This window comes from Roseovarius sp. SK2 (assembly GCF_028807495.1).
Taxonomy (GTDB): Bacteria; Pseudomonadota; Alphaproteobacteria; order Rhodobacterales; family Rhodobacteraceae; genus Roseovarius; species Roseovarius confluentis.
In genome coordinates this window covers 1-113,372 of sequence record NZ_JARAMK010000011.1, presented here as the reverse complement: position 1 = coordinate 113,372, position 113,372 = coordinate 1, and the positions used below count along the sequence as shown (strand labels likewise).

Genomic DNA, 113,372 nt, shown 5'->3' with positions numbered 1-113,372 from the left:
CTCGAAGGTTTGCTGGAAGTTGCCGGGCAACCAGGCGATATCGTCGCGCGGAACCACGTGGGGCTCGGCCTCGGTCTCCTCGACCCCTTCGATGCCCAGACGCATCTGCTGGTCCCCGATCTCCAGGATCACGGCGGGGTACCATGTCCCGTCAAGTTCGATGTCGCGCGCGACCCGCGTGTCGGCCAGCGCCGCGCGCCATGCCTCTTCGCTTTCCAGCGCCTCGGCGGGCAGGGTCTTGCCCGTCCCGCGCCACCGGCCCGTGCCGCGGTCATAGGTTTCCAGCTGTTCGCGCAGGGCCTCCGCCGCGATGTTCTGCAATTCGCGGTCGATCGTGGCCCGCACGGCCAGCCCGCCGGAAAAGAACTCGCCTTCGCCGAAATCCTGGCTCAGTTGGCGGCGGATCTCGTCGGTGAAATAATCGCGCGGCGGCAGCTGGGCGGAAAACGGTTCGAAATCGCCGTTCTGAACCGACTTGAGCGGCATCGCCACCTCGGTCTCGTAACTCGCCTCGTCGATGTACCCGTTCTCGTACATCTCCTTCAGAACGAAGTTGCGCCGCGACATCAGCCGCTCTGCTTCGCGCACCGGATGATAATCCGACGGCGCCTTTGGCATCGACGCCAGGAACGCCGCCTCGTGCGGGGCCAGTTCCCGCAGGGGCTTGTTGAAATAGGTCTGCGCCGCCGCCGTCACGCCATAGGAATTCTGACCGAGGAAGATCTCGTTCATGTAAAGCTCGAGGATGTCTTCCTTGCTCAGCGTCTCCTCGATCCGCGTGGCCAGGATGATCTCCTTGATCTTGCGCTCGATGCGCCGGTCGCCGGACAACAGGAAGTTCTTCATCACCTGCTGGGTGATGGTGGACGCGCCGCGTACGTTCTGCCCGCGCGACCGCACCGCCTCGACCACCGCCGCGGCGATCCCGCGCGCGTCATAGCCACCATGGTTGTAGAAATTCTTGTCCTCGGCCGAGATGAACGCCTGCTTCACGAGGTCGGGAATATCCTCCGCCGGGGTGAACAGCCGCCGCTCGCGGCTGAACTCGTCGATGATGCGCCCCTCGCCCGAATAGATCCGGCTGATCGTCGGGGGGGTGTAATTGGCCAGGCTTTCGTGGCTGGGAAGGTCCTTGCCATAGATATGAAACACCGCGCCGATCGACAGCGCGATCACCACGACAACAAGCGTCACGAGGCTGAAGATGGTGCCAAGGAAAGTGGTGATGGGTCTCAACAAGACAAAGGTCCTTTCAAAGTCGCCCTCATATAGTCGTCGCCGCAAAGCGCGTCAAAACACATTCCCGCGTGGGACGACCATAAGCGCCTCATTGCCGCACCAGTTCGGCATTGGCGGCGTCGGCCATTCTCCAGGCGACGACCGCGTCGCTGACCGCCTGTGCCATCCGGTCCCGCCAGGCCTTGTCGGCGATATTCGCCCGGTCACGGTCGGAACTGAGAAAACCCACCTCCAGCAGCACCGACGGGATATCCGGCGACTTCAGCACCGAAAATCCCGCCATCCTCATGGGCCGCGAATTCAAGGGCAGGCCGTTCTCGCGAATGCCCAGTTGGATCGCCTTGGCAAGCTGGCCTGCACGGGGCTGTGTTTCCAACCGGGCCAGGTCCATCAGCACGTCGGCGACCGTGTCATCCGAGCCGGTCAGGTCGATCCCGGCCAGCAGGTCGGCCCGGTCATGCCGTTCGGCCAGCGCCTCGGAGGCCTTGTCGGACGCGCTGTCGGACAGGGTATAGACGGTCGCACCATGCGCCCGCCCCTCGCTCAGCGCATCGGCATGAAGCGACAGGAACAAATCCGCGCGGACCTGGTGCGCGATGGCCACGCGCCGTTCCAGCGAGACGAAGCTGTCATCCTCGCGCGTCAGAACCACCCGGATGTCGGCGTCGCGCACCAGCACATCTTTCATTTCCCGCGCCAGCGCCAACATCAGATCCTTTTCCGCCAGACCATCCTTTTCGGCCCCCGGATCGATCCCGCCATGGCCCGGGTCGATCACCACGGTAAAGGGTTTGTCCGCATCCTTTTCCATGCGATCCAGACCAGAGGCCTTGCGCAAATCCCAACCCGGCAGGTCTGGCGCTCCAGCGGCTGCGGCGAACGTCTCTGGTGACGTCTCCTCCAGTTCGATCACAAGCTGCGCCGTGCCGGCTTCCGCATCCAACGCCATATCCGCGGCCTCGATGCCAAACGGCCCCGTCAGCGCGACCACCATGCGGGACCAGCCGGGCTGAAACGACCCCACGCGCACCTCGCGCGCACGCTCCGCCATGTCCAAAAGCGTACCGTCCACGCCGCGCCAGTCCACTTCGCGGAAGTCGACCACCAGCCGTTCCGGCGCGTCCAGCGTGAACACGCGCCACGGCACGCCCTGGCTCAGCGCCAGTTCCAGAACCAGCCCCTGCCGCGTGTCCGACAGGCGCGATCCCTCCATGTCGACACGCGCCAGCCCGCCAAAGGACTGCGCGTTCGCACCCATTGCCCAAAGGCACATCATCAAAGCCAGAAACACCCGGATCATACTGCTCAGCCGCTTTCATCGGTCTTGTTGAACCACACCTTACACCAGCCCCGGCGATTCCCACAGCCCGCTTTTTCGCTGCTCTGACGGTACGTCCGGTCCCAAACGGCATCCACGCCATTCATCACGATAAGGGGATCGGACCTATAACGCCTTGACCTCTTCGCTCTGAAACCCGACACATGCCACGTCTTACGTACAGGAGAGCCCCGGATGATCCGCCGCCTTGTCTCAGCGACCGCCCTGACCTTGAGTTGCGCCCTGCCCGTCAGCGCGCTCGACCTCGAGTCCATGTCCGACGCCGAACGCGAAGCCTTTCGCGAGGAAATTCGCGCCTACCTTCTGGAAAATCCGGAAGTGATCATGGAGGCCGTCTCGGTCCTGGAACAGCGCGAGGCCGAGGCGCAGGCGCAGAACGATCAGGACCTTGTCGCGGAAAACGCGGACGCGCTCTTCAACGACGACAGTTCCTGGGTCGGCGGCAATCCCGAGGGCGACATCACCCTGGTCGAGTTCATCGACTACCGTTGCGGCTACTGCAAACGCGCCCACCCCGAGGTGACCAACCTGCTGGAAGAAGACGGCAACATCCGCTTCGTGCTGAAGGAGTTTCCCATTCTTGGCGAACAGTCGGTGACCGCCTCGCGCTTTGCCATCGCAACCCGGCAGGTGGCCGGGGATGAGGCCTATCATTCCGTCAGCGAGGCACTGATTGCCTATTCCGGTGATATCACCGAACCGGCACTGCGCCGGATCGCCGAACCGCTCGGCCTTCCGTTCGACGAAATCATCGCGGAAATGGGAAGCGACGCCGTCTCCGAGGTGATCGAGACCAACCACGCACTTGGCCGCGCCCTTCAGATTTCCGGCACGCCGTCCTTCGTGATGGAAAACCAGATGCTGCGCGGCTATGTCCCGCAAGCCGAGATGGAATTGATCGCAGAGGATATCCGCAACGGCGGGTGACCGCGCGAAGAACCATCTGCAAGCCGCTGCAATATATACTTATTCCGCAGCTTGCGGCTCTTCCGCTCCCTCGGCCTCCAACGCGGCGGCCTTCTTTTCGACCTCTTCGACGATATGCTCGATCATCTGGTCATTCGACATCTTGTGGCTGGCCTTGCCGGCCAGGTAGACCATGCCGCTGCCCGCGCCGCCGCCGGTAAAGCCGACATCGGTCATCAGCGCCTCGCCCGGCCCGTTGACCACGCATCCGATGATACTCAGGCTCATCGGCGTCTTGATGTGCTCCAGCCGTTGTTCCAGCGTTTCGACCGTCTTGATCACGTCAAAGCCCTGCCGCGCGCAGCTGGGGCAGGAAATGATGTTGACCCCGCGATGCCGCAGGCCCAGCGACTTCAGGATCTCGTAGCCGACCTTGACCTCTTCGACCGGATCGGCCGATAGGCTGACCCGGATCGTGTCGCCAATGCCCATCCACAGCAGGTTGCCAAGACCGATCGCGCTCTTGATCGTGCCCGAGGTCAGCCCCCCCGCCTCGGTGATCCCGAGGTGGATCGGCGCGTCGGTCGCCTCCGCCAGCGCCTGGTAGGCGGCGGCAGCCATGAACACGTCCGACGCCTTGCAGCTGATCTTGAACTCGTGAAAATCGTTGTCTTCCAGAACCTTGATATGGTCCAGCCCCGATTCCACCATCGCCTCGGGCGTGGGCTCGCCATACTTGTCCAACAGGTGCTTTTCCAGCGACCCGGCATTCACGCCGATGCGCATGGAACAGCCGTGGTCGCGCGCCGCCTTGATCACTTCGCGCACACGGTCCTGACTGCCGATATTGCCGGGGTTGATCCGCAGGCAGGCCGCACCCGCCTCGGCCGCCTCGATGCCGCGGCGATAGTGAAAGTGGATGTCCGCCACGATCGGCACCGGGCTTTCGCGGACGATTTCCTTCAAAGCCCTCGAGCTGTCCTCATCCGGCACCGAGATACGCACGATGTCGGCACCGGCATCCGCGGCGGCCTGAACCTGCGCGATGGTGCCCGGGATGTCCGTCGTGGCGGTATTGGTCATCGTCTGCACGCTGATCGGCGCATCGCCCCCGACGGGGACATCGCCCACCATGATCCGGCGGCTTGTGCGACGGTAAATGTTACGCCATGGACGAATGTGGTTCAGGGACATCTTTGCGCCTTCAGCCAAGTGTGCTTTTCACGCCGAACGTAAGCAGGCCGATCGTGGATGACAATGCGGTCGCCAAGATTTGCCGCCCCTGCGCGATCAATCCTGGATCGGCGTCTCGGCGCGGGCCTCAAGCTCGGCGACGTAACGCGACAGGTCCTGGTCCGCCTCCAGGTTTGCAACAGGCAAGGCATCTGCGAGCATCTGGGAATCGAGCGGAAGACCGGATGTGACCTGCCCGCGTTGCCCGGCCGGGCCGTGATGCACGCCGTTGACCGCGAAATATATGGCACCGCTTTCGCCGATCCGGATCGTCGGCGCGTCTTCCATCACAGGCACATCCCACGTGTCGCCCGCATTCATGATCGTTTCGTAGATCACGCTGCCGTCCGGGGCCTGCACGCGCACCCAGGCGGGGCGCACGGCAACCATCTTCACGCCCGCCGGTTGTTCGGCCAGGACCTGCGGGCTTTGACGCGGCTGGTTCTGAGGCTGAGGCTCCTGAACTTCGGTGACCTGGGTCGCGCCCGCCGTTGCCGAGGCATAGTCGGGCGATGTCCGGTCCGCTTCCGGCAGGTCGCCGCTGAACGCGCCCATTTCGGCCGGGTTGAGAGTCGAGATCGGCGCATCACGCGCGATCATGACCGGAACCTCAAGCGCCTCGGGACGGTACAGCCGATCCAGCCGCTCGTCCCGCGGGGCGTTGAACACCGATGCGGTCGTTGCAGGGTCATTCTCCTGCGTCTCGCCACTGTTGTCCGCAGCCGCGACACCGGCCCCGTCGAGCGGGTCAAGGTCGCTCAGAACCGCGGGCGTATTTTCCACCGGCGCGAACTGGACGCGCTGCACTTCGTTCAGAATGCTCCATCCGCCATATCCCAGCCCACCGATCAGCAGGGCCAGAACCATGACCGAACCGATCGCACCGGGCTCGATCCGCGCCAGAAACGATTCCGTGGCCGGCACGAAGGGTGTCTTGGGCAGGGCGATGGGGTCTTCCTTGCGCGGCTGCCGGCGCAGCGGCCCTGCATCCGGGCGGCGGATACTGCTGGCCTCGGCAGACATGCCGTGCGCAATGGAAAAGCCGCTTTCCGCGCAGAAGCCCGCAAAGGCCCTGTCGGGATCCATGTTCAGGTAACGAGCGTAGGACCGGACGTACCCGGGGATGAACCCCGGCGTGTCGAAAGCGTCCGGATCACAATTCTCGATCGCCGCGATATACGAGGCCTTGATGCGAAGCTCGCGCTCCACGTCGAGAAGGGATTTACCGATGGTCGCGCGTTCGCCGCGCATGAGGTCGCCAAGACGAAGCTCGAAGGCGTCGAAGCCGCGCGGCTCACCCCCGGTCTCGTCCGTACTCCGCTTGGATCGGAACCCTATCATCAGGTTCTGCCCTCTAACTTCGTGCCTGTGTTTGTCCCGCCGCGCGAAAACCCTATTCCGGGTCTGTCCGATTCGCACGATGCCCTTCTTGTTTACGCTGTATTATCACAGCACAAGAAACAATGCACCTGTGACGACATTATGCTGACATTTCGGCACGATTCAGCGCGCAATGGCTCCAAAGCTCATCCATCGCGTTAACGAGGTGGTCCATCTCGTTCGGACCATGCACGGGCGACGGCGTGAACCGCAAACGTTCCGTGCCACGCGGCACGGTCGGGAAGTTGATTGGCTGGACATAAATGCCGTAACCGTCCAACAGCATGTCCGACAGTTGCTTGGTGTGGACCGGATCCCCGACGATCACCGGAACGATATGGGTGCCGTGGTCGATGATCGGCATCCCCAGCCCTTTCAGGCGCAGCTTCAGGATCTTCGCCTGCGTCTGGTGTTGCTCGCGCAGATCCTGGTCACGCTTCAGATGCGCGACGGACGCCGCTGCTCCTGCGGCCACGGCCGGCGGAAGCGATGTCGTGAAGATGAAGCCCGGCGCATAAGACCTTATGGCGTCACACATTTTGTCACTTGCGGCAATGTAGCCGCCCATCACGCCAAAGGCCTTGGCCAGCGTGCCGTTGATGATGTCGATCCGGTGCATCAGCCAGTCACGCTCGGCCACGCCGCCGCCACGCGGGCCATACATACCAACCGCGTGTACCTCGTCGAGGTAGGTCAGCGCACCGAACTCGTCGGCGATGTCGCAGATCTCGGCGATGGGGCCGAAATCGCCGTCCATCGAATAGATCGACTCGAAGGCGATCATCTTCGGCACATCGGGGTCGTCCGCCGCCATCATCTCGCGCAGGTGGTCCAGGTCGTTATGCCGGAAGATCCGCTTGTCGCCGCCATTGCGGCGGATGCCCTCGATCATCGAGGCGTGGTTCAGCGAATCCGAATAGATGATCAGCCCGGGGAACAGCTTGGGCAGCGTCGACAGCGTCGCGTCATTCGCGATATATGCCGACGTAAAAAGCAGCGCTGCCTCTTTTCCGTGCAGATCTGCAAGCTCCGCTTCCAGCCGCTTGTGATAGACCGTCGTGCCCGAGATGTTGCGCGTGCCGCCCGATCCCGCGCCGGTGGCGTCCAGCGCTTCGTGCATCGCCTCCAGCACGACAGGATGCTGACCCATGCCGAGATAATCGTTGCCGCACCACACGGTAATGGGCTGCTCGACCCCGTCGGGCCGCTTCCACACCGCGTGCGGGAACTGGCCGTTCGTCCGTTCGATATCGATGAAGGTGCGGTAACGCCCTTCCTCGTGAAGACGGCTCAATGCGGCGTCGAGCTTGGCAGTGTAATCCACGCGGATCCCCTCCTGGCAGTCTGACGAGAGCGCGGCGCGGAGGCGTCCAGCTTCGCCTTTGATGCGCCGGATATAAGTTTAAGCCATCCCGCGCAACAGGTTACAAATTGCCACGCCCCTGCCCGACTGGCAACAGCGGCCCGGCCCCTCCTTTGGTCGCAATGGCACGGCCCCGCCCCGATCCCACTGGACAGTGCGGCGCGCGGTGGTAGGGTCCGCGCAACAACCCCTTCAGACCGGAGCCCGCGCATGTCCCTCGACGCCATTCTCACCCGTATCGACGCTCAAATGCCCGACGCGATGGACCGCCTGAAGGAACTTCTGCGCATCCCCTCCATTTCCACCGACCCTGCCTTCAAGCAACCCACCGAAGACGCTGCCGACTGGCTGGTTGCCGACCTGCAAAGCCTTGGCGTCAAGGCCGAGAAGCGCCCCACCACCGGCCACCCGATGGTCGTGGGCCACGTCGACGGGCCTTCGGACGGCACCGGCCCGCACCTCTTGTTCTACGGCCATTACGACGTCCAGCCCGTCGACCCGCTCGACTTGTGGAAGACCGATCCCTTCGATCCACAAATTCAGGACACCGATGCAGGCCAGGTCATCCGCGGCCGCGGCGCCTCCGACGACAAGGGCCAGCTCATGACCTTTGTCGAGGCCTGCCGCGCCTACAAGCACGTCACCGGCGAACTGCCCTGCCGCATCACTTTCTTCTTCGAGGGCGAAGAGGAATCGGGCTCGCCGTCCCTCATCCCCTTCATGAAAGAGAACGCCCAAGAGCTTCAGGCAGACCTCGCCCTGATCTGCGACACCTCGATGGTCGCCCCCGGCGTGCCCTCCATCGCCTCGCAACTGCGCGGCATGATGAAGGACGAGTTCACCATCCACGGCCCCCGCATCGACCTGCATTCGGGCCATTACGGCGGCCCGGCCCTGAACCCGCTCAAGGAAATCTCGCACATCATCGCCTCCTTCCACGACGACACCGGCCGCGTCGCCGTCGACGGCTTCTATGACGGCGTGCGCGAGGTCCCGGCAGAGCTTTTGCGCCAATGGGAAGGCTGCGGCTTCGATGAAGAGGAATACCTGTCCTCGGTCGGCTTCACCCGTCCCCATGGCGAGGAAGGCTACAGCACGCTCGTCCAGCAATGGGCCCGGCCCACGCTGGAAATCAACGGCCTCTGGGGTGGCTACCAGGGTGCGGGCACCAAGACGGTCATCCCCGCCGAGGCACATTGCAAGCTGACCTGCCGGCTGGTCGACGACATGGACCCCGACGCGCTGCGCGTGAACATCCGCAAACATGTCGAGGACCGCCTGTCACCCGACGCCCGCGTCACCTGGAACGACGACCTCGACGGCTCACCTGCGGCGGTGATGAACATCGACCGCCCCGAATTCGAGGCCGCCCGCCAGGCGCTGTCCGATGAATGGGACCGCGAGGCCGTGTTCGTCGGCATGGGCGGCTCGATCCCCATCGCGGGCTTTTTCAAGGACATCCTGTCGCTCGATTCCATGCTGATCGGTTTCGCCCAGGAAGACGACGCCATCCATTCGCCCAACGAGAAATACAACGTCGAAAGCTTTCACAAGGGCATCCGCAGTTGGGCGCGCGTGCTCGACCGGCTGTCGCGCTAGACCATGCCCATCCCCGGCTTTCGCCACGCGACCGCGCAGGTCAACGGCATAGACATCGTCTACAGCATCGGCGGCTCCGGCCCGCCGCTGCTGCTGTTGCACGGCTTCCCGCAGACCCGCGCGCTCTGGGCCCGCGTGGCCCCGGCGCTGGCGGAAACCCACACCGTGGTCTGCCCCGACCTGCGCGGCTACGGCGACAGCGCGAAGCCGCAGGATGTCGCCGCCTGCAGCTTTCGCGAGATGGCGCGCGATCAAGTTGCGCTGATGTCCAGCCTCGGACATGCGCAGTTCGCGGTGGCCGGGCATGACCGGGGCGGCCGCGTGACGCACCGACTGGCTCTCGATGCGCCCCAGGCCGTCACCGCTGCCTGCCTGATGGATATCGTCCCCACCCACACGCTCTTGACGGAATTGCGGATGGACGTGGCGCAGGCCTATTACCACTGGTTCTTCCTGGCCCAGCCCGGTGCCCTTATAGAGGACATGATTGCCGCCGACCCGGACGCCTATTTCCACTCCTGCCTCACTGGCTGGGGTGCTGCCGACCTGTCGGATTTCGATCCCGATCAGCTGACCGCCTATCGCGACAGCTGGCGCAGGCGCGACACGATCCGGGGCATGTGCAACGATTACCGCGCCGCCATTGCCCATGACGTGCATGACGATGCCGATGATCTGGGGGCCCGCATCACCTGCCCCACACTGATTCTCTATGGTGCGAGCGGCGCCATGGCCCGCGCCTATGACGTGCCGGCCACCTGGGCCTCGAAATGCACCGACATCCGGGCGGACACCATACCGGGCGGGCACTTTTTCATCGACACCGCGCCCGACGCGACCATTGCGGCGCTACGCAATTTCTTTCTTTGAATTCAAGAGGGATACGTGGCGCGGTTGACGGGGCTCGAACCCGCGACCTCCGGCGTGACAGGCCGGCACTCTAACCAACTGAGCTACAACCGCGCAAAGGTCGTATTATTCTGCAGCAGTGGCGCGGTTGACGGGGCTCGAACCCGCGACCTCCGGCGTGACAGGCCGGCACTCTAACCAACTGAGCTACAACCGCCCGCTGCAAGCCCGGAACCGTGCCCGAGCGTGAGGTGCTGTTTAGGCGGCACGCCGCGCCTCGTCAAGCGGTCACCGCGCCAAAGCTACAGGTTTTTCCGGGGCGCTGCCGGCAAGGCTTTCATCCGTTTATGTGACGCTGCGTCAGTTCCGGGAAACAGTGTTTTTCCCCGATTCCCGCACAGGTAGAGCGGTGAAAGGGTCTAAGATCCTTTACTGGTGCAAGGTCAATCGCTATTTGACGAGAATGCGAGCGACCTCTTATATGTGACTACTGATCCGTAAAACAGGATTTTGCCCCGTGCTGGATTTTCATGACCGACTGAAAACATACATCAAAGGTTCGTCTTACGATTACAAAGGCCTGTCGCTCGAGATCGGTCAGGGTGAACGCTACATATCCAACCTCCTGTCATCGAAAAGTGACCCGGGTTACTCCAGCGTCGTCAAAATCTGCTCGGCCCTCGGGATCACGCCGAACCAGATCGCGGGCCTCAACGACCAGATCACTCTGGCCGGCGGCGAGATCGACAACCGTATCGTCACCGCTCAGGCCGAACGCATCCTGACCTCCGTCACCCGCGAGGCGCACCGCAAGCTGTCCCAGCGTGGCGCGCGGCCCTTGCTTGACGATGTCCTGACCTGGTGGCACCAGCAAGGCGGCGTCCTGACCAATTTCGACACGCTCAGCGAACATGTCGATCTCTACCTTGCGCCCGACGAACACTCCCGCCTGCCCGAGCCCTACAAGATCGGCCACCAGAGCCTTGCCGCCCAGAGCTTCGGCATCCAGACGGCCGAGCACCTGCGCTATCTCTTCACCACCTTCGACGACAATCTCTGCGAAAGCGTCCGGCTGGCCCATGTCGAGGCGACGCGCGGCGAACCCAAGCTGACGATCGAGGAGATCGACGTGATGCTGCCCGGCCACAGCTTTCCGCTGCGGTTCACTTACAAGCGCCTGCTGCTGCCGGTGCGTGACGGACAGGGCAACAAGTTCGTGCTGAACTATTCACAAGCTCTCGAGTGAGCCGGCGTAATACGACATCATGTGGGCAAGATGCTCGGATGACAGCGCCACGAGCCATTCGCTGTCGGCCCGTCCCGGCGGCGCCGGGTCGGCCCATTTCGCAACGCCGGGAAGCTGCACGGTAAAACCGTATGTCGTGGCGAACCCTGCCATGACGTCCCGGTCCCGCATCATCGCGTAGGTCCAGTCGATCGGCCACTTGGTGGCGATGCAGCAATGCAAAAGCAACATCATCTGCCGCAGCCGCTGCCGTGATCCGCGCTGCCCCGGCGCCACGAACAGCTCACCGATATAGGCCATGCGTCCGTGAAACCCCGGCGGCAGCGCCGTGGTGAACTGAAGCAACGTGTCGCCGGAGGGATGGGGATAATGCCGGCGCATGGTGCGGCGCATGTAGTCTCCCATGCTTTCGCGACCGACATCGTCGTACCGCGTGGCGACCGCTGCGACGAATGTCTCGCCTTCCCAAAGCACCAGCCAGAAGCCCGAGTTTTCGGTGAAGTCGTTGTAATGGGACGACAGCTTCGCGGTCACGCTGGTTTTTCCGTGCGTGCGCACCAGCTGCTCCATCTCTTCGAAGTCGGAAACCGTCTCAATGCGATAGCCGTTGCGGCCAAGCCCGGCGACACAGGCGCCACCGACTTTGATGACATCAAGTGAATTCAGCATCTGGCTTTGTTTCCCCGCGCCAACCTACATCCCCGCGTCGGGTTCGTTCCCGGCTGCCAGACATGGTTAACAGCCCGGAATGCAGGTTAAAATGACTCCGATCCTCAAAAACGGTATGTTTCTGTCAAAGAAACAGTTGTCCCGGATCAAGAAAAAGCGCGAAAGCAAGGAGGAATGGTGGGCGGTGAGGGACTCGAACCCCCGGCATCTTCGGTGTAAACGAAGCGCTCTACCAACTGAGCTAACCGCCCCTCGCCGGCATCCTCTAGCAACACCTTCAACGCCTTGCAAGACGCATCAGCGCCCGCGACACGGCATTCTGCAGCAGGTCCCGACCTGCCGCGACCTCAAACATAACTTTTACGCAACATCTCTGGTCAATCGCGTCGTGTTTGCCTGAAAAGGTATCCGGATCGCGACAATCAGGAATAGTGTCTCGAACAGACGAAAGACAACCGGCCCCCAAGCATGGCAACACCCCTTCTGGCCGCCGCCGTTCCCGCGGCATTGTTCCTTTCCCTGGCCTTGCTTCCCTATGGACGCAAGGCGCTGACGGCCGCGCTGTTGTCGGCCGGCGTCTTGGTATGTCTTTGGCTTGTGCATTACCTTGACCTTCTGGGGTACCGCGCGCGCGGCGGGGACACGGCCCAGATCAGGGCCTTCCTCATGCTCCTGGCGCTTAGCCTCGCGTGGTTCCTCGCAACGTCGCTACAGGTCTTGCGCCGCAGCTTCCCCCCGCACTGGCCGGGATGGAGCTGGCCAGCCGTGGTGCTTGTGACGCTACTGGTTATCGGCTTCGGCGTCTGGCGTATGATAACGCTCTGACGCTGCGGTTTTCCGGGCGGAAGATGGTGGGCGATAGAAGATTCGAACTTCTGACATCTTCGATGTGAACGAAGCGCTCTACCACTGAGCTAATCGCCCGCCGGAGCCGCTGTTTAGCGCCCCTTTCGCAACGGTGCAATAGCAAAGCTGCACGGAAATCCGGTCGGCAATCGACTTCTCGCCACGTCGGCTTACGCCTCCCGTAGCGTCAGGTTCCGTCAGCCGGGCTGTCCGATTTGGCCTGACGGATCTTGGCGACCGTGACGCGCGCGTTGCCAACATCTTTCTGCCGGTTGATCTTGACCTTGCCGAATGGCTTGAGGTTCAGTTCCCGCCCCTCCGCGAGCGCCTCGCCCAGAACCTCGAGCATGGCCTCGACCACCGGCTTGACCTTGTTCTTGTTCAGATCGGCCCGCTCTGCCACCAATTGGAAGAGTTCCTGCTTCTTGAGTTCGGTCGACAGGATATCGGCACCGGAGGTTTCGGTAACCACTTCCAGCTCCGGTTTGGCCGCGGGGCCCGTTTCCTTCGTGGACGCTCCGGATTTAGTGCTGGCTGTACTGCGCGATGCCATTTTTGGGCCTCTTTCAGTGAAGTTTTGCAACACGATACCTGAAAATGCGGCGATTGCTACCGCCGAGTTGACCTTTGTTCGGCTTCGACGCATAAGATTCGGTCATCTCAAATTCGGGGATTGCAAAGTGAAAAAAATCATTGCCGCAGCCGCCTTCGCATCGCTTGTCCTGATCGAACCCGCCGTCGCCGGAAACCTCTCGGACCCCGTTCTCGATCAGCAGATCGTCATGGACGCCGCTGTCGAGGATTCCACGGCCAAAATCGATATCCTGATGATAACGCTGATCTACGTGTTCACCATGGCGATCGCCGGCGGCGCTTTCTAAGCCGCACCTCAGCGAACGAAAACAACCGGATTGACGGCGCGCGGCTTGCAGCCCGCGCCCCCCCATGTCGGCGACCGCATCGCGCGCGCCATCACTCGGGTTTGGATACCGGCCCGTCTATCCAGTCGCGCGTCCATCCTCATCCCAATCCGGCCAGTCAGGAAAGCGAAGTCGCTCTGCGTCGTCCAACCTCGACAAGTGTAACGCCCAGTTCCCGAGGTTGTCGCTCAATCTCTCTTCGAGCGTTTCCCGATCTTCGTAGCTGTAACCATGCCCCTGCACGCCATACGAGATGAAGGGCGGCAGGACCGCGAAACCCATGTAGTGCATCGAGTATTGAACGGGCCATAACATGGTCTCGAAATCGCCGCCCCGGCTTTTCGGGCCAAAGGCGGCGCAGGGCGCGCCTGTGGTCACCGAAACGAGAGCGCGCCGCCCTTTGAAATATCCCGCGCCATAGCGCATCCGGCTGGTATAGAGACCGCCATTCATGAAGACCCGGTCCATCCAGCCCTTAAGGATTGCCGGCGGACCGTGCCACCATAGCGGAAACTGAAGGATCACGAGAGCCGCGCGTTCAAGGTTGGCGATCTCCGTGCGTATATCCTCGGGCACGGTATCGCTGCGCCAGGCGTGGCGCTGCTCCGCGAGGGGAACAAAGCGCTCCGGCTCGGCGCGGTTCGAATAATGCCGGCCCGTCTCGACCGGATCAAACCCCGCGCCGTAGAGATCGCTCGTCGTGACGGTACCGCCCTGCTGTTTCATCTGTGTTTCGGCGGCACGCGTGAGGGCGCCATTGTAGGATAACGGCTCGGGATGGGCATGAACGATATGGGTATGCATGTGCGCTGCTCTCCGTGCTTATTTCCGGTCGTGTCTGAGAATAGGTTTTCATTTTTGATACTTCATCAGACATTAATGAAAATGAATCTTGCACAGATGAACAGCACGCTTGACTGGAACAAGTGCCAGACAGTTCCGCAGATCGCCTGGGCGGACTCGCTATCGACCTTTGGTCGCCGATGCATCCCGAGTTCCCCCAAACCGCCCGTTTGCGCGCTGTTCTCGATTGGTGCGGGAGCAGCCAAAGCGCGTTGATGCAGACCGCGAGCGGCACCGTCTAGTCGTCATTTGCAGTGGCCCGGCGATCGTCAGCCCCGCCTTCGGGCTGGCGTTTGCCGCCGTCGGGAACGACAGCAAAGTCCCGCAATGCCGACCTCCGGAACCTGAAAATGCCCCGCAGGTCTCTGCGGGGCATTCGCATTTTCAGTGCCGTGGTGCGCCCAAGATCGCGCTTGCGTACTCAACACGTCCGGTAAGGGACCAGCGTCACTCTGGGCGCCCTTTGTTCGACGGGTGCGGCAGGTTCAGTGGGTCACGGCCCCTGCCCCGTCTTCGCCGGACTTCCGCGCAGCTTCCGCGGCGGCAGCCTCTTCGGCTGCTTCGTCCCATTCCACCGGCTCGGGCGTGTCCACCAGCGCCAGTTTCAGAACATCGCTCACGTGTTCGACGGGGATGATCTCCAGCCCCTCTTTCACGTTGTCGGGGATCTCGGCCAGGTCCTTTTCGTTCTCCTGCGGGATCAGCACCGTCTTGATGCCACCACGCAAGGCCGCCAGCAGCTTCTCCTTCAGCCCGCCGATGGCCAGCGCATTACCACGGAGCGTGACCTCGCCGGTCATGGCGATGTCCTTGCGGACGGGAATGCCGGTCAGCACGGACACGATGGACGTCACCATCGCCAGACCCGCGCTCGGCCCGTCCTTGGGCGTCGCGCCCTCGGGCACGTGCACGTGGATGTCCCACTTCTCGAACCGCGGCGGTTTCACCCCGATCTGAGGACTGATCGACCGCACATAAGAAGACGCGGCGTCGATAGACTCCTTCATCACGTCGCCCAGCGTGCCGGTGGTCTTCATCCGGCCCTTGCCCGGCAGGCGTAGCGCCTCGATGTTCAAAAGCTCGCCACCGACCGAGGTATAGGCCAGCCCGGTGACGACACCCACCTGGTCCTTCTCTTCGGCAAGGCCATAGCGGAACTTCTTCACGCCAAGGAAATCGTCGATATTCTCCGACGTCACGTCGACGCGCTCGGCCTCTTTCTTGATGATCTTGGTCAGCGCCTTGCGGCACACCTTGCTGATCTCGCGCTCGAGGTTCCGCACGCCCGCCTCGCGGGTGTAATGCCGGATGATCGCCGTCAGCGCGCTGTCGTCCAGGCTGAACTCCTTCTGCTTCAGACCGTGGTTCTTGATCTGCTTGGCCAGAAGGTGCTGCTTGGCGATCTCGCGCTTTTCATCCTCGGTGTAACCGGCCAGCGGAATGATCTCCATCCGGTCCAACAGCGGCCCCGGCATGTTGTAGGAGTTCGCCGTGGTCAGGAACATCACGTTCGACAGGTCGTACTCGACCTCGAGGTAGTGGTCCACGAAGGTCCCGTTCTGCTCGGGGTCCAGCACCTCCAGCATGGCCGACGCGGGGTCGCCACGGAAATCCTGGCCCATCTTGTCGATCTCGTCGAGCAGGATCAGCGGGTTGGTCGTCTTCGCCTTTTTCAGCGACTGGATGATCTTGCCCGGCATGGAGCCGATGTACGTCCGGCGGTGCCCGCGGATCTCGGACTCGTCGCGCACGCCACCCAGGCTGATGCGGATGAACTCGCGGCCCGTGGCGCGCGCCACGGATTTGCCAAGGCTCGTCTTGCCCACGCCCGGCGGGCCGACAAGGCACATGATCGGACCCTTCAGCTTTTTCGAGCGTTGCTGCACGGCCAGGTACTCGACGATCCGCTCCTTGACCTTCTCAAGGCCATAGTGATCCTTGTCCAGCACGTCCTGCGCCCGGCCCAGATCCTTTTTCACGCGGGATTTCTTGCCCCACGGGATCGACAGCATCCAGTCCAGGTAGTTGCGCACCACCGTGGCCTCGGCGCTCATCGGGCTCATGTTCTTGAGCTTCTTCAGCTCGCCCTCGGCCTTCTCGCGCGCCTCTTTCGACAGCTTGGTGTTCTCGATGCGCTCTTCCAGCTCGGCAATCTCGCCTTCGCCGTCCTCGCCATCGCCCAGCTCCTTCTGAATGGCCTTCATCTGCTCATTCAGGTAATATTCGCGCTGCGTACGCTCCATCTGGCTCTTCACGCGCGTCTTGATCTTCTTCTCGACCTGCAGAACGCTCATCTCGCCCTGCATCAGGCCATAGACCTTTTCAAGCCGCTCGCTGACGCTCAGCGTCTCCAGCAGTTCCTGCTTCTGCGCCACTTCGATGCCCAGATGCCCCGACACCAGGTCGGCCAGCTTGGCGGCATCGTCGGCCTCTGTCACGGCGGCCAGCGCCTCTTCGGGGATGTTCTTCTTGACCTTGGCATAGCGTGCGAACTCGTCCGACACGGTGCGCAACAGCGCCTCGATCGTCGCGGCGTCGCCCGGCATTTCCGACAGGTACTCGGCCCGCGCCTCGAAGAAATTCTCGTTTTCGAGGTACTCGGTGATCTTGACCCGCGCCACACCTTCGACCAGCACCTTCACGGTGCCGTCGGGCAGCTTCAGCAGTTGCAGCACGTTCGCCAGAACGCCGGAATTGTAGATACCGTCGGCATTGGGATCGTCCTCGCCCGGGTCGATCTGGCTCGACAGCAGGATCTGTTTGTCGTCCTGCATCACCTCTTCAAGCGCACGCACGGATTTGTCGCGCCCGACGAAAAGCGGCACGATCATGTGCGGGAACACGACGATGTCGCGTAGCGGCAAGACCGGGTAAGAGGCGTTAAGGGGTTCTAACATGCTCGTTATCCTGTATTGGCAAGAAGGCTCCGGTCCCGACATCGCGGCAACCACCGTCCTTCTCCGTTTCGATACTGTTAATCTGGGCGCTCGCGGCCCGGATTCAACCTCGCTCCCGGCCAGGTCGCGTGCAGAATGCCTTGCGCCACGCAAGGGTACAAGCATCAAATATGCGCAGTCTTACCGCTGGCGCCGCAAAGAAGGCCTTCTAGAACGGTTCGATTTGACAAGGTGGCGGCCCCGGCCTGCACGTGCCCACCCTGAACAGACGGGCTGGAACAGGCTGGGTGACCAAGGTCGAAGTCCGAGGTTCGCCCCCCACGACCTGGCCCTGAAATCGACGGCGCGTCAGGCCAGAAAAATCGCGGCCAGAACAGCCACCGAGGCCCAGCTGAAGGTGAATGCGGCATAGGTCATCTCATTGCTCCCAGTCTGTCACAGTGTCGTGATGCCTCTGGGTCGCGCTCTACCGCCGCCGGGTTCAAAAAAGATGTACCGGCCCCTGCTACGGGACCGGTACATTTCATGGCACACAACATGCCTGACGCGAGATTCAAGTCAGGCGAGCAACATTGCCGCGAAAAGTGCGACAAACATCCAGCTAAAAGTAAAGGCAGCGTAAGTCATTGTAATATATATCACTTCCCAAAATGATAGAACCAGTATAAGCGAAAATCCGCCCACCGCCTAACGAATTTAGATCACGTTTTGGAAACAATCTGGGTCCGAAAACCGGCGCCCTGGCTAAACATCAGAGATCTTTATCAAATCGGCGCGATATCCCCTTCAGCCCGCCGGGCATGAAACTCCGCCTCCCACGCGTCGAACGCTCCGGCGGCGATCGCCTCGCGCATCCCCGCCATGATCTCCTGGTAGTAATGCAGGTTGTGCCAGGTCAGCAGCATGGAACTGATGATCTCCTGGCTGCGGAACACGTGATGCAGGTAGGCACGGGAATAGTTTCTGCATGCCGGACAGGTGCAGGCCTCGTCCAGGGGCCTCGGGTCGTCCTGGTGCCGGGCGTTCTTGATGTTCAGCACGCCGTGCCGGGTGAACACCTGCCCCGTCCGCCCCGACCGCGACGGCAGAACGCAATCCATCATGTCCACGCCACGCTTCACGGCGCCCACGATGTCATCAGGCTTGCCCACCCCCATCAGGTAGCGCGGCTTGTCCTGCGGCAGGTACCCGGTGGCATAATCCAGCACGCCGAACATGGCCTCCTGCCCCTCGCCCACCGCAAGCCCGCCGATGGCGTAGCCGTCGAACCCGATCTCGACCAACGCCTTGGCGCTTTCCTCGCGCAACTCCTGCGTCACGCCGCCCTGCATGATCCCGAAAAGCGCATGCCCCGGCCGGTCGCCGAACGCGTCCTTCGACCGCGCCGCCCACCGCATCGACAGGCGCATCGCCCGCGCCACCTCGTCGTCGCTCGCCGGCAGCGCGGGACATTCGTCGAAACACATCACGATATCGCTGCCCAAGAGGCGCTGGATCTCCATCGACCGCTCCGGCGTCAGCTCGTGCTTCGACCCGTCGATATGGCTCTTGAACGTGACGCCCTCCTCGGTCAGCTTGCGCAACCCCGCAAGGCTCATCACCTGGAACCCGCCGCTGTCTGTCAGGATCGGCCGCTCCCAGTTCATGAACCGATGCAAGCCGCCCAGGGCGTCGATCCGCTCTGCCGTGGGGCGCAGCATCAGGTGATAGGTATTGCCCAGCAGGATATCCGCGCCGGTCTCGCGCACCGATCCGGGCATCATCGCCTTGACCGTGGCGGCGGTCCCCACCGGCATGAAGGCCGGCGTGCGCACCTCGCCCCGCGGCGTGCGGATCACCCCCGTCCGCGCCTGCCCGTCCGTTCCGCCCAACTCGAATGCGACCCCGTTCGTCATGTCATCACCCTTTGACCTCGATGCGCCCTCCATAACGCCTTTGACGAAAGCTTCAATCATCCCGCATATGGGCCCGACGCCACGGCACGCAGAAGAAAATGAACCAAACCGAGACAGGCTGGGTTATGGTGAAACAAAAACGACGGGACACGTGAAGATACACATGCACAACATCGCCGCCTCGTTGCGCAGCCTCTTGGCGGCGCTTCTTGTCATACTGTCCGGCGCATCCGCGGCCTTGGCGCAAGAGCCCTATTTCGAGATCGACCTGCTGAACCCCGGTCTGCCCGAGCCTCCCGCGGCGCTCGACCGCGACACGCCCCGCTCGGCGATGGAATCGCTTCTGTCTTTCTTCGACGACGACCAGTACGGCGCCGCGGCCCACCTGCTGGACCTCGGGGACCTGCCACTCGACGCGCAGGCCAACCGCGGCGCGAACCTCGCGCGGCAACTGAAGATGATCATCGACCGGCAGGTGCTGATCCCGTGGACTGACCTCTCGGACCGGCCCGACGGCTGGCTTGACGGCGCCCAGGAAGATCCCGGTGCCGGCCGCGTGCGCCGCTCGATCCTGCTCAACATGCTGGAGCTGGAAAAGCGGCCCGTGCCCCTGCGCCTGAACCGCGTGAAACCCGCGAACGGCGATCCCGTCTGGGTCATCTCGCGCCAAAGCGTGCGCGATATCCCGGCGCTCTACGAACGGTTCAAGCCGACCAAGCTGGAAATGGCGATGCCCCCCTGGGCGCGTGAACGCGGACCCTTCGGGATGTATGTCTGGGAATGGCTGGTGCTGCCCGTCATCACCGTCATTGCCTTCCTATTGGGCTATCTCGCGTATCACCTCGTCGGCTGGCTCGGGAAGTTCTCCAGCCGCAGGATCGTTCAGGCCTGCGTACGCGCCTTCCGCCTGCCCGCCACCATCATCGTGATCTCCGCCATCATCGGCTTTGCCACCAACCGCCTTCTGGTGGTCACCGGCCCGATCAGCGTCATCGTCGGGCCGCTGGTGCTGCTGGGCTACGTCGTGGGCTTGTCCCTGGCCGCCGTGCGCGTCGCCGACGAGATCTTCGACCGTGTCAGCCTCAACAGCCCGGAGGAACTGGCCGTCCCCGGCAATTCGCACTACCGCAACATGGCCACCATGCTGTCGGGCTTCCGCAAGTTCGTCATCATCTTGGCGGTGATCACAGGCGCCGCCACGCTGCTCAGCTCTGTGCAGGTCTTCAATTCGCTGGGTTACACGCTTCTGGCCGGCGCGGGTGCGATCACCATCGTGCTGGGTTTCGCCGCCCGCGAAGTGCTCGGCAACCTGCTCGCCGCCGTGCAGATCGCGCTGAACCGCTCGGCCCGCATCGGCGACCAGATCATCTTCGAGGACCGCTTCTGCACCGTCGAGCGCATCCACTTCACCTATGTCCAGCTGGCAATCTGGACCGGCAACCGCTTCATCGTGCCGGTCAGCCACTTCGTCAAACACCCTTTCGAGAACCTCTCCGCCGGCGACCGCGAGATGACCCGCCCCATCCGCATGACCTTTGCCCAGACCGCCGATGTCGAGGCCCTGCGCAAGGCGTTCTTCGAGATCATGGACGAGATCGACGACGGCACGCTGGGGTCCAAGGAGGACGCGGGCGTCTGGGTCGCCGACCAGGACGTCTTCGGCAAGAAGGTCCTCTTCGGCCTGCCCACGCCCGACCAGTCCACCTTCTGGGATCTCGAAACCGCCTGCCGCGAACGCCTGCTGGCCCGCGCGGCCGAGCTCGAAAAGGAAACCGGCAAGCCGTTCCTGCCGCAAGGCCCCGCGCAGGATTACCCCGACGGCTGATCCCGCGCGCCCGGCACCGCCACCAAAGCCTTGCATTGGCGCGCGCGCTGGCCCTATTAAACCGGGACCTTTTCAACGGGGATCCCGATGACCGAAGACCAGATTATCGACCTGCTCTCTTCCAACCTGTCCTACATCTTGCTCGCGCTGCTGCTGTTCATCGTGATCTTCCAGGGCGTGAAGATCGTTCCGCAATCCGAACAGCATGTCGTCGAACGCTTCGGTCGCCTGCGCTCGGTGCTGGGGCCGGGAATCAATTTCATCGTGCCCTTCCTCGACAAGATCCGGCACCGCGTCTCGATCCTCGAACGCCAGTTGCCCAATGCCAGCCAGGACGCCATCACCCGCGACAACGTGCTGGTCGAGGTTGAAACCTCCGTTTTCTACCGCATCACCAATCCCGAAAAGACCGTCTACCGCATACGCGACGTGGACGCCGCCATCGCCACCACGGTCGCCGGGATCGTGCGCGCCGAGATCGGCAAGATGGATCTCGACGACGTGCAGGCCAACCGCTCGCAACTGATCGACACGATCAAGCAGCATGTCGAGGACGCCGTCGACAACTGGGGGATCGAGGTCACCCGGGCCGAGATCCTCGACGTCAACCTCGACCAGGCCACGCGCGAAGCCATGCTGCAACAGCTCAACGCCGAACGCGCCCGCCGCGCGCAGGTGACCGAGGCCGAGGGCCAGAAACGCGCCGTCGAACTGGCCGCCGACGCCGATCTCTACGCCGCCGAGAAGACCGCCGAGGCCCGCCGCATCCAGGCCGACGCCGAGGCCTACGCCACCGGCGTCGTGGCCCGCGCCATCGCCGATAACGGGCTGGAAGCCGCGCAATACCAGGTCGCCCTGAAGCAGGTCGAGGCGCTCAACGCCCTGGGCCAGGGACCGTCATCTCAAACCGTCATCGTGCCCGCCCACGCGGTCGAGGCCTTCGCCAACGCTTTCACCATGCTCAAGGGCAAGCCATGATCGACCTGCTGTCGCACTGGTGGGTCTGGCTCTGCGCCGCGCTGGCCATCGCCATTCTCGAACTGCTGATGCCGGGCTACATCTTCCTCGGGATCGCGGCCGGGGCCGCGGTCATGGCTCCGCTGGTTGCCCTGTTCGGCCCCTTCGCGCCGCCGACGCTCCTCGCCCTCTTCGCGGGGATCTCGCTGGTGGCATGGCTGATACTGCGCCGCGTCTTCCGGGCGTCTGACGACCAGACCCGCTATTTCGACGAAGACATCAACAAGTAGCTCCACGCGCCGCCCCCGCGACCGTCACTTTTCCGTAACCTTGTGCCGACATGCATTACGTGGTGAAACTTGCAGTTCCACCGCCGACCGATCCACAACCAAAAGGCCGTTCCATGACAGACTCCGCCGACAGCCCCGAGATCCTGAACTTTGGCTGGGAAGAATGGATTTCCCTGCCCGGACTGGGCGTGCCGGCGTTGCGGGCCAAGGTGGATACCGGCGCGCGCACCTCCGCGCTGCACGCCTTTGACATCGAAACCTTCGGGCCGTCCTCGAAACCCAAGGTTCGCTTCACCGTCCACCCGATCCCGGGCCGCGACGACCTGGTGATCCCCTGCTCCGCCCCCATCGTGGACCGGCGCGAGGTGGCGTCCTCGAACGGCGAGAAGGAACTGCGCTACGTCATCGAAAGCAAGCTCGAGGTCGCGGGCCAGTCCTGGCCCATCGAGATCACGCTGACCAACCGCTCGACCATGAACAGCCGGATGCTGCTGGGCCGCACGGCACTCAAGGATCACATCTCGATCGTCGCCACCGACCGCTTCCTTCAGCCCGAACTGAACTACGAGGTCTATCACACCAAGAAGATGCGCGAGGCCCAGCCCAACCGCTCCCTGCGCATCGCGGTGCTGTCGCGGGAAAACAACTATTCCACCCGCCGCCTCGTCGAGGAGGGCGAGAAGCGCGGCCATTCCGTCGAGGTCATCGACACCACGCGCTGCTACATGGCGATCAACACGCTGGCACCCGAGGTGCATTACGACGGCAAGCGCCTGCCCCGCTACGACGCCGTCATCCCGCGCATCGGCGCCTCGATCACGTCCTACGGCGCCGCCGTCGTGCGCCAGTTCGAGACCATCGGCACCTATTGCGTGAACCCTTCGGCCGGCATCTCCTCCAGCCGCGACAAGCTCTATGCGCATCAGCTGATGGCCCGCGCCAAGGTCGGGATGCCCAACACCGCCTTCGCGGCCTCGCCGCAGGACACCGGCAACCTCATCGGCCTCGTGGGCACCGCGCCCCTGATCGTCAAGCTGCTGGAGTCGACGCAAGGAAAGGGCGTTGTCCTCGCCGAAACCAAGAAGGCCGCCGAGAGCGTGATCGACGCCTTCCGCGGCCTCAAGGCCAACTTCCTCGTGCAGGATTTCGTCAAGGAGGCCGCGGGCGAGGATATCCGCTGCCTCGTGATCGGCGGCAAGGTCGTCGCCTCTATGAAACGCACCGGGGCCGAGGGCGACTTCCGCTCCAACCTGCATCGTGGCGGCTCGGCCAAGTCGGTGCGCATCACCAAGACCGAGCGCGAGACCGCCCTGCGCGCCGCCCGCGCTTTCGGCCTGGGGCTGGCGGGCGTCGACCTTCTGCGGGCCGAGGCCGGGCCCAAGGTGCTCGAAGTCAACTCCTCGCCCGGCATGGAAGGCATCGAGACCTCCACTGGCAAGAACATCGTCGGCATGCTCTACGACGACATCGAAAGCCGCGTGCGCCCTGCCCCGATCCGCCGCCGCCGCTCCGGCAAATAGGGCCGGCCACGCAACGTCATCCGCCGCGCGTTAAGCAATGCGCGCCGTCTGGTGGCGCGCCGGGGCGGTGCACGCCCGGTGCACGGGGGGTGCACGCGTGTCACCCCCGCCCTTCCGGCCGAAATCGAGGTGTTAATCCACCGCGCGCCCTCTGGACGCGCCGCTCTCGTATCCTTATATATTCAGTCGGATAACCGCACAGGATGTGACATGACCCAGCAGCCAGAACCCCTCGAAGGCGCGCCGCTGATCGCGCCCTCCAGCACGGATCACCCGCTTTACGATCAGATCGTCGAGGCGTGCCGCTCGGTCTATGACCCTGAAATCCCTGTGAATATCTACGATCTGGGCCTGATCTACACGATCGACATCACCGCCGAGAACGAGGTCAGCGTCATCATGACCCTGACCGCCCCGGGCTGCCCCGTTGCCGGCGAGATGCCGGGCTGGGTTGCCGAGGCGATCGAGCCGTTAGCAGGTGTGAAACAAGTTGATGTTGATCTGACGTGGGAGCCGCCCTGGGGCATGGACATGATGAGCGACGAGGCCCGCCTCGAACTCGGATTCATGTAAGGCAAGCAAAAGCGCTTGCATTTTGCAAAAGCAAGCAATATTACTTGCGCATGATCTGGACCGTCTTCACCGGCGATATCGTCGAGTCCACTGCCCTTTCGGCAAAGCGTCTCGACGATGTCATGGCCTGCCTCGATCGGCTGTCAGATGACATTTCCGCTTGGAGCCAAGACGCTAGTGCGGCCTTCGGACGGCGCGGAGGCGACGGTTGGCAACTGGCGGTCAACGCATCCAGATATGACCTCAGATCAACGCTTTACCTGCAATCCAGCCTGATGGCGTTGGACCCGGCCGTGCAATCCCGCATCGCCGTCGCCACCGGCAAAGGCACCCTGCCCGACGGGCCTGACGCCAACCCCAACAGCGCCCACGGCCCCGCGTTCAGCGCCTCGGGCCGCCTGCTGGAGTCGCTCACTGGCAACACGCTTCTCGCGCACGCCGCCGGTGGCCCGCTCGATGCCACCTACCGCCTTGCCGACCACATCGCGCAGGGCTGGACACAGGCCCAGGCCCGCGCCGTGGCCGCGATGCTGCCCCCCGGGACCGGGCCACGCCGCGTCGCCGCCGACCGCCTCGGCATCTCCCGCCAGGCCATCGACCAGGCCCTGCACGCCGCCGGCTACCCGGCCCTGCATGATGCCCTGACACTCTTGGAGGCGTCGGAATGATCGAGACCTTCACCGCCCTCCTCTTCGCCCATGTCCTGTCCGATTTCGTCCTGCAAACGGACTGGATTCACCGCAACAAGCGTCACTTCGGCGTCATGCTCCTCCACGGGGCGCTGGTACTGGTGGCCTCCTTGGCCGCGCTGGGCCAGGTCGCCGCGCTGCCCGTGCTGGCCCTCGCCGCCGCGCACGTGGCCATCGACTGCGCGAAAACCTACGGCAATTTCAAGGGGCTGACCGCGTTTCTCGCCGATCAGGCCCTGCATCTTCTGGTGATCATCGCCGTCGCGTTTCACGCCCCAACCCTTTGGGCCACCGGCGCATGGGCCGACACGCCGACCTTGCTGCCGCTGATGGCGCTTCTGGCCGGGCTGGTCACCACCCTGGTCGCCGGTCAGTACGCCGTCGGCCTGCTGATGCGCTCGCACGGTGTGCTTATCCAGCAACGCGGCTTGCGCAACGGCGGCCGCCAGATCGGGCTGATCGAACGCGGGCTGATCTTCTTTTTCGTCATGGCAAATCAACCGCTTGGCGTGGGCTTCCTGATCACCGCGAAATCCATCCTGCGCTTCGGCACCGCCGCGCGTGACCAGAAAACGGCGGAATACGTGATCATCGGCACGCTGGCCTCCTTTGCATGGGCGTTCCTGGTGTCCGAGGCCACGCGCGCCTGGATGGATTTGCTGCCCCCGCTTGAGATTGCCGTTTGGCTTGCATAGATTGGGGACATCGCAGCGAGAAAGGCAGCACCATGTTCGGAATTCCAGGCAAACAGGCGGTCAGCATGACCCCGAAAGCGGCGTCGATGATTGCCCGCCTGATGGACAAGGATGGCCACCAGGGCCTGCGCATCGGCGTCAAGAAAGGCGGCTGCGCGGGCATGGAATACACCATGGATTACGTGACCGAGGTCGACCCCAACGACGAGGTGGTCGAGCAGGACGGTGCGCGCGTGATGATCGCCCCCATGGCGCAGATGTTCCTGTTCGGAACGGAAATCGACTATCAGACCTCGCTTCTGGAATCGGGTTTCGTGTTCAACAATCCCAACGTGACCGAGGCCTGCGGCTGCGGCGAGTCGATCAAGTTCGAAGGCATGTAAACGTTGCCCCGCCCTGCGCGAGCCGCTACCACTCCGGTCAATTAACCCGGAGGTAACGAATGGCGCGCAAACTGGCGGCAGGTAACTGGAAGATGAACGGCACACGTGCTGCCTTGGAAGAACTGTCTGCCCTCGCACAGGCGCATCCCGACCCCAGCGTTGATATCCTGATCTGTCCGCCCGCAACACTGGTTCAGACAGCGGCGGCAACCGTTGCCAATGGGCCCATCCAGATCGGTGGACAGGATTGTCACGCTCAGGCCAGTGGCGCCCATACCGGCGACATCTCTGCCGAGATGCTGCTCGACGCCGGCGCCACCAGCGTCATTCTCGGCCATTCCGAACGGCGCGAGGACCACGACGAGAGCAGCGACGACGTCAACGCCAAGACCCGCGCGGCCCACGCCGCAGGGCTTGTCGCCATCGTTTGCGTGGGCGAGTCGCTGTCTCAGCGCGAGGCGGCCAATACGCTCGATATCATCGGTGAACAGCTGGCCACCTCCCTGCCCGATGGGTGCACCGCTGCCAACACGGTCGTCGCCTACGAGCCGATCTGGGCCATCGGCACCGGCAAGGTCCCCACGACCGAGCAGATCGACGAGGTGCACGACTTCATCCGCGCCCGCATGATCCGTCGCTTCGGAGAAAACGAGGGGCGCGCCATCCCGCTGCTCTACGGCGGATCGGTCAAACCCGACAACGCGGCCGAGATTTTCGCCACCGACAATGTCGACGGTGCGCTGGTCGGAGGCGCCAGCCTCAAGGCCACGGATTTTTCCCCCATTATCAAGGCGCTGGAGGGCAAAGCGTAGGCGCCTAGACTGGCAGCATCGTGGTTGACTTGATCTCTTCCATCGACAACAGCGCCGTCACGTTGTGCACTTTCACCTCTGAAATCAATGCCTGGTAAAAGATGTCATAGGCGCGCGCGTTGCTGACCACGACTTTAAGAATGTAGTCGATATCGCCCGCCAGCCGGTGCGCCTCCATCACTTCCGGCCGTGTTCTCAGCGCATCGAGAAACCTGTCCTGCCATTCCTTGTCATGTTCAGACGTTCGGATCAGGACGAAGAAGCACGCCTCCAGTCCAAGGGCTTCGGGATCCAGCAGAAAGGTCTGCTGCCGGATTACTCCGCCCTCGCGCATTTTTCGAATCCGGTTCCACACCGGGGTCTTGGAACTGCCGACTGTTTTCGCGATATCGTCCAGCGATTGCCCCCCGTCCTTCTGAAGCTCCGAGAGGATTTTCCGGTCCAGTTCGTCAAGGCGAACACTCATTCTCTATTTTTCCTTTTCCCGGGACATTCCCAACTCAGCGAAAGCAAATTGGAACAAGCGTCCTTATTCACGCCGTCAGGTGGCGCAATACCGGGAATATTTTCTATATTATTACACAAGTCAATCGCAGCCGGAGGCAAGCCGCCGTGAAACATTTTCCCATCTTCGTCGCACTGGAAGGGCGCCGCGTGGTGCTTTCGGGCGGTGGCGACGCCGCACTCGCCAAGCTGCGCCTGCTTCTGAAAACCGAAGCGCAACTGACGGTCTTCGCACCAGCGCCGGCGCAAGAGATCGAGGACTGGCATACCGCCGGCAAGCTGCGCCTCGTGCGCCGCGCGATGGGACCGGGCGATACGACCTGTGCCGTGCTGTTCTATGCCGCGGACGAGGACGAGGCCGAGGACGCGCGCACCTCCGCCATCGCTCGCGCGGACGGCGCTCTGGTGAACATCGTCGACAACCTTCAGGACAGTGCCTTCATCACGCCGGCCATCGTCGATCGTGACCCGGTGACTGTCGCGATTGGTACCGAGGGCGCGGCCCCTGTTCTGGCCCGCGCGATCAAGGCCGATCTGGAAGAACGCCTGCCCGCCACGCTGGGCACCCTCGCCCGCATTGGCAAAGCGTTCCGCAAGGCGGTCGAGGTGCTGCCCATGGGCCGCAAGCGCCGTGATTTCTGGTCGGAGTACTATTTCGGAGCCGGCCCGCGCGCGATGGATGAAGGCGGCGAAGAGGCCGTCAACGAGATTCTTCCCGAGCTTCTGGACAGCCATGTGAACGCCGAAGAACGCCAAGGCCACGTGGCCTTCGTCGGCGCGGGCCCCGGCGACCCCGAACTGTTGACACTCAAGGCCCGCAAGGCGCTCGACGCCGCCGATGTGGTCATCCACGATCGCCTGGTTACGCCCGAGATACTTGAGCTGGCCCGCCGCGAGGCGACACTGATCGACGCGGGCAAGACCGGTTTCGGTCCCGCGATCTCGCAGGAGGTTATCAACGCGCTGATCGTCGAACACGCCGCCACCGGTGCGCAGGTCGTGCGCCTGAAAGGTGGCGATCCGACCGTCTTTGGCCGGCTTGACGAAGAGGTGGACGCGGTCAACGCCGCCGGGGTCGGTTGGCACATCGTGCCAGGGATCACCGCCGCATCTGCCGGTGTGGCCGCCATCGGTCAAAGCCTGACCAAGCGCGAGCGCAACGCCGCTGTCCGCTTTGTCACTGGCCACGACATGAAAGGTTATGCCGAGCAGGACTGGACCGCCCTCGCCCAACCTGGCGAGGTCGCGGCGATCTACATGGGCAAGAAATCCAGCCGGTTCATCCAGGGCCGCCTGCTGATGCACGGCGCGGACCGCGCCACCCCCGTCAGCATCGTCGAGAATGCGTCGCGCCCAGAACAGCGCATCGTCGCCACCACCGTAGCCCGCATGGCGCAGGACCTGGAAGCGTCTGATCTTTCCGGCCCTGCCCTGACCTTCATCGGCCTCGCGCCCCGTGCCGCAGAGGCAAATCTGACCCTTACGTCGCAGGAGTTCGCCTGATGCCCAAAGAATTCACCCCCAAGGTCGTCACCGCCAACGCCCTGCTGGAAGGCGACGTCGTCTACCAGACTGTCGATGACCGCTGGTCGCGGCATCTTTCCGAGGCTGAACTGATCAGCGACGAGGCGCTCGCCAAGCTGCGGCTGGCGCAGGCCGAAGGGCAGCCTGAACTGGTCGTCGGGCCGTACCTGGCCGATGCGAAACCCTCTGATGACGGCCCCCAGCCGACGCATTTCCGCGAGGAATTCCGCCGCACTGGCCCGTCCAACTATCACCATGGCAAACAAGCCGAGGTAAACTGATGTATTCCTATTCCGAATTTGACGCCGCCTTCGTGGCCGAGCGCAACCACCAGTTCCGCGCCCAGGTCGAGCGCCGCATCGCCGGCAACCTTACCGAGGACGAGTTCAAGCCGCTGCGCCTGTTGAATGGCCTCTACCTGCAACTGCACGCCTACATGCTGCGCGTGGCGATCCCGTATGGCACGCTCAACGCGGCCCAGATGCGCCAGCTCGCCCATATCGCCGAGACGTGGGACAAGGGCTATGGCCATTTCACCACCCGCCAGAACATCCAGTTCAACTGGCCGGAACTGCGCGATGTGCCGGAAATCCTCGATGCGCTGGCCGAGGTCGAGATGCACGCCATCCAGACGAGCGGAAACACCATCCGCAACGTGACGGCCGATCATTTCGCGGGCGCCGCCGAGGACGAGATTGCCGATCCGCGCCCGGTGGCGGAACTGCTGCGGCAATGGACCACCGATCACCCGGAATTCCAGTTCCTGCCGCGCAAGTTCAAGATTGCCGTCACCGGCAGCCCGAACGACCGCGCTGTGATCAAGGCGCACGACATCGGCCTGCAGATCGTCGAGCGTGATGGCGAGATCGGCTATCGCGTTCTCGTCGGCGGTGGCCTTGGCCGGACGCCGATGATCGGCAAGGTACTGTCGGATTTCGTCAGCCAGGAAGACCTGCTGCCCTATGTCGAGGCCACGGTCAGCGTCTGGAACCTGCTCGGACGGCGCGACAACAAGTACAAGTCGCGCATCAAGATCACGGTGCATGAACACGGCATCGACGACATCCGCGCCCGGGTGCAGGAGCGGTTCGAGGTTATCCGCCCCGCGTTCAGCGGCATCGACGTTGCCCTCTTCGAAGACATCAAGACCGCTTTCGCACCGCCTGCCTTTCGGCAGGACGGCACCGAGGTGTTCGAGACCACGTACAAGACCGACCCGATCTTCCGGTCCTGGGCCGACACCAACCTCATCGCCCACAAGGCGCCGGGATACGCCATCGTGCAGATCAGCCTCAAGGCCCACGGTGCCACGCCGGGCGACGCCACGGCGGACCAGATGCGGGTGATGGCCGACCTTGCCGAATTCTACGGCCATGACGAACTGCGCATCAGCCACGAGCAGAACGTGATCCTGCCGCATGTGCACAAGTCCAACCTGCCCGCGCTGCACGCCATATTGAAAAAGCACGGTCTGGCCACGGCGAATATCGGCCTGATCTCGGACATCATCGCATGCCCGGGCATGGACTATTGCGCGCTGGCCACGGCGCGGTCCATCCCGATCGCCCAGCAGATCGCAACCCGCTTCGACGAGTTGAAGCTGGAGCATGATATCGGCGAACTGAAGATCAAGATTTCGGGCTGCATCAATGCCTGCGGTCACCATCACGTAGGCCATATCGGCATCCTTGGCCTCGACCGTGCCGGCGTCGAGAACTACCAGATCACACTGGGCGGCGACCATACCGAGAACGCAACCATCGGCGACCGTACCGGACCGGGCTTTTCGGCAGACGAGATCATTCCGGCCATCGAGCGGATCGTCGAGGCCTATCTCGATCAAAGGCAGGACCGGGACGAGACGTTCCTGGAATTCTACCGCCGCGTCGGCATGGCGCCGTTCAAAACCGCACTCTACGAGCAGGAGAAATCCTATGCTGCAGAGTAAGATAGACACCAGCCTGCCGACCCGCGTCTCGGGCCTCAACGAGTGGTATCGCCTGAATTCGGCGACCGCCGTTCTGAGCCATGCACTAGCAAGCCCGGACGCCGGAAAACTGGCCCTCGTGTCAAGTTTCGGCGCGGAATCCGTGGTGCTTCTGCACATGATCTCTGTGCTGAAGCGCGACACGCCGGTGATCTTTCTCGACACCGAAATGCTCTTTGCCGAAACCCTGGTCTACCAACAGGATCTGGCCGAGCGACTGGGCCTGAAGGACCTGCGGATCATTCGCCCCAACGCCGACGCGGTAGCCGAACAGGACCCCAACAGAGACCTGCACCAGTCCGACACCGATGCTTGCTGCACACTGCGCAAAACCGTGCCGCTTCAACGCGCGTTACAAGGTTTTGATGGCTGGATCACGGGCCGCAAACGCTATCACGGCGGCGACCGGGCTGCGCTTGACTTTTTCGAGACCGAAGAGGCCACAGGCCGGATGAAGGTCAACCCTCTGGCGCATTGGACGCGTCAGGACGTGCAGACCTACATGGAAGAAAACCGCCTGCCCCGTCACCCGCTGGTGGCACAGGGCTACCCCTCGATCGGCTGCCAGCCCTGCACCAGCCGCGTGGCGGCCGGTGAAGATGCCCGCGCGGGCCGCTGGCGCGGAACCGACAAGTCCGAATGCGGCATTCATTTCGTCAACGGAAAACCCGTCAGAACAGGAGAAACGGCATGAGCGTTATCGTGACCGATCAAGGCTTTGCAAACGACGATTGGGACGGCCCCATCGCCGCGCTGAACGACGCGCATCCGGGCTGCGCCATCGATCTTGCGTCCAGCAACGACCCGAACGAGCTGGCCGGGCGGATTTCGGACATCCCGATGATCCGTGTCGATTTTCCCAGCTTTTCCGACGGGCGCGGCTTTACCATCGCGCGCCAGTTGCGACTGATGGGCTTCAAGGGACGCCTGCGGGCCCGCGGCCACGTCATTGCCGATCAATTTGCGATGGCACGCAGGTCCGGCTTCGACGAGGTGGAAATCTCGGACGATCTGGCGGAACGGCAGCCCGAGGACCAGTGGCTGTTCCGGGCGAATTGGCAGGCGCATGACTACCAAGCCCGTCTGCGCGGCGCCGGGCGCGGCAAGATTCCCGCCGAATGACCCCTGTAATCTGACCTGAATCAAAGTATACGAGGAGACGCCCGGATTAAGACCCCGGACGATGATTTCTGATGAACGAGACCGTAAGCGTGACCGAAGCGAAACCCGTCAAAGTCCCCACCCTGCCCGACGCCCAGACAGTGACGGCGGTCAAACACTGGACCGACCGGCTGTTTTCCTTCCGCACCACCCGCCCTGCCAGCCTGCGCTTCCGCTCGGGCGAGTTCGTGATGATCGGGCTGATGCAGAAAGACGAGAAGACCGGCAAGGAAAAGCCGCTCCTGCGGGCTTATTCCATCGCCTCGCCGTCATGGGACGACGAACTGGAATTCTATTCGATCAAGGTGCAGGACGGGCCCCTGACCAGCCGCCTGCAGCATATCGAACCGGGAGACGAGATTATCCTTCGCCCCAAACCCGTGGGCACGCTGGTGCATGACGCGCTGCTGCCGGGCAAGCGGCTGTGGCTTTTTGCAACGGGCACCGGCTTTGCGCCCTTCGCCTCGCTGCTGCGCGACCCGCAGACCTATACCGACTACGACGAGGTCATCATCACCCACACCTGCCGCGAGGTGGGCGAACTGACCTATGGCAAGGAGCTGATCGACGGCATCCGCAAAGACGAGTTGCTGGAAGAGTTGATCGGCGAAGGCTTTCACGAGAAACTGCGCTACTATCCCACGACGACCCGCGAAGAGAGCGCCAAGATGGGCCGGATCACCGACCTGATGCGCAAGGGCGAAGTGTTCGAGGACCTGGACGTCGAGCCCCTTACTCCCGAGATCGACCGCGCGATGGTCTGCGGCAACCTGGCCTTCAACCTCGAGATCAAGGAGATGCTCGAGGAATACGGCCTGCGCGAGGGGGCCAATTCCGATCCCAAGGAATACGTGGTCGAAAAAGCGTTTCTCGACTGACCCTCTTTCGAGCCTCAAATAAGAAACCCGCGCTGATCGCAGCGCGGGTTTTGTCTTTGCAGCAAGTCCGATCCGATCAGAGGTTCAGCGCCTCGCGTACGGCATCCAGCGCGCTTTCCAGCATATCGGGATTGTCCCGTGCGGCTTGCAGGCTCGACTTCAGACCCGTTTTTTGCACCGTCCCGAGGTCCGAGTTGTCGATGTACTCGGTAACCTTGTCGTAATCGAACCCCTCGGGTGTCAGCAGCTCGGTGATGGGGGTCTCGGAAGCCTCGGATGCCGCCGCTTCAGTCGAATTGACGGCCTCGTCCGTTGCCTCCGCTGCTTCAGTCGCAGCCTCTTCCGCTGTGGCTTCGGTGCCGTCGGCTGCGGCGTCGGCGGTATCGGCAGCGTCGTCTGCCACCTCTTCGGTCGCGCGTGCCGCATCTTCGGCCGCATCTTCAGTTGCGGTCGCGGCATCGCCCGCGGCATCCGCGGTCTCCTCAACCGCGTCCTCGGCGGCAGCCTCGGTTGTATCCGCAGCATCGCTGGCCGTGTCGGCAGCCGCGTCCGCCGCGTCAGAAGCGGCTTGCGTGGTTTCCTCGGCCACTTCCTCGGCTGTCTCTGCGGTCGCATCTGCTGCGTCCGCCGCGGCTTCGGCAGCAGCACCTGCGGCGTCACTGGCCGTGTCGGCTGCATCCGCGGCGGTGTCTTCAGCGAAATTGGCCGCATCGTCGGCCGCCTCCACGGCCTCCTGCGCTGCTTCGTCGGCGGCTTGCCCGGTCGCTTCAACGGCATCTTCCGCGGCCTCACCGGCATCCTCGGCGGCCTCGGCCGTTGCGTCGCCAGCAGCCTCCAGGGCCTCGCCGGTTTCCTGAACGGCATTCTCGGTTGCCTCGCCGGCGGCATCCGCGGCGCTTTCCAGTTCCTCGGGCGAGGAAACAGTTTCGGACACCTCGTCCACAACTTCCTGCGGTGACTTGCCGGTGAAGAGCATGTAGCCCCCGGCAAGGATGACAAGGGCCACGATCAGCCACAAAATGTTTCTCATTGGTATTCCTCTCAACTGGCAGGTTTCTGAAGACTTTCACAGCCTGCCTCACAGTTGCTTCGAGATGAAGCGTAAAAACGGTGCATGCAAGGGGAAATTACCGCCGGTCAAGGCTCTGACCCCCGATTTTGCCGCTTGAAACACCCCCTACGCGCGGTTACCTTGCGACCTCAAACTCGCTGAACGATCGAAGGACAAAAACCATAGCTCGCAGACCACACAACGCGCCCCCGACGCGCGACACCGGCCCCCGCATCAACGACAAGATCCGCGTTCCGGAAATCCGCCTGATCGGCGCGGAAGGTGAAAACGTCGGCGTCGTGACGCCCGAACGCGCCATGGGCATGGCAGAAGAGGCCGGTCTGGACCTGGTGGAAATCTCGCCGAACGCCAACCCGCCGGTCTGCAAGATCATGGACTATGGCAAATACAAGTACGAACAGCAAAAGCGGGAATCCGAGGCGCGCAAGAAGCAAAAGGTCATCGAGGTGAAGGAGGTGAAGTTCCGCCCCAACACCGACACGCATGACTACGACGTCAAGATGCGCAACGTGTTCCGCTTTCTGGAGAATGGCGACAAGGTGAAGATTACCCTGCGGTTTCGCGGTCGCGAAATGGCGCACCAGGATCTGGGCCGCGAACTGTTGCAGCGGGTGGCCGAGGACATCAAGGAAATCGGCAAGGTCGAGAACATGCCGAAGATGGAAGGCCGCCAGATGATCATGATCATCGCCCCGGGAGCCAAGTAGACCGTCAGAATTCGTGCCGCCGGGGTCAGCCGCTTGCGCGGTCTGACCGGGCCAGTCTGATCGCTTGATTTTCTGGCGGTCAGATGGTCTGATGACATTTGGATCACCCGCCCGGAACCCGTCACTCACAAAAATCAAGGGTTCACGATACGCCATAGTAGCCGACGTCGTGCGTGGTGATACGGATCAAAAGGGGACTTGGGGATGCAGTGTGGACGGCTTGTGGTCGCAGGGTTTCTTGCCTGTACTGTCGCACAGGGCGCCTTTGCCGAACGGGCGAGCGACGGCCAAGTCAACCTGATTTTCTGGCAGGCACCGTCGATCCTGAACCCCTATCTTTCCGGCGGCATCAAGGATATCGAGTCGGCCAGCCTCGTTCTTGAACCACTGGCTCGATACGACGAGACCGGCGACATGGTGCCATGGCTGGTGGACGAGATCCCAACGGTCGAAAACGGCGGTGTGAGCGACGACTTCAAGTCGATCACCTGGCGTCTTTCCGACGACCTAACATGGTCCGATGGCACGCCCGTGACTGCGGCAGACGTCAAGTTCTCATGGTCCTATTGCACCGCCGAGGGCGGCGGCTGCGCGCATGTGGACAAGTTCGCGGGCATTACCGATATCGAAACGCCCGACAACCGCACCGTCGTTGTCCGATTTGACGAGCCAAAGCCGTTTCCCTACGACGCATTCGTCGGCGCCTCCTCCCCCATCCTGCAGGCCGACCAATTCGCTGACTGCCTGGGCGAGCGGGCCCCGACCTGTACCGATGCCAACTTCTATCCCATCGGCACCGGTCCCTTCCTGGTGGACGAGTTCCGCACCGGCGATACGGTCAAGATGTCGGCCAATCCAAATTATCGCGACCCCGCCAAGCCCGCCTTTGCCAGCCTCCTGATCAAAGGCGGCGGCACGGCAGAAAATGCTGCTCGCGCCGTGCTGGAAACCGCGGATTACGATTATGCCTGGAACCTGCAATTGCCCCCCGAAGTGCTGGACGGCATGCAGGCGGCCGGCAATGGGGAGGTGGTATCGGCCTTCGGAACGCTGGTCGAACGGATCGTGATCAACATGACCGATCCCGATGCGGATCTTGGCGAAGAACGCTCGACCCTCGCACATCCGCATCCGTTTCTGGACGACATCGCCGTGCGTCAGGCGCTGAGCATGGCCATCGACAGGTCAATCCTGGTACAGATCGGCTATGGCGAGGCCGGGCGCGTTACCTGCAACATCCTGCCCGCCCCCGAGGTCTATGCCTCCGACGCCAACGAGGCCTGCAAGGTGCAGGATATCGAAGGCGCCAAGGCACTTCTGGACAGTGCCGGGTGGACCGACAGCGATGGCGACGGTGTCCGCGACAAGGACGGCGTGCCGCTGCGCATGATCTTCCAGACGTCCACCAACGCCGTGAGACAGACCTTCCAGGCCGCCATCAAAAGCTGGTGGTCCCAGTTGGGCGTGGAAACCGAGTTGCGCAATATCGACGGCAACATCTTTTTTGGTAGCGACGCGAACAGCCCGTACACCTATCAGAAATTCTATGCCGACGTTCAGATGTACGCCCAGATGTTCGATGGAACAGATCCCGAGGCGTACATGGCCAGTTGGACCTGCGAGCGCATCCCGACACCAGAGAACCAGTGGCAGGGCACCAACATGCCCCGTTACTGCAACGAGGCTTTCGACGCGCTGTCGGCCGAGCTGCGCGAGACCGGCGGTCGTGACGAGCGCGCGAAGTTGGCCCGCGCCATGAACGACATGCTGGTGCAGGACTTCGTTATCTTGCCACTTGTTCATCGCGGTCGCGTATCAGCGCATGTCAATTCGCTTGGTGGCGTCGTTCTGAACACATGGGACAGCGAGCTTTGGAATGTGGCAGACTGGCACCGCCTATCGGCCGAATGATCCGGCAACCGGGATAGGCGTGGCGTAAATGGACCGGGTGGAATGCTGACATTCGCGCTGCGCCGACTGCTCGTTTCGATCCCGCTGCTGATCGTGATAGCGCTGATCATTTTCCTTTTGCTGGACCTCGCGCCCGGCGACCCGATGGGAAACCTGCCGCAGACGATTTCGCCCGAGGTGAAGGCCCAGATGCGCGAGGCGCTCGGCCTTGGAGAGCCGTTGCATGTGCGGTTCTGGCGTTGGATGGTGCAGATTTTCTGGGTCGAGCCGCAGGTGCTGATCGACAACATCTTCGGCACCTCCATGGCTGTCGACAAGCCGCGCGTTCTGAGTTGGCAAAGCCGTGCGCCAGTGATGTTCGAGATCGCGCAGGCCCTGCCCCAAACGCTTTGGGTGGTCGGGACGGCCTATGTCGTGGGGATACTGATGGCTCTGCCCATCGGCATATACTCGGCTTACCGCCAGTATTCGGTGTTCGACAACGCAGGAACCCTGGTGACAATGCTGGGCTACTCCCTGCCACCGTTCCTGACCGGGCCATTGGTGATATACGTGTTCTCCGTTCAACTGGACGTCTTTCCATTCATCTACGAGACCACGCATCGTGTCACCGACTGGGAAAGCTTCACATATCAGGTCCGTCAGATGGTCCTGCCGGTGATGGTACTGTCGGTCCAAACCACGGCGCAGATAAGCCGCTACATGCGATCGGCGGTGCTGGACAACCTGGGGCAGGATTACGTACGGACGGCGCGGGCCAAGGGCATGAGCGAATGGGTCGTCTTGATGGTGCATGTCCTGCGCAACTCGATGATCCCTGTGGTGACCGTGATTGCACTGGGAGCACCGGCTATTTTCGGCGGGGCGATCATCACCGAACAGGTCTTTGCGATCAACGGGATCGGGGCGCAGCTGATCAGCGCGATCAAGGCGAATGACGTACCGCTTGTGCATACGCTCACTTTCCTGTTCGCGGTGCTGATCGTGCTGGCCAATCTGCTGGCAGACCTGCTTTACGGCCTGCTCGACCCGAGGATCCGCTATGGCTGAGCGGCGCGTCGTTTCCTCCGGTCCCTGGCGCGACATGTGGCGCCAGTTCATGCGGCACAAGGGTGCGGTGTTCGGCGCCGGCCTGTTCGCAGTCATCATTTTTGCCGTGCTTGCTGGCCCGCTTCTGTGGCGCGTTCCGCCGGATACGCCAGACTTTTCGTCGCTCAACGCAGGACCGAGCATGGCGCATCCCTTCGGCACCGATCAACTGGGCCGAGACCTGCTTGCCCAGGTACTGTCGGGCGGGCGCATTTCTCTTGCCGTGGGACTGACGGCGATGGTGCTGTCGGTCCTTCTTGGTACTCTTGTCGGCGTGGTTGCAGGGGTCTTCAGACGGCTCGACGGGCCGCTCATGCGGCTGACGGACCTGTTCCTGTCCCTGCCCCTGTTACCACTACTGCTGGTCATCATGATGCTGTTCCGCGAGGCGCTGAGCAGTGCCGTCGGCACCAACACGGGCATCTTCCTGCTGATCGTGACGGCCATTGGCGTCACAAGCTGGATGCCGGTCGCCAGGATCGTGCGCGGCGATGTCCTGAGCGTGCGGGAGCGCGAGTTCGTGTTGGCCGCGCGCGCCTCGGGCACCACGCAACTGCGCCAGATCACGCGGCATATCCTGCCCAACATCCTGTCGCCGATCGTCGTTTCAGCCACGCTGGGCATCGCCAACGCCATCATCACCGAAAGCGCGCTCAGCTTTCTAGGGCTTGGCTTCCCGTCCGATTTTCCCACCTGGGGTCGTTTGCTGAGCGACGGGGTTGTCTATCTGTCCGAGTTTCCCTGGCGGGTGTTCTGGCCCGGCGTGATGATCTCGCTCACGGTGCTGAGCGTGAATTTCATGGGCGACGGCCTCCGCGATGCGCTTGATCCCAAGTTGCGCGGACGCGCGGCGCCGCTTTGATCCCGATCAAGGACCGCCCTGCCCGGCCTGATAGGCTGACGGCGCAGCAACAGGAGGCCGACATGAATTTCGCTCACCAGAAGACCGCCCTGATCGAAAGGCGCAAGGCATTGACCACGCATATGACCCAAGTCGAGCATACGCTGGATGAGGCGCCGTCCAAGGACTGGGAAGACCGCGCGTCGGAACGGCAGGGCGACGAGGTGCTCGAAGCGCTCGGCCTGACGGAGCTGGCCGAAGTTCGGCGCATCGACGCCGCGCTGGCGCGGATCGAAGCAGGCACCTACGGAACCTGCACCATTTGCGGCGACCCTATCACGGAGGCCCGGCTGGAATTTCTTCCGGACACCCCGTTCTGCACGTCCTGCGCGGACTGACCGCGTCAGGCCGGCATGCGCTGTTCCACGATCCCGGCCCACCAACTGCACCCCGCCGGGATGACCTCGTCGTTGAAGTTGTACTCGGGGTGGTGCACCGGGGCCGAGGCGCCGTTTCCGACGAGGATATAGGCGCCGGGGCGTTCCTCGAGCATGAAGGCAAAGTCCTCTCCGCCCATCACCAGGGGTGCTGTATCACATTGACCTGACACGGATTTCGCCACTTCAGCGGCAAAGTCCGTCTGTTCATCATGGTTGGCCATCACCGGATAATTGTATTCGTAGTCCAGCGAGATCTCGGCCCCGAACGCCGCGCCGATATGGTCGCAGATGCCCTTCATCCGGGTCGCGGCCAGCTCTCGCGTTTCATTGCTGAGCGTTCTGACTGTGCCCATCAGCGTGACGCGCGACGGGATGACGTTGAAGGTGTGCGACGAGGTTTCCATCGAGGTCACCGACACGACGATCTGCTGGATCGGGTCGGCGTTGCGGCTGACGATGGTTTGCAGCGCAGTCACCAGATGGCCGGTGACGACCGTGGGATCGATGGTTTCATGGGGCTTGGCGGCGTGGCCGCCCTTGCCTTCGACGACGATGTCGAACTTGTCGGTCGCGGCGAAGAACGGGCCGGGACGGATGGCGAACTGACCCGACTCCACCCCCGGCCAGTTGTGCATGCCGTAGACCTCCTGGATGCCGAACCGCTCCATCAACCCGTCGTCGCACATTTCCTTGCCACCGCCGCCGCCTTCTTCGGCGGGCTGGAAGATGATGACGGCGGTGCCGTTGAAATTGCGCGTCTCCGCAAGGTACTTTGCGGCGCCGAGCAGCATGGCGGTGTGCCCGTCATGACCGCAGGCATGCATGGCGCCCGGTGTCTTCGAGGCATAGTCGAGACCCGTCGCCTCGTGAATGGGCAGCGCGTCCAAGTCGGCGCGCAGGCCGATCGTACGGCCAGACGTTGCCTCGTGCCCCTTGATGACCGCCACAACGCCGGTGCGGCCCAGCCCTGTGACCACGTCGTCGCAGCCGAAGCTTTGCAGTTTTTCGGCTACCAGGGCGCTGGTGCGGTGGGTATCGAACAGAATCTCGGGGTTTTCGTGGATGTCACGGCGCCACCCGGTGATCTCATCCTGCATTTCTGCAAAGCGATTCTTGATGGGCATGGGCGGTCCTTTTAGTATCCACAATCCGAGGTCAGAACGACGTGATCCGGCGCGACGGTGCGATAGAGCGACGGACCGGGCGCGTGACCCTTGGGGTGTATAGGGGACGGGATCGGTTTGAAACTCAAATCACTTATTCGGTGCCTATGGGCAGGGTCGGCGACCGGCACCGCACGCAAGAGGGCGCGGGTATACGGGTGCTGGGGGTTTTCCAGCACCGCGGCGCGGGGGCCGCGTTCGACGATGCGCCCGGCAAACATGACCGCGACGTGATGACTGACCCGTTCGACCACCGCCATATCATGGCTGATGAACAGGTACGAAAGCCCCAAGTCGGCCTGTAATTCCATCAACAGGTTCAGAACCTGCGCCTGGACGCTGACATCCAGCGCCGAAACAGCTTCATCGGCGACGATTAATTTCGGGTTAAGCGCAAGCGCGCGGGCGATGGCGACCCGTTGACGCTGTCCGCCCGAGAGTTCGTGCGGGTAGCGGTCGAGATAGCTGCGCGGCAGGTCGACACGGTCAAAGAGCGCCGCCACGCGTTCGGTGCGTTGCGCTTTGTTTTCATTGGTGAAGTTTCGCAAGGGCTCGGCGACCTGCTCGGCCAGGCGCAGCATGGGGTTTAGGCTGCCGTAAGGATCCTGAAAGATCATCTGCATCTGCGCCCGGATGCGACGGAGTTGAGCCGATTGAAAAGCCGTGATGTCTTGGCCGTCCAGCATGATGCGCCCGCTGTCCGGCTCCACCAGCCGCAAAATCGAGCGGCCTACGGTGGACTTGCCACAACCGGATTCACCAACAAGTGCAAGAGTTTGACCCGCATTGATCGCAAAGGACACGTCCTCGACCGCGTGAACATGTCCGATGGTACGGCGCAGCAGGCCGCCTCTGACAGGAAAGCGGGTGCTCAGGTGCTCGACCCGAAGAAGCTCGGTGCCCTGCCCCGGGATCGGTTTCGATGGGCTATCGGGGTCGAGCGGGAATGGCTCGGGATCAGGCTTGCCACGCATGTCGCCAAGACGCGGAACAGCGGCAAGGAGGTGCCGCGTGTACGGATGGGACGGCGCGGAAAACACTTTTGAAACAGCGCCTTCCTCGACCTTCTCACCCCCCTTGAGGACCACGACGCGATCGGCCACCTGGGCCACGACGCCCATGTCGTGGGTGATGAACAGAACGGCGGTGCCGAAGTCGCGGCGGAGGCGGTCGATCAGGGCGAGGATTTCAGCCTGGGTGGTGACGTCGAGCGCGGTGGTGGGCTCGTCGGCGATCAGCAGGCGCGGCTCACAAGCCAGCGCCATGGCGATCATGACCCGTTGTCGCATGCCGCCCGAGAGTTCATGGGGGTATTGGGTGAGACGGCGGGCGGTTTCGGACAGCCGGACTTCTTGAAGCAATTCCAATGCCTTGGCGCGCGCGGCGGCGCGCGAAAGGCAGCGGTGTTTGCGCAAGCCCTCGGCCAGTTGGAAGCCAATCGTGAAGACCGGGTTGAGGGCCGTGGAGGGTTCCTGGAAGATCATGCCGATCCGGGCACCACGCAGGTCACGCATTTGATTTTGCGTGAGTTTTCCAAGGTCGACCGGACCCTGCCCTGCGTCGAAGAGCATTTGCCCGTCGGTGATCTGTCCGCCGTCGAAGCCGACGAGGCGCATCAGGGCCAGCGAGGTGACGGACTTTCCGGATCCGGATTCTCCAACGATTGCAAGGGTTTCTCCAGGCGCGATTTCAAAGGAGACGTCGCGCACGGCGTCGATATCGCCCGCGTCGGTGCGGAACGAGACGCGCAGGTTTTCGATCCGGGCCAGGGGCATATCGCGCATGACACCGAGTTAACCCGCCGCGTCCGGCGAGGTCAAATGGCAAAGGTTAACGGCGAATCGGTGGCTGAAATCCGCGTCGGTATCGCGTCGGTATGTGCTACGGTATCGCGACGGTGTTCCTGTCAGGCGTCCCGAATGAACGGACCGGACGGTGGGCGCCGGAATTTGTTAACATTCCGGCGCCATCTCAGGGCGCGGCGGGGGTCAGGCGGGTGATTCCGACCGAGGCGGCGCGCGCCAAATCGGCGTCGAGCGACATGGGAATGTATTCGCCCCGGCGCCAGAGCTGGGCCATGTCGTCATAGTGCCGGCTGAGGAAGTGGCCCGATTGCCCGGTGGCGGTGATGAAGACGCTGCTGTCGGGGTCGGCGAAATCATAGACCCCGCGATAGCCCGCGCCATGGACGTTCTGAAACGGGTCGGGTCCCTGCCCCTTGGTGCGCCCGCGCAGGAGCGTGTTGTCGCCGCCCGAGGTCGACTGGCGGATGTTTACGAAGTAGCGCAGCAACGGCACCTCTCCCAGGGTCTGGTGATCGTGGGTCGCCTGGTGCGCGTCGCCCCAGCGCAGGCTTTCCAACGCGCTGCCATAGCGTTCGTCGATCCAGATGAGCGCCGCGTCGAGCGCGATGCGGGCGATGTCCGAGCAGGTTTCCTGGGCCGTGGATTGGCGGATATCGCACCACGCGGACGCGCCGTCGATGTCGCGGTAGACGCGCTCGATGAAGACCGGGTCGGGATGGGTGAAGTCGTCGGCCAGCGGGCCGAGCTCGTCGACGATCAGGCGCCGTTGCAACTCGCGCAGCCAGGCGGCGTAGATCAGCGGTTCGGGCAGATGCTCGTTCATCTCGCCGTTCCATTCCGACAGCAGCGTGAGCGCGCGCTGGCGCTGGCGTTCGGGCGTTCCCTCGGGCGCGGCTTCGCCGGTGAACCACAGGTCCTTGCCGATGAGCGGCAACAGCGAGCGGGCGGTGAAGCTGACGGTGTCGAGTTGCGCCTCGATGAAGCTGTCGCGGGTGTGAACCTCGCGGTTCTGCATCAGACGGCGCCAGCGGAAGACGCGCTGCGTGTCGCCCCATTTGTAGCTGACATGGTTGGGGAAAGGACGGTCCACCGTCTTGTTGTTGGTATTGCCCAGAACGCCGCCTGCCGGGGCCTTGAACTCGGGGTTCGCCGAATAGGCCAGCGTGCCTTGCCAGCGATTGGTGTCTTCCCACCCGCGCGAAGGGTAGCGACCGCGCGTTTCATGCTCGGCGTCGCGGCGGGGCATGGCGCCGATGGTCTTCATGGCGATGGTGGACTGATCGACAAGCGTGAGGTTCTGCGACGGCGCGATGTAGCTTTCGCCCGCCGCGATGGCCTCGTCCACCGAGGCCGCGCGCATCAGGGCCATGGCCGAGGACAGCGTCGTGTCGCTGTCCGACAGCGCCGTCCAGCTGAGCGAGGCCACGTGGCCAGGTGGCGTGACATCGGCGAGGTTGTAATGCGAGCCGGGCAGCACCGGGCCATTGTCGGTCCAGCGCAGGGTGAGCGTGATAGGCGCGTTGTCCGCGATGCGGATGATCGTGCTTTCGGTGCGGAACGGTTTGTATCCGTCGGGCGTGAGGTATTCCTGCGGGTTGTCTGGGTTGAGGCGCTCGATGAACAGGTCCTGATCGTCGAGGTAGGAGGAGGTGACCCCCCAGCCCAGGTCGGCGCTGCGCCCGGCCATGACGATGGGCACGCCGGGGATGGTGGCGCCGATCACGCCGCCGGTCTGAAGCTCCAGCCGGGCGAGGTACCAGATGGCGGGCGCGGTCAGGCCGAGATGCGGATCGTTGGCCAGCAGCGTGCCCCCCGAGGCCGAGCGTTTGGGTGCGGCGGCCCAGGCGTTGGAGGCGCCGGCGAAGGCGCGCTTCTTGAAAGGCGAAAGCGGGTGGTCGGGGATGCCTGCGCCTGTGCTGTGGGCGAATTGCGTACCCTCGGGGAAGAGGCTGGCGTAATCGGGCAGCGCGGCGATGCCGGTGCCGGGGGCGAGCGGCATGATGTCTTCCATCCGATCGGCATCGTCGAGTTCGAGCGCTGCGTGGGCGTAAAGCACTTCCTCTTCCAGGTGGGCCGACAGCTGCACCGCCATCAGCTTGACGATGGCAATGGAGTCGGCGGGCGTCCAGGGCGAGACGGGATTGTTGAACAGGAACATCTCGGGCGCGCCGCGGCCCAGGGCGGATTCGTTGATTTCCTGCAGACGTGCGTTCACCCCGGCGGAATAGGCGCGCAGGGCGGCGAGTGTCTGGGTGTCCTGCGCCTCGACCGACCGCTGGGCCAGCGTGTAGAGGTCGAAGCGGCGCAGGATCTTGTCGATCTCGACGGTGCGGGTGCCGAACACCTCGGAGAGGCGCCCCTGCACGGTGCGGCGCATCATCACCATCTGCCACAGCCGGTCCTGCGCGTGGGCATAGCCCAGGCCATAAAACGTGTCGGGGTCGTTGGTGCCGAAGATGTGCGGCACGTTGGCGTTGTCGCGCACGATCTCAACCGGTTCGAGGATACCGATGACCTCGAGATCCTTGGAATAGTCGGGCAGCGAGCGCGACAGCAGGAAATAGACGCCCAGCAGCGCGACCAGGCCGAGCAGGATCATCCCGCCCGCGATCCGCACCAGCCATTTGAACACTTGCGCCATGCCCCACCCACGTTAGGTTGCCATTCCGGTGGGGATAGTCACAAATCCCGGCATAGACAATGGGCCGATCTTCACAATACGGCCCGAAGGCACGAGGGAGATCACGATGACGAAGCTGGCATTTCTGGGACTGGGCGTGATGGGGTATCCGATGGCCGGGCACCTGGCATCGGCGGGCCATGACGTCTGCGTCTACAACCGGACGGGGGTCAAGGCCGAGGCCTGGGTTAAGGAGCATGGCGGGCGCCACGCGCCCACCCCGCGGGAGGCCTCGGAAGGCGCGGCGTTCGTGATGTCCTGCGTGGGCAATGACGACGATTTGCGGTCGGTCTGTCTGGGCGAGGAAGGGGCGTTCGCGGGTATGGCGAAGGGCGCGACCTTTGTCGACCACACGACGGTGTCGGCGCAGGTGACCGAAGAGCTTTATGCCGCCGCCAAGGAGGCCGGGATCGGCTATGTCGACGCGCCGATCTCGGGCGGTCAGGCGGGGGCCGAGAACGGGCAATTGTCGATCATGTGCGGCGGCGACGCGGAGGTTTATGCCAAGGCCGAGCCGGTGATGGAAATCTATGCCAAGCTGTGCCGCCGGATCGGCGAGAGCGGCGCGGGCCAGATGACCAAGATGTGCAACCAGATCGCCATTGCCGGGCTGGTGCAAGGCCTGTCCGAAGCGCTGCATTTCGCCGAGAAGGCGGGGCTGGACGGGCGCGCGGTGGTCGAGGTGATCAGCCAGGGGGCGGCCGGAAGCTGGCAGATGGCCAACCGATACGAGACGATGCTGGACGACCAGTTCGAGCATGGCTTTGCCGTGGACTGGATGCGCAAGGACCTCGGGATCTGCCTGAAGACCGGAGACGAGAACGGTGCGTCCCTGCCGGTGACGGCGCTGGTGGATCAGTATTACAAGGACGTGCAGAATATGGGCGGCGGACGTTGGGACACGTCGAGCCTGATCAAGCGGCTGCGCAAGCTGGGGTGATTTCGAGGCGGGGCCGGGATGCGTGGCCCCGCCTCTTGCTTTCCGTAGGGCTTGCAGCGCCGCGCCGCCATGCGCAACTTGGTGGCGGAACCGGCCGCGAGCCCGGCAGGGAGTGACCCCGAGGCTAGGCGGGGTCTGGTGCGGTGTCGGTGACAAAGTCACGCAAGAGGCGAATAGATGAGCGCGGACGGGGCGACACGGATCGAGGACTGGACCGAGCGGTTCCGAGGGACACGCGCCCTGCCCCGCGCCGTGCGCGACCGGCTGATCCGGGCGGCGCGGATCGTGCGGATCGGGAAAGGCACACAGGTTTTCGGGCCGGACAACGTGCCGGACCGGCTGTTTTTCCTTTACGACGGGCGCATCCGGGTCTCGCAGACCTCGGAAGGCGGGCGCGAGATCGTGCTTTACCGCGTGGAGGCCGGGGACAGCTGTGTGCTGACCACCGCCTGCATGCTGGCCGAGGAAGCCTATAACGCCGAAGGGATCGCCGAGACGGACGTGACCGCCGTGGTCCTCCCCAAGCCCGATTTCGACCGGCTGGTGGCCGAGGAAGAGCCGTTTCGCAAATTCGTCTTCGATGCCTATTCGCGGCGGCTGATCGACATGCTGCGGGTGGTGGACGACGTGGCCTTTGGCCGGATCGACGTGCGGCTGGCCGAGCGGCTGCTGGCACTGGCGGGCGACATGAAGGAGGTCGCGGCCACGCACCAGGACCTGGCGAGCGAGCTGGGGACAGCACGCGAGGTGATCTCGCGCGTGCTGGCGGATTTCCAGAAACGCGGGCTGGTGCAGCAATCGCGGGGACGGATCACGTTGGCAGACAAAGCCGGGCTGCGGGCGCTGGCGGAGAGCGCGTGAGGTGCAAGTCGCACGCCGTCCCGATGCCAAGTTTTATGATATAGACGCCGGAACGCGCGCGTTTTTATGAAAGGATGCTGGCATGGCGGCATCGCATGATGACCCCCGTCTCGTCCGGCTTGCCGGGGCGCTGTATCTCGTAATCATCCTTTGTGGGCTGACCGCGGAGCTGATGCTGCGTGGTCCGTTGCTTGCGGGATCGCCCGAAGAGGTCGTCCGGGCGCTCGGCGCCGGTATTTCGCAACTGCGGCTCAGTTTGTTGGCCGATACCGTGATGTTGCTGGCGGATGTGGCGCTTGCGCTGGTGTTCTTTGGCCTGCTGCGTCATATTTCGGCCTCGCTGGCTCTGGCCGCGATGGTATTCCGCCTGGGACAGGCGGTGCTGATCGGCGCGAGCCTGATGGCGCTTGGCAGCGTGCCGATGGTGCTGGCCGATGCGCCGCGCCTCGCGGTGCATATGACCGACCTGCACGCGATCGGATATGATGTCGGGCTGATCCTGTTCGCGGTGAACAGCGCGATCATGTCCGTTCTGCTGTGGCGGTCGGCGGTGCCGCACGTCATCGCGGGTGGTATTGTGGTGTCCGGCGTTGTCTACGGAGCAGGCAGCCTTGCGCGGCTTGTGGCGCCTGAGTGGATGGCCGTGATTGAGCCCGCCTACGTGGTGCCGATGGTCGCCGAGAGTGCGCTGTGCCTGTGGTTGCTGATCCGGGCGCGGGTCTGAATCCAGTGGACCGGGCTGGACCGGAACGTGCGGCGTTCCGCCAATTGGCAGCCAAGCACCTGAAAGCGCACGACAATATCGGCGATACGATGTGCCACCGCGATGCAGTCCAAGGTCCGGCCGAGTAGAGCGATGGAACGGGGCGCTTGATTCCGGCGTTGGACAGCGAAACAAGAGGTGCATGACATGACCAATTTCTTCATCGGCGGCGCATTGGCGCTTGCGCTTTCCTCGACATCCCTGACCGCAGCCCCGATACACGGGGCAGGTACGGCCACGGGCCTTGGTACCGCGCCCGACGCACAGGTCTGGCTGGCGCAGGGCAACAGCGGCAAGGGCAACGGCAAAGCCAAGGGCGGCGGCAACGCACAGAAAAAGGCCAAGGGCAATGCCGGCAAAGGCAATGCCGGCAACGCGAATGCCGGCAACGGCAATGCCGGCAACGGCAATGCAAAGGCCAAGCCCGACAAGGGGAATAAGCAGGCTGGTAATGGCAATCCCGGCAAGGGCAACGGGAACGCCAAAAAGGCCGGCAACAGCCAACCGAAGGGCAATTCCAACGGCAACGGTGCGGAACGCGCGGCGAAGGCCAACGGTAAGCCCGACAAGGCCCGCAAGGTCTTTACCACGGCAGAGCGCGAAAACGTCGTAGAGCGCATTTTCCAGGCCCCTGCCCCGGACGGACGTGACATGACGCGGATCCTGACCGGCGCGGGCCTTGCGCTGTTGACGCCGGACATGGCGGTGTCGAACATCCCCGGTAACGAGCTGGTGACCTATGCCAACTGCCCGCCGGGGCTGGCCAAGAAAAACCCGCCCTGCGTGCCGCCGGGCCTGGCGCGGGACGGCATCGGGTACGACGAATGGGTGTCTTATGACCGGGACCGTTATGACCGTATCTGGATCGACCGCCGCGACGATTGGCTGGGCCGCGGGTACGACGTGGAGCCCGACCCCGGCTACCTGCTGCTGCGATCGGACGAGATTGCACGCCTCTACGGCCTTGACCCCGCGCCGCGCGGCCAGCGCTATGCGCTGATCGACGGGATGCCGGTTCTGCTGGGCGATGACGATTACCGCTCGTTCATGCTGGTGAACCAGTTGGCGCAGGTGACCGACGTGACCGGGGGCGTGCCGGTTTCACCGACGGCGGCGTTGACGCAGCGCGAACTGATCGACCTGTACCGCCTGCCACAGCTTGGGAACGACCGGAACTATGCCGTGGTAAACGGTCAAGTGGTGCAGATGAACAACGAGAATTACGAGTTGCTGCAACTGCTGCGCGTCGCACGCGCCGTTCTTTGAGGCCAAGTGGCGATATCCATGATTGAAGACGCAGCCGCCGGGGAACCGGCGGCTGTTTTGCTGTGTAGCCCGGAGGCGTGCGCGTGTCCGGTTTGATCATGAAAGTCGCCCTGTCTTCGGACCGAATTCTACAGGCTGGGTGACAATGTCACTGACATGAGCAAGGTCCGAGGTGCATGATCGGGGCATACTTTCCATGGAGGACACCATGACTGTCAATGTAGGCACCATCGACCGTATCCTGCGCGCCGCCGTGGGCGTCGTGCTGCTGTATCTTGCGTTTTTCAGCGGGTTGCCCGCGTTCGAAGCCCCGGTTTGGAGGTATCTTGCCGCGTTCGTGGGCGTCGTGATGCTGATCGTCGCGGCGGTGCGGGTCTGCCCCGTTCATTCCATCCTCGGCGTCCGGACCTGCGCGCGGTAAATCATGGAGACGGCGTTCACACCATTCGCGTCGCTGGGCGGCGGGGCACTGATCGGTCTGGCGGCGGTGCTGCTGATGCTGGGGCTGGGGCGCATTTTCGGCGCGACCGGTATCCTGTCGGGAGTCGTCTTTGCCGAAGGGCGCGAAGAGCTGTCGTGGCGCGCGGCGCTGATCCTGGGCATGGTGCTGGTGCCCGGGCTGATGTTTCTGACGACCGGGCGCTGGCCGCAGATCGACGTGCCAGTCAGTCCGGCAATGATCGTGATCGGAGGAATCGTCGTGGGATTCGGCGCGAGCCTCGGGTCGGGCTGTACTTCGGGGCATGGCGTCTGCGGGCTGTCGCGGTTGTCGCGGCGCTCGATCGTGGCGGTGCCGGTCTTCATGGGCACGGCGGCGATCACGGTGTTCATCATCCGTCATGTGGTGGGAGGCTGAGCGATGAAGCTTTTGTTCGCGGTGCTGACGGGCATGGTGTTCGGCGCAGGGATCACGCTGTCGGGGATGATCAACCCGGCGAAGGTCCTGAATTTTCTGGACATCGCAGGGACTTGGGATGCGAGCCTGATCTTCGTGATGGGGGGCGCCGTCATGGTGACCTTTGTCGGGTATCGGCTGGTCTGGCGGCGGTCCGCGCCGCTTTTCGCCGGGGGGTTCCAGGTGCCCGGCTCGACGGTGATCGACAGCAGACTAGTGGGAGGATCGGCCCTGTTCGGGATCGGCTGGGGGATCGCGGGGTTCTGCCCTGGTGCGGCCATTCCGGCGCTTGGCACGGGCCGCTGGGAGGTTATCCTGTTTCTGGCCGCGGTGGGTGTCGGGCTGGCGCTGGCGCGACTGGCCAAGGGGCTGCCGCTGTTCCCACGAAAGGCCGAGGCGTAAAGGAGGCATGACATGACCGATTATCCCGTGAATATGAGTGTTCACCCGCAGGTGCAGGGGTTCTTCGATGAGGCCACCAACACGATCAGCTATATCGTGAAGGACCCCGGCAGCGACGCCTGTGCCATCGTCGACAGCGTGATGGATATCGACTATGCCGCCGGGCGGATCACCTATGACCATGCCGACGAACTGATCCGGCAGGTCGAGGAGCAGGGCCTGCGGCTGGAATGGATCATCGAGACGCATGTGCATGCCGACCACCTGTCCGCCGCGCCCTATATCCAGGAGAAGCTGGGGGGCAAGATCGGGATCGGGTCGAAGATCATGGTCGTGCAGGACACGTTCGGCAAGGTGTTCAACGAAGGCACGGAGTTTCAGCGCGACGGGTCGCAGTTCGACGCGCTGTTCGAGGACGGCGATACCTACCGCGTGGGCGAGATGGAATGTTTCGCCATGTACACGCCGGGGCACACGCCGGCCTGCATGGTGCATGTGATGGGCGACGCGGCGTTCGTGGGCGATACGCTGTTCATGCCCGACGGTGGCTCGGCCCGGGCGGATTTTCCTGGCGGGGATGCGGGGCAGCTTTACGACAGCATCCAGAAGGTGCTGGCCCTGCCCGACGCCATGCGCCTGTTCATGTGTCACGACTACGGACCGAATGGCCGGGATATCGCGTGGGAGACCAGTGTCGGCGAGGAGAAGGCACACAACATCCACGTCGGCGGTGGCAAGAGCCGCGAGGAGTTCGTGAAGTTCCGCACCGAGCGGGACGCGACCCTGGCCATGCCCAAGCTGATCATCCCGTCGCTGCAGGTGAACATGCGGGCCGGCAAGGTGCCGACGGACAAGGACGGGAACCCGGTGCTGAAGGTGCCGGTTAACGGGCTGTAAGGCACCGCACATTCAAAAGCATTCGGAGGGATCGCATGCGCGACGACATCCTGAGCAAAACTTCGGCCTCGACCGGCGCGGGAAGCCCCGAGGTGATCGGGTTTTATGACGAAGATACAGGCAGTTGCCAGTATATCTGCATCTGCCCCGAGACCCGGAAAGCGGCGCTGATCGACGTGGTGCAGACGCTTGACCCCAAATCCTTCGCCACCGGGTTCGCGCCCGCGCAATGGGCGCTGGACGTCATCGCGGAGCGCGGGCTGGAACTGGAGTGGATCCTCGATACGCATCCGCATGCGGATCACCTGATGGCGGGGGCGTGGCTGAAGGAGCAGACCGGCGCGCCCACGGGCATCGGTGAAAAGGTTCACGAGATCGCGGAGCTTTGGCGCGGCTATTACAACGCGCCGCACGCCTTTCCGGTCGATCCGCATTTCGACCGGCTGTTCGCGGAGGGCGACACGTTCAAGATCGGCAATCTGGAGGTGGAGGTTATGTTGTCGCCGGGCCATACGCTGGGGTCCGTGACCTACGTGGTGGGCGACGCGATCTTTGCCCATGACACGCTGATGATGCCGGATGCCGGTACGTCGCGCGCGGATTTCCCCGGCGGGACGGCGGCGGAGCTTTATGACAGCATCATGCGCATACTGGAGCATCCGGACGACACGCGTGTCTTCATCGGACACGATTACGGCACCGATACCCGAGAAGAGCCCGCGTGGGAGAGCACGGTGGGCCAGCAGAAACGCGAGAATATCCACCTGAAGGACGGCGCAAGCAAGGCCGAGTACGTGGCGCGACGCGAGAAGCGGGATGCGACGCTGGCCCTGCCCGACCGGATGCTGGCGGCGTTGCAGGTGAACCTGCGCGGTGGGCGCTTGCCCGAGCCGGAGGAAGACGGAAAGAGCTACTTCAAGATCCCGGCGAACAAGTTCTAGCGATCCGGGCGCGTGGGCTTTCGCCCACCCTACGCGGCGCGGATGCCCGCGGCATACCGGTCGATGGCGGCGCGGATGTCCTGCATCTCGGGCCATTGCGCGGCGTCTTTGCCGTAGCGGTCGAGAAGCGCGGAATACTCCGCTTCGAGCGTGTCGAGGCGGGATTTGTGGGTATCGAGATCGGGAGCCTTGCGCCAGCTTGCGTCGACGCGGCCACGCAGAAACCACAGGCGCGGCGTGCGATAGATGTGGCGGTTGGTGTAGACGCCCGGCAGGTGCGCATCCTCACCGATCTCGGCGATGAGGGCTTCGGCTGTGGCCTCGGCCTCGGGGTCGCGGTTCAGCGCCCAGAGGGTTTCGGCAAGGCGGGCACGGTTGAAGACCGTGTTGATGGCGTTGGCGATGCAGAACTCAATGACGGGCAGCATGGCGGCGTGGTGCATCACGCGGTTCACCTCGGCGTCGACCTGTCCCTTGACGAGGAAGGCGTCGAGCAGCGTGGCGAGCTGTTCACGAACGGCAGCGTCGGGTTCGGCGGTGAAGCGGTTCTGCACCGCGTGCAGAATTACCTTGAAGAAAAGCGCGGTCTTGCTGGTCGACAGAAGCGCGCCGTGCAGGGTGCTGGTGACGTCGATACGGTCGCGTATATCCGGCGCATCGAGCCAGCCATCGGCGACGATCAGGCGCGCGACGGCAAGGTTGGTGGTGGAGCCGAAGTGATAATGCGCGGGACGGTAGTGCAGCGAAGACATGAGGTCGCGCGGCAGGTCGGCGAGGTGTTGCAGGGCATCTTCGGTCAGGTCGCGATAATCACGCGCGAGGCAGAGCGTGAAATGCGCCAGCGTGCGGGCCGCATCGGTATGGCCTGCCTGCCAAAGTCGGGCGATCAGGGCGTGAAAAGCCGCGCTATGCGCCGTGATCAGCTGCGTTTGGGCGTCGGTGCTGCGCGGAAGCATCGTGCCGAGCGGCGGATAGGGCAGCAGGGCGGCGGGGCGCCCGGTGGTGTGCGCCCAGAGGTGACAGCCCAGCGTGTACCACGCGGTCGCGGGCTGGCTGAGCGTGGTGCCGTCCGCGAAATCGAGCGCGATCTGGCCCTCGGTGGTGAGCCTCGCGGTGAAATCCGGCAGGTCCGGCGCCGGGGGTGTGTTTTCCTGCATGTGCGAGAGCGCCTTGCCGACCCGGCTGACAAGAGGCGGGTAATGCGCAAAGAGCGTGGCCATGGTGGTGAAGAGATCGCGCAGGATCTGCGTGAGGTCGGCGCGTTCGGTCGCGGAGCGTGCGGTGGCGAGCGTGCGGGTCATGTCCGCCTCGGCGTGAAAAGCGACGCGGTCGCCGTGATGTAGAAGGACACCGTCAGAACCGGCGTCTTCGCGCAGATGATATCGGTCGATATAGGCGAGGCCGGTGGCAGGCGCGTCCAACAGCCGGGCGCCGACCCAGGCACGGGTGCCATCGGTCAGCATCGGGGCGCCGCAGACCCGGACCGCATCGGGGGACGCATCGGGCAGCCGCAAGCCCCGGTACCAGACGCGTGACACATCGCGGAAATAGGACGCGCACCAGGGCAGCGTCACGTCCTCGCCCAGGGGTGCCAGCGTGTCGAAATCCGCGCCGTCGAGGCGGACCCAACGATCAGGGCCGGTCGTCAGCGACATCCAGACCCCTGCCCCGTCGGTCAGCGCGACATGGGGCATGTTCACCTCGTTCTCGTCGAACCAGCGCAGGCGCAGGCCGGGCGCGGACAAGTCAATGCCGTCGGGGGGCGGCACCTTTTGGGTGGTGAAATAAAGCTGCGTGCCGTCGGTGGCGTAGACATGGCCCAGTGGGCGCAGGTCCGCAGGCCCCCTGCCCTTTGCCAGTCGCATCCGCTTGTCGCGGAAATAGCCGGTGGTGGCGTCCCGGCCATGAGAAGTGCCAAGGGCGGCAAAGCTGTCGGCGTCGGCGGACTTGATGGGCTTTAGCTTGCGAGCCATGACCAGATAGATCGTGTCGGCGTCGCGCACGTAGCCTTGGGACAGGATATCAAATTTCGTGGTGTCGATTTCCATGCACTGACCGCAATCGCGCCTCAAAATGGGTCGGCCCGCCTGGCGTCCGTGACAGGCTGACGGCCACGGGGGATGTATGGAGCCTATTGTTAACCGTATGTTCCTGCTGGCGACAGGGGGATCATTGGCTGGGTATGGACGCGCCCGCAGTATTGCCGCGGCATTTCGCGGTGCCGGTGGTGCATCATACCGGGCCGGGCCTCGGCATGTGGGCGACGGGCGCATGCCGGGTGAAGTGCCCGGGGGGCGCGTGGGTTTTCACCCACCCTACGCGGGAATTGGCGGAACCACTTTTGATTCAAAGGCTAAGCTTGTCGCGCAGGAAGGCGAGCGCGACGGACAAGCCATCGGGGGCGATTCCGTGGGCGGTGCCTTTCATCACGTGGGCGTAGACCTCTTTCCAGCCGGCGGATTGCAAAGCCTCGGCGGCCTCGGGCAAGGATTGCGGCGGCACGACGTCGTCAGCGTCGCCATGGACCAGCAGAACCGGCGGACGGCTGACGACGTCATCGGCCAGAAGTTCGGGTTGCAACAGGCGCCCCGAGAAGCCGACGATGCCGGCGATCTCGTCTTCGCGCCGCGGGGCCACGTGCAGGGCCATCATCGTGCCTTGGGAAAAGCCGAAGAGCACGACCTGTTCGGGCAGCACGTCCTCGTCCACCATCAGCGCGTCGAGAAAGGCGTTGAGGTCCTCGGCGGCGGCGACGAGCCCCCGATGGGCCTCTTCCTCGCTCGAGCCGTCGATCCAGGGGATCGGGAACCACTGGTAGCCGGTGGGCATCATCGGGATCGTCTCGGGCGCGTCGGGGGCCACGAAGAGTGTATCCGGCAAGTGCTCGGCCAACGGGTCGGCGAGGCCCAGGAGGTCGGCCCCGTTGGCGCCGTAGCCGTGCAGGAAGACGACGACGGAGCGGGTCGTGCCCGACATGGGTTCCTTGCGGCCGGCCTGAAGTACGCGGGTCATCTGATGCCTTCCCTTTGTTTCGCAACACGGTAGTAGGCCCAGAGCTGGCGGGCTGCAACCGATCTCCACGGGCTCCAGGCCGTGGCCATCTCGCTCAGGGCGCGGTCGCGAGGGCGTTCCGGCAGGTCATAGAGGAGGCGCGCGGCCTCTTGCAGGGCGAGGTCGCCGGGGGCGAAGACGTCCGCGCGGCCGAGCGAGAACATGGCATAGATCTCGGCCGTCCAGGTGCCGATGCCGGGCACCTGCGTGAGGGTGGCGATGACCTCGTCTGTGGGCGCGCCGCGGAGGGCCGTGAAGTTTATCCCGGCGTCCGAGAGTGCGCGGGCGTATCGGATCTTCTGCCGGCTGAGGCCCACGGCGCGGAGGTCGTCATCCGAGGCCCACTTGATCTTGCGCGGGCCGGTGAGGCCTGCGGTTTTCATACGGCCCCAGATGGCGGCGGCGGAGGCGGTGGAGACCTGTTGGCTGACGATGGCCGACAGGAGCTCGGCAAATCCGTCCGGCTTGCGGCGCAGGGGAAGCGGGCCGGTCTGGGCGTGGGCATGGGCCATGCGCGGGCTGAGGGCGGTAAGATGCGCCACGCCTTCTGCCACGTCGTCTTGGGTTTCGATGATACGCCCGGTCACAGGGCGCGGACCCATGCAAGGGCGTCGTCCACGGTTTCGACGCGGGGGGCGTCCGGCTGGGGCGGACGGTTGATGAGCGCCACGCGGACGCCGAGGCGGCGCGCGGCGTCGAGCTTGGTGCGGGGCGTGGGGCCGCCGGCGTTCTTGGCAATGAGCCAGTCGACGCCGAGCGATTTGAAAAGGTCGTATTCCTGGCGTTCCGAGAACGGCGGGTTGCCGGGCAGAAAGCGGCCGTTCGAGAAGGGAAAGGGCGTGTCGGGGACATTGATCTGGCGGCTGATCACCGTGCAGTCCGAGAGGTTGGCGAAACGGTCGAGCGTCTGGCGGCCGGTGGCGAGAAAGACCGTGGAGCCGGGGGCGATGTGGGCGGCGGCCTCCTCTTCGCGGTCGATCAGGGTCCAGTTATCGCCCGGCCCCGGTGTCCATGGCGGGCGCAGAAGCTGGCAATAGGGAACGCCAAGGTCGGCGCAGACCCGGGCGGTGCGCTGTGAAATACTGTCGGCAAAGGGATGCGTGGCGTCGAGCACGGCAGTGATCGCGTGTTCGGCAAGGTAGGTGCGGAACGCGGGCTCGCCCCCGAAGCCGCCGGTGCGGGTGGGAAGTGCCAGCGGCGAAGGCGCGCGGGACGCGCCGGCGAGCGACGCGGTGGCCGAGATGCCCTCTTCATGCAGTTGGGTGGCGATGGCCTTGGCCTCACCCGTTCCGGCAAGAAGAAGGAGGGTCACGGGGCGGGCCTTGGAGACAGGAGGAAAGGTCGTCTGGACATGGTCGGCGGACTATAGGCGGGCAAGCCCTTCGCGCCAATCGGCAATTTCGCATTGCGCCTTGCGCCATACGACCGATGCGAGGGGCGCCGCCCCTCGCGCACCCCGGGATATTTATGGCCAAAGGAAAAGCATGCCGTGGTGGCGATTTGGGGTCTTGTGGGCCTCTCGAGAGGGGTCTAGCAAGGCGGCATGAGTGAGACCGCCCTGCCCTATGACAACGACCGCCGCGCGAAACGGAACGTGACCGTGCTGGTGCTGGCGCAAGCGGTGCTGGGCGCGCAGATGGCAATGATCTTCGTGGTGGGCGGGCTGGCCGGCCAGAGCCTTGCCAGCAACGTGTGTTTCGCCACCTTGCCGATTTCACTGATCGTGCTGGGGTCGATGATCTCGGCCAATCCCCTGTCGATGGTGATGCAGCGGTTCGGGCGCAAGGCGGGGTTCCTGATCGGGGCGATGGGCGGCGCCGCCGGGGCGGCGATAGCGGGCTATGGCCTCTATCTTGCGTCCTTTCCTGTGTACCTGGCGGGCAGTTTCCTGACGGGGATCTACATGTCGGCGCAGGGATTCTATCGCTTCGCCGCCGCGGATACGGCCAGCGATGATTTCCGGCCCAAGGCAATTTCCTATGTGCTGGCGGGCGGGCTGGCGAGCGCGATCATCGGCCCACAGCTGGTGAAGGTCACGAGCCAGGCGATGGTGGTCCCGTTCCTGGGCACGTACCTGGCGGTTATCGCGATCAATTTGCTCGGTGCGCTGCTGTTCTTTTTCCTGGACATCCCCAGGCCGCCGCCGCCGGCACCCGACAGCCCCAGGGGCCGCACGCGGTGGGAACTGCTGACCACGCCGCGGATCGCCGTGGCCGTCATCTGCGCGATGGTGTCCTATGCGCTGATGAACCTGGTGATGACCTCGACCCCGCTTGCGGTGGTCGGCTGCGGGTTTACCGAAGGCAACGCCGCGGACATCGTCACCGGGCACGTGCTGGCCATGTTCGCGCCGTCCTTCTTTACCGGGCACCTGATCGCGCGGTTCGGGGTGGAGAAGATCGTGGGCACGGGGCTTGTGATCCTGGCCGCCGCGGGGGTCGTGGCGCTGCAGGGGGTCGAGATCGAGAATTTCTTCATCGCGCTGATCCTGTTGGGGCTGGGGTGGAATTTCGGATTCATCGGGGCGACCACGATGCTGGCCGGTGCGCATGATGTGCATGAACGCGGCCGGATGCAGGGGATGAACGACCTTCTGGTCTTTGGCGGCGTGACGCTGGCGTCGCTGGCCTCGGGCGGGCTGATGAACTGCTCGGGCGGCACGGCGGAGGCCGGGTGGACGGCGGTGAACCTGGCCATGGTGCCGCTTCTGACGCTGGCGGGCGGAGCGCTGATCTGGCTGGTGATGCGGCCGAAGGAGGCTTGAGGTTTTTTCGGCCGGAAATATTCCGGGGAGTTCAAGGGGCATTGCCCCTAGCTGACGGAGGAAGCTTGAACGCCCGCCGAACGAGCTGGTCTGACGGCGGCTTTTTCTTGCCGGAAATACTCTCGGGGTTTGGGGGTGAAACCCCCAACGCGCTTGAAGAGCGCGCCGCAGGCGCTCCGCTTACCAGCGTCCGGTTATTGCCCGGCGCATCAGCCCGAGGCGGGAGCGGAAAGGCGGCAGCGCAAGGCGATTTTCCGAGACGGCCGCAGGGTCTCGACTGGCCTTTTTCAGGATCGCCTCGGTCTGCCAGAGGGCGAGCATCGCGGGGCGGGTATTGGGTGCAAGGCGCGTGCGGCGGGCCTCGGTCAGCGCCGTCAGAGCGTCGTCGGTCAGCGCGCGGATCGCGGCATGCGTGCCTTCGACCAGCGGGATGCGGCCCTGGCGTTCCAGTTCCGGCACGGCGCGGAGCCAGTTGGCCACGCCCTGGGCGTAGCCTGCCTTGAGGATCGATGCTTCGGGCGCGTCGCCGAGGGTACGTGTGGCGGCGAGCAACAACAGACCGGAGGTGTTGGTGAGGTGGGTGCGGAAGGCGCTCATGTCCTCGAACGGGTCGCGGTAGATGTCCCAACGGCGCGCCTCTACCAGCGCGTCGAGCCGTTCTGCCATCTCTGCGTCCAACACCAAAGAGAGCGGCGTGGCAACCTCGTGGCGGCGCACGTCGGTGCCCGTGCGGATCTCCTCCAGCACGTCACGCCACCATTGCAGGCGCATCTCGGCGATCATGGATTCCTGTGTCACCCACGGGGCGCGGGAAACCTCGACGTTGAACGCGTAAAGTGGAAAGAGCTTTTCGCGCACGGGCACCGGGGCGGCCATGGTAGCGGCGAAACGCTCGGGGTCGCCGCGCTGCACGAGGCCCGCGCAGGCCATGATGTCGGGGTCGAGCGCCATGCCGGTCAGGTAGGCCCAAAACCGGGGCGCGCAAGGATGAGCGCGTAGGCGATATCACCCGGGGCTTGCCGCCAGAGGGCGATTTCCCGGGCGGCGTCGTCGAGCACTTGGGCCAGGGCGTCGTCCGCGCCGGGGCGCAGGTTGGCGATGCGGCCGCCGAGTTCGGCATAATAATCCGCCCAGGCCATGCCGGTGATGAGGCGGTGATCCTGCACGACGTAGCCGGCCGCCTCGACCCGCGCGGTGATGCCGTCGAGGTCGGAAATCGCCGGGTAATCGGCCCAGAAATCGCGGGCGGCCTGCGGGGCGTCGGGGGGCAGCACGGGTTCGGAAAAGGCGACCGCGCCATCGGTCGTGAGGGCGCGTTTCCAGAGCGTCAGCCCTTCGGTCACGCCAAGGAAATAGAGCGCACCGGCGCACCAGATGAGGTCGTAAAAGCCACTGATCTGCGCCATGTCGCCGGTGGAGACGGTGACATTGGTAAAGTGGGCGGTGGCCGTGCGGGCTTCCTCGACGAGGTGGGGCAACTGGTCGATGCCTTCGATCCGCGCCCGGGGCAGGCACTCGGCCAACGTCACAAGGTCGGCGCCCGGCCCACAGGCGGCGTCGATCACATGGGGCGCGTCGGGCATGTCAAGCTGGCTGAGGGCCCAGCGGACATCCTCGGATGTGCCGGGGCCCTGCCGGGTCATTTCGCGGTGGAGCGTCAGGAAAGCCTCGTCCACCGCTCAGACCTCTCCGCCGTCGCACAAAAGCTTCCAGTTTATGGCGTCGAGCAGCGCCTCGAACGACGCGTCGACTATGTTGGCCGACACGCCCACCGTGGACCAGCGCCGCCCCTGCCCGTCCTCGCTATCGATGATGACGCGGGTGACGGCCTCGGTGCCGCCTTGCGTGATGCGCACCTTGAAGTCCACCAGCCGCATGTCGGCGATGGCCTCCTGGTAGCGGCCGAGGTCCTTGGCCAGCGCCTGGGCCAGGGCGTTCACGGGGCCACGGTCGGTGCCGGTCTCGTCCATCGACTCGCTGACCGACAGTTTCTTCTCGCCGTCGACCTTGACCACCACCACGGCCTCGGACAGGGAGACCATCTTGTTGTACTTGTTCTTGCGGCGCTCGACCGTGACCTTGTAACGCTTGACCTCGAAGAACTCGGGCAAAAGGCCCAGTTCGCGGCGGGCGACCAGTTCGAAACTGGCCTGCGCCATGTCATAGGTGTAGCCGCGGTTTTCGCGGGTCTTGACCTCTTCGAGGATGCGGGGCAGCGCCGGGTTGTCCTTTTCGATCTCCAGCCCGGCCTCGGCAAGGCGGTTGCGCAGGTTGGACTGGCCCGCCTGGTTTGACATGGGGATGATGCGGGCGTTGCCGACCTTGGCGGGGTCGATATGCTCGTAGGTCGTCGGGTCCTTGACGATCGCGCTGGCGTGCAGACCGGCCTTGTGGGCAAAGGCGGAGGCGCCGACATAGGCGGATTGCTTCATCGGGACACGGTTGAGGATCTCGTCCAGCTGGCGCGAGGCCATGGTGATGCCTTCCAGCGCCTGCGCCGTGACGCCGGTGGCGTAGCGGCTGGCGTAAGGCTCCTTGAGCAGCAGCGTGGGGATGAGAGACGTAAGATTGGCGTTGCCGCAGCGTTCGCCGAGGCCGTTGAGCGTGCCCTGGATCTGGCGCGCGCCTGCATCAACGGCGGCGAGGCTGCCCGCGACGGCGTTCTCGGTGTCGTTATGGGTGTGGATGCCGAGGCGCTCACCGGGAATGCCCGCGGCGATGACGTCCGAGATAACTTCGGCGATGCGGTGCGGAAGCGTGCCGCCATTTGTGTCACACAGCACGATCCAGCGGGCGCCGGCGTCATGCGCCGCCTTCAGGCAGTCGAGCGTATAGGCGGGGTCGCGGACGTAGCCGTCGAAGAAATGCTCGGCGTCGAAAAGCGCCTCGCGGCCCTGTTTGACAATATGGGCGATGGAGGCGGAGATGTTTTCGAGGTTTTCCTGCGCCGTGATGCCCAGCGCGGTTTCGACATGGAAGATGTTGGTCTTGCCGACGAGGCAGATGGAGGACGTGCCGGCGTTCATCACCGCCGCCAGAACGTCGTCGTTTTCCGCGCTGCGCCCGGCCCGCTTGGTCATGCCGAAGGCGGTGAGGCGGGCGCGGGTTTCGGGGGCGGCGTCGAAAAAGGCGCTGTCAGTGGGGTTGGCGCCGGGCCAACCGCCCTCGATGTAATCGATGCCGAGTTGGTCGAGCGTGGTGGCGATGGCCTGTTTCTCGGCGGTGGAGAATTGGACGCCCTGGGTTTGCTGGCCGTCGCGCAGCGTGGTGTCGTAGAGGCTGAGGCGGGTCTTGGTCATTGGTTCTTTCCCTTGGAGGGAAGGGCCGCGCCGGACCCTGGGAGGGCATGTGCCTGGCTCGAGCGGTGCGAGGCGGCGCAATCAAGTCGCACACGGGTTCGGCGCGTGACGTCGGCAAAGCGCCCTCCCGGGGGGAGGGTCGGGCGCGGCCCGGCCTGAGGCCGGGCGAAACAGAAGGAGAGGAGGATCATTTGAGAGCCTCCAGTTTGGAAGGATCGAAGTCGACGGTCGGCACGAGTTCCACAGCCGTCTTGCTCATGCGAACCTCCACCCCGGCATCGCTCAGGTGCGATTTCATGCGGTCAACTTCAGAGAAGTCTTTTGTCTGCATCGCGGTTTCACGCGCTGACATCAATTTCTCTTCGATGCCGGAGAGGTCCACCTGTGAGGATGAAACCCAATCCGGGACGGTGTCTTTCATCAAGCCCAGAAATTGAAGCGTGTACCGCAGTTTGGCGATGTCGTCGGCAAGCGACAACTGGTGGCATTCGGAAATTGCGCGTGCGGTGTTCAAGTCGTCCGCAAGCGCGGTTACGACAGCCTCATAAGGCTTTCCGGTTCCGGTGCCTTGCGCCGCCTGTGCGTACCACTTGCGCAGGGTTTTCTCTGCCTCCCGCGCCTTTTCCGCCGTCCAGTCCATCGGCTTGCGGTAATGCGTGCTGAGGAACACGAAGCGGATCACCTCGCCGGGAATGCCCTGATCGAGCAGATCCTTCACCGTGAAGAAATTGCCGAGCGACTTGGACATCTTCTTGCCCTCGACCTGGAGCATCTCGTTGTGCATCCAGACCTGCGCAAAGTTTCCCTCGGGATGGGCGCAGCAGCTTTGGGCGATCTCGTTCTCGTGGTGCGGGAACATCAGGTCGTTGCCGCCGCCGTGGATGTCGAAGCTGTCGCCCAGGAGTTCATAGCTCATGGCCGAGCATTCGATGTGCCAGCCGGGCCGGCCCCGGCCCCACGGGCTGTCCCAGCCCGGTTGCGTGTCGTCCGACGGCTTCCAGAGGACGAAGTCCATCGGGTCTTCCTTGTAGGGCGCGACCTCGACACGGGCACCGGCGACCATGTCGTCGACGGAGCGACCGGAAAGCTTGCCGTAGTCCCGGTAGGAGCGGACGCGGAAGAGGACGTGGCCCTCGACGGCGTAGGCGTGACCATCGGCGATGAGCTTTTCGATCATCGTCACCATTTGCGGGATGAATTGCGTGGCGCGGGGCATCTGATCGGGTTCCAGCGCGCCGAGGCTGCCCATGTCGTCGAGGAACCACTGGGTGGTTTCGGCGGTGATGTCCGAGATATCGCGCCCGGTCTCGGCGGCGCGGGTGTTGATCTTGTCATCGACGTCGGTGAAGTTGCGGACGTAGGTCACGTGGTCGGGCCCATACACATACTGCAAAAGCCGGTAGAGCACGTCGAAGACCACCACGGGACGCGCGTTGCCCAGGTGGGCGCGGTCATAGACGGTGGGGCCGCAGACATACATGCGCACATCGTCTTTTTTCAGAGGCTCGAAATCCTCCTTCTTCCGGGTACGGGTGTTGTGCAATTTTATAGTCGTCATGGCGTCCTCGCGCGCGTGGTCCCGCGGCGGGCTTAGCAACTAACATTCAAGGATGGAATAGAAGACCGGCCCGCCTGAAGATGTCAGCGGGTAATGCAGCAAATGATGGTGCAGGTCGTCGTCATGCCGCTGAGCATTACCCACGGCCCCCGGCATGGTCAAGCGCGATGGGATAAGCCGGCGAACCATTGCGGACGGAGCAAAACGTGGCTTTTGCCGAAACATCGGATGCACTGAGCACTGATACCCATGCGCCACAGTGCTGCCTGTTGACGTACCGGAAGTTAGGTAGATCGAGAAAATTCATCGTTTTTCTGGTAATACTTCGTCTCGACGGGCCGAAAGCGCCGAAGAGCGCGAATAATAATCGGTTCAAGAGGCAGCGAGCGAAACCTTATTATGCGGGTAACGTCTTCTATTTTAGCGGGCTTTTTTTTGACCGCCTGTTCGGTCGGACCTGACTATCGACCTCCTTCGACCGATCTTCCGGATCGCTATTCCCTTCTTGCGCCGGTTACGAAGGCCGGCACCAGCGACCTTGAGTGGTGGCGTGACTTCAACGATCCGGTTCTGGATCGGCTGATCGCGCGCGCGATGGTCGACAACATCAGCATTGCCGAGGCCCGTGAACGGGTGGCGGAAGCACAGGCGGAGGCGCGACGCGCCGGTGTCCCTCTGTCGGGGGACGCCACGGCGACAATCCGCGACAACAGCCGTGGATCAGACACGGCTTCTGCCGGACTGTCGGCGGAATATAACCTGGCCGGCAGAGCTGGTTGGGCGGGTCGCGCTGCAAGCCAGCGTCTCAACGCGGCCGAAATCGGCGTGGAAGAGGCCCGGCGCCTGCTTTTGGCGGAGCTGGGATCAGCATATATCGAACTACGGTTCCTGCAGGAAAGCCTGACATACCGGAACCAGGACATGGCATCTCGCCGAAGAACGCTGCGCGATCTCAACACCAAGTTGGAAGTTGGCGAGGGAACACGTTTGGATACGTTGCGCGCAGAAGCACTGATTCTAGAGACACAGGCCGATATCCCGCAGGTCGGCGCGCGTATCGTGCAGCAGCGCAACAGGATCTCGACCTTGCTGGGCGTACCGGTCGGCAGCCTGGGAATTGATTTAAGCCATACAGGCTCGCAACCGCGCCCTATCGGAGCAACGCAACCCGGTGTGCCTGCGGATTTGCTGCGAGCGCGGCCGGATATCCGCATCGCCGAACGTCGATATGCCGCCGCCGTCTCCGACCTGGGTGTGGCCGAGGCCTCGCGCTATCCCAGCCTGTCGCTGTCGGGTGCCATCACGGCTCCATTGAGTGGTGGGTCCTCGACCGAAAGCCTGGCCGCCGGGCTGGTCCTGCCCGTCTTTGACCAGCCGGGGCTGGCCGCTGCGGCCGATTCCGCGGAATCGCGGGCACGGCAAGCCTATCTGCAATGGCTCCGCACGGTGTTGGAGGCCGTGGAGCAGGTGGAAAACGAGCTTGCCGCGCTGCGGGCCGCCCGCCAGGCGGTGGCCGCCTCGCGTCAACTGGTTGCGCTGAACCAGGAAGCATTGTCCGTCTCGCGGGAACTTCTCACTCAGGGGGGAAACGCTACTGTTCTGGACGTTATCGACCGGGAACGCTCGCTCTCCGCTGCGCGGGCGACGCTTGCGGCGGATTTGCGCGACCTTGCGCTTGCCCATATCAACCTGCGCACGGCCCTCGGGATCGGGCATTCGGACCCGATCGTGATCAACACAAATGCAGCGCGCCCCACGAGCAACGACGCGGGCTGACCTACGACGCATAGAAGTTTTCTCTTTCTCGTGTCACAGCGTGCGCGTGTTCTGACGCCGGTCCGCTTGACAGTCCCCTGCCCTCTCGGCCAAGTGGCCCAGACTGGTAATGGGAGCAAGCATGGCATTGTCGAAGCGGATCACGGGGCTGACGGGCGGCGGGTCGGACGGCTGGGACGTCTATTACAAGGCCAAGGACATGATCGAGGCGGGCGAGGATGTCGCCATGTTGACGATCGGCGAGCATGATGTCGGCACCGATGACAGCATCCTCGATGCGATGCACGCCGCCACGAAGGCGGGGCACGTGGGCTATTCCATGTTCAACGGCAACCTGAACCTGCGCGAGACGGTCGCCGAGCGGGTGACGGCGCGAACAGGTATCACGACGACGCCGGACAACGTGCTGGTGGTGCCGGGCGGACAGGCGGGGCTTTTTGCGGCGCATCATGCCGCCTGTGACGAGGGCGACCGGGCGCTTTATATCGACCCGTTCTATGCCACCTACCCCGGCACGATCCGGGCCGTGGGCGCGCGGGACGTGGCGGTGGCCGCGCGGCCCGAACGGATGTTCCAGCCCGACCCCGCGGATATCGCGGCGGCGGCGACGCAGGGCGCGAAAAGCCTGCTGATCAACACGCCGAACAACCCGACCGGCGCGGTCTATGGCCGTGAGACGCTGGAGGGGATCGCGCGGGTCTGCCGGGATCACGATATGTGGCTGATCTCGGACGAGGTTTATGACACGCAGCTTTGGGAGGGCGACCATGTCAGCCCCCGGATGCTGGACAGTATGGCCGAGCGCACGATGGTGATCGGTTCGCTGTCCAAGAGCCACGCGATGACCGGCAGCCGGATCGGCTGGGTCGTGGGGCCGGAAGAGGCGATTCTGCACATGGGCAACCTGTCGACCCATACGACCTATGGCGTGGCGGGCTTCGTGCAGGAGGCGGCCTGTTACGCGCTTGGGAAAGGCGCGAATTTCGAGGAAGAGGTCGCGGCCCCTTTCCGGCGGCGGCGTGACCTGGTGCTGGGGCTTCTTGACGGCCAGGACGTTGTGCGCCCGATCCCGGCGCAGGGGGCGATGTTCGTGATGCTGGACGTGCGGGCGACGGGGCTGTCGGGCGAAGAGTTTGCCCTGCGCCTGCTGGACCGGCACAAGGTGGCGGTGATGCCGGGCGAGAGTTTCGGGAAAGCCGCGGCGGGGCATGTGCGCGTCGCGTTGACCGTGCCGGACGACCGGCTGAGCGAGGCGCTGGCGCGGCTGGTGGAGATGGCCGCGGAGCTGGCGGGCGTGGCGGCCTGACCGAGGGGTGAGAGGTCCCGGATCAGGCCCGGGACGGGTGGCTCTTGAACTGCCGCGCGGTCGGGCCGGACGGCGCGCGTCGCTCTGACCAACGCGCCTCTGCGACCGCCGGTCGCGTCGAAGCCCTTACGATGCAACACATTTCCTGCCTGCATCCAAAGCAAACAGGAGGTAAAGAGATGTTCAAGGGACTGGGACTGTCCATGGCGCTTATCCTTGGAGGCATGGTCGGTCTGCCGGCCGCGATCCTGGCGGCGCTGTAAGAGACCAAGCACGCGATATAAAGGCCCGCGACACGCACGCGGGCCTTTTTACGTTCGCTGCCCTGCGGCGTAAGATTTTGTCGTTTCTGGACAATGCGTCGCTTTCGGGACAGATCGGACTCGGGCGCGCGGCCTTAAATCGACCATTGGGCCCAGCTATGCGGTCAAGCGCATGCGGGCTGGCGATGGAGGGCCGCGCATGGCGCAGCGCTGCAAGATAACGCGGGTGGTCCGCACGATCGGGGCTGACCGAGGGCGGGCCGCGCGGGGGCAGCCGGGACGGGGCTGAGACACCGCTCCCCCCTGCCCTTTCCCTTTATCCAAGGACCCCGACATGAATAATCTTTCCCCCCGCCGTACCGGAGGCCGCGCCGCGCGTCGCGCCAACCGGGCGGCCCCGCTCGACGCCACGATCCGCCCGGTCCGCGCCGGTATGGAGGGCGGCACGCTGAAGGTGCTGACGGACGCGCAGATCGGGCGCATCCACGACGCCACGCTCGATGCGCTGGAACGCATCGGGTTGTCGGGCGCGCCGCCGAGCGGGATCGCTTACTTGACCGACGCGGGGGCCGTGCTCGGCGAAGACGGGCGCCTGCGCTTTCCCCGGGCGCTGGTGGAGGAGACCATCGCGCGGGCCAACCGGGAGATCACCCTGTATAGCCGCGACGGGGTCAACGACCTGCATCTTGGCGGCGCCCGGGTGCATTACGGCACGGCCGGAGCTGCCGTGAACATGGTGGATGTGCACGGGCGGAATTACCGCGAAAGCACGCTCCAGGATTTGCATGATGCCGCCCGCATCGTCGACGTCCTGGACAACCTGCATTTCTGTCAGCGGCCCATGGTGGCGCGGGACATTCCCGACAACATGGAGATGGAGCTGAACACCGTCTATGCCTGTTGCACTGGTACGACGAAGCATGTGGGCACATCCTTTACCGAGCCGCATCACGTCGGTCCGGCGCTGGAGATGCTCTACATGATCGCGGGCGGCGAGGATAAATTCCGCGCGCGGCCGTTCGTCAGCAACTCAAACTGCTTCGTGGTGCCGCCGATGCGGTTCGCGACCGAGTCCTGCGAGGTAATGGAGCGGTGCATCGAAGGCGGGATGCCGGTGCTGCTGCTGTCGGCCGGAATGGCCGGGGCCACCGCGCCGTCGACCATCGCGGGGGCGATCATGCAGGCCACGGCGGAATGCCTGGCGGGACTGGTTTACGTGAACGCGGTGAAGCCCGGGCATCCGGCGATCTTTGGCACCTGGCCCTTCGGGCTGGATCTGCGGACCGGCGCGATGTCGATCGGGTCGGGCGAGCAGGCATTGCTAAGCGCGGGCTGCGCGCAGATGCACCAGTTCTATGGGTTGCCCGGCGGGGCGGCGGGCGGTGCGTCGGATGCCAAGCTGCCAGATATGCAGGCCGGGTGGGAGCAGATGTGCTCGAACGTGATGGCCGGGCTTGCGGGCGTGAACATGATCTACGAGGCAGCGGGGATGCACGCCTCGCTCTTGGGGTTCTGTCACGAGAGCCTGATCCTGAGCGATGACCTCATTGGCCAGGCGCTGCGCTGCGTGCGCGGGATCGAGGTGGATGACGAGACGCTGGCACTGGACCAGATGGAAGCGGTCTGTATCGGCGGGCCGGGGCATTACCTGGGGACCGAAGCGACGCTGGCGCGGATGCAGCGGGATCATTGTTACCCCACGCTGGGGGACAGGTCGTCGCCCAAGGAATGGGTGGAGTTGGGCAAGCCGGACCTTGTGGAGAAGGCGGTGGCGCGGAAAGAAGAAATTTTGGCTCAGGCGTCGGCCGCCCGGTTGAACCCAATGCTGGATGCGGAGATACGGCGGAAGTTCGCGATTCATCTGAAGGCGTAGAGGTCCCGGGTCAGGGCCGGGAGGGGTGGTATGCTGGGCCGCGCGACGTTCTATAACCGCGACAGGATCGCGTCGGTGTCGACAGCGCCGATGGCACCGGTGGTGCGGCCCCGTTCGCCCGCCAGTCGCGTGGCCACGTAGGCTTCGGCCACAGCAGGCGGCGCGTGGCGGATGAGGACAGAGGCCGTGAGCAGCATGGCGAGGCTTTCGACATACCAGCGGGCCTGCGCCTCGTCCGGCAGGCGCGGAAAACGGGTGATGTGGGCGTTGAGCGCCGCGTCGTAGCGCCGGTATTGCCCGGCGACCGCGCCCAACTCGCGGCTGAGCACCTCGCCCGACAGAGGCACTTTCCGCAGGGTGCGCAGGATGTCGAGGCAGATCACGTTCCCCGAGCCTTCCCAGATCGAATTGAGCGGCGCCTCGCGGTAGAGGAGCGGCAGGGGCGTGTCCTCGACATAGCCCATGCCACCCATCGCCTCCATCGCCTCGTAGACCACGTTCGGGCAAAGCTTGTTGCCGATGTACTTGGCCAGCGCGACGGCGACGCGGGAAAAGGCGCGGGCCTCGTCTGTATCGCGGTCGAACTGCCCGGCGACGAACATCCCCAGCGCCAGCGTGCCTTCCCAATCGAGTGCCAGGTCCGAGAGCACCGACCGCATCAATGGCTGGTCGATCAGTGTCTTCTGAAAGGCCGTGCGATGGCGAGCCCAATGGGCGGCGTGGCCCAGGGCGGCGCGCATCAGGCCCGCGGGGGCCATGGCGGTGTCGAGGCGCGTGTGGTGCACCATCTCGACGATGGTCTTCACGCCCTCGCCTTCGTCGCCCAGCCGATAGGCCACCGCGTCGGCATATTCGATTTCCGCGGACGCGTTGGCGCGGTTGCCCAGCTTGTCCTTGAGGCGCTGGATGTGGATCGTGTTGCGCCGTCCCTCCAGCCACCGGGGCACGAGGAAACAGGTCAGGCCTCCGGGCGCTTGCGCCAGCGTCAGGAGGCCGTCGGACATGGGCGCCGAGCAGAACCACTTGTGACCGCGCAGCACATAGGTGTCGCCATCGGGCGCGGCACGGGTGGTATTGGCGCGCACATCCGAGCCACCCTGTTTTTCGGTCATGGCCATGCCAAGCGTCGCGCCGGGCTTGCGCGCCAGCGGTTTCGGCGACGGGTCGTAGGCGCGGCTGAGCAGTTTGGGCGCCCACGTGTCGAAGAGCGCGGTGTCGGCCTGTAGCGCGGGGACAGCGGCGTAGGTCATGGTCATGGGGCAGCATACGCCCGGCTCGACTTGCGATGTCAGATAGACCATCGCGGCGTGGGTGGCGTGGCCGCCCGCCGCCCCTTCCCACGCGATGGCGGCATAGCCCGCGCCGATGCCGCTGCGCATGAGGTCGTGATAGGCGGGGTGAAAGCGCAGCTCGTCGAGCCTGCGGCCACCGGCATCGAAGAGCAGCAATTCAGGCGGGTTGCGGTTGGCCGCGCGGCCCGCCTCGGCCATGGCGGCGGTGCCAATGGTTTCGCCGTAGGCCGCAAGATGCGCGGTGTCCGCACCCGCCGCGCCGGCATGGTCGGCCAGCGCCGGATCGGTGGCATAAAGGTCCACATCGCCACGGGCGTCGGGCTGATTGGTCACGTCATGGGTGAGCAGCGCGGCGTCGGGGGGCAGTTGTGGCATGAATGACTCTCCTTGAGGACGAGTAGTAGCCTTTAAGAGGTTTGATGTGAAAGGGGATTCACAAAGCGAATCGCCTGTGTCATTGTGAGCGGGCACCGCCCGAAAAGAGGCGGGCGGCAGAGGCAGAAAGAGCAGTCATGAAATCGCGCAAGCGCCCCGCATTCGGTGTGTTGATCTATTTCGCCATAGCCTTTGGGCTGGGGGCGTATTTCACCTTTGCCGCGGTGCAGGGCGACTATGGCCTGTTCCGCCGCGCCGAGATCGAATCGGGCGAGGCCGAACTGCGCAAGCAACTGGCGGTGCTGGACGGACAGGTGGACCGGATGGAGAACCTGACCCGGCGTCTGTCGGACACCTACCTGGACCTCGACCTGCTGGATCAGCAGGCGCGCGAGGTTCTGGGGATGCTGCGCGCCGACGAGATCGTCATCCGCTGAGCCCCCCTGTCCCGGGTCCGGGCAATCTTGGCGAGGGCTTCACGCGAGCGGCAGATCATGGATGATCGAGGCGGGGACGAGCGCATGGGTTTCCCGGGTGGCGCCCTCGATTTCCAGCACGCCCATTGGCGGCGCCGCTCCGGGCTCGGCACGACTGACGCGCATGCGGTAGGTCACACCTGCATGCCAAAGCGAGAGGGACGCCCACGCGGTGCCATCGCTCCGCACCCAGTCGAAATCGCCGGTAACCTGCGTTGCGTCGACGCTGAACGCGACACGCGGCACTTGATCCGGCGCGCCGAGGTGAAAGCCGTAGAAGAGACCCGGTTGCAGGGAGACGCAGAGCGTTTCCCCGGTCTCGGCAAACCGGCCAAGGAAAACGACATGTTCGTCCGGACCGCAGGGCGCCTCTGCGCCGTCGGGGCTTGCGGAGGATGTGCACATGATGTCACCTTCGGTGTGGCTTGAGCGGTGTGCGGACCCGGCCGATTGTTGGACGTGCCGCAAACCTAGGCTAGGTGTTTTGGTACGAGCAAGAGTGCATGTCGGGCCGGTCCGACCGGCCCGTGCGCAAGAACGGCAAGGAGAGGAGTGCAATCATGAGTGCGCAACTGGTGGCAGCCCTGATCGTGTCGCCCTTCGCGCTGGCCTTCGTCTATGCGGGATATCACGAGTATTCGCGCTACAAGTCCGAGGGCCGGGCGACCTATGGATTGGCCTATGACGAGGAGAGCGGCACGACCCACGTGACCGGCATCGGCGAAGACGAAACGGCCTATGATCCCGAAGAGTTCGATCCCAGCAACTACAACGATCCGGATATCAAGGAGGACGACCGCGCCTAGCGGTTCCCCCGAACAGCAGCGTTGACCTGATCAGCCGGCGTGATCTGACGCTGCGTCAAAATCCCCCTCGAAAAATCCGGGCGAGTCCTGTATAAGATAGTTTAAGGCTAAACTACCTTTTTCAGCACAGGAGCCCGCCCGCATGGCTGCCAGAAAAACCACAAAGAAACCAAACGTTTCCGCCGATGAATTGAAAAAGTACTACCGCGACATGTTGCTGGTGCGTCGATTCGAGGAGAAGGCCGGCCAGCTGTACGGGATGGGCCTGATCGGCGGGTTCTGTCACCTCTACATCGGACAGGAAGCGGTTGTCGTGGGGCTGGAAGCCACTGCCGAGGAGGGTGACAAGCGCATCACCACCTATCGCGACCACGGGCACATGCTGGCCTGTGGCATGGACCCCGACGGCGTGATGGCCGAGTTGACGGGCCGCGAGGGCGGTTATTCCAAGGGCAAGGGCGGCTCGATGCACATGTTCAGCCGCGAGAAGGATTTCTATGGCGGGCACGGGATCGTTGGGGCGAACGTGCCGCTGGGTGCGGGGCTGGCGCTGGCCGATCAGTACAAGGGCAATGATCGCGTGACGTTTACCTATTTCGGGGACGGCGCGGCGAACCAGGGCCAGGTCTACGAGACGTTCAACATGGCCGCTTTGTGGAAACTGCCGGTGGTGTTCGTCATCGAGAACAATCAGTACGCCATGGGCACCTCGCAAAAACGCTCGACCTCGACCCCCGACATCTACACTCGCGGCGAGGCTTTCGGCATCCCCGGCGAGGCCGTCGACGGGATGGACGTGCTGGCCGTGAAGGAGGCCGGTGCGAAGGCGGTGGCGCACTGCCGCAAGGGCGACGGGCCGTATATCCTGGAAGTGAAGACCTATCGGTATCGCGGGCACTCGATGTCCGACCCCGCCAAGTACCGCACGCGCGAGGAAGTGCAGAAGATGCGCGACGAGAAGGACTGTATCGAGCATGTGCGCGAGCTGCTTCTGGAGGGCAAGCACGCCAGCGAAGAGGACCTCAAGGCGATCGACAAGGAAATCAAGGACGTGGTGAACAAGTCCGCCGATTTCGCCAAGGAAAGCGCAGAGCCGGACGTGTCCGAGCTTTGGACAGACATTTACGTCGAAGACACGCGCGAGGACGCCTGATGCGCAAGCGACCGATGCTGATTGGCGCGTTTTTGGCCGCCCTCGGTGCGCCGTCCGTGGCCGCGACGGATTTCACCGATCAGGCGGCGGCGCTGCGCGCGCTCGTGCGCTATGACGGTCCGCCGACCGCGGCTGGGCTGACGCAAACAAGCCTTGATATCCGCCCCGACTGTACCTTTGCCCAGAATGCTGAGGGCACGATGCAGGGCGTCAATGCACGCGTTGTCATGTCGGGCGACCTGCGCAGCGTGGCACCAGGGGATATCTCGCTGGAGACGCAAAGCGAGGCCGTCGCGATACGGTTCGACCTGACGCCGCCTGTGCCGAACTGGCAGGCCACGACCCGGATCGCGGCGGGCAATGCGCTTTACGATCAACTGGTGTCCAACCCGGAAACCTTCGGCCCGCTGATGCCTGCCACGTGCACCGCGCAGGGCTGCGAAATGACACGACTGGTCCGCGACGACGAGGACCAACCTTTTTTTCGACTTTTAGTCACAGACATCATGACCGCGTCCGAGGCCAAACAGGCCACTGACGCGTTCCGCAACCTGGCGGCACTGTGCCAGGGCACGAGCCAGTAGGGAGAAAGCCGACAATGCCAACTGAAATTCTGATGCCTGCCCTGTCGCCAACGATGGAAGAAGGCACTTTGGCCAAGTGGCTGGTCAAGGAAGGGGACACCGTCAACTCTGGCGACATCATGGTCGAGATCGAGACCGACAAGGCCACGATGGAATTCGAAGCCGTCGACGAGGGCACGATCGGCAAGATCCTGATCGAGGAAGGCACCGAGGGGGTGAAGGTGAACACGCCCATCGCGGTGCTGCTGGAAGAGGGCGAAAGCGCGGACGATATCGGCGAAAGCTCGTCGGGCGGCGGTGCCACTTCTGCCAAGGAGGACGATGATAACGGCGATGAGGACGAGAGCCGCGGCAAGGCCGAGCCGGTTGCCGCCTCGCCCGCCGCGCCCGTGCCGCAGCCCGACGCCAGCCCCGACTGGCCTGAGGGCACCGAGATGCAGAAGATGACCGTGCGCGAGGCGATCAACATCGCCATGATCGAAGAGATGCGCAACGACGAGAATGTGTTCATCATGGGCGAGGAGGTGGCCGAGTACCAGGGCGCCTACAAGATCACGCAAAACATGCTGGACGAGTTCGGCGCCAAGCGGGTGATCGACACGCCCATCACTGAGCATGGCTTTGCCGGGATCGGCGTGGGCGCGGCCTGGGGCGGGTTGAAGCCGATCGTGGAGTTCATGACCTGGAACTTCGCGATGCAGGCGATCGACCAGATCATCAACTCGGCCGCCAAGACGAATTACATGTCCGGCGGGCAGCTGGGCTGTTCCATCGTGTTCCGCGGCCCGAACGGCGCCGCCGCGCGGGTGGCCGCGCAGCACAGCCAGGATTACGCGGCGTGGTATTCCCACGTGCCCGGGTTGAAAGTGGTGCAGCCTTATTCGGCCGCCGATGCCAAGGGCCTGCTCAAGAGCGCGATCCGCGACCCGAACCCCGTGATTTTCCTCGAAAACGAGATCCTTTACGGGCGCAGCTTCGCGGTGCCGGTGCTGGATGATTTCACCATTCCCTTCGGCAAGGCGCGGATTGCCCGGCCCGGCGACGACGTGACCATCGTCAGCTTCGGAATCGGCATGACCTATGCTTTGGAGGCCGCCGACAAGCTGGCCGAGGAGGGCGTGAGCGCCGAGGTGATCGACCTGCGCACGCTGAGGCCGCTGGATTATGACACGGTGCTCGCGAGCGTCATGAAGACCAACCGCTGCGTCACGGTCGAGGAAGGCTTCCCCGTGGCCAGCATGGGCAACCATCTCAGCGCGGTGATCATGGAGCGGGCATTCGACTACCTCGATGCGCCGGTGATCAACTGCACGGGCAAGGATGTGCCGATGCCCTATGCCGCGAACCTTGAAAAACTGGCGCTGACCTCGACCAAGGAAGTGATCGAGGCCGTCAACAAAGTGACCTACCGGTAAGGAGAGAGCGCGATGCCCACGGAAATACTCATGCCCGCCCTTTCCCCGACGATGGAGGAAGGCACGCTGGCGAAATGGCTGGTCAAGGAAGGCGACACGGTGAATTCCGGCGACCTGCTGGCCGAGATCGAGACCGACAAGGCGACGATGGAGTTCGAGGCGGTCGACGAAGGCACGATCGGCAAGATCCTGATCGAGGAAGGCACCGAAGGCGTGAAGGTGAACACCGCGATTGCCGTCCTTCTGGAGGAAGGCGAGAGCGCCGACGATATCGGTGACGTGAGCGCGTCCGGCGACTCCGGCGGTGGAGGCGACAAGGCCGAAGCCAAGGAAGACAAGCAGGATGCGGCCCCGAAGAAAGAGGCCGAAGCCAGCAAGCCCGAGAGCGGCGACGTGCCCCCTGCCCCGGCGGCGCCTGTAAAGGACGGCGAGCGCATCTTCGCCTCGCCGCTGGCGCGGCGGATCGCCAAGCAGAAGGGCATCGACCTGACCGAGCTGAAGGGCTCGGGCCCGCATGGGCGGATCGTGAAGGCGGACGTGGAGAGTGCCAAGGCCGGAGCGGCGAAGCCTGCCGATGAGACCGCGGCGGGAGGTCCCGCATCGGGTGCGGGACAGGCGGCCCCTGCCCCGGCGGGCCCCAGCACCGACGCGGTCGTGGCGATGTACCAGAACCGCGAGTTCGAGGAAGTGAAGCTCGACGGGATGCGCAAGACCATCGCCGCCCGCCTGACCGAGGCCAAGCAGACCATTCCGCATTTCTACCTGCGGCGGGATATCCAGCTGGACTCGTTGCTGAAATTCCGCGGACAGCTGAACAAGCAACTTGAAGGGCGCGGCGTGAAGCTGTCGGTGAACGACTTCATCATCAAGGCCTGCGCGCTGGCCTTGCAGGCGGTGCCCGATTGCAACGCGGTCTGGGCCGGGGACCGGGTGCTGAAGCTGAAACCGTCGGACGTGGCGGTGGCCGTGGCGATCGAAGGCGGGCTGTTCACGCCTGTCTTGAAGGATGCCGAAATGAAGTCGCTGTCGGCCCTGTCGGCGGAGATGAAGGACCTTGCCACCCGCGCACGGGAGCGCAAGCTGTCGCCCGAGGAATACCAGGGCGGGACATTCGCCATTTCCAACCTCGGGATGTTCGGGATCGACAATTTCGACGCGGTGATCAACCCGCCGCATGGCGCGATCTTGGCCGTGGGCGCGGGCGTGAAGAAGCCTGTCGTGGGTGACGATGGCGAGTTGACCGTGGCCACTGTGATGTCGGTGACGCTGAGCGTGGATCACCGGGTGATCGACGGGGCGCTTGGGGCGGAGCTGTTGGACAAGATCCGGGAAAACCTGGAGAACCCGATGGTGATGCTGGCCTGAGGGTTTTGGCGTTGCGAAAGTTAGGGCCGGGGATTTCCCCGGCCTTTTTCGTTGCGAGGGGTGGGTTGTTACCCACCTTACGGGTCCGTTCGAACGTCTCGTCGCGCAGCGCCCTGCGCTTACGCCAGCGCGTATATCCCCAGCCCCATGGCCAACCAGCCATAGGCCAGGAGCGCCAGCCAGAAGAGCACCCGGTCGAGCCAGCCGCCGTGATCGTGGTCATGCCCCTCGTGCCCGCCCGAGCCGCGCCAGGCGAGCCAGCCGAAGGCAGCCGTCAGGGCTAGGAACCCCATGTTGAACCAGAAAGTGTAGTCGATCTTGAAGCGCTCGGACGGCTCCATCATACCCTTGGCAGCACTTTGAGGTTCAAGCCCCAGCAGGGCGAAGCCGTAATGAATCGCCAGGGCCGTCAGGATCAGCGCGCCAAGGAACAGCCCGGCGATGTAGAGCGCCATCTTCCAGCCGTAGAACTGGGCGTTCACGCGGATCACGGGAAACACGACGAGGTCGGAGAAGATGAAGGCCATGATCCCCGCCACGCTGACCCCGTTGGCAAAAAGCAGGCCCGCGAGGGGGATATTGCCCATCGAGCCGATGAAGGTGAAGAAGGCCGCGATGGGGCCGATGACGGTGTGCGACAGCACCTCGAAGAAACTGCGCGCGCCTTCCTCGCCGGTGCCGGGGAAAAGCCAGGTGAAGAATTCGGCCGGCACGAAGGCGGCGATGATGCCGGCGATGGTGAAGCCGACGGTGACGTCTTTCCACACCATCTGCCATTCCATCAGGTACGCCTTGGCTATCTTGGACCAGAGCGCGGGCGATTGGGTGAGGTCGGCGGGGTCCTCGGGCTCGTCCTCTTCTCCCGCTTCGAGCGACTGGCGCACGTTCTCGATCAGCTTCTGCGGCCGCCAGAGAGCCACGAGACCCCACATCACCACGATCAGGATGAGGCCGCCCACGTATTCCGCGACCACGAACTGCCAGCTGAGAAAGACCGAGATGACGATGCCGAGCTCGATGACAAGGTTGGTGGAGGCCAGGAGGAACGCCATCGACGGAACGAAGCCCGCGCCCTTGGCGAAGAGCGCCCGCGTCGTGGCGAGGGCCGCGAAACTGCAGGAAGACGAGATGAAACCGAAGAACCCGGCCAGCGACATGGATCCGAGGTCCTCATCCCCCATCGCATGCCGCATCCGGTCGCGGCTGACAAAAAGCTGGATGACCGCACTGACGAGATAACCCAGTCCGAAGGCCCAGAAGGCCACCCAGAAATATCCGAGTGTGGTCAGGGCCGCGTCGGCCCAGGTTTGAAAGAAATTCATCGCGTCGGTTCCCACTTGCGTGGTCAACGCGACGGGTTTGCCGCCTGTTCCGGCGCGCGATCAGATCAGAACGATGGCGTGCCGGTCTGCTTGGCCTTCTGCGCCTTTTTCCACGCGAAAACCTTGCTGCGTTCGGTCCAGTCGTAGCGGCCGTCCTCGCGCACGAGGCTCCAGTAGAGGTCGCCGGCGTCGCGCCACGGGTCCAAGACGAGGCTGTCTTCCATCGAGTCACCCCGGCGGCCGAGAATGGTTGTGCTGTGTTCCAGCCGGATACTGTCATAATTGGCGATGGCGCGGTGAATTTGCAGCGTCTTGAAGTTCTCGCGTTGCAGGCGGGCGTCCATGTCATGCGCCCAGTGCCAGCACAGGCCACGCGGCTTGTTGCCAAAGTTGACGGCGGTGTTATGCGCCAGCGGGCCGCTGTCGATCTCGTACTCTACAACCAGTTGCGCGACGTAGGTATAGGCGACGTAGGCGGCGCGTCCAGCTTCCTCGGGGTCGACGCCGGGGCCGAGGTCGAGGAAAGCCTGTTTCAGCGCGGCGATGTTGGCCGCCTCGCGTTGTGCCGCGGCCTGGTAGAACGCCTTGTCGAAGCGGTGGCCATAGCGGGCCAGCTGCGCCGAGCGTTGCCAGACGGCGTCGGGCATGGAAATGGCCTCGGCCAGGGCACCGGGCGGCAGGCTGATGTTGGCGGTTGCGTTCCGCGAAGACGCGAAGGACTGCGAGCTGCCGTCTTCGGAAACCTCCGTGCAACCTGTGAGGGCGGCAAGAGCAAGGCACGGAAGAAGTTTCAGCAGTTGTGATCGCATGGAGCGTGGCCCCCCGGGCAGACAGTCGCGAATTGTTCTAACTTGTCAGGCGTATCTAGACCTGCCCTTTCGGGTTGTCGACCTGAACAAGCGGAGTAACGCGCGGCTATGGCTGTCGGTTGCAGCATTTTTGCACCAATCCGGGCAAAGAAAAGCCCGGACCGACGTGCGGACCGGGCGAATCCAGGGTTCGACTGCCGAGGCGGGGACGTTCAGCGAACGCCCAGAAGCTGATCCATCGCGACGGAGGGCTGATCACAGCCCGCCTCTCCGACGATCTTGGCCGGCACGCCCGCGACCGTCTTGCAGGGCGGCACCTCCTGCAGCACCACCGAACCGGCGGCGATGCGGCTGCAATGGCCGACCTTGATGTTGCCAAGGACCTTGGCACCAGCGCCAATCAGGACGCCGTCGCCGATCTTGGGGTGGCGGTCTTCCTCTTCCTTGCCGGTGCCGCCGAGGGTCACGGAGTGCAGCATCGAAACGTTGTCGCCCACCACGGCGGTTTCGCCGATCACGATGGAGTGGGCGTGGTCGATCATGATGCCCTTGCCGATGCGGGCGGCGGGGTGGATATCGACGCCGAACACCTCGGAGCAGCGCATCTGGAAGAAACGCGCCATGTCGCGGCGATCGGTGCGCCACAGCCAGTTCGCCACGCGGTAGGCCTGGACTGCCTGGAAGCCCTTGAAGAACAGCATCGGCAGGATAAAGCGGTCGCAGGCCGGGTCACGGTCATAGACGGCGACGATATCGGCGCGCGCGGCCTGCCCCAGTTCGGGGTCGTCGGCATAGGCCATGTCGCAGATTTCGCGCAGAAGCTGCTCGGGCATCTCGTGCGATCCCAGTTTCATCGACGTGCGGTAGGCCAACGCGGATTCGATGGTCTTATGGTGCAGGATCGACGAATGGATGAGCCCGCCAAGCAGCGGCTCGTCCTTTATCGCGGTCTCCGCCTCGGTGTTGATCCGGGCCCAGACCGGGTCAAGCTCGGCCAGCTTTGCATGTGTGTTCGCCATGTGCATGCTCCTTGGTGCGAGTATCGCTTATACCAGATAAGCTCGATCCGTAAAATGCAAAGGCGTCATGGGTGGGTTCACGAAAATGAATGAAGCAGAGATCAGGGATTTTCGCGCACTGATCGAGACGCGTCTGGCGGAACTCGACGACGAAGACGTCCGTGGCGCGGCGGGCAAGGCCACGGTGGAGCTGGACCAGCAATCGGTCGGTCGTCTGAGCCGAATGGACGCGTTGCAGAACCAGGCGATGGCCAGGGCCACGGATGCGCGCCGCGCCGGGGAGCGGGCGCGGCTGACCGCCGCCCTCGCCCGGATGGACGAGGGCGAGTTCGGCTATTGTGAGGATTGCGGCGAGGAGATTGTCCTTGGCCGCCTGAAGCTGGACCCGGCCGCGACGCGCTGCGTGGAGTGCGCGCGCGGCTGAGGCTTCGCGTTCAGGCGGGACGGATCATGCGGTCACCTCGATCCGCGCAAAGCGGCCCGGCCCGAAGCGCGCGGAAACCTGCGCGACCTGAATCTCGTAAAGACCCGACAGTGCGTCGGCGGCCTGATCCGCCGCGCTGTAGGTCCAGACCGGCGACGTCGTGCTGGTCTGGCGGATCACCGCGTCCTGCTGCACCACGCGCACGAGGTATTCCTCGCGGTCCTCGCCCAGCGGCACATCGGCGGTGTCCCAGCGGTCACCGTCAATCCGGGTGCGCCGGATCCAGCTGATCGACAGAGCGCCGCCCGCGCCCGCCGAAAGCCTCAGATGCGCCGGCGACAGCGGCCTCAGACCCAGCCCGTCGAAAGCCAGCCGCACCGCGCTGAAGCTGGGGTCGTCCACCGGGCGCCCGGCGGGGCCGATCCGGTAGTAGCGCGCCAGCCCGCGCTTGGCCTTGGACAGCTCAATCTGCTTGGCGGTGCCATTGAGGCGCACCAGATAGCTGCCTTGTGGCCAGGCCTCGGCACGCTCGGTGCCGACCTGTCCGCGCAGGCGGTGGCTGAGCAGGTACGTGTCGATGTCGACGAGGTCTGCATCACGGAACTGGATGAGCTCCCACCCGTCGGGGGTGCCGTCGCCGATGGCGCAAAGGTTGCCGCCATTAAAGAGCGCCAGTTCGCTGATGCTTTCCAAACTGCCGCCCAGCATCCGCACCTGCACGGCGGGTCCGCGGTCGATGCGGCCCGCGTGGGCCGGAAAGAGCGGCGTTTCCAGCACACCCACGGGGGTGCGGGCCGTCACAAGGCTGTTGAGGGCATAGTTCGAATCCTCGTCCGAAGCATACAGTGCGACAGAGCCGGGCCAGGGGTTGGCGGTGACCGCGAGATATGGTGCGTGAGGCACCTCGTCGCCTGTCAGAAGCGGCAGGTCGAGAAAGAACGGTGCCACCGGCGCCGGCGCCACGAAGGGACGCAGGGTCACGGCCTCGTCCTCGAATTCGGCCGGGCGATAGCTTTCGGGTTCGATCCGCACCGCTTCGAGCTTTTGCGCCCCGGCCATCTGGTCGGCCCGGTCGACGCGGAAAAAGCCCCTGCCCTGTCCTTCGGGAATGGCGATGACGTCGCCCGCGCCGGTCTCGAGTTGCGAGGGCGGCAGGGTCAGGCGCAGGGTGTCCGTGGCGAGGCGCGCCTCGGACAGCCAGCGTTCAACGGTCTGGCGGCCCTCGGCGCGGGTCATGGCCAGCGGAAATTCCGAAATCGAAACACCATGGGTGGCGTCGTCGGGCAGGATCGCCTCTTCGGCGATGACCTCGAAATCCCCGTCAGCCTCGATAAAGCGCAGGCGGACGCGGCCCGCCAGTTCCACGGTGCTGCCGCGCATCTCCTCCAGGACGCTGTCCATCTCGGGGTCACGCACCAGCGTATCAACGTCGATAACGCGATCGGTCCCACCGTCGCGCATGATGAAACGCAGACGCCCGTCCCGTTCCACCGCGTCGACGCCATAGCGCAGCATCAGCGGTTGCAGGGCGCTGCGGGCTTCGGATACCTGGTCGACCGTGTAGCCACGCACCAACCCGTGGGCCCCGGACGTGTCACAGGCGTTCAGGCCTGACCTCAGGCAAATTTCCTCGATGACCGAGGCCAGCATGCGGGACGAGATGCGCCCGTTGAGCCAGTGACCTCGTGTGTAATTGGCACCATCGCTCCATAAATCGCGATTGTTTGGGAAATTCGGATAGGGCCGCATGTCCCAGGCCCAGGCATATGCGTGATCCATGTCCAGCATCGCGCCGTCGTAGACGTCCGATTGCGGGTTGTTGGCGGGATCGTTCCAATAGTCAAGAAAACCGCGCAGGTATTGGTGTTGTATCAGCTCGTCGCGGCGCCCGTCCGAGAAATGCGGCAGGGTGGATTCCGACGATTTCGGATCGAGGAACTTGTTGGGCTGGTTGGTGCCCTTGTCCACGGCGGCGCAGCCATACTCGTCCACCCAGGCGCCGTCGAATTGCGGCCCGCGCAGGCTCTCCGGGTCATGTGCCGAGAAAACCTGCGCGACTGCGCCGTTGGGCCATTGAAGCCGCTTGCGCGTCGCCTGCCAGACAGGGCGACGATCGGGCGGCGAGCAGGCCATGATACCGCTTTCACCGAAGATCATCACGTCGCGCACCTGGTCGATGGTCTCGCCCACCAGGGCCAGGCGATGACACCGGCCCGCGTCAAGCGGCCTGGCCCCCTCGACCTGGCCGCGCACCCATTCGGCCCCTGCGCGTGTCTTGCCCGCGCCCCGCCCGCCCAGGATGACCCATGTGCGCCAGTCGCCTTCGGGCGGGCGCTGGTGCTCCATCGCCCAGAAATCGAACAGGTACGGCAGCGACAGGATTTCGCCGTCACTCAGGCTGTCCAGAAACTCTTTCTGCGTCTCGGGCCCTGCGGAGACGAGCCAGTCGACATCCGATACTTTCCCGGGCTTCTTCGAGGTCGAGGGCGTATCCATCCGCGACGCCAAGCTCTTTTTCTCTTCTTTTTGCAAGTTGTGTCTCCGCATCTATCGCGATCTTCAGCCATTGCCGTATTTCCGACGTGGCGCGCCTGGCGTCTTTCAGGTCACCGAATTGCCCACGCCTGATCTGGGCGTAGACCGCCTCCAGATCGGCGCGCATGGCCGACAGCTGCTTCTCGAGCGCGTCTATCGACAGCGTGACCTGGGAAGGGGTCCGATCTTGCGTGATCAATGGCATGCGGGCCAACACCTCGAAGTTCTTGCATCGCGGAAGATTCATCTCGGGAAGCAAACAGGCGACCGGTGGTCATCCCACGGGTCGCCTGCAGTTTCAGAGATCTCGGTTAAGCATTCGTCGCGGCATCGTGCGGTGCCGTGGCAGCTTGCCTCGTGCGCCTACTGGTTGGCGCGTTCGGCCTCCAGCGCGCGATAGGCCGCGACGTTGCGGTTATGCTCTTCGAGCGTTTCCGCGAAGAGGTGCCCGTCGCGCGGGTCCAGCGTGCGAGCCACGAAGAACACATAGTCGGTATCCTCGGGGTTTACCGCCGCCTCGATGCTGGCGCGGCCGGGATTGGCGATGGGCGTCGGCGGCAACCCGTCGATGACGTAGGTATTGTAGGGCGTCTCGGCACGCAGCTCGCTCTGGCGCAGGCCGCGGCCCAGCACGCCCTCGCCATTCGTGATGCCATAGATCACGGTGGGGTCGGTCTGCAGCCGCATCCCTTCTTGCAGCCGGTTGGTAAAGACGCTCGCAACCTGCCCGCGTTCGGTGGGCACGCCGGTTTCCTTCTCGATGATCGAGGCGAGGATCAGCGCCTCTTCGGGCGTCTCGACGGCAATGTCCGACGCGCGGTTCTGCCAGGCCTCGGTCAGGATCAATTCCTGCGCCTCGCGCATCCGGGTCAGAATGCTTTCGCGGGTGTCGCCCACGCTGAACTCGTAACTGTTCGGCGCAAGGCTGCCCTCGGGCGGCACCGCCGCCACCTCGCCGTCCAGCGCGTCGAACGCACCAAGCGCGTTCACCACCTGCCAGCTGGTCACGCCTTCGGCGACGGCCACGCGGTAGCGGGTGTCGGCCTGATCACGCACCTCGGTGAATTCGGCGGGAGGAGTGACCTCCTCGGCCTGCGGATCGAAGGCCGCAACCTCGACAAAGCGATTGGTGGCCGGGTCCAGTTCGCGCACCTCGACCTCGCTCGCATTGACGCCGATGCGGTACACCACCTCGGTGCCACAGGTGCTGGCCCCGCCTCGGGTCACGATATCGGTGATCTCGCCCATGGTGGAGCCTTCGGGGATCAGCCAGCTACCAGCCTTTAGAAGCTGCGTCTTGTCGGTGTAGTCCGCACCGATGCGGAAGATCCGCTCGCTGGTGATCGCGCCCTGCTCGGCCAGATCGGCCGAGATACCGCGCATCGAACTGCCGCGCGGTACCTGAAGGCAGATCGGCTCTTCCAGCGGACCCGTGGCCTGGTACTCGTTCTGGCCCCAAAGGATTACCCCGCCCAACAGGAAGACCACGACAACAAGAAACGTCAGGAAATTCGACGCGATGTGCCGCCACATCAGCGTACGGCCCCGATGCAGAGACAGGCATTGGTGCCGCCGAAACCGAAGCTGTTGGACAGTGCCACCTTGATCTCGCGTTCATGCTTGGCGTTGGCGGCCAGGTTCATCGGCGTTTCCACTGCCGGATTGTCCAGATTGATCGTCGGCGGCGCCACCTGGTCACGAATGGCCAGGATCGAGAAGATGCCCTCGATCGCCCCGGCCGCACCCAACAGGTGCCCGGTCGAGGATTTGGTCGAACTCATGGTCGCTTTCGAGGCCGCATCACCCAGCAGTTTCTCAACCGCCTTCAATTCGATCGTGTCGGCCATGGTGCTGGTGCCGTGGGCGTTGATGTAATCCACGTCGGCAGGCTCGATCCCGGCATTGCGCAGCGCACCCTGCATGGCGCGGAACCCGCCATCGCCGTCCTCTGCGGGTGCGGTGATGTGATAGGCGTCACCTGACAGGCCATAGCCAAGGACTTCGGCATAGATCTTGGCACCGCGCGCCTTGGCGTGCTCGTACTCCTCCAGCACGACCATGCCAGCCCCCTCGCCCATCACGAAGCCGTCGCGGTCGGCGTCGTAGGGGCGGCTGGCGCCTTGCGGGTCGTCGGCGCGTTTTGTGGACAGTGCCTTGCAGGCGTTGAAGCCGGCAATACCGATCTCGCAGATCGCCGCTTCGGCACCACCCGCGATCATCACGTCCGCGTCCCCGTGCTGGATCAACCGCGCCGCATCGCCTATGGCATGCGCCCCAGTCGAACAGGCGGTCACAACCGCGTGGTTCGGCCCCTTGAAGCCGTAGCGAATGCTGACCTGCCCGCTGATCAGGTTGATAAGCGCGCCGGGAATAAAGAAGGGCGACACCCGCCGCACGCCACGGTCGCGAATAAGCAGCGTCGTCTCCTCGATCGAGCGCAGCCCGCCGATGCCGGACCCGATCATAACACCAGTGCGCAGGCGGCTTTCCTCGTCCTCGGGCAGCCAATCGGCGTCCCGCACGGCCTGTTCGGCCGCCGCAACGCCATAGAGGATGAAATCATCCACTTTCCGGCGCTCCTTGGGCTCCATGTAATCTTCGGAGTTGAAGGTGCCGTCGCTGCCGTCGCCCAAGGGCACTTCGCAGGCGTATTTCGTGGCCACGTTCGTGGGATCGAACCGCGTGATGGTGCCCGCTCCTGACTTCCCTTCCAGAATGCGGCTCCAGCTCTCCTCCACGCCAGACGCCAGCGGGGTCACAAGACCCAGACCCGTCACAACCACTCGACGCATGATGTTGCCCTCTTGTCCTACCTTCGTCGGCTTCCATACCGCGCCTTGCCTATCGGGGGCAAGGCCAACGGCAAACGGGCGCGGTCTTCCGCGCCCCTTTTTTCAAGCCTGTCATTCAGCTTATTGGAACTCGGCGATCGGTTCGCGGTCGCCCTGTGCCACTTCCAGCGCCTCTTGCAGCGACACGTCGCGGGACAACAGCGCCCGGCCGATGATCGTGCCGGAAATGTTGGGTACGTATTTCAGACGCGACACGTCATCGACGCTGCGCACGGTACCGCGTGCGATGACCGGATGCCGGGTCAGACCGGCCAGCCCGCTGATCACGCCCAGCGTCCCGTCGCTGTCTTCGATATCGGCGTCGATATCGGTCAGGATGATGCCAGCCAGCGGCGCATCATCGAAAGCGGCGATATAGCTTTCAGGCGTGAATGCGCTTTTCGTGCGCCAGCCCTCGGTCATCACCGAACCCTGGAAGATATCGACGGCCAGCACGATCTGGTCAGGATAGAACTTGGCCAGTTCGCGCAGGGTGTCGGGGTCGTAGGCGGCCATGGTGCCAACCACGATCCGGCCCGCGCCCTTGTCGATCCATTTTGCAACGCTGTCACGCGACCGGAAACCGCCGCCCAGCTGGACCGGGATCCCGACAGTGCGAATGATCTCTTCCATCAGGCTACTGTTGTCGCCGTCACCGGCCAGCGCGTCGATGTCGGTCAGATGCATCCACGATGCGCCGGCGGCGGCAAAGGATTTCGCTGTCTCGACAGGGTCGACATGCCAGATGACGGGCTCTTCGAGCCGACCGCGCGTCAGGGACACGCATTTGCCGTTACGCAGTTCGAGAGTGGGGTAGATGATCATGCGACAGTCACCTTCTGATTCGGGCTGGTTCCGCCTTGTTTGCGGGGTCTGCCCTTCTTAGACCCCTGCTTCGTTGACGATGGTCTCAAATCGGCATGATACAGTCTGTTCCCGAAATTTTCGACCGCGCAAATGAAAAGACCCCGCCGCGCCGGCAGGGTCTTTCGAAAATCTCTTGTGCGTCGTCGTGGTTACGACGCTTCCTTGATGAACTTCACCGCGTCGCCGAAGGTCTGGATGTTCTCGGCGGCGTCATCGGGGATCTCGATGCCGAATTCTTCTTCGAACGCCATGACCAGTTCGACCGTGTCCAGGCTGTCCGCGCCCAGGTCGTCAATGAAAGAGGCGTTCTCGGTTACTTTGTCTTCCTCGACGCCCAGGTGTTCCACCACGATCTTTTTTACGCGGTCTGCGATATCGCTCATGTTTCGTTCCTCATCTTCAGCCGGGTCATTCGCCCGTTTTCTGTGCCCTCGCCCGTTTGGACTAGCGGCTAAATGTGCCCCTTGACCGGGCGGCTTGCATGACCCGTATAACGGGCATTTACGGGGTAATACAGTATCACCCCCGCGTAAACTGCGCCGCCTATAGCATATGCGACGCGATTGGCAAATGGATTCCCATGCCCTTGTTTCTTCAACGCGGCGCGATGCCTCAAAGCATCGCCATGCCGCCGTTGACGTGAAGCGTCGCCCCCGTGACATAGCCCGCCTCGGGGCTTGCGAGGTATAGGACCGCTGCCGCGATTTCCTCCGGCGTGCCCATGCGGGCTGCGGGAATCTGCGCGTTGATCTTGTCCTTCTGGTCGTCCGTCAGCTTGTCGGTCATCGCCGTGGCGATGAAGCCGGGTGCCACAGCATTGGCGGTGATCCCGCGGCTGGCGACCTCATAGGCGATCGACTTGGTCATGCCCACCATCCCGGCCTTGGAGGCGGCATAGTTCACCTGTCCGGGGTTGCCCGTCGCGCCCACGATCGAGCTGATGTTGATGATCCGCCCCCAGCGCGCCTTCATCATCGGGCGCATCACGCCACGGCACAGGCGCATGGTGGCGGTCAGGTTCACGTCGATCACGCTCTGCCACTCCTCGTCGGACATGCGCATGAAGATCTGATCGCGCGTGATCCCTGCATTGTTGACAAGGATATCAACCCCGCCCATCGCCTCGGCGGCCTGTTTCGGCAGTGCGTCGACGGCCTCCGGATCGCTCAGGTTGCAGGGCAGTACATGCGCCCGCTCGCCCAGCTCCCCGGCCAGCGCCTCCAGCGGCTCGACCCGTGTGCCCGACAGGCCCACGGTCGCGCCCGCGCCATGCAACGCCTTTGCAATCTCTCCGCCGATGCCTCCGGATGCGCCGGTCACCAGCGCCGTCTTTCCCGTCAGGTCGAACATGTATCTTGATCCTTCTCGTCTGGCGCCAAATTTCTTTGCGAAGAAATTTGACAAGAAAATCCCATTTTCCTGGCCCCGGCTCAGCCGGCCATCGACTCGGCGGCCGCTTTCACATCCTCGGGCGTGCCGATTGCGCGGGTGGCGATGTCGCGGTTGATGCGGCGAACCATGCCGATCAGCGCCTTGCCTGCGCCGATTTCCCACACGTCGTCCACGCCCTGCGCGCCCATGTATTCCACCGACTCGCGCCAGCGCACGGACCCGGTCACCTGCTTGACCAACAACGCGCGGATCTCCGCCGGGTCCTGCACCCCGCTGGCCGTCACGTTGGCGACCACCGGTACGCGCGGCGCCGTGATCGTAACCTCCGACAATGCGGACGCCATCACATCGGCGGCGGGCGCCATCAAGGCAGAATGAAACGGCGCACTGACCGGCAGCAGCATGGCGCGCTTGGCCCCCTTCTCCTTGGCCAGTTCCACCGCCTTTTCCACGGCGGCGGCATTGCCCGAGACCACCACCTGCGCCGGGTCGTTGTCATTGGCGGCCTGCACCACGCCGCCATCCGCTGCGGCGGCCTGGGCCACCTCGGTCACAGTGGCAAAATCAAGTCCCAGGATCGCAGCCATTGCGCCTTCGCCCACCGGCACGGCAGCCTGCATCGCCTGACCCCTCGTGCGCAACAGGCGCGCACAGTCACTGACGCTCAGCGCCCCGGCCGCGGCCAACGCGGAGTATTCGCCCAGCGAATGCCCGGCCACCAGCGACGCCGCCTCGATGCTCACGCCTTCGGCCTCCAGCGCCCGCATCGTGGCGAGTGACGTGGCCATCAGCGCGGGCTGCGCATTCTGCGTCAGCGTCAGTGTTTCCTGATCGCCCTCCCAGATCAGGTCGCTCAACTTCTCGCCCAGCGCCTCGTCGACCTCGTCGAAGACCGCCTTCGCTGCCGGATAGGCATCGGCCAACGCCTTGCCCATCCCGATCGTCTGGGCCCCTTGCCCGGGAAATACGAATGCCTTGCTCATGGTGCCTTGCCCCTCCCATTCAATGCCCTCGGATAGCGTGACGCGACGGGCGGTGCAATGTCGGGGGCCGAAAAACCGCCCTTGCCGCACGCCCCCTGTGCGCAGGCGGATATTGCCCCGGCCACGCGCTCGGCTAAATTGCAGCGCAAGTTTTCGCCACATCAGAGCCTGCACAATGCCCCTCGCCAACGCCCACGACCGTTACGGCACCGTCACCAAAAGCTTTCACTGGCTGACCGCGCTGCTGATTCTCTCAGCCATTCCGCTCGGTCTCTTCGCCAATGACATCGCCCACGCGGTCCGCAACCCGGACATCGTCACGACCGAGGCCGACGTCTCGCGTGCGGCCTTCCTGTTCTCCCTGCACAAGACCATCGGCGTGACCGTGTTCTTCGTGGCACTGCTGCGCATTCTGTGGGCCATGGGCCAGTCCAAGCCGGGCTTGTTGAACGGCGACAAGCCGCTCGAGGCGCGGGCCGCCGAAACCGTACATTGGCTTCTCTACGGCTCACTGCTGTTGGTGCCCCTGACCGGCTGGATCCATCACGCCGCCACCACCGGCTTTGCCCCGATCTGGTGGCCGTTCGGCCAATCCCTGCCCTTCGTTCCCAAGGATGAGGGGCTCGCGCACACCTTCGCCTCTCTACACTACATTCTGAACTGGGTGTTGTGGCTCAGCCTTGCGGCACATGTCGCCGGGGCGCTCAAGCATCACGTCATCGACCGCGACGCCACCCTGCGGCGTATGCTGCCCGGCCGAACGTCAGCGGAACCCTCGGCGCGTCAGCCCGGACATGTCCTCCCCGCCGTTGCGGCGCTGGTGATCTGGGCCGCGGCCCTCGGCACCGGAAGCGCATTGGGCTATTTCTCGCACGAAACCCAAGGCGCGCCGACAGCAGATGCCGAAATCGCCGAACCGGCCACGGAAACGGCCGCCGCGGAAACCACCGCCCCGACCGAGAACGCCTGGACCGTCACGGACGGGACGCTTGGCCTGACCGTTATCCAGATGGGGTCGGAGGTCGAAGGCCAGTTCGAGGACTGGACCGCAGATATCATCTATGACGAAGCCGCCGACAGCGAGGGCAAACACGGCAGCGTCGACGTGACCGTCACCATCGCCTCGCTGACGCTGGGATCGGTCACCAATGACGCCAAGGGATCGGACTATCTCGCCGCCGAGACCCACCCCACGGCCACCTTCTCCGCCGACATCGTGTCGCGCGACGGCGGCCATGTCGCCACCGGCACGCTGACGGTCAAGGACAACTCGGTCCCTGTCGAGATGCCTTTTGACCTGAACATCGACGGCGACACCGCCACCGCCTCGGGCGGGTTGACGGTGGATCGTCGCGATTTCGGCGTGGGCGGACAAAGCGAAGGCAATGTCGGCGCCTCGGTAGATATCCGCTTCGCCCTGACGGCAGAGCGCTAGGGCCGGACGGGTCGGTTCACCCGTCCCGGGCTTGACCCGGGACCTCCGACCGCCAAAAGCGCCACGCACAAATAAGGCCCGCATCTCGGAATGCGGGCCTTTGAATTCGACGAACGTCGCTCAGGCTTATTCGGCCTTTTCAGCCTCGATCGAGATCATCACCTGAAGCTCATCGCTTACCGCCGGCGCGGCGTAGTCCAGACCGTAATCCGAGCGCAGCAGTGTCGTCGTCGCGTCGAAGCCAACCCACTGCTTTTCCTGCATCGGGTGCGCGTCCGCCTTGTTCAGTTCGGCATCCAGAACCACCGACTTGGTCGTGCCGTTGATCGTCAGATCGCCGGTTATCTCGGCGGTCGTATCGCCGGTAACTTCGATGCCGGTCGAGGTGAAGGTGATCATGTCGCCCTCTGCCGCGCCGAACATGTCCTCGCTCATGAAGTGCTCGAACCGCTTTTCCCAGCCCGTGTACATCGACATGACCGGGATAGACACCGACACGCTGGAGTTCGCCGGCTCTTCCTGGTCGAACATGATTTCACCTTCGAACCCGGTGAAGACGTTGTAGGTGGTTGAGAAGCCCAGGTGCTCATAGGTGAATACGACCTGGCTGTGGCTGGGGTCGAGGTTGTACTGCTCCGGCGCGGCCAGTGCGGCGGTCGACAAGCCGGCAAGGGCCATCGAGGTGGCGAATGCGATGGTTTTCATGAATGCAATCCTTCCGTGGTGCGTTAATCGCTCCCGACGGAACATGATGCATTTCTCGCATCGAGCAAGTTGCAAGAATTGAACAGATCGTGTTGAGCGATGAACAGCCCACCCTGCGCGGGCTGACACCGGCTTAGCTGGTCCGGGGCATCGCGCTGCGGATGGCACTGGCCTCTTCGTCCGACCCCAGCGGCATTTCCAGCACCAGCACGCCCGACGCATCCTTGGCGCGCAGCTGGCGTTTGTTGACCGAAAGCTCCTGCAACGCGTCGATGTGATGGCAGGCTTTCAAGGTCGAGCGGCCCTTCGTGTCATATTCGTAGACCCGCAGTTGGCGCTTTACCGGGTCGATCTGTACTTCTGGCGCGGGCGCGTCGCGGTTCAGTCCGTTGAACAGGATCAGCCCGCCCAGCAGCAGAACGACCGACGCGAAGAGCTTGATCAACTGCATTGCCGCATCCTCGGACGGCACCAGCCACAGCCCGCCCGCCGACATGCAAAGCGCCGCCCCGGCGCAGGCAATCAGCGCCCGGCGGGGCGCGCTTTGAGGGGCATCAACCGCCACGGTGTCGTCGGTCAGCTTGGTGTTCTGAAAAAGCCCATCGAATGCATGTGCCATTGCTAATTCCTCGCCCGATTTCGGTTGTGCCCAGACTGCGCAGCGATCGAGACCAAAATGCGGCGGACCGGGGACTGCACCGGGGCGGCGCGCGGGCAATTTCACGGCCCCCGACACCCCTTGCCAAACATGGGGATGCGTCGTATACGCCCACTTCCTTTCGCACGTATATCGAACCGCGCAGTCTCTCGTGGACGGGCCGCGAAAGGATCCAAGGCCCGCCTTTGAAATGCGCCCAGACAGAAGTGGAACTCACATGCCGCTCTACGAGCATGTTTTTATCTCGCGTCAGGACTTGTCCAACACGCAAGCCGAAGGCCTTGTCGAACATTTCAGCACCGTGATCACGGATAACGGCGGCACGATCGTCGAATCCGAGTACTGGGGTGTCAAGACGATGGCCTACAAGATCAACAAGAACCGCAAGGGCCACTATGCTTTCCTGCGCACCGACGCACCGTCGGAAGCCGTGCAGGAAATGGAACGCCTGATGCGCCTGCACGAGGACGTGATGCGCGTTCTGACCGTCAAGGTCGACGAGCACGCGGAAGGCCCCTCGGTCCAGATGCAGAAACGTGACGAGCGTGGCGACCGCCGCGAACGTCGCCCCTGATCGCTTGAAGAAAGGACACTAAACCATGGCTGCGAAACCGTTTTTCCGTCGTCGCAAGGTCTGCCCCTTCTCGGGCGACGATGCACCCAAGATCGACTACAAGGACACCAAGCTCCTGCAACGCTACATTTCCGAGCGTGGCAAGATCGTGCCTTCCCGTATCACCGCCGTTTCGGCCAAGAAGCAGCGTGAACTGGCCCGCGCCATCAAGCGCGCCCGCTTCCTCGCCCTGCTGCCCTACGCCGTCAAATAAGGAGAAAGACCCATGCAAGTCATCCTTCTCGAACGCGTGGCCAAGCTGGGCCAGATGGGCGATGTGGTCGAGGTGAAGCCCGGCTTCGCCCGCAACTACCTGCTGCTGCAAGGCAAGGCGCTGACCGCCTCGAAAGAGAATATCGCCTCTTTCGAAGACCAGAAGGCCCAGCTCGAAGCGCGCAATCTCGAATCCAAGAAAGAAGCCGAAGCCCTAGCGGCCCGTCTCGACGGACAGAAGTTCATCGTGATTCGCCAAGCCTCCGATGGCGGCAACCTCTACGGCTCGGTCTCGACCCGTGACGCCGCCGCCGTCGCCACCGAGGAAGGCTACTCGGTCGACCGCAAACAGGTCCTGATCCGTCAGCCGATCAAGACGCTGGGCCTGCATGACGTCGAGGTGCACCTGCACCCCGAGGTCGAGGCGCATATCGTCCTCAACGTCGCCCGCTCGCCCGAAGAGGCCGAGCTTCAGGCGTCGGGCCGCACCATCCAGGACGTGGCCGCCGAGGAAGAGGAAGCCGCCGATTTCGAGATCGCCGAGCTTTTCGACGATATCGGCGCCGCCGCTTCGGAAGACGACGATCTCGCCGAGGCCGTCGAGGAAGAGACCGCGTCGGACGACGCCGGTTCGAACGACGAGAGCGAAGACAAGTAATCGCAGGCACATCGCCGCGACCCAGGGCCGCCCACCGCGTGTGGGCGGCCTTTTGCGTCGATGGTCGGGTGCTGCGCGGACCCTGAGGCGAAAGCGGGGCGTCATCCCGGATCAGGTCCGGGACGGGTCGGCAGTGAGGGAAGAAGTTGATGGTGGTTCGTTGAATCGCCGCGCATCGACGGGCCGCGGCGCGGCGATTCAACGACGGTTCCACAGCACTTTATTCCCGCCAACTCCGCAAAACCTCCGAGCGGCGCTCCCGGCCTCACCAAATCGACGTGCCGGTGGGGCGGCCCGTCGATGCGCGGCGGTGCAGCAAGCTGCACCTTGGTTCCGCGCGGGTGCTTCGTTCGCAAGGTCGGCTCGGCGGGACGAAGTTGCCGTTCATGACGGAGGCGAGCGTCAACCCCTGGGGTGGCGATCCGACGGCAATTCTGAAGCACTTTATGCCTGCCAAATACATCCTCGGAATGATCGTTGCGCCCAGCCTCAGCCAAATCGCCAGTCCAAGGGAGGGGCTGACGATGGCCGGGCCGCTTCGCGGCTGTTAACCGGCTGGTGACTCGATACTAATGTCTCGCTAAGGGCTCGAAGCGGCCATCGCTATCAGACCCGTCGCCTGCCCCAGAAAAAAGGGCCGCCCCACCGGACGGCCCCTTCCCTAAAGCGAAAACCGGCAGACATCAGTCTTCCAGCTTCTCGACCTCTTTCTCAAGCTCGTCCTTGGACACCTCTTTCTCGGTGATCTCGGCCTGATCGGCGATATGGTCGATGACCTTGTCCTCGAAAATCGGCGCGCGCAGTTGCTGGCGCATCTGCGGGTTCTTCTGCACGAACTCGAAGAATTCACGCTCCTGCCCCGGGTATTGCCGCGCCTGCTCCATGACGGCCTGCGTCATTTCCTGGTCGGTCACCTCGACCTCGGCCTTCTGGCCCAGGTCGGCCAGCAGCAGGCCAAGACGCACGCGGCGCTCGGCCAGCGTCTTGTGCTCGTCGGTCGGCTCGATCTCGGGGTGGTCGTGGCCCTCGACATCGGGGTTTTCCTCGTGCCACAGCTGGTGCGCGATCTGGCCCGCTTCGGCCTCGACCATGCTCGGCGGCAGCTCGAAACTGACCAGCCCGTCCAGTTGGTCGAGGATGCCGCGCTTCATCACCGCGCGGGCCGCACCGGCGTACTCGGCTTCCAGACGCTCGGCGATCTGTTCCTTCAGCGCGTCAAGGCTTTCGGCCCCGAACTTCTCGGCCAGCGCATCGTCGACCTCGGCCGCCACGGGCTCCTTCACCGCCTTCACGGTGCAGGTGAACTCGGCGTCCTTGCCCGCCAGGTGCGGCGCCTGGTATTCCTCGGGGAAGCTGACCTTGACCACCTTCTCCTCGTCCACCTTTACGCCGACCAGCTGTTCCTCGAACCCGGGGATGAAGCTGTTCGAACCGAGCGTCAGCGGATAATCCTCCGCGCTGCCGCCCTCGAACGCCTCGCCGTCGACACGGCCCACGAAATCGATCGTGACCTGGTCGCCATCCTTGGCCTTGGTGCCTTTCTTGCGGTCCTTGAAGTCCTGCGCGCTGGACGCCAGGTTCTGCAGCGCCTCGTCGACTTCCGCGTCACCGGCCTTCACGACCAGTTTCTCGGCCTTCACCTTGGACAGGTCCACATCAGGGATGTCCGGCAGCGCCTCGTAGGTCATCTCGACCTCGACATCGTCGCCCGGTTTCCAGTCTTCGTTGACCATCTTCACGGCGGGCTCTGCGGCAGGGCGCTCGCCCTTGTCTTCGAAATGCTGGCTCATGGCACCGTCGACGGCTTCCTGCATGGCCTCGCCCATGACACGCTCGCCGAACTGCTTTTTCAGCAGCGGCAGCGGCACCTTGCCCTTGCGGAACCCCTTCATCTCGACATCGGGTTGCGCTTCCTTCAGCTTGTCCATGACCTTGTCGTCCAGCTCCTGGGCCGACAGTTTCATCGTGTAGCCGCGTTTCAGCCCTTCATTGAGCGTCTCTGTGACCTGCATGTTCGTCCTTCCATTGCAAAAAGGCCGCGGAGGCGTCCGCGGCGGTCAAAATCACTCCGGCTATCTATTGATGGAGGCTGGGGCGTGCAAGCGGAGTCTTGGCGCATCCGCGCCAAGACTCCGTCCCGGACTCGATCCGGGACCTCCCAGCCACATGGAACGCCCTGTCCCAGGCTTGACCCGGGACCTCCATCCTCACTTCAACCGGAAACGGTTGCGCAGCCCGAGGCCGAAGAAGAACAACAGCACGACCCCCAGTACCGTCTGCAAACCGGCCACGAATTGCAGCCCGTCCGGCGCCGCGCGCAGCATGTCCGCGAAATAGAGCCGGTTGATGCCCAAAAATCCGAACAAATTACCAAAAGACAGGCCTGCCGCGGACAGATACCGATTGTCCTGAAGGTCCGTGCTAGACACGGCCTCTGCTCCGGAATCGAAATAGCCCGCCGCGCAGCCTGCGCCGAACGCCCAGACACAAACCATCAGCCAGAACGGCCGCGTCACCGATATGCCATGATCCGCCACCCAGCGAAAAAGCCGAAACATTCCGGCATGAAACCAGTCCTTCTTGCCGAGTTCAATCCGCTCTTTGCAGCGCATCTCCTGCCGCAGGAAGAAATGTTCAAGATCCGGATCATAGATATCCGCTGCAATCTGGCGCAGGCGCGTGTAGGCGCGCTTACTTTGCTTAGCATTCTTTTCAGTCACGTCTGGCCAGAGCTTCGCGTTGTCAGAAAAACTTGTATCCTGGTAGATCTCCCGGTGAAAGAAGAACGGAACGTGGTTCGTAAATTTTGCTTGGGAGAAATCTGTGACCGACTTGCATTCTCCGTCCGAGAAAACAGCAAGGTGAGAAAAATATGCCGAGTGAAACATAGCGAAACCGGCAAAATGAGCTCTCTGAAAAAAAGCATCTTCTGCAAAGAACACATCCACAAAGTCTACACGCCAAGCAAAATGCGAAGCTTCGAAAACTGCCGCCCCTTTGAAGGAGGCCGCATCAAAGCTAACCCGCCCATCAAAGTAAAATTTCGACATGTCTAAAGCACTTGGGAAATAGGTCGATGACATATCGACGTCATCAGCCGGACTGGGCACTATCTCGTCTTGGCCAACGTCTGGGAAGACTTTAGAAAACCTTTCATACAGGATGCCTTTTTCTTCTTCCGACAAAGGATTTAGTTCATCTAGCTCTACCTCGAGCTTTGCAGCGAGGGTCGCCTTCTCTTCATCAGAAAAATGGCGGCACATCCAGCCGTGCCAGTATCGACGATTTTTTATCCGAAGATTGTGATCAATCTTAAATACTGAAGTCCCTGACTGCTCCCCCGCCACGGTCGCCAGCACATACCACGGGTTCTTGCTCGCCGGGTCCAGGACAACGCCGTCATTGCGCCGCACCTGCCCCTCTTCGAGGCTTCCATCCTCCTCATGCGTCGCGACAATCGCCCCCGGCGGCAGTGCCGGGTCTTTCAATTGCACCATGTCGTCCCTTCCCTATCCCTTGCCTCAGGATAGGCCCGCCACACTCACCGCGCAATTCTTACGTGTCGCCTCAGCCCCCCACGTATTTCCGCACGATCGCACTCACCTGCCCGGGCGGCAGCACGGGCGGCACCTGTGTCAGCACCTCGCCCTTCGGGTCCAGCACGTAGATGAAGCTGCCATGGCTGTAGATCGGCCCGTGTTCGGGGTCGTCGAACAGGTGCTCGAATTCCACCTGGAACGCGTCATAGGCCACGTCCAGCGCCTCGGGCGTGCCGGTCAGCCCCAAGAGATCATCCGACACCTCTGCCAGCGACGGCCCCATCGTCTCGACAGTGTCCAGCTTGGGGTCGATCGTCACCACCAGCGCCGACATCTTAACGCCGTCCGCCTCCAACTGCGCCACAGCATCGGCCATCAGCGGCAACGCCGCGCTGCATATGCCGGGACAGTTGGCATAGCCGAAAAAGAGCAACTGATGCCGGCCCTGCGGGTCCGCCTGCGTCCGCGTTCGGCCCGTGTGATCGGTCAATTCGAACGGCCCGCCAACCTCCCACGGCAGAGCGGTCGGCGCGTCTTTCAGCGCGGCCGCAAGTCTGTCATCGGAAACAGGCTTCGCGTCCTGCCCATGATCCTCTCCGTCATGGGCCAGCGCCGCTCCGGCCAGCAGGCACACCGCGGCTGCCAGCTTTCCCCGCATCAGAACCACTCCTCGATAAAGGCCGCGTCCGCCTCGAGCCCGAGGCCCAGGTACCCGCTCTCCTCGATCATGCCGTTCACCCGCGGATCGCGTCGGAACCAAGGGCCCTTGCCATCCGCATTCGGGTTAGCTTCAGCCCATTTCTCGGTCCAGCTGTTGGCCGTAACCCACTCGCTCTCGCCCACCTCGCGGATCTTCTGCACAAGGTAGATATTCGTGGCGCCCAGCTCCGGGTCCTCGATCATCAGCCCGTCCACTTCGACCTCTGCCCCGCAATAGGGCGCCAGTTCCAGCGCCGCGCCGGTAAAGGCGGGCTGGCTGTTCTTGTTGGGATAGACCAGCACGCCGTCAGCCGCGCGCAATAGCCCCAACTGCCGCGTGCCCCCGCCGCAATCCTCGGCGCAGTCACCGGTCAGCTCGCACAGCATGTCCACCACCGTCGCCTCGAACCGCGCCGGTTTCTCGGCGGCCAGGTTCCAGCTTTTGGCCTCGGAGCCTCCCGAGAAGTCCTGCGCCGCCGCCGGCAGGCAGAGGCAGAGTGCGGCCGTCGTCATAGCAATCCGTTTCATGGTCACACTCCTCATTCCGCAGGTTCGGGGATGGCAAAGCCCGGCACGGGGCCATAGATGTCATGGCTGAGATTGGTGATCCCGTGGTCTGTCACCACCTCCTCGACCACCAGGTAATTCAGCCCGTCGCGCCGATACAGCATTCCGTCCGCCGTCACCTCGTGGCTGGCCAACCGCAGCTGCGTGTCCCCGCTGGCCGACTGGTCATCACCTTCGATCTTCAGCACCATGTAGACCTCGCCATCCTCGCCCAACAGGCCCACCGGGATGCCCCCCGCCGAACACCATAACGCACAGGTGTGGTGTGCAGTGCCCACCACCGCGTCGGGCCCGCCCATGACACCCGAGTAATAGCACCAGGTGTCGATGATCTCGCCCCTGACTTCGATCCGTTCGCCCTCGGCCGCCAGCCCGACGCCCGGCAGAAGGCAGGCCAGCGCCGCAAGTCGTGAAATTCGTCCCATCCCTTGATCCTTTGCAAATGACTTTCTTACCCGATGCCGCGATTAAGCCCCGAGCGCCGGTCACAGGTCCAATCACGTTTTTTTTGGGGACAGCGTGAAAAGCGGCGGCGGCCGGGCCTGCCACACACATGCTTCGACACTCTTGCCGAGAATTGCCAATGCAGGACGTTGCAGGTGGAAGTATCAAATTCGAGCCAAACCGGCCTGAAATCGCCGAGAACGAAAGGCCCGTCGAAAATGGTGCCCCCACACGGACTCGAACCGCGGACCTACTGATTACAAATCAGTTGCTCTACCAGCTGAGCTATAGGGGCACTGACCGCTTGATTACGCATCCCCGGCACGATCCGCAAGATGAAATCTGGACTCGACCCTGCGTAACCGAAAGCGGTTTAACTGCCGGAGAAAGCCTCTATATTGCGCCCGCGAACGCAACAAGGGGAGTGTTCAGGATGCAGGTCGTTATCCACGCCGGCGCGCACATGACGGACGAGGATCGTCTGATAAATACCCTGCTGGCGAACCGCGATCTGCTGTCGGAAATCGGCACCGACGTGCCCGAACCGAAATCCTATCGCAAGCTGTTGCGCGACATCCTAAACGACGTGACCGAAAGCGGGATCAGCCCGGAAACCCGCGATGACGTGCTCTCGGCCATCAACCATGAGGCGGGCAACGACCGGCTGGTCCTGTCCAACCAGGCCTTTTTCGGCACGCCCAAGATGGCCGTGGGTCAGGGCATGTTCTATCCCGCGGCCGAAATGCGGATCGAGGCGTTCCGCCAGATCTTTGCCAATGACGGGCTGGAACTGTTCCTTGGCCTGCGCGACCCGGCCACGCACCTGCCTGCGCTCTTTGCAAAGACACCGCACGACACGATGGCCGACTTCCTGAATGGCGTCGACCCGGCACAGTTCCGCTGGTCCGAGACGATCGCCCGCTTCCGCCGGAACTTTCCCGACATGCCGATCACTGTCTGGTGCAACGAGGACAGCCCTCTGGTCTGGGCGCAGGTCCTGCGCGAGATGGCCGGGCTTGACCCGCATGCCGGGTTCGAAGGTGAATTCGCACTGTTGCAGGAGATCATGACGACCGCCGGCATGAAACGCTTCGAGGCCTATCTTGCCTCGCATCCCGGCATGACGGAAACCCAGAAGCGCCGCGTGATCTCGGCCTTCCTCGACAAATTTGTCAAGGACGAGGAAATCGAGGAGGAACTGGACCTTCCCGGCTGGACCGAGGAACTGGTCGATACCTTGTCCGAGGCCTATGACGAAGACGTCTACGAGATCGAGCGCATCCAGGGCGTGAACTTCATCGCGCCCTGAGGCCGTCTCGCGTGTCGCTATCGTAGGGTGGGTGGAAACCCACCCGCCGACACGCCGGCCTGAAAACTCACATCCCCAACGCTTCCTTGTACATCTCCAGAACCGCCTCTTCCTCGGCGATGTCGTCCTTGTCCCGCTTGCGCAGCGCGACCACCTTGCGCATGACCTTGGTGTCGTATCCGCGCGCCTTGGCCTCGGCCATCACCTCTTTCTGCTGCTCGGCAATGTCCTTCTTTTCCTGCTCCAGGCGCTCGAACCGTTCGATGAACTGGCGCAGCTCGTCGGCGGTTACACGATAGCTGCTGTCGGGGCCGGGTTGGGGGGTCTGGTCGTCCATGAAGGCTCTCCAAGGTCTGGGCTGGGCCTCTTGACTACAAGCGCGTCAGTCGTCCCGCAAGCCCGTTTTCGCGCTCTGTCGCTTGCGATGCCACGCCCGATGCGCTACCCGCGGTCGCACCCATGAAGGTCTATCGCGGAGGCACCTGATGGAAATGCTTATCTGGCTCGGGGCGGCGGTCACGCTGGCCGGTCTGGCCCTGCTTGTCTGGTGCATCCTGCGCGTGATCCGCGCCCGTCGCGCCGGGTTGTCCGACGACGATTTGCGCGCCACGCTGCAAAAGATCCTGCCCGTCAATACCGGGGCGCTCTTCCTGTCCGTGATCGGGCTGATGCTGGTGGTGCTCGGGATCGTGCTCAGCTGACTGCGCCGCCGAAAAAGCGCCGGCCGAACTTGACCATGTCTTCCAGCATCGCGGGCGGCGTCCACAGCTCCGGCCCCAGCGGTGCCAGCGCCTTCATCGTCCGCACAAGGCCCAGCGGCCCGCCCGTTTCCGGCCCGATATCGGCCCAGAGCAGCGGCCCGCCCCGCGCGATGTCAAAGCCATAACCCTTGACCATGCACAGGTCCACGTCCGAGGCCCGCGCCACGGTGCCGTCGGCGATCATCCGTGCGGCTTCGGCCACCAACGCCGCGTGCAGCGCCCGATCCAAGGCAACATCCGGCAGCTCGGGCAGGTCGCGTTGGCCCTCGCGCCAGGCCTCCAGCCACCTCGCCAGCCCCGGATCAGGGGCCAGCGCCTGGCCTTGGGCGGCATGGAACCCCTGTCCAGGTGTCTTGCCAGCAGCCACCGCGTCGGCGCGCGCGTCCAGCAGGGCCAACTCCGGCACGCTGCCGAAAACCCGACGCAGACGCGCAACCGTCACACCGATCCCATCCGTCTCGATCAGCTCCAGCGGCCCGCGGGCAAAGCCCAACTGCCGCGCCGCTTCCTCGACCGCATGCGGATTGGCCCCGGCCCGCATCAACGCCAACGCCGCCCGCTGCACCGCCCCCATCAGGCGGTGCCCAATCATGCCAGGACGGTCCGCGCTGCGCAGCACGACGCGCCCGGACCCCGCGAAATACCGCATGACGGTCATGACCGCATCCGGCGCCGCGCCGTCGGGCACCGCCAGTTCGACCAGCGGCAACGTATAGGCCGGGCGATAGGCCCGCAGCGCCAGCACCTCGACCGCCGCGCCCAGTTGCGCGCGTCGCTTCGACGCGCCGTCGCGCCCCGACACCAGGCACCATACCGCTCCCTTGCGCACGGCCGCCGCGCCGGGATCGCCGCCACCATCGTCCAGCACAAGGTCGGCGGCCATCAACACGACCGGATCGCTTCCATGACTCAGCCGGGCCAGCCGCGCATCGCGCTCGTCCGGCGCCATCCGCTTTCGCGCCACCGCGCCTTCGTAAACGGCCCGCACACGCGCCGCGGCCGCCGCGCTCGCCGGGCCGGGTGCCAGCACCGCCACGCGCTGACCGCGATCAAGGCAATGCACCGCCAGTTCGGCCAGCACCGGGTCCGATCCGGCCAGCACAACGGTGCCGATTTCACTTGCCCTGCCCTCCTGCGCCTCGGGCCAGGCTCGGGCGCGCCGCTCGGCAGTGTATAGATGCCGGGACGCGCGCGCATCCGGACGCGCCAGACACGCTTCAAAGGCCGCGGTCTCGAACTGCAATCCTTGTTCATAGGGCAAAAGCTGCGCCGCCTCGACACAGCGCAGGATGTCGGCCTCGGCGGTGTCACCCTTCCGCAGTCGGGCAGAGACGTCCGCGACCGCGCCGCGATAAGCGGCCGGGTCGGAAAATCCCCGGTCGATCTGGCTGGCCCGGGCAAAATCCGGCGCCTGCGCAAAACGCCGCGCCGTGGCCAGCGCGGCTGCCATCGGCGCCTCCTGCGCCACTTCGGCGAACAGTTTGGCCAGGCGCGGCTCCCCCGCTTCGATTGACCGTCCCGACAACAGGAACTCCAGCGCCACTTGCGCTCCCAGCAACCGCGGCAGGCGCTGCGTGCTGCCGCCGCTCGGCATGAGGCCCAGGCTGGCCTCGGGCAGGGCCAGTCGGCACGTGTTGCGCGCGACCCGCGCATGTGCCGCCAGCGCCAGCTCGAATCCCGCGCCAAGGGCCATTCCCTCCAGCGCCGCGACAACAGGCTTGGGGTGGGTTTCGATTTTGCGCGTCAACGCATCGATCCAGGGGGTGGCCAGCGGGCCATCGTATTCCGAGAGGTCGACGCCGGAACAGAACGTGTCTCCGGCCCCGGTCAAAACCACCGCGCGCGCACCGGAGTCTTCGGCGGCGCGGTCCAGTGCCGCGGCCAGGTCGCGCCGCATGCCAGGTGACAAAGCGTTCGCCTCGCCCCGCGACAAGCGCAGGACGGCCACCCCATCGGCCAGCTCGTAAATGACTTCGGACACTGCTCTTTTGCGCCCCGGTGCGCCTCAAACCATGCGCGGATTAGACCCTCTCGGCGGGGGGCTGCGCAATTGTTTTGATCCGAAGCGGCAGCGTTCAGACCGGCATATTCTCGAACTGTGCCTCAATCGCCTCATCCAGAAGCGTCTCGTTCAAACGCCGCATCTCCGAAGGCACCGGCTCACCGGCCTCGCGCATCTGGCCCAGAAGCCCCGCCAGCCGCGGCTGAAGCCGATAGCGCTCGCACTCGCTCAGGTCCAGGATTTGTCGGTGCAACTGCTTGATTTCCTGTGTCAAACTGGTCATGGCGTCTCCTCCCAAGTGCAGCCCGCCGCGTCCGGTCCATGTAACCGCAGGCCTTGCTCCACAACCATAACATGAAGCGGGCTCGCAATAGAAGCATCGCGGACCCGATATCGACGGTATTTGCAGCTTTCCGCGCGTCTTGGGCAGTATTTGGGCAAATGCGCCGGAACGGGTGTCAGATTGTGGACGTCAGAGCAGCGCCGCAACGGCAGGTTTTCCCCCTGCCCGTTCGCGAAGGTAACGCCTGCGATTGGTCACCAGACAACGTCGACGCCGCGGCCGAGCGATGGCTAAACGGGTCCCACGGCGCGGGCGCCCAATGGGTTCATCCAAGGCTCGGGCCGCCGGGCATCGGCAAGTCTTCATCCCCGCCGTCAGCCTCGAACCGGGCGGCGGCGCGGGCAAGCTCCTCCTCCACCAACGTATCGAGACCAACATTATCGTCGCAGTCCGGCGAGGGCAGATCAGGCAGACCACCCATTTCCGGCAGGTGGGGAAGACCGCTCATATGGTCCGGTCCCTCGATGCCGGGCAGATCCGGCAAGTCCATCCCCCCACCCGGCAAATCGGGCAGTGCCCCGTCCGAACCATCAAACCCCGTCATACCACCCTCCAAGGGCGCGGACAGCGTGGCCGGGCCGCCTGTCTCGGGCGCAGAGCCTTGCGCGCCATTGATCGCGCCTTCCTCCGCATCGCTTTTCAGCACCAGTCGCACCGCGCGAAACCCGTTGAGCTGGCCCAGCTTGGCCGCGGCCACCTTGTGACCTTTCGCGCCGATCACGCGCGCGCCGGTCACCGTATCAGGTGAGAGTTTCAGCACCGTGCCCGGAGTCCAGCGGCAGATGTCACTCAGCGGCAGGCGGATCGGCGCAAGCACCGCATCCAGCATAACCGGTGCGTTCATCGCGTTTTCTTCCAACTTTCGCGCCAACGTGTTGCCACCCGGCTCCTCGACCTCCGGCACGGGTGGGAGTTCAGGCAGGATCAGTTCCATCATCCCGGTCTTTGCACCAGGTCCGAAATCCACGCTGAGGCGGTACAGGTCATAGTCCGGGGCCCACAGCGCCAACGCCAGCGCGCGCCCGTTCTCCACCCGGTCGCCAAACCGGAAGCGGGCCGCATCCGGCATCCTGTCACAGGCATTCACCTGCTCGGCATAGCTGTCCAGAACGGCATTCATCAAAGGTTGCACGATGGCCGCGTCGGTGGGGGTGAAGGAGCGGGGTTTCGCCTCACCCTGCCGGACCTCCCCCATCAGCTGTACCTCGATCAGGGCCATTACGAACTGCAGGTTCAATTTGATCGCGCCGGGCGGTCCCTCCAGCCCGTCCAGCAGGATCAGCAGTCCGTCGTCGCCCGCCAGTGCCTCGATCCCTGTCAGGGCCACGCTCTCATGTTCGACCATGCGCACGACCAGTGGCAGTTCGAACTGCGCCGCCGCTTCCTTGGCGAGTGCCAGGCGCAGCGCCTTCGTCGGCGACATCTCGCGCGCGTCGAATTCGTCACGGGCCACCTTGGCCTTGCGATGAATGACCGATGCGCTGCTGGCGGGCTCTGCGCTCATGACCTGTTTTTGCCCCCTTCTCTTGCGCCCGGCACCCACGCGGGAAACGCGGCCGCGCGCCATGTTTCGCCCCGGCCAGGTCCGGACGATTTGCGGCAGTTAACTGCAAGAAGGTTACGATTGGATTTATGGCCGCGCTACTGCGCCGCCTCCGCCGCGCCCGCTTCGGCCACCGGAAGGTAAACGCGGAATGCCCCGCCCGTCTGCCCTGGCAGGTACTCCACTCCGCCGCCCAACCGGGCCATGATTTCGCGGCAGATCGCCAGCCCCAGCCCGGCCCCACCGGCCTTGTTCTCGCTCACGCGCGAGAATTTCTCGAAGATCGTCCCCTGCTGACCCGCCGGGATACCGCTGCCATTGTCGATGAAGTCCACCAGCAGCATACCGTCACGCTCGGCCACGCGGATATCCAGCCGCGGCGCGTCGGCATCGCAGTATTTCCGTGCATTCGACATCAGGTTGATGAACACCTGCGCCAACCGGTTGGTGTCGGTGTACAGCCTCACCTGGTCCGCGCCCGCGTCGCGGCCGACCGTCATGCTGTTGTCCGAAAGCCCGGCAGCCGTCTCGGCCCGGTCCAGCAGTGCACCGAGGTTCCCCTCCTCGAGGTTCAGCACGATCTGTGCGTTCTCCAGCACACTCAGGTCCAGCAGGTCGTCCAGGAGCCGCGTCAACCGGATGGCCTCGTCGTGAATGATCGAGGCATAGCGGCGCTGTCCTTCGGGCGGCATCTCGCCCCCGTCGCGCAGGATCTCGGAAAACGCCCGGATCGACGTCATGGGCGTGCGCAACTCGTGGCTGATCTGGCTGAGAAACGCGTCCTTCTGCACCGAGATCTGGGTCAGCTTCTCGTTGACCTGCCGCAGTTGCCGGGCGGTGCGGGCCTGTTCTTCGGTCTTCATCTCCAGTTGGCTGGAATATTCCATGATCTGCGCGGTCTCGTCGGCCACCGCCATCAGGTCCTGCACCGACACGCTGGCGCCGCCCACGATCTGGCTGATCATCGCGTGGGCCGTCGCGGCGCCCACCGAGCCGGCCAGCGACCGCTCCAGCCGGCTCAGAAAATCGGGCGTGGGTTCCGGCAGGTAGCCACTCATGCCCTGTTCGCGCGCCACCTCGCCGAACAGCGCCTGCGCCTCCTGGGCGCCCATGATCCGCTGCGCCATGATCATCAGGTCCTCGCTCTGGACCAGGCCCCCGGTCCAGCCACCCGACGGCGCCGAATGGTCGAACACGTTGACGAACTGCGCGCCCTGCAACCGCTCCACCGGCTGCGGGAAACTGATCAGCGAGACAAAGACGAACACCACGATGTTCAATGACAGGCTCCACATGAAGGCATGCACCACCGGATCCATCCCCGCGGCACCGAACAGAGCTTGCGGGCGCAGCCACGCCAGGCCCAACAGCCCGTTCTCGAGCACCCCCTGCGGCATCACCGCCGAGGCGCCGAAGCTGGGCAGAAACAGGCTGTACATCCAGACCGCAAAGCCGACCGCCAGCCCTGCCAGCGCCCCGCGCCGGTTGGCCCCGCGCCAGAACAGGCCGCCCAGAAGCGCCGGCAGGAACTGCGCCACGCCGACAAAGGAAATCAGCCCGATCGCCGCCAGCGCCGCGCCGCCGCCCGACACCCGGAAATAGAGGTACCCCAGGAAGAGGATCACCATGATCGAAAGCCGGCGCGCCCGGATCGCCACCGCCCGCACGTCGCCCGAGACGACGGCGCTGCCCCCCGTCATATGCAGCCACACGGGCATGACCACGTGGTTCGACACCATCGTCGACAGGGCGATGGCCGCCACGATCACCATCGAGGTCGCGCTGCTGAACCCGCCCAGGAACGACAAAACCGCCAGACCCTCCTGCCCGTTCTCCAGCGGCAGCGTCAGCACGAAAAGGTCCGGGTTCGCGCCCGCCGGGCTGAGGTCGAGGCCCACCGCCGCGATCGGCACGACGAACAGGCTCATCAGCATCACGTAGGTCGGGAAGGCCCATGAGGCGGTGCGCAAATGCCCCTCCTCTTCGTTCTCCACCACCATCACCTGGAACATCCGCGGCAGGCACATGAAGGCCGCCGCCGACAACAGCGTCAGGCCCACCCAGCGGCTGCCCGGAACCTCCCACCGTGCGATGGCGCTCTGGTCGATCCGGGCCAGCGTCTGCTCGACACCGCCCGCGAGCCCCCAGACCACGAAGATACCGACCGCCAGAAGGGCACACAGCTTCACCACCGCCTCGAGCGCGATGGCCATGACCAAGCCGTGATGCCGCTCGTTGGCGTCAAGGTTCCGGGTGCCGAACAGGATCGTGAACACCATCAAGCCGATGGCCACCCACAGGGCCACGCCGGTTTCGCTGATCTCCCCGGTATGGGTCGGATCAACAGCGGCAAAGGCGGCAAAGGATATCGTCACCGACTGCAATTGCAGGGCGATATAGGGCGTCGACGCGATGACGGCGAGCACGGTCACGAACACCGCCAGCGCGTTGGACTTGCCGAAGCGGCTGGAAATCAGGTCGGCAATCGAGGTGATCCGCTGACTGCGGCCGACCCGCACCATCTTGCGCAGGGTCCACCACCAGCCCACCATCACCAACGTCGGGCCAAGATAGATCGTCAGGTATTCAAGCCCCGACCGCGCCGCAAAGCCCACCGCGCCATAGAATGTCCAGGCGGTGCAGTAGATTGATAGCGAAAGCGTGTAAACGATGGGAGAGCGCAGCCAGGTGCCTCGCCCCCGTGCCGCCGCCCGGTCCGCGGCGAACGCCACGCAGAATAACATCGCCACATATACAAGGCTGACAAGGACAATGACGTTCAGAGCACCCATTCATCCCTCCCGGGACACATGCACCTGCTCGTTCGCGTCGCGGGCGGGATCTCGATTTACGTCCGCATCGGGCCCCGACAACCGCCGCGACACGATCCAGCCCAGCCCGATCAGCGCTGTCCAGCACAGGAATATGTAGAACATCACCATCACCGTGCGCGCGCCTTCGCCCGATTTCCACAGAAGCGGCAACACGAAGATTCCCGCGCCCAGCACGGGCAACAGCCGGGCGGCATCCATGGCACGGCGTTGAAAGTAGGCCCGCCGCGCCAAGAAAACCGATCCGCGCTTGGGGCTCATGTCGGCACCAGCGCACGCACGGCGTCCAGCACCTCGGCATTGGAAAACGGCTTGGTCATGTACCGGTTGGCTCCGGCCCGCTCGGCCATCTCGAGGTCCTTGGCCTGGCCCCGCGCCGACAGCATCAGCACAGGCAGGCTTGCAAACTGCGCCTCGGCCCGGATCTCGGACAGGATGTCGAAGCCGCTCTTGCCCGGCAGCATCACGTCCAGGATCACCACGTCCGGCTCGCGCGCGCGGACAGCCTCCATCGCGTTCTGCCCGTTGGCGTGGGTCTTCACCTCCCATCCGTCACGGGACAGGATAAAGCTCACGGCCTCGATGATATTCTGTTCGTCCTCGATCAGAAGCACGGTCTTGCCCATCCAACCGGCCTCCCCTCCGATCAATATCCTCTCCCGTCCGCCGACTATTGCGAAACTCTTTGGCTCTGTCAAAAGAACATATCCTAGAACGCGTTCTTCAGAACCGATCGCTCTCGCCGCGCCAGGCAGCCTTCGATCGGACAGATCCGGCAGGTCACCCCCACGGGCCGTGCCTCAGCCCGATCAGGTCCGCGCCGCTCGGGCAGCAAAAGCATGTAGGCCCGCGTCAGCGGCGGGTTATCGAACCCTGCCGGCACCGTCTCTTCGGCCACCGCCAAGGCCCTCACCCGCAAATCGCCCTGCAACAGCACCGCCTGCACCGGGCGGGCGGGCTGACCCAGTACCTCGTAAAGCGGCCACATGGCACACCCCGCCCCGCTGCGCGGCGTGGCGAACCCCATGACCGTCTTACGCAGAATTAGCGCCCCCGCGCCATCCACCACGATCAATCCCACCGGCCCCACCATTTCTTCGGGCAGCAAGGCCAGACGCCGGAACACCTGCGCCAGCGACCTGCCGGTGGCGCGCGCGATAGCGTCGGGCGCCGGGCCATGGGCCGCCAGCTGCGCCTCCATCTCGTCACGCGGCAGCGCACGGGCATCCTCAAGCACTTGCGTCAGCGCCACCCGGGCCAGCGCCCGCGCCGCTTCGTTCTCGACCTCCGAAACAATCGCCTCGATCCGCGCTTCCGCGCCCCAGCCCTCGAGCTGGGGAAAGTGAAAGTCGTGGCGTTCCAGGAACGCGTGCATTTCGTCCTGCGGCGATGTCACCTCCGCGCCGGCCTCGGGCGCGGCCTCCAGGTAACGCATCAGCGCCTCGGCCCCCTCGGCCAGCCGCGCGCCGTCTTCATTGATATTGCGGTGAAACCGCATCTGCCATTCGGGCTCCAGTTCGCGTGTCTCGGCCAGGATCGAGGCGGTCGACCGGATCGACGTCACCGTGGAAATCACCTCGTGCAGCGTTGCCGACAGTTCCGGGTCATGCGCCAGACGCTCGCTCAACGCCTTGACTGTCCGTTCAAGCGCGTCGCGCTGCTGGCCAAGATCCGCCAGCCGCCCCGCCCAGCCGGGAAAGCGTCCGACGAACTCCTCGACCCTGTCCAGTTCAGGCGCAGTCACGGAGAAATCGCCGCCGGTCTTGGCCTCGCCCGCCGCCTCCTGCAAAGCCGCCAGAAGGTGCGATTGCACGCCTTCGGTCAGCGTTGCGGGCTCGACATTCAGGGCTTCGGCGATCTGCAACAGCGTGCGCCCGCCGATTCGACGCCGGTTATGCTCGATAAGGTTGAGGTAGCTGGCCGAGATTCCCGCCGCCTCGGCCAGTTCGGCCTGCTTCAACCCGGCCACCAGCCGCCGTTGGCGGATGCGCGTGCCTGCCATACCGGTCTCTGCCATTGGCACTTGCCCTTTGAATCAATCGTCTTCGTTTCTGTCTGAAAACTAATTTACAGATTTCTGCACTGCGTTGAAGATTTTATTTACAAAAAAAGCGTTTACCCCAAGGCGCTTGTTGAACGGTTTTCGACCCCCTCCAATAATGCCGACAGCACACATGTGCATCCGGCCGGGCTTGAGGAGGCCCGTCCAGGAAGAAACTCTAGGGAGGGATTCAATGTCCAAAACTGACCTCACGCGTCGTGGCCTGCTCAAGACCAGCGCCATCGCCGGCGCCGGCGTCGCGCTGCCGACCATCTTCACGGCAAGCTCCGCCGCCGCCTTCACCAACGAACCCACGGGCGACACCGTCACGCTGGGCTTCAACGTACCGCAGTCCGGCCCTTATGCCGACGAAGGCGCGGACGAACTGCGCGCCTATGAGCTGGCGGTCGAGCACCTGAACGGTGGCGGCGACGGCGGCATGATGAACACCTTCTCGTCCAAGGTGCTCGAAGGTGCGGGCATCCTCGGCAAGAAGGTCGAATACGTCACCGGCGACACCCAGACCAAGGCGGACGCCGCCCGCGCATCGGCCAAGTCGATGATCGAGAAAGACGGCGCGGTGATGATCACCGGCGGTTCGTCCTCGGGCGTGGCCGTGGCCGTGCAGGCGCTCTGCCAGGAGGCCGGCGTCATCTTCATGGCCGGTCTCACGCACTCCAACGACACCACCGGCAAGGACCGCAAGGCCAACGGGTTCCGTCACTTCTTCAACTCGTACATGTCGGGTGCCGCGCTTGCGCCGGTGCTGGCCAACGCCTACGGCACAGACCGCAAGGCCTATCACCTGACCGCCGACTACAACTGGGGCTACACCACCGAGGAAGCCGTGCGCGCCTCGACCGAGGCCATGGGTTGGGAAACCGTCGCCGCCGTGAAAACGCCGCTGACGCAGACCGACTTCTCGTCCTACATCGCGCCGGTGCTGCAATCGGGTGCCGATACGCTGATCCTGAACCACTACGGCGGGAACATGGTCAACTCGCTGACCAACGCCGTGCAGTTCGGCCTGCGTGACAAGCAGGTGAACGGCAAGGACTTCCAGATCGTGGTTCCGCTCTACAGCCGCCTGATGGCCAAGGGTGCCGGCGCCAACGTGAAGGGCATCTTCGGCTCCACCAACTGGCACTGGTCGCTGCAGGACGAAGGCTCCAAGGCATTCGTCAAGTCGTTCGGCACCAAGTACGGCTTCCCGCCGAGCCAGGCCGCACACACCTGCTACGTCCAGGCGATGCTCTACGCCGATGCCGTGCAGCGTGCCGGTTCGTTTGCCCCCTGCGCGGTCGCCGAGGCCCTGGAAGGCTTCGAATTCGACGGCATGGGCAACGGCAAGACGCTCTATCGCGCCGACGACCACCAGTGCTTCAAGGACGTGCTGGTCGTGAAAGGGAAAGAGAACCCCGAAAGCGAATTCGACCTGCTCGAAATCGTCGAGGTGACCCCGGTCGACCAGGTGACCTACGCCCCCGATCACCCGCAGATGGGTGGCGCGGAGGCGAGCCTGGGCGAGTGCAACGACGGCGCCTGATCGCACAGGTCTGACCTGACAAGATCCGACGCGGGCGCCCTTGTCGCGCCCGCGTCCACCACCAAGCCGGACCACGCGCCCCGCGCGCGTCCGTGATCAAAACCGGTATATCTGCAAACCCGAGGGGCACCCCGATGGAAGCCATCATCCTGCAAGTTCTCAATGGGCTGGACAAGGGCTCGGCCTATGCGCTGATCGCGCTCGGCCTGACGCTCATCTTCGGCACATTGGGCGTCGTGAACTTTGCGCACGGCGCGTTGTTCATGATCGGTGCGTTCTGCGCCGTCACGCTGAGCCGCATACTCACGCTCTCCCGCACCGTCGTCGACGAAACGCAAACCGACTTCCTCGGAAACCCGCTCGAAGTCCAGGTACCGTATGTCTACGATTGGTTCGGTCAGGCCACGGGCGATGCCATCATCGACTGGGCCGTTCCGCTGTCGATCCTCTTCGCCATTCCGGTGATGATGCTGATCGGCGTGATCATGGAACGCGGGCTGATCAAGCATTTCTACAACCGCCCCCATGCCGACCAGATCCTCGTGACCTTCGGCCTCGCCATCGTGCTGCAGGAAATCATCAAGTTCTACTACGGCGCCAACCCGATCCCCACGCCGGCCCCCGATGCCTTCCGCGGGTCGCTCGATTTCGGCGCCATGATGGGTCTCGATCCCAACGTGGTGATCTACCCCTACTGGCGGATCATCTACTTCGCCTTCGCCGCCGTGATCATCGGCGCGGTCTTCGCCTTCCTGCAATTCACCACCTTCGGGATGGTGGTCCGCGCCGGCATGGCCGACCGCGAGACCGTGCAGCTGCTGGGCATCAACATCGACCGCCGCTTTACCATCATGTTCGGCCTTGCCGCCGCGGTGGCGGGCCTTGCAGGCGTCATGTACACTCCGATCAACTCGCCGAACTACCACATGGGGATGGATTTCCTCGTGCTCAGCTTCGTGGTCGTCGTGGTCGGCGGCATGGGCTCGCTTCCGGGCGCCGTTCTGGCCGGGTTCCTCCTGGGCATCCTGGAAAGCTTTGCCTCCATGCGAGAAGTGCTCGAGATCCTGCCCGGCATCAACCAGATCATCATCTACCTGGTTGCCATCATCATTCTGCTGACACGTCCGCGTGGCCTCATGGGCGGCAAGGGCGTCATGGAGGACTAAGCCATGCTCGGTCTCGACAAGAAAGACTTCCGCCTGCTTCTGATCGTGGTGATCATCACCATGCTGGCGCCCTTCATCCTAAACCCCTTTCCCGAAGGCTCCGGCCTGGCGCAGTTCAACGCGGGCTATCCCGACCTGATGCAGCGCTTCGTGATCTTCGGGATCTTCGCCATCGGGTTCAACATCCTCTTCGGCCTCACGGGCTACCTCTCCTTCGGCCACGCGGCCTTTCTGGGGGTCGGTTCCTACGCGGCGATCTGGATGATGAAGCTGGTCACGCTGAACGTCATCCCGGCGATCATCCTCGGCGTGATCATCGCGGGCCTCTTCGCGCTGGCGGTGGGGTTCATCTCGCTGCGCCGCTCCGGGATCTACTTCTCGATCCTGACACTGGCCTTCGCGCAGATGTCCTATGCCCTGGCCTACTCGGTCCTGACGCCGATCACCGGCGGCGAGACGGGCCTTCAGATCAAGTCCACCGACAGCCCGCTGCTGTCGAATCTCGCCGACGGCGAGATCGGCCGCGCCAACCTGTTCGGCATGGACATGCGGGCGGGCTTCGACATCTCCATGGGTGACTGGCTCTTTACGATCAACGCCGGATACTACATCGCGGCGGTCTTCATGATCATCGCATTCTACCTCTCGATCCGCATCTTCCGCTCGCCCTTCGGCACCATGCTGCGCGCGGTGAAGTCGAACCAGACCCGGATGTACTACACCGGCCTCAACGCGCGGCCCTACACGCTGGCGGCCTTCGTGATCTCGGGCATGTATGCCGGTCTCGCGGGTGGCCTTCTGGTGGCGATGGACACGCAGGCCGGCCCCGAACGCATGTTCTGGACGGCCTCGGGCGAGGTCGTCCTGATGACGATCCTCGGCGGCGCGGGCACGCTTATCGGCCCGGTGCTAGGCTCGGGCGCGATCAAGTACATGGAAAACATCCTCAGCAAGATCAACAAGGACATCCTGCACGAATGGTTTGCCTTCATGCCCGATGGGCTCGAGGATTTCGTCATCACCCTCGTCTATCCCTTCATCGGCAAGGGCTGGCACCTGACACTGGGCCTCATCTTCATGGCCGTGGTGATCTTCCTTCCCGGCGGCCTCGTCGAGGGCGGACAACGCATCGGGCGTCTGCTTCGCGGCAAGAAAGCGAACCCGGACGACGAAAAAGCCACCCAATCCACACCGGCCGAATAAGGAGCGACGACAATGGGTATTCTTGAAGTCAAGAACGTCAACAAGCGCTTCGGTGGCCTGCAGGCGCTGGGTGACGTGAACCTCAGCGTGGCGGAAAACACCTGCCACGCCATCATCGGCCCCAACGGTGCGGGCAAGTCGACCCTGCTCAACTGCCTGATCGGCAAGCTCATCCCGGATACCGGCTCGGTCATGTTCGACGGCCAGTCGGTACTGGGCCGCAAGCCCTACCAGATCAACCAGATGGGCATTTCCCGCGTGTTCCAGACGCCCGAGATATTCGGCGACCTGAGCGTGCTGGAAAACATGATGATCCCGATCTTCGCCAAGCGCGACGGCGCCTTCCGCATGCACGCGCTGGCGCAGGCCACGAAGGAAAAGGACATCGTCGAGCAGGCCGAGCACATGCTCGAAAGCCTGAACCTCGCCGACGCCCGCCACGACCATGCGGCCGCCATGTCGCGCGGCAACAAGCGGCGACTGGAAATCGGCATGTGCCTGGCACAGAACCCGCGCCTGCTCTTGCTGGACGAACCCACCGCCGGGATGGCGCGGGCCGATACCAACAATACCATCGACCTGCTGAAGCAGATCAAGGACGAGCGCGACATCACCATCTGCATCATCGAACACGACATGCACGTGGTGTTCTCCTTGGCCGAGCGCATCACCGTCCTGGCCCAGGGCACGCCGCTGGTCGAGGATACACCGGACAAGATCAAGGGCCACCCCAAGGTCCGCGAAGCTTACCTGGGCGAAAGCGCCTGACCGCCATGCCACGAACGCCCCGGACTTGATCCGGGAGCCTGCCCCGGACCTGATCCGGGGCCTCGCCCCCACTGCAAGAGGTCCCGGATCAGGTCCGGGACGGGAGGACACGAAAAATGAACGTCAAACCCGACTTTTCCAAGCACCGCAACCACGCCGAAACGGCGCCCGCTTTCCTGTCGGTCTGGGGCATGCAGGCCTATTACGGCGAAAGCTACATCGTTCAGGACATCTCCTTCAACGTCCACGAGGGCGAGATCCTGGCCCTTCTGGGCCGCAACGGCGCGGGCAAGACCACCACGCTGCGTGCCATCGCCCGCATGGACACGCCGCAGGTCAACCACGGCGAAATCTGGCTGGACCACCAGCCCCTTCACAATATGAAAAGTCACGAAGCCTCGGCCGCCGGCATCGGCCTCGTCCCCGAGGATCGCTGCATCATCCCCGGCCTGACCGTCGAGGAAAACCTGCAACTGGCCCAGATCGCCCCGCCCATCGGGTGGTCCCTCGACCGGCTCTACGAGCTTTTCCCGCGCCTCAAGGAACGCCGCCGCCAGGAAGGCGTGACGCTCTCGGGCGGTGAACAACAGATGCTCGCCGTCGCCCGCGCTCTGGCCCGGGACATCAAGGTCCTGCTGCTCGATGAGCCCTACGAGGGCCTCGCACCCGTCATCGTGGACGAGATCGAAAAGACCCTGCGCATCATCAAGGAACAGGGCATCACCACGATCCTCGTCGAACAGAACGCGGTACGTGCCCTTGAACTCGCCGATCGCTGCATCATCCTCGATACGGGTGGCATCGCCTTCGACGGGACCGCGTCAGAGGTGCTGGAAAACGAAAGTCTCCGCGCCGAGTATCTGGCCATCTGACGCCAACCTCCCTAGGCTGCCGCCAGGAGAACGCCCGCCCCGCCGCCGTCTCAAAGGCGGAGCGGGCCTGCAAGACATTCAAGACCACCGAGGGAGGAACCATGTCCGATAAAACCTATGCGCCCAGTGCCGATTTCGCGGCGAATGCCCATGTCGACGCGGCGAAGTACGACGAGATGTACGCCGCCTCGATCAAGGACCCCGAGGCCTTCTGGGGCGCGCA

At 64.0% G+C, this 113,372-nt stretch carries 107 protein-coding genes and 5 tRNA genes (1 of these 112 running past the window's edge); 57 read left to right on the top strand and 55 right to left on the bottom strand.

What is annotated here, in order from left to right; genetic code table 11:
- Together PVV74_RS18660 and PVV74_RS18655 are read right to left on the bottom strand one after the other, a co-directional pair.
- Positions 1-1,239 carry the beginning of a penicillin-binding protein 1A gene (locus tag PVV74_RS18660; protein ID WP_103764202.1) on the bottom strand. Its footprint begins 1,284 nt before the window's first position, so 1,239 of the gene's 2,523 nt are visible here — the first part of the coding sequence; it begins with the start codon at positions 1,237-1,239; its stop codon lies off the left edge, out of view.
- An 88-nt stretch (positions 1,240-1,327) separates the two neighbouring features.
- Positions 1,328-2,539, bottom strand: a complete 1,212-nt coding sequence (locus PVV74_RS18655) for an N-acetylmuramoyl-L-alanine amidase (protein ID WP_103764201.1) — start codon at positions 2,537-2,539, stop codon at positions 1,328-1,330.
- Between the two features lie 213 nt (positions 2,540-2,752).
- Between PVV74_RS18655 and PVV74_RS18650 the strand changes: the two genes are divergently transcribed.
- Positions 2,753-3,505, top strand: a complete 753-nt coding sequence (locus PVV74_RS18650; protein ID WP_103764200.1) for a DsbA family protein — start codon at positions 2,753-2,755, stop codon at positions 3,503-3,505.
- A gap of 39 nt (positions 3,506-3,544) precedes the next feature.
- Here the strand turns inward: PVV74_RS18650 and ispG are convergent, their stop codons facing one another.
- The 3 genes from ispG to hemA all read right to left on the bottom strand — a co-directional run bounded on the left by ispG (position 3,545) and on the right by hemA (position 7,421).
- A complete protein-coding gene (ispG, locus tag PVV74_RS18645; protein WP_103764199.1) occupies positions 3,545-4,678 on the bottom strand; it encodes a flavodoxin-dependent (E)-4-hydroxy-3-methylbut-2-enyl-diphosphate synthase in 1,134 nt (377 codons plus the stop codon).
- A gap of 96 nt (positions 4,679-4,774) precedes the next feature.
- Entirely contained in the window at positions 4,775-6,058 is a 1,284-nt protein-coding gene (locus PVV74_RS18640; RefSeq protein WP_103764198.1) for a helix-turn-helix domain-containing protein, read from the bottom strand.
- 139 nt (positions 6,059-6,197) lie between these two features.
- Positions 6,198-7,421: a 5-aminolevulinate synthase gene (gene hemA / locus PVV74_RS18635; RefSeq protein ID WP_274594274.1), complete on the bottom strand. Its 1,224-nt coding sequence runs from the start codon at positions 7,419-7,421 to the stop codon at positions 6,198-6,200.
- Positions 7,422-7,670: 249 nt separating this feature from the next.
- On the opposite strand from hemA, the gene PVV74_RS18630 reads away from it, so the two are divergent.
- Positions 7,671-9,059 (top strand): dipeptidase, encoded by a 1,389-nt coding sequence (locus tag PVV74_RS18630; RefSeq protein ID WP_274594273.1) that lies wholly within the window; start codon positions 7,671-7,673, stop codon positions 9,057-9,059.
- Between the two features lie 3 nt (positions 9,060-9,062).
- Positions 9,063-9,929 carry an alpha/beta fold hydrolase gene (locus PVV74_RS18625; RefSeq protein ID WP_274594272.1) on the top strand — a complete coding sequence of 289 codons (867 nt, stop codon included), beginning with the start codon at positions 9,063-9,065 and terminating at the stop codon, positions 9,927-9,929.
- 16 nt (positions 9,930-9,945) lie between these two features.
- Here PVV74_RS18625 and PVV74_RS18620 read toward each other — a convergent pair.
- Together PVV74_RS18620 and PVV74_RS18615 are read right to left on the bottom strand one after the other, a co-directional pair.
- Positions 9,946-10,022, bottom strand: a tRNA-Asp gene (locus tag PVV74_RS18620).
- Positions 10,023-10,048: 26 nt separating this feature from the next.
- Positions 10,049-10,125: transfer RNA gene (locus PVV74_RS18615), tRNA-Asp, on the bottom strand.
- Positions 10,126-10,425: 300 nt separating this feature from the next.
- On the opposite strand from PVV74_RS18615, the gene PVV74_RS18610 reads away from it, so the two are divergent.
- Entirely contained in the window at positions 10,426-11,154 is a 729-nt protein-coding gene (locus PVV74_RS18610) for a hypothetical protein (RefSeq protein WP_274594271.1), read from the top strand.
- Here the strand turns inward: PVV74_RS18610 and PVV74_RS18605 are convergent.
- Positions 11,137-11,823: a hypothetical protein gene (locus PVV74_RS18605; protein WP_103764193.1), complete on the bottom strand. Its 687-nt coding sequence runs from the start codon at positions 11,821-11,823 to the stop codon at positions 11,137-11,139. The genes PVV74_RS18610 and PVV74_RS18605 overlap by 18 nt on opposite strands.
- Positions 11,824-11,998: 175 nt before the next feature.
- Positions 11,999-12,074, bottom strand: a tRNA-Val gene (locus PVV74_RS18600).
- Between the two features lie 217 nt (positions 12,075-12,291).
- On the opposite strand from PVV74_RS18600, the gene PVV74_RS18595 reads away from it, so the two are divergent.
- On the top strand, positions 12,292-12,648 hold the full coding sequence (locus tag PVV74_RS18595) for a hypothetical protein (protein WP_274594270.1): 357 nt from the start codon (positions 12,292-12,294) through the stop codon (positions 12,646-12,648).
- Between the two features lie 24 nt (positions 12,649-12,672).
- Here the strand turns inward: PVV74_RS18595 and PVV74_RS18590 are convergent.
- Both PVV74_RS18590 and PVV74_RS18585 read right to left on the bottom strand, forming a co-directional pair.
- Positions 12,673-12,747: transfer RNA gene (locus tag PVV74_RS18590), tRNA-Val, on the bottom strand.
- Positions 12,748-12,856: 109 nt separating this feature from the next.
- The gene (locus PVV74_RS18585) at positions 12,857-13,222 is read right to left on the bottom strand and encodes an HU family DNA-binding protein (RefSeq protein ID WP_274594269.1); all 366 of its coding nucleotides are present in this window, start codon (positions 13,220-13,222) and stop codon (positions 12,857-12,859) included.
- A 127-nt stretch (positions 13,223-13,349) separates the two neighbouring features.
- Here PVV74_RS18585 and PVV74_RS18580 point away from each other — a divergent pair, with 127 nt between their 5' ends.
- Positions 13,350-13,550, top strand: a complete 201-nt coding sequence (locus PVV74_RS18580; RefSeq protein ID WP_103764190.1) for a hypothetical protein — start codon at positions 13,350-13,352, stop codon at positions 13,548-13,550.
- Positions 13,551-13,667: 117 nt separating this feature from the next.
- Here the strand turns inward: PVV74_RS18580 and PVV74_RS18575 are convergent, their stop codons facing one another.
- The 3 genes from PVV74_RS18575 to tgt all read right to left on the bottom strand — a co-directional run bounded on the left by PVV74_RS18575 (position 13,668) and on the right by tgt (position 19,224).
- Positions 13,668-14,393: an NAD(P)H-dependent oxidoreductase gene (locus tag PVV74_RS18575; RefSeq protein ID WP_274594268.1), complete on the bottom strand. Its 726-nt coding sequence runs from the start codon at positions 14,391-14,393 to the stop codon at positions 13,668-13,670.
- A gap of 524 nt (positions 14,394-14,917) precedes the next feature.
- Complete coding sequence (lon, locus tag PVV74_RS18570) at positions 14,918-17,329, bottom strand: endopeptidase La (RefSeq protein ID WP_103764188.1); 2,412 nt, start codon at positions 17,327-17,329, stop codon at positions 14,918-14,920.
- A gap of 764 nt (positions 17,330-18,093) precedes the next feature.
- Positions 18,094-19,224: a tRNA guanosine(34) transglycosylase Tgt gene (tgt, locus tag PVV74_RS18565; protein ID WP_103764279.1), complete on the bottom strand. Its 1,131-nt coding sequence runs from the start codon at positions 19,222-19,224 to the stop codon at positions 18,094-18,096.
- Positions 19,225-19,375: 151 nt separating this feature from the next.
- Here tgt and PVV74_RS18560 point away from each other — a divergent pair, with 151 nt between their 5' ends.
- The 9 genes from PVV74_RS18560 (at position 19,376) to tpiA (ending at position 26,968) form a co-directional block, all read left to right on the top strand.
- Positions 19,376-21,049, top strand: coding sequence for a mechanosensitive ion channel family protein (locus PVV74_RS18560; protein WP_274594267.1), 1,674 nt, complete (start codon positions 19,376-19,378; stop codon positions 21,047-21,049).
- An 87-nt stretch (positions 21,050-21,136) separates the two neighbouring features.
- Positions 21,137-22,027: an SPFH domain-containing protein gene (locus tag PVV74_RS18555; RefSeq protein WP_103764186.1), complete on the top strand. Its 891-nt coding sequence runs from the start codon at positions 21,137-21,139 to the stop codon at positions 22,025-22,027.
- Positions 22,024-22,296 carry an NfeD family protein gene (locus PVV74_RS18550; RefSeq protein WP_274594266.1) on the top strand — a complete coding sequence of 91 codons (273 nt, stop codon included), beginning with the start codon at positions 22,024-22,026 and terminating at the stop codon, positions 22,294-22,296. The genes PVV74_RS18555 and PVV74_RS18550 overlap by 4 nt, the downstream gene beginning before the upstream one ends.
- A gap of 113 nt (positions 22,297-22,409) precedes the next feature.
- Positions 22,410-23,816: a 30S ribosomal protein S6--L-glutamate ligase gene (gene rimK, locus PVV74_RS18545; protein WP_103764184.1), complete on the top strand. Its 1,407-nt coding sequence runs from the start codon at positions 22,410-22,412 to the stop codon at positions 23,814-23,816.
- Positions 23,817-24,026: 210 nt separating this feature from the next.
- Complete coding sequence (locus PVV74_RS18540) at positions 24,027-24,389, top strand: SUF system Fe-S cluster assembly protein (protein WP_103764183.1); 363 nt, start codon at positions 24,027-24,029, stop codon at positions 24,387-24,389.
- A gap of 50 nt (positions 24,390-24,439) precedes the next feature.
- Entirely contained in the window at positions 24,440-25,057 is a 618-nt protein-coding gene (locus PVV74_RS18535) for a MarR family transcriptional regulator (RefSeq protein ID WP_274594265.1), read from the top strand.
- The gene (locus PVV74_RS18530; RefSeq protein WP_103764181.1) at positions 25,054-25,773 is read left to right on the top strand and encodes a DUF3307 domain-containing protein; all 720 of its coding nucleotides are present in this window, start codon (positions 25,054-25,056) and stop codon (positions 25,771-25,773) included. The genes PVV74_RS18535 and PVV74_RS18530 overlap by 4 nt, the downstream gene beginning before the upstream one ends.
- Positions 25,774-25,805: 32 nt before the next feature.
- Positions 25,806-26,156, top strand: a complete 351-nt coding sequence (locus tag PVV74_RS18525) for a HesB/IscA family protein (RefSeq protein WP_103764180.1) — start codon at positions 25,806-25,808, stop codon at positions 26,154-26,156.
- Between the two features lie 59 nt (positions 26,157-26,215).
- On the top strand, positions 26,216-26,968 hold the full coding sequence (tpiA, locus tag PVV74_RS18520) for a triose-phosphate isomerase (protein ID WP_274594264.1): 753 nt from the start codon (positions 26,216-26,218) through the stop codon (positions 26,966-26,968).
- 4 nt (positions 26,969-26,972) lie between these two features.
- Here the strand turns inward: tpiA and PVV74_RS18515 are convergent, their stop codons facing one another.
- Complete coding sequence (locus PVV74_RS18515) at positions 26,973-27,434, bottom strand: Lrp/AsnC family transcriptional regulator (protein WP_103764178.1); 462 nt, start codon at positions 27,432-27,434, stop codon at positions 26,973-26,975.
- A 146-nt stretch (positions 27,435-27,580) separates the two neighbouring features.
- Between PVV74_RS18515 and cysG the strand changes: the two genes are divergently transcribed.
- From cysG to PVV74_RS18485, 6 genes are all read left to right on the top strand, one after another.
- Positions 27,581-28,975: a siroheme synthase CysG gene (gene cysG / locus PVV74_RS18510; RefSeq protein ID WP_274594263.1), complete on the top strand. Its 1,395-nt coding sequence runs from the start codon at positions 27,581-27,583 to the stop codon at positions 28,973-28,975.
- Entirely contained in the window at positions 28,975-29,277 is a 303-nt protein-coding gene (locus PVV74_RS18505) for a DUF2849 domain-containing protein (protein WP_103764176.1), read from the top strand. Before cysG ends, PVV74_RS18505 begins: the two co-directional genes overlap by 1 nt.
- Complete coding sequence (locus PVV74_RS18500; protein WP_103764175.1) at positions 29,277-30,944, top strand: nitrite/sulfite reductase; 1,668 nt, start codon at positions 29,277-29,279, stop codon at positions 30,942-30,944. Before PVV74_RS18505 ends, PVV74_RS18500 begins: the two co-directional genes overlap by 1 nt.
- Positions 30,931-31,677: a phosphoadenylyl-sulfate reductase gene (locus PVV74_RS18495; RefSeq protein WP_274594262.1), complete on the top strand. Its 747-nt coding sequence runs from the start codon at positions 30,931-30,933 to the stop codon at positions 31,675-31,677. The genes PVV74_RS18500 and PVV74_RS18495 overlap by 14 nt, the downstream gene beginning before the upstream one ends.
- Positions 31,674-32,105 carry a DUF934 domain-containing protein gene (locus PVV74_RS18490; RefSeq protein WP_274594261.1) on the top strand — a complete coding sequence of 144 codons (432 nt, stop codon included), beginning with the start codon at positions 31,674-31,676 and terminating at the stop codon, positions 32,103-32,105. Before PVV74_RS18495 ends, PVV74_RS18490 begins: the two co-directional genes overlap by 4 nt.
- 71 nt (positions 32,106-32,176) lie before the next feature.
- Entirely contained in the window at positions 32,177-33,022 is an 846-nt protein-coding gene (locus PVV74_RS18485) for a ferredoxin--NADP reductase (RefSeq protein WP_274594260.1), read from the top strand.
- Positions 33,023-33,098: 76 nt separating this feature from the next.
- Here the strand turns inward: PVV74_RS18485 and PVV74_RS18480 are convergent, their stop codons facing one another.
- Complete coding sequence (locus PVV74_RS18480) at positions 33,099-34,052, bottom strand: hypothetical protein (protein WP_274594259.1); 954 nt, start codon at positions 34,050-34,052, stop codon at positions 33,099-33,101.
- 128 nt (positions 34,053-34,180) lie between these two features.
- Here PVV74_RS18480 and infC point away from each other — a divergent pair, with 128 nt between their 5' ends.
- The 5 genes from infC (at position 34,181) to PVV74_RS18455 (ending at position 39,040) form a co-directional block, all read left to right on the top strand.
- Positions 34,181-34,801, top strand: coding sequence for a translation initiation factor IF-3 (gene infC, locus PVV74_RS18475; protein WP_103764171.1), 621 nt, complete (start codon positions 34,181-34,183; stop codon positions 34,799-34,801).
- A gap of 204 nt (positions 34,802-35,005) precedes the next feature.
- Positions 35,006-36,712, top strand: coding sequence for a peptide ABC transporter substrate-binding protein (locus PVV74_RS18470; RefSeq protein WP_274594258.1), 1,707 nt, complete (start codon positions 35,006-35,008; stop codon positions 36,710-36,712).
- 42 nt (positions 36,713-36,754) lie between these two features.
- On the top strand, positions 36,755-37,762 hold the full coding sequence (locus PVV74_RS18465; RefSeq protein ID WP_103764169.1) for an ABC transporter permease: 1,008 nt from the start codon (positions 36,755-36,757) through the stop codon (positions 37,760-37,762).
- A complete protein-coding gene (locus PVV74_RS18460) occupies positions 37,755-38,663 on the top strand; it encodes an ABC transporter permease (RefSeq protein WP_274594257.1) in 909 nt (302 codons plus the stop codon). Before PVV74_RS18465 ends, PVV74_RS18460 begins: the two co-directional genes overlap by 8 nt.
- Before the next feature lie 62 nt (positions 38,664-38,725).
- Entirely contained in the window at positions 38,726-39,040 is a 315-nt protein-coding gene (locus PVV74_RS18455) for a TraR/DksA family transcriptional regulator (RefSeq protein WP_103764277.1), read from the top strand.
- Between the two features lie 5 nt (positions 39,041-39,045).
- Here PVV74_RS18455 and PVV74_RS18450 read toward each other — a convergent pair whose 3' ends face one another.
- From PVV74_RS18450 to PVV74_RS18440, 3 genes are all read right to left on the bottom strand, one after another.
- Positions 39,046-40,206, bottom strand: coding sequence for a M20 aminoacylase family protein (locus PVV74_RS18450; protein WP_274594256.1), 1,161 nt, complete (start codon positions 40,204-40,206; stop codon positions 39,046-39,048).
- An 11-nt stretch (positions 40,207-40,217) separates the two neighbouring features.
- Positions 40,218-42,029 carry an ABC transporter ATP-binding protein gene (locus PVV74_RS18445; protein ID WP_274594255.1) on the bottom strand — a complete coding sequence of 604 codons (1,812 nt, stop codon included), beginning with the start codon at positions 42,027-42,029 and terminating at the stop codon, positions 40,218-40,220.
- Between the two features lie 187 nt (positions 42,030-42,216).
- Complete coding sequence (locus tag PVV74_RS18440; protein ID WP_274594254.1) at positions 42,217-44,691, bottom strand: penicillin acylase family protein; 2,475 nt, start codon at positions 44,689-44,691, stop codon at positions 42,217-42,219.
- A 106-nt stretch (positions 44,692-44,797) separates the two neighbouring features.
- Here PVV74_RS18440 and PVV74_RS18435 point away from each other — a divergent pair, with 106 nt between their 5' ends.
- From PVV74_RS18435 to PVV74_RS18395, 9 genes are all read left to right on the top strand, one after another.
- Positions 44,798-45,670 (top strand): NAD(P)-dependent oxidoreductase, encoded by an 873-nt coding sequence (locus PVV74_RS18435; RefSeq protein ID WP_274594253.1) that lies wholly within the window; start codon positions 44,798-44,800, stop codon positions 45,668-45,670.
- 177 nt (positions 45,671-45,847) lie between these two features.
- Positions 45,848-46,531 carry a Crp/Fnr family transcriptional regulator gene (locus PVV74_RS18430; RefSeq protein WP_274594252.1) on the top strand — a complete coding sequence of 228 codons (684 nt, stop codon included), beginning with the start codon at positions 45,848-45,850 and terminating at the stop codon, positions 46,529-46,531.
- An 82-nt stretch (positions 46,532-46,613) separates the two neighbouring features.
- Complete coding sequence (locus tag PVV74_RS18425; RefSeq protein WP_274594251.1) at positions 46,614-47,255, top strand: DUF4386 domain-containing protein; 642 nt, start codon at positions 46,614-46,616, stop codon at positions 47,253-47,255.
- Positions 47,256-47,441: 186 nt separating this feature from the next.
- Positions 47,442-48,560, top strand: a complete 1,119-nt coding sequence (locus PVV74_RS18420) for a hypothetical protein (RefSeq protein ID WP_274594250.1) — start codon at positions 47,442-47,444, stop codon at positions 48,558-48,560.
- A 208-nt stretch (positions 48,561-48,768) separates the two neighbouring features.
- The gene (locus PVV74_RS18415; RefSeq protein WP_274594249.1) at positions 48,769-48,981 is read left to right on the top strand and encodes a YgaP family membrane protein; all 213 of its coding nucleotides are present in this window, start codon (positions 48,769-48,771) and stop codon (positions 48,979-48,981) included.
- 3 nt (positions 48,982-48,984) lie between these two features.
- Positions 48,985-49,416 (top strand): YeeE/YedE family protein, encoded by a 432-nt coding sequence (locus PVV74_RS18410; protein ID WP_103764162.1) that lies wholly within the window; start codon positions 48,985-48,987, stop codon positions 49,414-49,416.
- A gap of 3 nt (positions 49,417-49,419) precedes the next feature.
- Positions 49,420-49,857, top strand: a complete 438-nt coding sequence (locus tag PVV74_RS18405) for a DUF6691 family protein (protein WP_103764161.1) — start codon at positions 49,420-49,422, stop codon at positions 49,855-49,857.
- A 12-nt stretch (positions 49,858-49,869) separates the two neighbouring features.
- Entirely contained in the window at positions 49,870-50,754 is an 885-nt protein-coding gene (locus PVV74_RS18400; RefSeq protein ID WP_274594248.1) for an MBL fold metallo-hydrolase, read from the top strand.
- A 35-nt stretch (positions 50,755-50,789) separates the two neighbouring features.
- Positions 50,790-51,695: an MBL fold metallo-hydrolase gene (locus PVV74_RS18395; RefSeq protein ID WP_274594247.1), complete on the top strand. Its 906-nt coding sequence runs from the start codon at positions 50,790-50,792 to the stop codon at positions 51,693-51,695.
- 29 nt (positions 51,696-51,724) lie between these two features.
- Here PVV74_RS18395 and PVV74_RS18390 read toward each other — a convergent pair whose 3' ends face one another.
- The 4 genes from PVV74_RS18390 to PVV74_RS18375 all read right to left on the bottom strand — a co-directional run bounded on the left by PVV74_RS18390 (position 51,725) and on the right by PVV74_RS18375 (position 56,058).
- On the bottom strand, positions 51,725-53,743 hold the full coding sequence (locus tag PVV74_RS18390; protein WP_274594246.1) for a hypothetical protein: 2,019 nt from the start codon (positions 53,741-53,743) through the stop codon (positions 51,725-51,727).
- A gap of 298 nt (positions 53,744-54,041) precedes the next feature.
- Positions 54,042-54,707 carry an alpha/beta hydrolase gene (locus PVV74_RS18385; protein WP_274594245.1) on the bottom strand — a complete coding sequence of 222 codons (666 nt, stop codon included), beginning with the start codon at positions 54,705-54,707 and terminating at the stop codon, positions 54,042-54,044.
- Entirely contained in the window at positions 54,704-55,348 is a 645-nt protein-coding gene (locus PVV74_RS18380; protein ID WP_274594244.1) for a DNA-3-methyladenine glycosylase family protein, read from the bottom strand. Before PVV74_RS18380 ends, PVV74_RS18385 begins: the two co-directional genes overlap by 4 nt.
- A complete protein-coding gene (locus PVV74_RS18375; RefSeq protein ID WP_274594243.1) occupies positions 55,330-56,058 on the bottom strand; it encodes a cobalt-precorrin-6A reductase in 729 nt (242 codons plus the stop codon). The genes PVV74_RS18380 and PVV74_RS18375 overlap by 19 nt, the downstream gene beginning before the upstream one ends.
- A gap of 231 nt (positions 56,059-56,289) precedes the next feature.
- Between PVV74_RS18375 and PVV74_RS18370 the strand changes: the two genes are divergently transcribed.
- Entirely contained in the window at positions 56,290-57,510 is a 1,221-nt protein-coding gene (locus PVV74_RS18370; RefSeq protein WP_103764156.1) for an MFS transporter, read from the top strand.
- A gap of 180 nt (positions 57,511-57,690) precedes the next feature.
- On the opposite strand, the gene PVV74_RS18365 is transcribed toward PVV74_RS18370, so the two are convergent.
- From PVV74_RS18365 to cysS, 4 genes are all read right to left on the bottom strand, one after another.
- Positions 57,691-58,461, bottom strand: a complete 771-nt coding sequence (locus PVV74_RS18365) for a squalene/phytoene synthase family protein (RefSeq protein WP_274594242.1) — start codon at positions 58,459-58,461, stop codon at positions 57,691-57,693.
- 5 nt (positions 58,462-58,466) lie between these two features.
- Positions 58,467-59,186, bottom strand: a complete 720-nt coding sequence (locus tag PVV74_RS18360) for a class I SAM-dependent methyltransferase (RefSeq protein WP_274594241.1) — start codon at positions 59,184-59,186, stop codon at positions 58,467-58,469.
- 3 nt (positions 59,187-59,189) lie between these two features.
- Positions 59,190-60,809, bottom strand: coding sequence for a citramalate synthase (gene cimA / locus PVV74_RS18355; protein ID WP_274594240.1), 1,620 nt, complete (start codon positions 60,807-60,809; stop codon positions 59,190-59,192).
- A 187-nt stretch (positions 60,810-60,996) separates the two neighbouring features.
- Positions 60,997-62,367 (bottom strand): cysteine--tRNA ligase, encoded by a 1,371-nt coding sequence (gene cysS, locus PVV74_RS18350; protein ID WP_274594239.1) that lies wholly within the window; start codon positions 62,365-62,367, stop codon positions 60,997-60,999.
- Between the two features lie 399 nt (positions 62,368-62,766).
- On the opposite strand from cysS, the gene PVV74_RS18345 reads away from it, so the two are divergent.
- From PVV74_RS18345 to PVV74_RS18335, 3 genes are all read left to right on the top strand, one after another.
- A complete protein-coding gene (locus PVV74_RS18345; RefSeq protein WP_103764153.1) occupies positions 62,767-64,143 on the top strand; it encodes an efflux transporter outer membrane subunit in 1,377 nt (458 codons plus the stop codon).
- Positions 64,144-64,264: 121 nt separating this feature from the next.
- Positions 64,265-65,449, top strand: a complete 1,185-nt coding sequence (locus PVV74_RS18340) for a pyridoxal phosphate-dependent aminotransferase (RefSeq protein ID WP_274594238.1) — start codon at positions 64,265-64,267, stop codon at positions 65,447-65,449.
- Positions 65,450-66,046: 597 nt separating this feature from the next.
- Complete coding sequence (locus PVV74_RS18335) at positions 66,047-67,585, top strand: trimethylamine methyltransferase family protein (protein WP_274594237.1); 1,539 nt, start codon at positions 66,047-66,049, stop codon at positions 67,583-67,585.
- Positions 67,586-67,635: 50 nt separating this feature from the next.
- Here the strand turns inward: PVV74_RS18335 and PVV74_RS18330 are convergent, their stop codons facing one another.
- Complete coding sequence (locus PVV74_RS18330; protein ID WP_274594236.1) at positions 67,636-69,252, bottom strand: acyl-CoA dehydrogenase family protein; 1,617 nt, start codon at positions 69,250-69,252, stop codon at positions 67,636-67,638.
- Between the two features lie 137 nt (positions 69,253-69,389).
- Here PVV74_RS18330 and PVV74_RS18325 point away from each other — a divergent pair, with 137 nt between their 5' ends.
- On the top strand, positions 69,390-69,689 hold the full coding sequence (locus PVV74_RS18325; protein WP_103764149.1) for an FtsB family cell division protein: 300 nt from the start codon (positions 69,390-69,392) through the stop codon (positions 69,687-69,689).
- A gap of 39 nt (positions 69,690-69,728) precedes the next feature.
- On the opposite strand, the gene PVV74_RS18320 is transcribed toward PVV74_RS18325, so the two are convergent.
- On the bottom strand, positions 69,729-70,133 hold the full coding sequence (locus PVV74_RS18320) for a hypothetical protein (protein ID WP_274594235.1): 405 nt from the start codon (positions 70,131-70,133) through the stop codon (positions 69,729-69,731).
- Positions 70,134-70,288: 155 nt separating this feature from the next.
- On the opposite strand from PVV74_RS18320, the gene PVV74_RS18315 reads away from it, so the two are divergent.
- The 5 genes from PVV74_RS18315 (at position 70,289) to PVV74_RS18295 (ending at position 75,051) form a co-directional block, all read left to right on the top strand.
- Complete coding sequence (locus tag PVV74_RS18315) at positions 70,289-70,534, top strand: hypothetical protein (RefSeq protein WP_103764270.1); 246 nt, start codon at positions 70,289-70,291, stop codon at positions 70,532-70,534.
- A gap of 142 nt (positions 70,535-70,676) precedes the next feature.
- Positions 70,677-71,687 (top strand): pyruvate dehydrogenase (acetyl-transferring) E1 component subunit alpha, encoded by a 1,011-nt coding sequence (gene pdhA / locus PVV74_RS18310; protein ID WP_103764147.1) that lies wholly within the window; start codon positions 70,677-70,679, stop codon positions 71,685-71,687.
- Complete coding sequence (locus tag PVV74_RS18305; protein WP_103764146.1) at positions 71,687-72,271, top strand: hypothetical protein; 585 nt, start codon at positions 71,687-71,689, stop codon at positions 72,269-72,271. The genes pdhA and PVV74_RS18305 overlap by 1 nt, the downstream gene beginning before the upstream one ends.
- 14 nt (positions 72,272-72,285) lie before the next feature.
- Complete coding sequence (locus PVV74_RS18300) at positions 72,286-73,686, top strand: pyruvate dehydrogenase complex E1 component subunit beta (protein WP_274594234.1); 1,401 nt, start codon at positions 72,286-72,288, stop codon at positions 73,684-73,686.
- Between the two features lie 12 nt (positions 73,687-73,698).
- On the top strand, positions 73,699-75,051 hold the full coding sequence (locus PVV74_RS18295; RefSeq protein ID WP_274594233.1) for a pyruvate dehydrogenase complex dihydrolipoamide acetyltransferase: 1,353 nt from the start codon (positions 73,699-73,701) through the stop codon (positions 75,049-75,051).
- Positions 75,052-75,170: 119 nt separating this feature from the next.
- Here the strand turns inward: PVV74_RS18295 and PVV74_RS18290 are convergent, their stop codons facing one another.
- The 3 genes from PVV74_RS18290 to cysE all read right to left on the bottom strand — a co-directional run bounded on the left by PVV74_RS18290 (position 75,171) and on the right by cysE (position 78,201).
- On the bottom strand, positions 75,171-76,373 hold the full coding sequence (locus PVV74_RS18290; RefSeq protein ID WP_274594232.1) for a permease: 1,203 nt from the start codon (positions 76,371-76,373) through the stop codon (positions 75,171-75,173).
- A gap of 65 nt (positions 76,374-76,438) precedes the next feature.
- Positions 76,439-77,182 (bottom strand): hypothetical protein, encoded by a 744-nt coding sequence (locus PVV74_RS18285; protein WP_274594231.1) that lies wholly within the window; start codon positions 77,180-77,182, stop codon positions 76,439-76,441.
- Positions 77,183-77,394: 212 nt separating this feature from the next.
- Positions 77,395-78,201, bottom strand: coding sequence for a serine O-acetyltransferase (cysE, locus tag PVV74_RS18280; RefSeq protein WP_103764269.1), 807 nt, complete (start codon positions 78,199-78,201; stop codon positions 77,395-77,397).
- An 85-nt stretch (positions 78,202-78,286) separates the two neighbouring features.
- On the opposite strand from cysE, the gene PVV74_RS18275 reads away from it, so the two are divergent.
- Complete coding sequence (locus tag PVV74_RS18275) at positions 78,287-78,625, top strand: TraR/DksA family transcriptional regulator (protein ID WP_274594230.1); 339 nt, start codon at positions 78,287-78,289, stop codon at positions 78,623-78,625.
- Between the two features lie 24 nt (positions 78,626-78,649).
- On the opposite strand, the gene PVV74_RS18270 is transcribed toward PVV74_RS18275, so the two are convergent.
- From PVV74_RS18270 to fabD, 7 genes are all read right to left on the bottom strand, one after another.
- Positions 78,650-81,121, bottom strand: a complete 2,472-nt coding sequence (locus PVV74_RS18270) for a baseplate megatron protein TIM-barrel domain-containing protein (protein ID WP_274594229.1) — start codon at positions 81,119-81,121, stop codon at positions 78,650-78,652.
- 402 nt (positions 81,122-81,523) lie between these two features.
- Positions 81,524-82,693: an endolytic transglycosylase MltG gene (mltG, locus tag PVV74_RS18265; protein WP_103764140.1), complete on the bottom strand. Its 1,170-nt coding sequence runs from the start codon at positions 82,691-82,693 to the stop codon at positions 81,524-81,526.
- Positions 82,693-83,952 carry a beta-ketoacyl-ACP synthase II gene (fabF, locus tag PVV74_RS18260; RefSeq protein ID WP_103764139.1) on the bottom strand — a complete coding sequence of 420 codons (1,260 nt, stop codon included), beginning with the start codon at positions 83,950-83,952 and terminating at the stop codon, positions 82,693-82,695. Before fabF ends, mltG begins: the two co-directional genes overlap by 1 nt.
- A 120-nt stretch (positions 83,953-84,072) precedes the next feature.
- Positions 84,073-84,816, bottom strand: a complete 744-nt coding sequence (locus PVV74_RS18255) for a 1-(5-phosphoribosyl)-5-[(5-phosphoribosylamino)methylideneamino] imidazole-4-carboxamide isomerase (protein WP_274594228.1) — start codon at positions 84,814-84,816, stop codon at positions 84,073-84,075.
- A gap of 191 nt (positions 84,817-85,007) precedes the next feature.
- Positions 85,008-85,241: an acyl carrier protein gene (locus tag PVV74_RS18250; RefSeq protein ID WP_057794165.1), complete on the bottom strand. Its 234-nt coding sequence runs from the start codon at positions 85,239-85,241 to the stop codon at positions 85,008-85,010.
- 229 nt (positions 85,242-85,470) lie between these two features.
- Positions 85,471-86,208 (bottom strand): 3-oxoacyl-[acyl-carrier-protein] reductase, encoded by a 738-nt coding sequence (gene fabG / locus PVV74_RS18245; protein ID WP_274594227.1) that lies wholly within the window; start codon positions 86,206-86,208, stop codon positions 85,471-85,473.
- Positions 86,209-86,288: 80 nt separating this feature from the next.
- A complete protein-coding gene (gene fabD / locus PVV74_RS18240; RefSeq protein ID WP_274594226.1) occupies positions 86,289-87,233 on the bottom strand; it encodes an ACP S-malonyltransferase in 945 nt (314 codons plus the stop codon).
- Positions 87,234-87,408: 175 nt separating this feature from the next.
- Between fabD and PVV74_RS18235 the strand changes: the two genes are divergently transcribed.
- On the top strand, positions 87,409-88,668 hold the full coding sequence (locus PVV74_RS18235; protein WP_274594225.1) for a cytochrome b/b6 domain-containing protein: 1,260 nt from the start codon (positions 87,409-87,411) through the stop codon (positions 88,666-88,668).
- 126 nt (positions 88,669-88,794) lie between these two features.
- Here the strand turns inward: PVV74_RS18235 and PVV74_RS18230 are convergent, their stop codons facing one another.
- Both PVV74_RS18230 and PVV74_RS18225 read right to left on the bottom strand, forming a co-directional pair.
- Positions 88,795-89,373 carry a YceI family protein gene (locus PVV74_RS18230; protein WP_103764134.1) on the bottom strand — a complete coding sequence of 193 codons (579 nt, stop codon included), beginning with the start codon at positions 89,371-89,373 and terminating at the stop codon, positions 88,795-88,797.
- 133 nt (positions 89,374-89,506) lie between these two features.
- The gene (locus PVV74_RS18225) at positions 89,507-89,992 is read right to left on the bottom strand and encodes a hypothetical protein (RefSeq protein WP_274594224.1); all 486 of its coding nucleotides are present in this window, start codon (positions 89,990-89,992) and stop codon (positions 89,507-89,509) included.
- A 256-nt stretch (positions 89,993-90,248) separates the two neighbouring features.
- Between PVV74_RS18225 and rpsF the strand changes: the two genes are divergently transcribed.
- The 3 genes from rpsF to rplI are packed head-to-tail and all read left to right on the top strand — an operon-like array spanning position 90,249 to position 91,515.
- Positions 90,249-90,605, top strand: coding sequence for a 30S ribosomal protein S6 (gene rpsF, locus PVV74_RS18220; protein ID WP_274594223.1), 357 nt, complete (start codon positions 90,249-90,251; stop codon positions 90,603-90,605).
- Positions 90,606-90,630: 25 nt separating this feature from the next.
- Positions 90,631-90,858 (top strand): 30S ribosomal protein S18, encoded by a 228-nt coding sequence (gene rpsR / locus PVV74_RS18215; RefSeq protein ID WP_093029287.1) that lies wholly within the window; start codon positions 90,631-90,633, stop codon positions 90,856-90,858.
- A 12-nt stretch (positions 90,859-90,870) separates the two neighbouring features.
- Entirely contained in the window at positions 90,871-91,515 is a 645-nt protein-coding gene (gene rplI, locus PVV74_RS18210; RefSeq protein ID WP_274594222.1) for a 50S ribosomal protein L9, read from the top strand.
- A 683-nt stretch (positions 91,516-92,198) separates the two neighbouring features.
- On the opposite strand, the gene tig is transcribed toward rplI, so the two are convergent.
- The 6 genes from tig to PVV74_RS18180 form a co-directional block, all read right to left on the bottom strand.
- Positions 92,199-93,527: a trigger factor gene (gene tig / locus PVV74_RS18205; protein ID WP_103764127.1), complete on the bottom strand. Its 1,329-nt coding sequence runs from the start codon at positions 93,525-93,527 to the stop codon at positions 92,199-92,201.
- A 195-nt stretch (positions 93,528-93,722) separates the two neighbouring features.
- A complete protein-coding gene (locus tag PVV74_RS18200; RefSeq protein ID WP_274594221.1) occupies positions 93,723-95,012 on the bottom strand; it encodes a pentapeptide repeat-containing protein in 1,290 nt (429 codons plus the stop codon).
- 70 nt (positions 95,013-95,082) lie between these two features.
- Positions 95,083-95,712, bottom strand: a complete 630-nt coding sequence (locus tag PVV74_RS18195) for an SCO family protein (RefSeq protein ID WP_274594220.1) — start codon at positions 95,710-95,712, stop codon at positions 95,083-95,085.
- On the bottom strand, positions 95,712-96,281 hold the full coding sequence (locus tag PVV74_RS18190; protein ID WP_274594219.1) for a hypothetical protein: 570 nt from the start codon (positions 96,279-96,281) through the stop codon (positions 95,712-95,714). The genes PVV74_RS18195 and PVV74_RS18190 overlap by 1 nt, the downstream gene beginning before the upstream one ends.
- An 11-nt stretch (positions 96,282-96,292) precedes the next feature.
- The gene (locus PVV74_RS18185) at positions 96,293-96,745 is read right to left on the bottom strand and encodes a hypothetical protein (protein ID WP_274594218.1); all 453 of its coding nucleotides are present in this window, start codon (positions 96,743-96,745) and stop codon (positions 96,293-96,295) included.
- Between the two features lie 238 nt (positions 96,746-96,983).
- Positions 96,984-97,059, bottom strand: a tRNA-Thr gene (locus PVV74_RS18180).
- A gap of 138 nt (positions 97,060-97,197) precedes the next feature.
- Between PVV74_RS18180 and PVV74_RS18175 the strand changes: the two genes are divergently transcribed.
- Positions 97,198-98,073: a hypothetical protein gene (locus PVV74_RS18175; protein ID WP_274594217.1), complete on the top strand. Its 876-nt coding sequence runs from the start codon at positions 97,198-97,200 to the stop codon at positions 98,071-98,073.
- Between the two features lie 67 nt (positions 98,074-98,140).
- Here PVV74_RS18175 and PVV74_RS18170 read toward each other — a convergent pair whose 3' ends face one another.
- Positions 98,141-98,410 carry a DUF2312 domain-containing protein gene (locus PVV74_RS18170; protein WP_274594216.1) on the bottom strand — a complete coding sequence of 90 codons (270 nt, stop codon included), beginning with the start codon at positions 98,408-98,410 and terminating at the stop codon, positions 98,141-98,143.
- A 148-nt stretch (positions 98,411-98,558) separates the two neighbouring features.
- Here PVV74_RS18170 and PVV74_RS18165 point away from each other — a divergent pair, with 148 nt between their 5' ends.
- The gene (locus tag PVV74_RS18165; protein ID WP_103764122.1) at positions 98,559-98,774 is read left to right on the top strand and encodes a hypothetical protein; all 216 of its coding nucleotides are present in this window, start codon (positions 98,559-98,561) and stop codon (positions 98,772-98,774) included.
- Here PVV74_RS18165 and PVV74_RS18160 read toward each other — a convergent pair.
- From PVV74_RS18160 to PVV74_RS18130, 7 genes are all read right to left on the bottom strand, one after another.
- On the bottom strand, positions 98,767-100,815 hold the full coding sequence (locus tag PVV74_RS18160) for an enoyl-CoA hydratase/isomerase family protein (protein ID WP_274594215.1): 2,049 nt from the start codon (positions 100,813-100,815) through the stop codon (positions 98,767-98,769). The genes PVV74_RS18165 and PVV74_RS18160 overlap by 8 nt on opposite strands.
- 94 nt (positions 100,816-100,909) lie before the next feature.
- The gene (locus tag PVV74_RS18155; RefSeq protein WP_274594214.1) at positions 100,910-101,119 is read right to left on the bottom strand and encodes a hypothetical protein; all 210 of its coding nucleotides are present in this window, start codon (positions 101,117-101,119) and stop codon (positions 100,910-100,912) included.
- Between the two features lie 325 nt (positions 101,120-101,444).
- On the bottom strand, positions 101,445-102,683 hold the full coding sequence (locus PVV74_RS18150; RefSeq protein ID WP_274594213.1) for a FliM/FliN family flagellar motor switch protein: 1,239 nt from the start codon (positions 102,681-102,683) through the stop codon (positions 101,445-101,447).
- Between the two features lie 137 nt (positions 102,684-102,820).
- Entirely contained in the window at positions 102,821-105,514 is a 2,694-nt protein-coding gene (locus PVV74_RS18145) for a sensor histidine kinase (RefSeq protein ID WP_103764118.1), read from the bottom strand.
- A complete protein-coding gene (locus PVV74_RS18140; RefSeq protein WP_274594212.1) occupies positions 105,515-105,814 on the bottom strand; it encodes a hypothetical protein in 300 nt (99 codons plus the stop codon). It abuts the gene before it with no gap.
- Positions 105,811-106,179, bottom strand: coding sequence for a response regulator transcription factor (locus PVV74_RS18135; RefSeq protein ID WP_103764116.1), 369 nt, complete (start codon positions 106,177-106,179; stop codon positions 105,811-105,813). Before PVV74_RS18135 ends, PVV74_RS18140 begins: the two co-directional genes overlap by 4 nt.
- A gap of 83 nt (positions 106,180-106,262) precedes the next feature.
- Positions 106,263-107,570 carry a helix-turn-helix domain-containing protein gene (locus tag PVV74_RS18130; RefSeq protein WP_103764115.1) on the bottom strand — a complete coding sequence of 436 codons (1,308 nt, stop codon included), beginning with the start codon at positions 107,568-107,570 and terminating at the stop codon, positions 106,263-106,265.
- Positions 107,571-107,787: 217 nt separating this feature from the next.
- On the opposite strand from PVV74_RS18130, the gene PVV74_RS18125 reads away from it, so the two are divergent.
- From PVV74_RS18125 to PVV74_RS18105, 5 genes are all read left to right on the top strand, one after another.
- A complete protein-coding gene (locus tag PVV74_RS18125; RefSeq protein ID WP_103764114.1) occupies positions 107,788-109,140 on the top strand; it encodes a substrate-binding protein in 1,353 nt (450 codons plus the stop codon).
- 134 nt (positions 109,141-109,274) lie between these two features.
- On the top strand, positions 109,275-110,306 hold the full coding sequence (locus tag PVV74_RS18120) for a branched-chain amino acid ABC transporter permease (protein ID WP_274594211.1): 1,032 nt from the start codon (positions 109,275-109,277) through the stop codon (positions 110,304-110,306).
- 3 nt (positions 110,307-110,309) lie between these two features.
- Complete coding sequence (locus PVV74_RS18115) at positions 110,310-111,509, top strand: branched-chain amino acid ABC transporter permease (RefSeq protein WP_274594210.1); 1,200 nt, start codon at positions 110,310-110,312, stop codon at positions 111,507-111,509.
- Positions 111,510-111,521: 12 nt separating this feature from the next.
- Positions 111,522-112,277: an ABC transporter ATP-binding protein gene (locus PVV74_RS18110; RefSeq protein ID WP_103764111.1), complete on the top strand. Its 756-nt coding sequence runs from the start codon at positions 111,522-111,524 to the stop codon at positions 112,275-112,277.
- Between the two features lie 116 nt (positions 112,278-112,393).
- The gene (locus tag PVV74_RS18105) at positions 112,394-113,149 is read left to right on the top strand and encodes an ABC transporter ATP-binding protein (protein WP_103764110.1); all 756 of its coding nucleotides are present in this window, start codon (positions 112,394-112,396) and stop codon (positions 113,147-113,149) included.
- Positions 113,150-113,372: the final 223 nt, after the last annotated feature.

Bases quoted from the DNA above. Each gene is read 5' to 3' on its own strand.
- PVV74_RS18655 (WP_103764201.1), bottom strand. From the start codon at position 2,539: ATGATCCGGGTGTTTCTGGCTTTGATGATGTGCCTTTGGGCAATGGGT.
- PVV74_RS18650 (WP_103764200.1), top strand. From the start codon at position 2,753: ATGATCCGCCGCCTTGTCTCAGCGACCGCCCTGACCTTGAGTTGCGCC.
- ispG (WP_103764199.1), bottom strand. From the start codon at position 4,678: ATGTCCCTGAACCACATTCGTCCATGGCGTAACATTTACCGTCGCACA.
- PVV74_RS18640 (WP_103764198.1), bottom strand. From the start codon at position 6,058: ATGATAGGGTTCCGATCCAAGCGGAGTACGGACGAGACCGGGGGTGAG.
- PVV74_RS18630 (WP_274594273.1), top strand. From the start codon at position 7,671: ATGTCCCTCGACGCCATTCTCACCCGTATCGACGCTCAAATGCCCGAC.
- PVV74_RS18625 (WP_274594272.1), top strand. From the start codon at position 9,063: ATGCCCATCCCCGGCTTTCGCCACGCGACCGCGCAGGTCAACGGCATA.
- PVV74_RS18605 (WP_103764193.1), bottom strand. From the start codon at position 11,823: ATGCTGAATTCACTTGATGTCATCAAAGTCGGTGGCGCCTGTGTCGCC.
- PVV74_RS18595 (WP_274594270.1), top strand. From the start codon at position 12,292: ATGGCAACACCCCTTCTGGCCGCCGCCGTTCCCGCGGCATTGTTCCTT.
- PVV74_RS18585 (WP_274594269.1), bottom strand. From the start codon at position 13,222: ATGGCATCGCGCAGTACAGCCAGCACTAAATCCGGAGCGTCCACGAAG.
- PVV74_RS18575 (WP_274594268.1), bottom strand. From the start codon at position 14,393: ATGCATACCCATATCGTTCATGCCCATCCCGAGCCGTTATCCTACAAT.
- lon (WP_103764188.1), bottom strand. From the start codon at position 17,329: ATGTTAGAACCCCTTAACGCCTCTTACCCGGTCTTGCCGCTACGCGAC.
- tgt (WP_103764279.1), bottom strand. From the start codon at position 19,224: ATGACGAACGGGGTCGCATTCGAGTTGGGCGGAACGGACGGGCAGGCG.
- PVV74_RS18555 (WP_103764186.1), top strand. From the start codon at position 21,137: ATGACCGAAGACCAGATTATCGACCTGCTCTCTTCCAACCTGTCCTAC.
- PVV74_RS18550 (WP_274594266.1), top strand. From the start codon at position 22,024: ATGATCGACCTGCTGTCGCACTGGTGGGTCTGGCTCTGCGCCGCGCTG.
- rimK (WP_103764184.1), top strand. From the start codon at position 22,410: ATGACAGACTCCGCCGACAGCCCCGAGATCCTGAACTTTGGCTGGGAA.
- PVV74_RS18540 (WP_103764183.1), top strand. From the start codon at position 24,027: ATGACCCAGCAGCCAGAACCCCTCGAAGGCGCGCCGCTGATCGCGCCC.
- PVV74_RS18535 (WP_274594265.1), top strand. From the start codon at position 24,440: ATGATCTGGACCGTCTTCACCGGCGATATCGTCGAGTCCACTGCCCTT.
- PVV74_RS18530 (WP_103764181.1), top strand. From the start codon at position 25,054: ATGATCGAGACCTTCACCGCCCTCCTCTTCGCCCATGTCCTGTCCGAT.
- PVV74_RS18525 (WP_103764180.1), top strand. From the start codon at position 25,806: ATGTTCGGAATTCCAGGCAAACAGGCGGTCAGCATGACCCCGAAAGCG.
- tpiA (WP_274594264.1), top strand. From the start codon at position 26,216: ATGGCGCGCAAACTGGCGGCAGGTAACTGGAAGATGAACGGCACACGT.
- PVV74_RS18515 (WP_103764178.1), bottom strand. From the start codon at position 27,434: ATGAGTGTTCGCCTTGACGAACTGGACCGGAAAATCCTCTCGGAGCTT.
- PVV74_RS18505 (WP_103764176.1), top strand. From the start codon at position 28,975: ATGCCCAAAGAATTCACCCCCAAGGTCGTCACCGCCAACGCCCTGCTG.
- PVV74_RS18500 (WP_103764175.1), top strand. From the start codon at position 29,277: ATGTATTCCTATTCCGAATTTGACGCCGCCTTCGTGGCCGAGCGCAAC.
- PVV74_RS18495 (WP_274594262.1), top strand. From the start codon at position 30,931: ATGCTGCAGAGTAAGATAGACACCAGCCTGCCGACCCGCGTCTCGGGC.
- PVV74_RS18490 (WP_274594261.1), top strand. From the start codon at position 31,674: ATGAGCGTTATCGTGACCGATCAAGGCTTTGCAAACGACGATTGGGAC.
- PVV74_RS18485 (WP_274594260.1), top strand. From the start codon at position 32,177: ATGAACGAGACCGTAAGCGTGACCGAAGCGAAACCCGTCAAAGTCCCC.
- PVV74_RS18480 (WP_274594259.1), bottom strand. From the start codon at position 34,052: ATGAGAAACATTTTGTGGCTGATCGTGGCCCTTGTCATCCTTGCCGGG.
- PVV74_RS18470 (WP_274594258.1), top strand. From the start codon at position 35,006: ATGCAGTGTGGACGGCTTGTGGTCGCAGGGTTTCTTGCCTGTACTGTC.
- PVV74_RS18465 (WP_103764169.1), top strand. From the start codon at position 36,755: ATGCTGACATTCGCGCTGCGCCGACTGCTCGTTTCGATCCCGCTGCTG.
- PVV74_RS18460 (WP_274594257.1), top strand. From the start codon at position 37,755: ATGGCTGAGCGGCGCGTCGTTTCCTCCGGTCCCTGGCGCGACATGTGG.
- PVV74_RS18455 (WP_103764277.1), top strand. From the start codon at position 38,726: ATGAATTTCGCTCACCAGAAGACCGCCCTGATCGAAAGGCGCAAGGCA.
- PVV74_RS18450 (WP_274594256.1), bottom strand. From the start codon at position 40,206: ATGCCCATCAAGAATCGCTTTGCAGAAATGCAGGATGAGATCACCGGG.
- PVV74_RS18445 (WP_274594255.1), bottom strand. From the start codon at position 42,029: ATGCGCGATATGCCCCTGGCCCGGATCGAAAACCTGCGCGTCTCGTTC.
- PVV74_RS18440 (WP_274594254.1), bottom strand. From the start codon at position 44,691: ATGGCGCAAGTGTTCAAATGGCTGGTGCGGATCGCGGGCGGGATGATC.
- PVV74_RS18435 (WP_274594253.1), top strand. From the start codon at position 44,798: ATGACGAAGCTGGCATTTCTGGGACTGGGCGTGATGGGGTATCCGATG.
- PVV74_RS18430 (WP_274594252.1), top strand. From the start codon at position 45,848: ATGAGCGCGGACGGGGCGACACGGATCGAGGACTGGACCGAGCGGTTC.
- PVV74_RS18425 (WP_274594251.1), top strand. From the start codon at position 46,614: ATGGCGGCATCGCATGATGACCCCCGTCTCGTCCGGCTTGCCGGGGCG.
- PVV74_RS18420 (WP_274594250.1), top strand. From the start codon at position 47,442: ATGACCAATTTCTTCATCGGCGGCGCATTGGCGCTTGCGCTTTCCTCG.
- PVV74_RS18415 (WP_274594249.1), top strand. From the start codon at position 48,769: ATGACTGTCAATGTAGGCACCATCGACCGTATCCTGCGCGCCGCCGTG.
- PVV74_RS18410 (WP_103764162.1), top strand. From the start codon at position 48,985: ATGGAGACGGCGTTCACACCATTCGCGTCGCTGGGCGGCGGGGCACTG.
- PVV74_RS18405 (WP_103764161.1), top strand. From the start codon at position 49,420: ATGAAGCTTTTGTTCGCGGTGCTGACGGGCATGGTGTTCGGCGCAGGG.
- PVV74_RS18400 (WP_274594248.1), top strand. From the start codon at position 49,870: ATGACCGATTATCCCGTGAATATGAGTGTTCACCCGCAGGTGCAGGGG.
- PVV74_RS18395 (WP_274594247.1), top strand. From the start codon at position 50,790: ATGCGCGACGACATCCTGAGCAAAACTTCGGCCTCGACCGGCGCGGGA.
- PVV74_RS18390 (WP_274594246.1), bottom strand. From the start codon at position 53,743: ATGGAAATCGACACCACGAAATTTGATATCCTGTCCCAAGGCTACGTG.
- PVV74_RS18385 (WP_274594245.1), bottom strand. From the start codon at position 54,707: ATGACCCGCGTACTTCAGGCCGGCCGCAAGGAACCCATGTCGGGCACG.
- PVV74_RS18380 (WP_274594244.1), bottom strand. From the start codon at position 55,348: ATGGGTCCGCGCCCTGTGACCGGGCGTATCATCGAAACCCAAGACGAC.
- PVV74_RS18370 (WP_103764156.1), top strand. From the start codon at position 56,290: ATGAGTGAGACCGCCCTGCCCTATGACAACGACCGCCGCGCGAAACGG.
- PVV74_RS18365 (WP_274594242.1), bottom strand. From the start codon at position 58,461: ATGGCGCTCGACCCCGACATCATGGCCTGCGCGGGCCTCGTGCAGCGC.
- cimA (WP_274594240.1), bottom strand. From the start codon at position 60,809: ATGACCAAGACCCGCCTCAGCCTCTACGACACCACGCTGCGCGACGGC.
- cysS (WP_274594239.1), bottom strand. From the start codon at position 62,367: ATGACGACTATAAAATTGCACAACACCCGTACCCGGAAGAAGGAGGAT.
- PVV74_RS18345 (WP_103764153.1), top strand. From the start codon at position 62,767: ATGCGGGTAACGTCTTCTATTTTAGCGGGCTTTTTTTTGACCGCCTGT.
- PVV74_RS18340 (WP_274594238.1), top strand. From the start codon at position 64,265: ATGGCATTGTCGAAGCGGATCACGGGGCTGACGGGCGGCGGGTCGGAC.
- PVV74_RS18335 (WP_274594237.1), top strand. From the start codon at position 66,047: ATGAATAATCTTTCCCCCCGCCGTACCGGAGGCCGCGCCGCGCGTCGC.
- PVV74_RS18330 (WP_274594236.1), bottom strand. From the start codon at position 69,252: ATGCCACAACTGCCCCCCGACGCCGCGCTGCTCACCCATGACGTGACC.
- PVV74_RS18325 (WP_103764149.1), top strand. From the start codon at position 69,390: ATGAAATCGCGCAAGCGCCCCGCATTCGGTGTGTTGATCTATTTCGCC.
- PVV74_RS18320 (WP_274594235.1), bottom strand. From the start codon at position 70,133: ATGTGCACATCCTCCGCAAGCCCCGACGGCGCAGAGGCGCCCTGCGGT.
- PVV74_RS18315 (WP_103764270.1), top strand. From the start codon at position 70,289: ATGAGTGCGCAACTGGTGGCAGCCCTGATCGTGTCGCCCTTCGCGCTG.
- pdhA (WP_103764147.1), top strand. From the start codon at position 70,677: ATGGCTGCCAGAAAAACCACAAAGAAACCAAACGTTTCCGCCGATGAA.
- PVV74_RS18305 (WP_103764146.1), top strand. From the start codon at position 71,687: ATGCGCAAGCGACCGATGCTGATTGGCGCGTTTTTGGCCGCCCTCGGT.
- PVV74_RS18300 (WP_274594234.1), top strand. From the start codon at position 72,286: ATGCCAACTGAAATTCTGATGCCTGCCCTGTCGCCAACGATGGAAGAA.
- PVV74_RS18295 (WP_274594233.1), top strand. From the start codon at position 73,699: ATGCCCACGGAAATACTCATGCCCGCCCTTTCCCCGACGATGGAGGAA.
- PVV74_RS18290 (WP_274594232.1), bottom strand. From the start codon at position 76,373: ATGAATTTCTTTCAAACCTGGGCCGACGCGGCCCTGACCACACTCGGA.
- PVV74_RS18285 (WP_274594231.1), bottom strand. From the start codon at position 77,182: ATGCGATCACAACTGCTGAAACTTCTTCCGTGCCTTGCTCTTGCCGCC.
- cysE (WP_103764269.1), bottom strand. From the start codon at position 78,201: ATGGCGAACACACATGCAAAGCTGGCCGAGCTTGACCCGGTCTGGGCC.
- PVV74_RS18275 (WP_274594230.1), top strand. From the start codon at position 78,287: ATGAATGAAGCAGAGATCAGGGATTTTCGCGCACTGATCGAGACGCGT.
- PVV74_RS18270 (WP_274594229.1), bottom strand. From the start codon at position 81,121: ATGGATACGCCCTCGACCTCGAAGAAGCCCGGGAAAGTATCGGATGTC.
- mltG (WP_103764140.1), bottom strand. From the start codon at position 82,693: ATGTGGCGGCACATCGCGTCGAATTTCCTGACGTTTCTTGTTGTCGTG.
- fabF (WP_103764139.1), bottom strand. From the start codon at position 83,952: ATGCGTCGAGTGGTTGTGACGGGTCTGGGTCTTGTGACCCCGCTGGCG.
- PVV74_RS18255 (WP_274594228.1), bottom strand. From the start codon at position 84,816: ATGATCATCTACCCCACTCTCGAACTGCGTAACGGCAAATGCGTGTCC.
- PVV74_RS18250 (WP_057794165.1), bottom strand. From the start codon at position 85,241: ATGAGCGATATCGCAGACCGCGTAAAAAAGATCGTGGTGGAACACCTG.
- fabG (WP_274594227.1), bottom strand. From the start codon at position 86,208: ATGTTCGACCTGACGGGAAAGACGGCGCTGGTGACCGGCGCATCCGGA.
- fabD (WP_274594226.1), bottom strand. From the start codon at position 87,233: ATGAGCAAGGCATTCGTATTTCCCGGGCAAGGGGCCCAGACGATCGGG.
- PVV74_RS18235 (WP_274594225.1), top strand. From the start codon at position 87,409: ATGCCCCTCGCCAACGCCCACGACCGTTACGGCACCGTCACCAAAAGC.
- PVV74_RS18230 (WP_103764134.1), bottom strand. From the start codon at position 89,373: ATGAAAACCATCGCATTCGCCACCTCGATGGCCCTTGCCGGCTTGTCG.
- PVV74_RS18225 (WP_274594224.1), bottom strand. From the start codon at position 89,992: ATGGCACATGCATTCGATGGGCTTTTTCAGAACACCAAGCTGACCGAC.
- rpsF (WP_274594223.1), top strand. From the start codon at position 90,249: ATGCCGCTCTACGAGCATGTTTTTATCTCGCGTCAGGACTTGTCCAAC.
- rpsR (WP_093029287.1), top strand. From the start codon at position 90,631: ATGGCTGCGAAACCGTTTTTCCGTCGTCGCAAGGTCTGCCCCTTCTCG.
- rplI (WP_274594222.1), top strand. From the start codon at position 90,871: ATGCAAGTCATCCTTCTCGAACGCGTGGCCAAGCTGGGCCAGATGGGC.
- tig (WP_103764127.1), bottom strand. From the start codon at position 93,527: ATGCAGGTCACAGAGACGCTCAATGAAGGGCTGAAACGCGGCTACACG.
- PVV74_RS18200 (WP_274594221.1), bottom strand. From the start codon at position 95,012: ATGGTGCAATTGAAAGACCCGGCACTGCCGCCGGGGGCGATTGTCGCG.
- PVV74_RS18195 (WP_274594220.1), bottom strand. From the start codon at position 95,712: ATGCGGGGAAAGCTGGCAGCCGCGGTGTGCCTGCTGGCCGGAGCGGCG.
- PVV74_RS18190 (WP_274594219.1), bottom strand. From the start codon at position 96,281: ATGAAACGGATTGCTATGACGACGGCCGCACTCTGCCTCTGCCTGCCG.
- PVV74_RS18185 (WP_274594218.1), bottom strand. From the start codon at position 96,745: ATGGGACGAATTTCACGACTTGCGGCGCTGGCCTGCCTTCTGCCGGGC.
- PVV74_RS18175 (WP_274594217.1), top strand. From the start codon at position 97,198: ATGCAGGTCGTTATCCACGCCGGCGCGCACATGACGGACGAGGATCGT.
- PVV74_RS18170 (WP_274594216.1), bottom strand. From the start codon at position 98,410: ATGGACGACCAGACCCCCCAACCCGGCCCCGACAGCAGCTATCGTGTA.
- PVV74_RS18165 (WP_103764122.1), top strand. From the start codon at position 98,559: ATGGAAATGCTTATCTGGCTCGGGGCGGCGGTCACGCTGGCCGGTCTG.
- PVV74_RS18155 (WP_274594214.1), bottom strand. From the start codon at position 101,119: ATGACCAGTTTGACACAGGAAATCAAGCAGTTGCACCGACAAATCCTG.
- PVV74_RS18150 (WP_274594213.1), bottom strand. From the start codon at position 102,683: ATGAGCGCAGAGCCCGCCAGCAGCGCATCGGTCATTCATCGCAAGGCC.
- PVV74_RS18145 (WP_103764118.1), bottom strand. From the start codon at position 105,514: ATGGGTGCTCTGAACGTCATTGTCCTTGTCAGCCTTGTATATGTGGCG.
- PVV74_RS18140 (WP_274594212.1), bottom strand. From the start codon at position 105,814: ATGAGCCCCAAGCGCGGATCGGTTTTCTTGGCGCGGCGGGCCTACTTT.
- PVV74_RS18135 (WP_103764116.1), bottom strand. From the start codon at position 106,179: ATGGGCAAGACCGTGCTTCTGATCGAGGACGAACAGAATATCATCGAG.
- PVV74_RS18130 (WP_103764115.1), bottom strand. From the start codon at position 107,570: ATGGCAGAGACCGGTATGGCAGGCACGCGCATCCGCCAACGGCGGCTG.
- PVV74_RS18125 (WP_103764114.1), top strand. From the start codon at position 107,788: ATGTCCAAAACTGACCTCACGCGTCGTGGCCTGCTCAAGACCAGCGCC.
- PVV74_RS18120 (WP_274594211.1), top strand. From the start codon at position 109,275: ATGGAAGCCATCATCCTGCAAGTTCTCAATGGGCTGGACAAGGGCTCG.
- PVV74_RS18115 (WP_274594210.1), top strand. From the start codon at position 110,310: ATGCTCGGTCTCGACAAGAAAGACTTCCGCCTGCTTCTGATCGTGGTG.
- PVV74_RS18110 (WP_103764111.1), top strand. From the start codon at position 111,522: ATGGGTATTCTTGAAGTCAAGAACGTCAACAAGCGCTTCGGTGGCCTG.
- PVV74_RS18105 (WP_103764110.1), top strand. From the start codon at position 112,394: ATGAACGTCAAACCCGACTTTTCCAAGCACCGCAACCACGCCGAAACG.